The following is a 115,343-nucleotide window of genomic DNA, read 5'->3' as shown; positions in this document are numbered from 1 at the left end:
GTTTTGCAAAAGGTGCTGATTTAGAGCTTCTTAACTTCCAACATCCATTCTATGACTTCACTGTTCCTGTGGTTCTTGGCGATCACGTTACAACCGATTCAGGTACGGGTATCGTTCATACTGCACCTGGTCACGGTCAAGAAGATTTCGTGGTAGGTAAGCAATACGATCTTGAAGTTGCTAACCCTGTTGGTTCTAACGGTGTGTATCTACCGGATACAGAATTGTTTGCAGGTCAGCACGTATTTAAAGCTAACGATTCTGTTTTAGACGTTCTTAAAGAAAAGGGCGCGCTATTACATCATCACGCTTTTGAACACAGCTACCCACATTGCTGGCGTCATAAAACACCAATTATCTTCCGTGCTACGCCACAATGGTTTATCTCTATGGACCAAGCCGGTCTGCGAGCTAATTCATTAGAAGCAATTAAAGGTGTTCAGTGGATGCCCGAGTGGGGCCAAAGCCGCATTGAAGGTATGGTTGAAGGTCGCCCAGAATGGTGTATCTCTCGTCAACGTACTTGGGGCGTGCCGATCACATTATTTGTCCATAAAGAGACATCTGAGCTTCACCCGAATACTCAAGAACTAATTGAAAAAGTAGCAAAACTGGTTGAGCAAAAAGGCATTCAAGCTTGGTGGGATATCGATACCGCTGAACTTCTTGGCGAAGCAGATGCTGCTAACTACGAGAAAACATTGGATACACTTGATGTATGGTTTGACTCAGGTGTGACTCACTACTCTGTTGTTGATACTCGTGAAGAGTTCCACGGCGCAAGTGCTGACCTTTACTTAGAAGGTTCTGATCAACACCGTGGTTGGTTCCAGTCTTCACTGATTTCATCGGTTGCGATGAAAGGCGAAGCGCCATACAAGCAAGTATTAACTCATGGTTTTGTGGTTGATGGTGACGGACGTAAAATGTCTAAATCAATCGGTAACGTTGTAGCACCGAAAGATGTTACTAACAAGCTTGGTGCTGATATCTTGCGTCTTTGGGTTTCATCAACAGATTACACCGGCGAAGTTGCGGTATCTGATGAGATTCTAAAACGTAGTGCTGATGCGTACCGTCGTATCCGTAACACGGCTCGTTTCTTCTTAGCTAACCTAAGTGGCTTTGATCCTAAGACTGATTTGGTACCAGCAGACGAAATGGTTGCTTTAGACCGTTGGGCTGTAGGTCGCGCTCTAGAAGCACAACAAGATATCGTTCAATCGTACGAAGAATATAACACTCACGCGGTTACTCAGCGTTTGATGCACTTCTGTTCAATTGAAATGGGCTCTTTCTACCTAGACGTAATTAAAGATCGCCAGTACACCGCTAAGAAAGGCAGTCATGCCCAACGTAGTTGTCAGTCGGCGCTTTACTACATCGTTGAAGGTCTAGTTCGTTGGATGGCACCTATCATGTCATTCACAGCAGATGAAATCTGGAACCAAATGCCAGGTGAACGCGATAAATTCGTCTTCACAGGTGAGTGGTACGATGGCTTATTTGGTCTTGCCGAAGGTGAAGAACTGAATAACGAATTCTGGGATGAGATTCAGCAAGTTCGCGCTTCAGTGAACAAACTGCTTGAAGAAGCTCGTAAAGAAAAGCTTATCGGTGGCTCACTACAAGCTGAAGTGACGCTTTATGCTGACGATGCATTGGCTGCAAAACTGAACCTGCTAGGTGATGAACTGCGCTTTGCTCTATTAACTTCACGTGCAGATGTTGCTGCGCTTTCTGATAAGCCAACTACCGCTCAACAAACTGATATTGAAGGTTTGTTTGTGCAACTAGATGCGACTGAGCTTAAGAAGTGTGACCGTTGTTGGCACCACACTGCAGATGTTGGCACTATTGAAGGCCATGAAACAATCTGTGGTCGTTGTGTGTCAAATATTGATGGTGAAGGTGAGGTTCGTAAGTTTGCCTAACATCAACTCGCTAAAACAGAGTGGGGTGCGCTGGTTATGGCTCGCGGCCCTTATCTTTATCGTCGATATCGCGATAAAACTCGTGGTCATGGATAGCATGGGTTACGGTTGGGCTAACCGCATTGAAGTGTTGCCTTTCTTTAATTTACTGTATGTCCATAACTATGGTGCTGCGTTTAGTTTTCTTGGTGATCAAAGCGGTTGGCAACGATGGTTATTTACCGGAATCGCCATTGCAGTTTGTGCCATGTTGACGGTTTGGATGAGTAAACTTCCTAAAGCTGAGAAGTGGAATAACATTGCTTATGCACTGATTATTGGTGGCGCATTAGGTAATGTTTTTGACCGAGTGATTCATGGCTTTGTTGTTGATTATTTAGATTTCTTTGTTGGCACTTATCATTGGCCTGCATTTAATTTAGCTGATAGCACGATATGCATTGGTGCGGTTATGGTTATCCTAGATAGCTTTGTTAACACCAAACGTAACGCGTAAATTTTATACAAATGCAGTATTAGTTAAACCAATGTTCGATAATTGAGCGTTTAGTGGCGGTGGAAGCAATTTTTGCTTGTCACCGCGACAAGGTTTCGCTAGTATTGCGTCCGCCCTATAAAGGGCGCGCTAGCTTTGTTGTAATCATATTTTTCAAGATTATGACGCGCTGGCTCAACAATTTGGAACATAGGTGGAAAGATGTTTGAAACTCTACTTGTGATTTACCTGTTGGCTGCGCTTGGTGTAATTGGCCTGGTTCTGATTCAACAAGGTAAAGGCGCAGATATGGGAGCCTCATTCGGTGCAGGTGCATCAAATACAGTATTTGGTGCTGGCGGCTCTGGTAACTTTTTAACCCGAATGACTGCAGTTTTTGCATTAATTTTTATCGTTGTTTGTTTGTTTCTAGGTAATATGTCTACACATAAAACCGAGTCTCAGTGGATTGACCCAACAGCTGGTCAAACTATTCAAAAAGCAGACGATGTAGTGAAGGAAATTCCAGCCCAAAAGGGTGAAGAAATTCCTGAATAAGTTTAAATACTTATTGCCGAGATGGTGAAATTGGTAGACACGCCAGCATGAGGTGCTGGTGCCTTTGGTGTGAGGGTTCGAGTCCCTCTCTCGGCACCATATATTGTTTGAAAACAATGTATTGAACTTAAGCGTTCAATTATCGGACGCGGGGTGGAGCAGTTTGGTAGCTCGTCGGGCTCATAACCCGAAGGTCGTCGGTTCAAATCCGGCCCCCGCAACCAATTCATTTTGGTCTGAGTTTTCAAACATCATAACTGAAATTTTTCGGTTATGAGCTAAGCTTTTAGAAGCTTAGTGATATCAGGGTCCAGCAGCATAAAACCCCGACATTATCGGGGTTTTTTGTTATCTGCGGTTTATCACTGCGGGTGTGTGCTTGGTAAATGAAATGGGCTTTATGCCCTTTTTTTGTTTCTGGAGTGGTTGAATAATGACTGGTTTAGAGAGACAACTAACGGAAATGCTTGAAGCGCCAGTAGAGGCGTTGGGTTACGAATTAGTTGGACTTGAGTTTATTCGCGCAGGCGAATATTCGACATTACGCATTTATATCGATACTGAAAACGGTATTAATGTTGACGATTGTGCTGAAGTAAGCCATCAGGTGAGCGCAGTAATGGATGTAGAAGATCCAATCTCTGTTGCTTATAGCCTAGAAGTGTCTTCACCAGGACTTGAGCGACCGCTTTTCAAAGCTGCACATTATGAGCAATTTGTGGGCCATGAGGTCAACATAGTGTTGAAGATGGGTGTTGGTAATCGCCGTAAGTGGAAAGGCATTATTAAAGGTCTGGATGGTGAGTTAGTTACTATCGAGACTGACAACGAAGAGAATGAGTTTGCTTTAAGCAACATCTCTAAAGCTAATCTGATCCCTAAGTTTTAAGTCTATTTTAAGAGGCTATTAGAATGAATAAAGAAATCTTAGCTGTAGTTGAAGCAGTTTCAAATGAAAAAGGCGTTCCTCGCGAGCGTATATTTGAAGCACTTGAAATTGCACTAGCTACTGCGACTAAAAAGAAGTACGAGATCGAGATCGAAGTACGTGTTGAAATTGACCGTAAAAGCGGTAACTTTGAAACACTCCGTCGTTGGGAAGTGGTTGAAGAAGTTGAAAATCCAACTCTTGAAATCTCTTTTGAAGCTGCAAAATACGATGATGAGACTATCGAGCTTGGTGGTTACATCGAAGATGATATCGAATCTGTAAAATTTGACCGAATCACTACGCAAACAGCAAAACAAGTTATCGTACAAAAAGTACGTGAAGCTGAGCGTGAGCAAATCGTTGAACAATTTATTGATAACGAAGGTGAGCTAATCACTGGTGTTGTCAAGAAAGTAAATCGTGAAACAGTGGTTTTGGATCTTGGTAATAATGCAGAAGCTGTTATCCTTCGTGATGACCAACTTCCTCGTGAGAACTTCCGTCCGGGTGACCGTGTACGTGGTCTTCTTTATTCTGTTCGCCCTGAAGCGCGTGGCTTCCAGCTATTCATTACTCGCTCTAAGCCTGAAATGCTAACTGAATTATTCCGCATCGAAGTGCCAGAAATTGCAGAAGATATCATTGAGCTTAAAGCAGCAGCTCGTGATCCTGGTTCTCGTGCGAAAATTGCCGTTAAAACAAATGACCGTCGTATTGACCCAGTGGGTGCATGTGTTGGTATGCGTGGTGCACGCGTACAAGCTGTATCTGGTGAGTTGGGCAACGAGCGTATCGATATCATTCTTTGGGATGATAACCCGGCGCAGTTTGTTATCAACGCAATGGCTCCTGCTGATGTAGCTTCTATCATCGTTGATGAAGATACTCACTCTATGGATATCGCTGTAGAAGCTGATAACCTAGCACAAGCTATTGGTCGTAGTGGCCAAAACGTACGTTTAGCTTCACAACTGACTGGTTGGGAACTGAACGTAATGACTGTAGAAGATCTACAGAAGAAACACGAAGCAGAATCAACTGAAGCCATTGAAGGCTTCATGAAGCATCTAGACCTTGAACAAGATTTCGCAGAAATGTTGGTAGAAGAAGGTTTCTCAACACTAGAAGAAGTGGCATACGTGCCAATGAATGAGTTGTTGGAAATTAATGGTCTAGATGAAGACTTAGTCGAAGAACTACGTGGTCGAGCTAAAAATGCACTAACTACCCTTGCTCTAGCGCAAGAAGAGTCGTTTGAAGGATTACAACCTGCTGATGACCTATTAGCTCTAGAAGGTTTAGAACGCGAAATGGCGTTCAAACTGGCAGCTAAAGGTATAGTGACCCTAGAAGATCTTGCTGACCAAGGCATTGATGATCTTGAAGGTATCGACGACTTAACAGAAGAGCGTGCGGGTGAGCTGATTATGGCTGCGCGTAACATCTGTTGGTTTGGTGACGAAGAATAATCCGCACGGAGGTAGTTGCATGACAAAACTTACAGTTAAAGCACTAAGTGAAGAAATTGGTACGCCGGTTGAGCGCTTAATCGAACAATTAGCGGATGCAGGTCTTAAAAAGAACTCTAGCGATAATGTGACTGATGAAGAAAAACAGTCACTGTTGACGCACCTAAAGAAAGAACATGGTGATACGTCTGGCGAGTCTGAACCAACCCGTCTAACTTTACAACGTAAGAAACGTAGCACATTGAGTGTTGCAGCTGGCGGCGGCAAGAGCAAGGATGTAACCGTAGAAGTACGTAAAAAACGTACCTACGTGAAGCGTAGCTCTGTAGATGAGCAAGCTCGTCAAGAAGCTGAGGATAAAGCACGCCTAGAAGCAGAAGCTGCAGCAAAACAGGAAGCTGAAGATAAAGCAAAACGCGAAGCTGAAGAAAAAGCACAGCGTGAAGCAGAAGCAAAAGTAAAACGTGAAGCTGAAGAAGCTGCAAAACGTCAAGCTGCTGCCAAAGCAAAAGCTGAATCAAAAGAAGCTCCACAAATTGACTCAGAAGAGCGTAAAGTGAAAGATCAAGCAGCAAAAGATGCGGCTGACTTAAAACGTCGCCAAGAAGAAGAAGCTAAACGTAAAGTAGAACAAGAAGCAGAAAAACTTCTTGAAGATGCGCGTAAACTTGCAGAAGAAAACGCAGAACGTTGGGCTAAAGAAGAACAAACTAAGAAGACTGAGACCACTGATTATCACGTCACAACTTCTACTTACGCTCGTGAAGCAGAAGATGCTGCTGACCGTCGTGCCGATGGTGGCGCTCGTAAGAAGAAGAAGAAAAAGCCAGCTGATGCAAATGCTAACGCAAATGCTCGTGGCGGTCGCAACCAACGTGGTCGTGGTCGTAAAGGCAAGCTAGCTAAACCAACTTCTATGCAGCAAGGTTTTGATAAAACTGCAACTGTAGCAAAAGCTGACGTTGTAATTGGCGAGACTGTTGTTGTATCTGAACTGGCAAACAAAATGTCAGTGAAAGCAACTGAAGTGATTAAGGTAATGATGAAGATGGGCGCTATGGCGACTATCAACCAAGTTATCGACCAAGAAACTGCAGCTCTAGTCGCTGAAGAAATGGGTCACAAAGTTGTTCTTCGTAAAGAGAATGAACTGGAAGAAGCAGTACTTTCTGATCGTGATAGCTCTCAAGAATCACTACCGCGTGCTCCAGTTGTTACTATCATGGGTCACGTTGACCATGGTAAAACATCGACTCTTGATTACATTCGTAAAGCGCACGTTGCTGACGCTGAAGCGGGTGGTATTACACAGCATATCGGTGCTTACCATGTTGAAACTGACAATGGCATGATCACCTTCCTTGATACTCCTGGACACGCCGCGTTTACCGCAATGCGTGCTCGTGGTGCTCAAGCGACAGATATCGTTGTACTTGTTGTTGCAGCAGATGATGGCGTAATGCCACAAACAGTTGAGGCAATCCAGCATGCGAAAGCGGCAGGTGTACCTCTAATTATTGCTGTAAACAAAATTGATAAAGAGGGTGCAAACCCTGACAACGTGAAGAATGAGCTTGCTCAGTACGATGTTATCCCTGAAGAGTGGGGCGGTGAGAACATGTTTGTTCACATCTCTGCGAAACAAGGTACTAACATTGAAGGTTTGCTAGAAACTATTCTTCTTCAATCTGAAATTCTTGAACTTACTGCGGTAAGTGAAGGTATGGCTTCAGGTGTTGTTGTTGAATCTCGCCTAGATAAAGGTCGTGGTCCAGTTGCTACTGTACTTGTTCAGTCAGGTACTCTTCACAAAGGTGATATCCTTCTTTGTGGTCAAGAATACGGCCGTGTTCGTGCAATGCGCGATGAAAACGGTAACGAGATTGTTGAAGCTGGTCCTTCTATCCCTGTGGAAATCATCGGTCTTTCTGGTGTTCCAGCGTCAGGTGATGAAGCTACTGTTGTTCGTGATGAGCGTAAAGCTCGTGAAGTTGCGAACTACCGTCAAGGTAAATTCCGTGATGTGAAACTTGCTCGTCAACAGAAATCTAAACTTGAGAACATGTTCTCAAACATGACTGCTGGTGAAGTTGCAGAACTGAACGTTGTTCTTAAAGCTGACGTACAGGGTTCTGTAGAAGCGATTGCTGATTCACTACGTAAACTTTCTACTGATGAAGTTAAAGTTAACATCGTAGGTTCTGGTGTTGGTGGTATTACTGAAACTGATGCGGTTCTAGCAGCAGCTTCTAACGCTATCATTCTTGGCTTTAACGTTCGTGCTGATGCATCGGCACGTCGTACTGTTGAAAATGAAAACCTAGACCTTCGTTACTACTCAATCATTTACCAATTGATTGACGAAGTTAAACTTGCGATGGGCGGTATGCTTGCTCCTGAATTCAGACAAGAGATTATTGGTCTTGCTGAAGTTCGTGACGTATTTAAGTCACCAAAACTTGGCGCTATCGCTGGTTGTATGGTAACTGAAGGTCTGATTAAGCGTAGCAACCCAATCCGTGTTCTTCGTGAAAACGTTGTAATCTATGAAGGTGAGCTAGAATCTCTACGCCGCTTTAAAGATGACGTACAAGAAGTTAAGAATGGCTACGAATGTGGTATCGGCGTTAAGAACTACAATGATGTTCGCGCTGGTGACCAAATCGAAGTATTCGAAATTGTTGAAGTTAAGCGTACTCTTGACTAATCAACACATTGACAAAAATTATCTGAATTCTAATGTTAGATAATTGGTTGTTGAATACACCATGAGGGGCTTATGCCCCTCATTATTTTTTCTAAAGTGAGAAAAGAAATGTCAAAAGAATTTAGTCGCACACAACGTGTGTCGCAACAACTACAAAAAGAACTAGCTGTTATTTTACAACGCGAAGTTCGTGATTCTCGTATCGGAATGGTGACCATTTCTGATGTTGAAGTATCTCGTGATCTTGCGGTTGCTAAAGTATTTGTTACCTTCTTCTGTGTCGGTGACCAAACTCCAGAGTCTAGCCTTGAAGCTCTTAAAGAGCATGAAGTTGAAGTCCGTATGACGCTAGGTAAGCGTATTCGTCTTCGTCTAACGCCAGAAGTTCGCTTTGTGTATGACAACACATTGGTTGAAGGTATGCGTATGTCTAACCTAGTCAGTGAAGTTGTTTCAAATGACGAACAGAAAAAAGCAGAGTCGGGTCGCGAGGACGAAGAGTAATGGCAAGACGTCGTAAAGGACGTCCAGTCAATGGCATCATCTTGCTAGATAAGCCAACTGGAATCTCCTCAAATAGTGCACTGCAAAGAGTTAAGCGCATCTATTTTGCTGAAAAAGCAGGTCATACTGGCGCGCTAGATCCTCTGGCAACGGGAATGCTTCCTGTCTGTTTAGGTGAAGCAACCAAGTTTTCTCAATTCCTATTGGATTCAGATAAACGTTACCGTACCATTGCAAAGCTTGGTGAGCGTACCAATACTTCTGATTCAGATGGTGAAGTTGTACAAACTCGCCCAGTATCGGTGACTAAAGAACAAGTGCTAGAAGCGATTGCTTCTTTTCGTGGTACGACCGATCAAGTCCCTTCAATGTTTTCTGCTTTGAAATATCAAGGCAAGCCTTTATATGAATATGCCCGTGAAGGTATTGAAGTTCCTCGTGAATCGCGCAAAATCACAGTTTATGAGATTGAGCTTATTCGCTTTGAAGGTGATGAGGTTGAGCTAGAAGTTCATTGCTCTAAAGGCACGTACATTCGTACTATTGTTGACGATCTTGGCGAAATGCTAGGTTGTGGTGCTCATGTTAGCTATCTTCGTCGTACTGGTGTTGCTAAATACCCGTATGAAAAAATGGTGACGTTAGAGCAGCTTCAAGAATTACTTGATAAAGCCACCGAGCAAGAGATCCCGCCAAAAGAGTTGTTAGATGAACTGTTGTTGCCTATGGATACAGCCGTAGAAGACTTACCTGAAGTGAACCTTATCCCTGAATTAACGGATATGGTGCAACATGGTCAGCCAGTACAAGTATTGGGTGCACCAAAGGAAGGTATTGTTCGTATGACCTCTGGCGAAGAGAAGACCTTTATTGGCGTTGCTGAAATTGATGACGATGGACGCATTGCACCGAAGCGCTTAGTCGTATTTAGAGAAGAAGCTGACAGTTAACTGTTATTATCTGTCATTATACCGCTTGCTTTAGCTAAATCTTATCCGTATAATTCGCGCTTCGCGTAGCGGCTGAATCAGAGATTGGCGCTACAATTTTTAAACTTACTCTTATCAGGAGAGATACATGTCTCTGAATGCAGAAACTAAAGCAGCAATCGTTGCAGAATACGCACAAAGTGAAGGCGATACAGGTTCACCAGAAGTTCAAGTAGCACTACTTACTGCTTCTATCAACCACCTTCAAGGTCACTTTGCTAACCACAAGCACGATCACCACAGCCGTCGTGGTCTGCTACGTATGGTTTCAAGCCGTCGTAAGCTTCTAGATTACCTTAAAGGTAAAAATCTAGCTCGCTACCAAGACCTAATCAAACGTCTAGGCCTACGTCGCTAATTAAGCGACTGCGCTAAGCAGTTTGAATAAAAAGGAGCCTATGGCTCCTTTTTTTGTTTTTAAAGAAGCTGATCTAATGCGAATTCAAGAGTTTTAGCGCATTGCTCGGCTTTTTTCTCACTAGATTACAAAATCGAATCTAAGTAGTTTATACTACGCCTCGTTATTTGTATTTTTTGCAGATGACTATCGACTCAATAACATTACAGTCACAGATGTCGGCCACTAGGTCGCGACTATTACAAATAGACTTAGACAGCCCCAGTCTATTTGTACTAGTCGCGATTGGTAATGTGTTGGGTTCTCACTAAATTTTTCTATGACCTGAAGGCTATAGAACAAGGAAATAAGAATGTTCGAAAAACCAGTTGTTAAGACTTTTCAATACGGTAACCACACCGTTACTCTAGAAACTGGCGTAATTGCACGTCAAGCTACTGCTGCTGTAATGGCAACAATGAACGATACTTCTGTATTTGTATCAGTTGTTGCTAAAAAAGAAGCGGTAGAAGGTCAAGATTTCTTCCCTCTTACAGTTAACTACCAAGAGCGTACTTACGCTGCAGGTAAAATCCCTGGTGGTTTCTTCAAGCGTGAAGGTCGTCCTTCAGAAGGCGAAACACTAACGGCTCGTCTAATTGACCGTCCAATTCGCCCTCTATTCCCAGAAGGTTTCAAAAACGAAGTTCAGGTTATTGCGACAGTAATGTCAGTAAACCCTGACGTACAACCAGACATGGTGACTATGCTGGCAACTTCTGCTGCATTGTCTATCGCTGGTGTACCATTTAACGGTCCTATCGGTGCGGCACGTGTTGGTCATATTGACGGTGAGCTAGTACTTAACCCATCAATGACTGAACTTGCTACTTCTAAACTGGATCTTGTTGTATCTGGTACTGAAGGCGCTGTTCTTATGGTTGAATCTCAAGCTGAGACTCTAACTGAAGAAGAAATGCTAGCTGCTGTTGTTTATGGTCACGACCAACAACAAGTTGCTATCCAAGCAATCAAAGAGTTTGCTGCAGAAGTAGCAACTCCATCTTGGAACTGGGAAGCGCCAGCTGAAAACACTGAGCTAAAAGCAAAAATTGCTGAACTAGCTGAAAGCCAAGTTGTTGAAGCTTACCAAATCACTGAAAAGATGGCGCGTTATGACCGTATCCATCAGATTGGCGATGAAGTTAAAGCAACTCTACTTGCAGAAAACGCTGAGCTTAACCCGAAAGAAATTCACACTATTTTCCACGATCTAGAGAAAACAGTAGTACGTCGCGGCATCATCGCGGGTAACCCTCGTATCGATGGTCGTGAAAAAGACATGGTTCGTGCACTAGATGTGCGTACTGGCGTTCTTCCACGTACTCACGGTTCTGCGCTATTCACTCGTGGCGAAACTCAGGCTATCGTAACTGCAACTCTTGGTACTCAACGTGATGCTCAAATCATCGATGAGCTAACAGGCGAGCGTAAAGATAACTTCCTACTGCACTACAACTTCCCTCCATACTGTGTAGGTGAAACTGGTTTTGTTGGTTCTCCTAAGCGTCGTGAAATCGGCCACGGTAAACTAGCTAAACGTGGTATTGCAGCAGTAATGCCTTCTGTTGAAGATTTCCCATACACAGTTCGTGTTGTATCTGAAATCACTGAATCTAACGGTTCTTCTTCAATGGCTTCTGTATGTGGTACTTCTCTTGCTCTTATGGATGCAGGTGTACCAATCAAAGCGTCTGTTGCGGGTATCGCAATGGGTCTAGTTAAAGAAGGCGACGACTTTGTTGTTCTTTCTGACATCCTAGGTGATGAAGATCATCTTGGTGACATGGACTTTAAAGTAGCGGGTACTTCTGAAGGTATCACAGCACTACAGATGGATATCAAGATCGAAGGTATCACTAAAGAGATCATGCAAATTGCTCTTAACCAAGCGCAAGGTGCACGTAAGCACATCCTTTCTGTAATGGATGACGCTATCTCTGGTGCTCGTGACGATATTTCTCAATTCGCTCCACGTATTCACCAAATGAAGATCAACACAGACAAAATCCGTGACGTTATCGGTAAAGGTGGTGCTGTAATCCGTTCTCTATGTGAAGAGACTGGTACAACTATCGAAATCGAAGATGACGGTACAGTGAAGATCGCTGCAACTTCTGGTGAGCAAGCTCAAGACGCTATCGACCGCATCAAAGCGCTAACTGCTGAAGTTGAAGTAGGTACTATCTACATGGGTAAAGTTGCTCGTCTAGCTGACTTCGGTGCTTTCGTAACGATTCTTCCTGGTAAAGATGGTCTAGTACACATCTCTCAAATCGCTGACAAGCGTGTTGAGAAAGTATCTGACTACCTAACTGAAGGCCAAGAAGTTAAAGTTAAAGTTCTAGAAATCGACCGCCAAGGCCGTGTACGTCTAAGCATGAAGGAAGCGGTAGAAGCTCCTGCAGCAGATGACGCAGCGCCAGCAGCTGAATAATATTGATTTTTAAGAAAAAATTGATGTATGTGTAAATAAAGAGGAGCTTTTTAGCTCCTCTTTTTCTATGCTAAAGGAATCTAGTTTGATTTCGATGTGTCACATGGAGGTAGTATTACGTGAAATGGTTTAGTGTGCTAATAGCCGGACTAGTACTGACAATGTCAGGCTGTTCAAGCATCGGTGGTAAAAATGAGCAATGGGCACCGCCACCAATGGCCGTTCCTTTGCAACCCTCTATTCAACAAGAAGTGCAAATCGCCCGAGCCACTCAGTTGCTATTGCGTAACGATATTAGCAATGATGAGAGAGCTGAGCTGCATTTCCAGCGTGGCGTGTTCTACGATGGTTTAGGCCTGCGAGAATTGGCGCGTTACGACTTTAATCAAAGCTTATCCATCAATCCTGCGCAACCAGAAGTATTTAACCTGCTTGGTGTCTACTTTACTCAAATTGGACAATTTGACGCAGCCTATGAAGCCTTTGACTCAACCCTAGAGTTAGATCCTAATAATCAATATGCCGAGCGAAATCGAGCCATAGCTTTGTATTATGGTGATCGAAATGAACTGGCATTAGATGAAATGATCAAGCATTACAACGATGATCCTAGTGATCCGTTTCGTGCCATGTGGTTGTATATCATCGAAATGAAATCCGATAAAGCGAATGCTAAAGCGCAATTAGAACAGCGTTATGCCCATAAAGATGATAAATGGGGCTGGGTTTTAGTGTCTATGATGCTAGAAAAAGTATCTAATGATGAAGCCTTTATGCAGATTACTGCGGGTGCGCAAGATAACCTTGAATTAGCTGAACGTTTAACAGAAGGGTACTTCTATCTTGCTAAACGATATCAGCTGCAAGGCAATTTTTCAGAAGCGATCAGCCTGTATAAACTGTCATTGAGTTTAAACGTGTACGACTATGTTGAGCATCGATATGCTTTCTTAGAGCTCGGTCGCATCTTTACTCAATTACGAGAAGAGCGAAAACAGCAGCAAGAGCTTGAACAACAACAGCTTGAGCAACAATAGCTGATGCTACAATAGCCTGTGCAATAATAGAAACAAGTTGTTGATATCTAAAAATCAGAAAACCGCCAATACTGGCGGTTTTTTTGTCTCTATCTCTATCTTTTCGAAGGAGTTTGTAGAGGCTGCCTTAACGTAATTCTAGCCCAGCAATCTGATGCCAGTAGCCATTACATTGACGATCTTCAATTATGATCGGAGATTGACCTTGCTCATTCGCCTTAAAAGCATCCATGTGACCAAAGGTATCAATGCCAAGCGGGCTTAAACGCACCACATCGACCAATCCTTGCATTGATGCAATATCATTACCTAAGTTGTAGCAGTAGCCTGATTGCGTTTGAATACCGTTTAAGTTGAAGACGGTTTGGCCTTCTTGGCTATCCACTTTTAAACCAGTAGGGTATTTGATACAGCAGGTCTCGCAGTCATCTTTAGCTTTGTTTTCAGCGCGTGCTGTAAAGCAGCGAGCGGAGTAGGCTAAAGGCAGGTAGCCATGACTAAATACTTCAACTTCGAATTTATTTCGAATCCCTAGTTCATCGCATTGAATTAAGGTTTTGTTTAGCCAATCTCGAGATAGCTCTACAGGCATACACCATCGAATCATCCCTTGTTTGAGAAATAAGTTGAGAGTGTGGGCGTTATAGGTATTTACCGCTGCGCCTACCACAAACGGGATTTTCTTCTCGTGAGCAAGTTGAATGCCTGATACATCGTTTGCTTCAATAGCAAAATCGCCATTATCAATGTACTTTTTCATGATGTTAACTTCACTCGGTGCTTCTAAAAGCGCCATAGTCGATAACACCACTTGTTTGCCGGATGCCGTAAGCTCTTTGGCAATGTCAAACCAATGCTGAGGTTTCATTTCACGGCGTTTAGAACAAACCGATTCACCTAAGTAAATAATGTCTGAGCTTGAGTCTTTTGCTTGTTGATAGAAGCTTTCGACATCTTGCTTTGGCCAAAAATAAAGTAGAGGCCCTAATGAGTATTTCATATTAATTTCCTGCTACTGCCATTTACGATGATAAGCGCCAAGGGTGGTTTGAGTCCCCTCAGATACATTTGCTAGCGCCTTATCCCATTGCGGTTGAACTTGATAGTTCTCAGGATTGCTTTGGTATGCATCAATTGCTGCTCGCCAAGTACGTGTCACTTGCTCTACGTAAGCAGGACTGCGTTGACGACCTTCAATTTTGACTGATGCTACGTTAGCGGCAAACAGCTCGGGCAGCAGTGATAAAGTGTTTAAGCTCGTGGGTTCTTCTAAAGCATGATACAGCTTATTTTCCCCCTCGACTTCGGCGTTAAAACGACCTTTACACAGTGTTGGATAACCGGCATTTTCCCCCGCAGCATAACGATCGATTAAGATTTCATTTAATCGTGATTCAAGGCCTGAATCTGTTTCTTGCCAGCGAACGTATTTAGCCGGTGAACAAGCACCAACGGTATTAGGCGATTCTCCCGTTAAATATGAAGAAAGGTAACAACGACCTTCAGCCATAATACACAAGCTACCAAAAGCGAATACTTCAAGTTCTACGTCAGAGGTGAGATTGCGAGAAAGTTGTTTAACTTGATGAATCGAGAGTACACGCGGAAGAACCACGCGTTTGATATTAAAGTTGCTATGGTAGTAGTCCACAGCCGCAACGTTAGTCGCTGAAGCTTGCACCGAAAGGTGCAGTTCTAACTCTGGATAATGTTTTGCCGCATATTCCAATACTGCTATATCCGCCACAATTAAGGCATCGATGCCATTTTGTGCAGCCATATCAACGGCATTAGTCCATCTTTCAAACCCAGAAGGTTGGGCAAAGGTATTTAACGCAACGTGAATTTTTTTGTTAGCGTTGTGCACATATTGCACCGCTTTTTCAAATTTTTTCCCGTTGAAATTTAAACCGGCAAAGTGACGAGCATTAGTGTCGTCTTTAAAACCGATATAAACCGCATCAGCACCACAATCAATAGCAGTTTTCAGTGCGGGTAGGTTACCGGCAGGGCAGAGTAGTTCCATAATTCTGATAATTAACTGAGCAAATAGTAATGCAGTGTAGCGGTGCTGTTAAAATCGAGAATTGATATAGGGCAGTTTTGCCGATTAAGTGAGTGTTTTTTGAACGGCTTATGACAGAGTTTGACTAAACTCAGTTCATTTATTCCATTTATTCAGTATCATGAGCGGCATTATATGGATGAGAGACATTAACGTGCTTGAGAAAGTAAGACAAAAACTGGTGGCTAATGCTGCGAATATCTTTCGTATGCCGGTCAAATTAATGCCAACGGCAATACAAAATATGACCTTATTAGAAGGGTTAAAGTTGGTTTTTAAAGAAGCGCTAGAAGATGGTGATTTTGAGTTTTTAGAAGGCAAGTGGCTCAAAGTTTCCGTTAATGATATGGATTTGAGTTGGTTTATCAGTTGTGACAATGGCAAATTACTTGTGAGCACAGAGCAAGTGGAGCACCATGTTAGCTTTAGTGGTTCGCTAAATGATCTGGTTCTCATTGCCGGACGAAAAGAAGATCCTGATACCTTGTTTTTTCAGCGCCGCTTAAGCATTGAAGGCGATACTGAACTAGGGTTAGAAGTTAAGAACCTGATGGATAGCGTTGATCTTGATGCGTTACCCAAAACGGTAAAAATGGGTTTAGATCAACTTTCGACATTTGTATCAAAAGGCGTTCAAACCTCTTCAGACTCATATTCATCTTCGGTAAGAGAGACTGAAAATGCTTATTAGAACAGAAGCGCCAGCAGATAACCTTGGGATCTTAGCTCTTTTAGAGCATGCCTTTCCCACAGATGCTGAAGCCAAACTGGTTAATAACTTAAGAGAAAATGGCAATATTACTTTAAGTATCGTGGCCAGTGATGACGAAGGCAAAGTGATTGGCTGCGCTCAGTTTTCTCCTGTCACAGTATCAGGTAGTGATTATGGTTGGCAGGGGCTTGCACCTGTTGCGGTACATGAAGACTATCGTAATCAAGGCATTGCTGAGCAGATGATTAAAGAGGGGTTAAATTCACTATTAGAATTTGGCTACTCTGCTTGTGTGGTACTTGGCGATCCTGAGTATTATTCTCGTTTTGGTTTTTCTTGTGCAGGACAACATCGTTTCCGCTGTCAGTGGGATTTACCCGAGGGTGTTTTTCAAGTTCTCGATTTAACCGGTAAAAGCTTAGATGGTTTATCCGGACTAATCGAATATTGTGAAGAATTTGACCAATTCTGAGGTAAAAGTGAGCGCTAACACATCTTCAACAATGCTTACTGAAATGGGCATTGAGCAATGGCAATTACTGCACCCCAATCGATTAGAAGGGTATAAACAACCGGATATCTCATTAGATAGTGAGATTAAGCTGTTGTTTGTTTCTGCTGAAGTTCCTAGTGGAACCGACGCTGAATTTTTGCAAAAAGTACTGAAAGCGATGAAGTTGCAATTGAGTGACTGCCGCCATCTTTACCCAAATCAGCTACAGCAATTGACTGAGCATAACCTGCAGTGGGTGTGGTTTAGTGATTGTGAACCGACATCGCTAGATAATGTGAAAGTTATCCACTCTCCGTTATTATCTGAAATTGATGGTCATAATCAAAACCGTCGCCAATTATGGAATCAAATACAATCTAATGCTTAATCTTGTCCCATTAGCCTCATCCCATCTAGAAAAAGTCTGGAACATTGAATCACAAGCACATTCTCATCCATGGAAGCGCTCTATGATTGACGATCTTTCTAGCCGAGGCGCGATGCACTTTGCATTTGAGCAAGATGATCAGGTAGTTGGGTATTTCTATGCGCAGAATATTGTTGGCGAGGTGACTTTACTTAATCTTGCAATTAACCCTGAATTACAAGGGCAGGGGTTAGGTACAAAACTCATCGAGCAGTTTATTACCTTGTGTGAGAGTAAAAACATCGAAAGTATTTGGCTTGAAGTTCGTGATTCTAACCAGAAAGCGCAAGCACTGTATCTTAACGCTGGCTTTAATGAAGTCGATAGACGGACTAATTATTACCCTACAGCAACCGGTCGCGAAGATGCGATTATTATGAGTTACCTCTGTCTATAAGTCATTAATCTCATTCAGTCGCTGATTTTTTCAGCGGCTACTTTATTGTTTTTCTTCATGTTAAGTCTCTTTACCCCCTCTAAATGAAATCACTTATCATCTAACCGCACATTTATTTGATCCAGATCATCTGACTATTAAGTTGTAATTTAAATGCTTCTTTTGAGTGAGGTAAACGACTACCATTTTCCTTCTATAACATACATATAAAATAGTACTTTAAGGAAGGTTAAATGTTCTGTATTCAGTGCGAGCAAACAATGCAAACGCCAGTTGCCAATGGTTGTCAGTATGCAATGGGCATGTGTGGTAAAACATCAGAGATCTCTGATCTGCAAGACGTATTGATTTATATTCTTCAAGGTGTCAGTGCGTACGCAAATGCTGCACGTAGCTTAGGTGTAGTTGATGTGGAAGCCGATGCTTACGTACCTCAAGCATTCTTTGCAACATTGACCAATGTAAACTTTGACGATGCTCGTTTAATTGAATACACAGAACAAGCGCTTGCTTACAAAGCAAAATTAAAAGCGGCGTATGAAGCAGCCTGCCTAGTACAAAATGTACAACCTGAAGCATTAGAAGGTGCGGCTCAATTTACTATTGAAGCAGAAAAAGTAACGTTATTGAGCAAAGCGCCAGATGCGGCTTTAAATCATGATGTGACTGAAGTTGGCGAAGATATCTTAGGCTTACGTCTATTAGCCCTTTATGGTCTAAAAGGTGTTGCTGCGTATATGGAACATGCCCGCATTCTTGGTCAGCAAAAAGAAGAAGTATCGGCTGAATTCCACCGCATTATGGCTCGTTTGGGCGAAAACCCGACTGAAATGAATGAGCTTCTGGATCTTGCAATGGCGTGTGGTCACTTAAACTACACAGTAATGCAGATGCTAGATTTAGGTGAAACAGAAGCTTTCGGTCATCCTGTACCGACTAAAGTAAACATGAAGCCTATCGTAGGTAAGGCTATTTTAGTTTCAGGCCATGACCTGATTGATCTTAAATACATCCTTGAGCAAACTGCGGGTAAAGGCATTAATGTTTATACTCACGGTGAAATGCTTCCAGCACATGCTTACCCTGAACTAGGTGGTAAACACCCTCATCTAGTCGGTAACTACGGTAGTGCATGGCAAAACCAGCAAAAAGAGTTTGCTAACTTCCCTGGTGCGATTGTGATGACATCTAACTGTCTTATCAATCCAGAAGTTGGTTCATATGCCGACCGTATGTTCACACGTAACATCGTGGGTTGGCCTGGTGTTGTACACCATACTGGTCATGACTTCTCTGCAGTAATCGAAAAAGCATTAGAGTGTGAAGGCTTTAAGTTTGATGAGATCCCTCTTTACACAACAACCGGCTTTGCTCGCAATGCACTAATGGAAGCCGCTCCTGCTGTTATCGAACAAGTAAAAGCAGGCAACATTCGCCACTTCTTCTTAGTTGGTGGTTGTGACGGTGACAAAAAAGAACGTAACTACTTTACTGAGTTCACTAAAGCGGCACCACAAGATACGGTTATCCTTACTCTAGCTTGCGGTAAATTTAAGTTTAATGATCTTGAGTTTGGTGATGTAAATGGCATCCCTCGTCTACTCGATGTCGGTCAATGTAACGATGCATATTCTGCAATTCAGTTGGCTCTTGCTTTAGCTGATAGCTTTGAATGTGGCGTGAATGAACTGCCTCTATCATTGATCTTATCTTGGTTTGAACAAAAAGCGATTGCTGTACTGCTTACGCTATTAGCGTTAGGCATTAAAGATATCCGTGTAGGTCCTACAGCCCCTGCATTTTTGACAGACAACTTGCTAAAACACCTAAACGAGCAAACGGGTTTACGTTTGATCACTACGGTTGAGCAAGATCTTGCTGATATTTTAGGTTAATCAATCATTTAGATTAACCCTGACCAGAATCACCTAAAGAGGAGCTTTGCTCCTCTTCTTTGACTGCAAATAATGAGTTTTAAAGATGCAACTGACTTGTACTGATATTCGAAAAGATACCTCTGATGTAACCACTTATTGGTTTGAAGCTAATAGTGAAATTGATTTTATTCCCGGACAATTTTTACCTTTAGAAATTGATATTGATGGTGAAACTCATCAACGCTGTTATTCATTGGCCTCTTTACCCGGTGACAAGCAGTGCAGCCTGACCATTAAATGCGTGGCTGGTGGTCTTGTGTCTAACTATCTTGCTGAGCAGTTTACCGTTGGAGATTCTCTTCATTGTGGCGTTGCTGCGGGTGAATTTAATTTTAATGTCGTGAGTAAGCAGCCACTATTGATGCTTAGTGCCGGATGTGGAATTACGCCTGTATATTCAATGCTACTTGCTCGTTTAGCTTCTGACGCATTAGCTGATATTGTCTTTATTCATAGTGCGAGTACGCCTATGGATCGCATTTATGTAGCAGAACTTGAAGCTCTAGCGGCTAAGCACCCAAATCTAAAATTGATTTGGTCGGTAAGCCGAGAAGATGATCAGAACTTATACAGTGCACGTCTTTGCCAAGAGTTATTGCAGTCACAGGTGACGGATATTACTTCACGAACCATATTAATGTGTGGTCCTGATGCTTATATGGAGTCGGCTAAAACTTGGTTTGACTCTCTTGGCGTTAATCCTGCGCATGTTTTTCATGAGCAGTTTAATGCTGCCATTGAAAAATCGGTTGTAGGCAGTGGAGATAAAAATCACACCTTAACGGTTAATGGCAATGAAGTCAGCATCTGCGCAGATGAAACGGTATTGGAAGTATTGGAAAAAGAAGGTCTGCCAATTTTTGCGGCTTGTCGCGCTGGAGTTTGTGGCAGTTGCCGCTGTAAGGGTGATAAAGACAAACTGGTGAGCTCAACCACTGGTCCTCTTAGCGCCGATGACATAGAGCAAGGTTACTTCCTTGCTTGTGCAAGCCAAGTAAAAGACGACATGTTTGTTGAAATTGGCTGATAATTAGACTTTTATTGTAGAGGCTCAACCTAAGGTTGGGCCTTTATTGTATAGATAGATTGTGAAATGGCGTAGAATCAGCGAAAATAGCGCCAATTTTCGCCAGTGCACCAACCAAAAGAATTCGATCATGACAAATAGTCCATTTCAGCAAGAAGTGAGCAAACGCCGTACGTTTGCGATTATCTCTCACCCGGATGCGGGTAAGACGACCATCACCGAAAAAGTATTATTATTCGGAAACGCTATCCAAAAAGCGGGTACGGTAAAAGGTCGTGGTTCTAATCAACATGCCAAGTCAGATTGGATGGAGATGGAAAAAGAACGTGGTATCTCGGTAACCACCTCTGTAATGCAGTTTCCATTTAATGGTTGCTTAGTTAACCTTCTTGATACTCCAGGGCACGAAGACTTCTCTGAAGATACTTACCGTACTCTGACGGCTGTTGATTCATGTTTGATGGTTATTGATGCGGCGAAAGGTGTCGAGGATCGTACGCGTAAACTTATGGAAGTCACGCGTCTACGTGATACGCCAATCGTTACCTTCATGAACAAATTGGACCGTGATGTTCGCGATCCGATGGAAGTTCTGGATGAAGTTGAAAGTGAACTCAGCATGGCATGCGCGCCAATTACTTGGCCTATCGGTTGTGGTAAAGAGTTTAAAGGTATTTATCATATTCACCGTGATGAGACGATTTTATATGAATCTGGTCATGGACATGAAATTCAAGAAGTTCGCATTATTAAAGGGCTTGATAACCCTGAACTAGATGTAGCTGTTGGTGAAGATCTAGCAGAAAGTGTACGTGAAGAGCTTGAGCTTGTTATCGGCGCTTGTCCTGAATTTGATCAAGAGCTATTTTTAGCGGGTGAACTGACTCCTGTATACTTTGGTACCGCACTGGGTAACTTTGGTGTTGATCATATGCTGGAAGGTCTGACTGAATGGGCTCCGGCTCCTCAGACTCGTGAAGCTAATGAACGTAAAGTGATTGCAACAGAAGAGAAATTCTCTGGTTTCGTATTTAAGATCCAAGCGAATATGGATCCTAAGCACCGTGACCGTATTGCCTTTATGCGTATCGTATCGGGCACTTACTCACAAGGCATGAAAATGAACCATGTGCGTACAGGTAAAAACGTCAGTATTTCAGATGCGGTTACCTTTATGGCTGGTGATCGTACTCGCGCTGAGAAAGCGTACGCGGGTGATATCATTGGCTTGCACAACCACGGCACGATTCAAATTGGTGATACCTTTACTCAAGGTGAATCACTCAAGTTTGCTGGTATCCCTAACTTTGCGCCAGAGCTATTCCGTCGTATCCGCCTTCGCGATCCTCTCAAGCAAAAGCAATTGCTGAAAGGCCTTGTTCAGCTTTCAGAAGAAGGGGCAGTACAGGTATTTCGTCCACTACAGAACAACGATCTTATCGTTGGCGCTGTCGGTGTACTTCAGTTTGATGTGGTTGTTGCGCGTCTTAAAGCCGAGTACAACGTAGAAGCGATTTACGAGAGCGTAAACGTTGCTACTGCTCGTTGGATTGAATGTGACGATGTGAAGAAGCTAGAAGAGTTTAAGCGTAAGAGCCAAAGTAACCTAGCCTTAGATGGTGGCGATAACCTTTCTTATGTTGCCCCAACCATGGTCAACTTAAACCTAGCCAAAGAGCGCTTCCCAGAAATCCAGTTCCGCGCAACCCGCGAGCACTAATAATGAAAGCCCGTTGCACATGCAACGGGCTTTTTTTCTATTGCGTGTTCAAGAAAATAAACAGACTCAATCAGGTGTTTTATAATCTGAATAAATAGATAACTACGACAAGGAATCGAGTGTGTGGTTTGATACTCACTGTCATTTAGATTTTCCTGAATTCACTGTGGATACACAGAAAAATAGAGAACTATTTGCCAAATACGATATTTCCCGATTTTTTATCCCCAGTATCGGACCGCAAAATTGGCAGGCGGTTTTACAACTGGCTAGTGAAAACTCACACTCTCATTCTGTAGGCCTTGGAATACACCCCTGTTTTTTACAGCCTTTCATTGATAATCATTCTGTCGAGTTAGAATTAAATAACCTCAGTTCACTGGCATTTCAGCATCGTGAAATTATTTCAGCTATCGGTGAGTGTGGTTTAGATAAACGCATTAATGTCCCTTTAAATAGCCAATTATCCGTCTTTCACTTTCAAATTGAACTAGCCCAGCAATTACAACTGCCTTTAGTTATTCATTCAGTGCAACAGCATCATCATATTCATGACTCATTAAAAAATCGAACTAGGGATAATCTTGGGGTTGTGCATGCATTTAGTGGTAATTATCAGCAAGCGAAAGCATTCATCGATTTGGGTTTGAAAATTGGAGTCGGAGGGGTGATTACTTGGCCGACTGCACAAAAAACACGCGATGCAATCGCAAAGATACCAGTAGATAGTATTGTATTAGAAACGGATGCGCCGGATATGAGAATTGCTGGATTGCAGCATCAACCAAACTCGCCTCATCTGTTGCCTTTAATATTTAATCACTTAATTTTACTTCGCCCAGAAAGTGCTTCTATACTCGCTGAGCAGATATGGGAAAATAGTGCTTGTTTATTTCGTATTTAGTTCCATTTATTTGTGCGGAACATGCAATATTGACTTGTAAATGTGACGGGGATCAATATTATACACGGCAGTTTTGTCGGTTGATTCATGTAACTGTGATTCTCCCCCTGTTTTACTCAATGGCGAGCTGTATAATCGCTGTTGTATAAACATTTTTAAACCTTTAACTTTTTTTTACACATTTTAGAATAAGGAAGCCATAAACCATGAGCCTGTTTATGAGCATAGTCGGTATGTTTGTACTGATTTTAATCGCAGTACTACTATCAGATAATCGTAAAGCAATTAATGTTAGAACAGTAACTGGTGCGTTTGCTATTCAGTTCGCATTAGGTGCATTTATACTTTATGTACCTTGGGGTAAAGACCTTCTGAAAGGATTTTCAGACGGTGTTTCAAGTGTAATAAACTATGGAGCAAAAGGTAGTGAATTCCTTTTTGGTAATTTAGTCGCAACTTATGATGTTGGCTTTATCTTTGCTTTCCGTGTTTTACCTACGCTGATTTTCTTCTCTGCGCTAATCTCAGTACTTTATTACTTGGGTGTTATGCAATGGGTTATTCGTATTCTTGGTGGTGGTCTTCAGAAAGCTCTGGGTACTTCACGCGCGGAATCAATGTCTGCTGCAGCAAACATCTTTGTTGGTCAAACTGAAGCGCCATTAGTGGTTCGTCCATTTGTGCCACGCATGACTCAGTCTGAACTATTTGCAGTAATGTGTGGTGGTCTAGCTTCTATCGCTGGTGGTGTATTAGCCGGTTACGCTTCAATGGGCGTGCCTATTGAATACCTAGTTGCTGCATCATTTATGGCAGCTCCAGGTGGTCTACTATTTGCAAAAATCATCAAGCCTGAAACTGATGAGCCTATCGACCAACTTCCAGATACTCTTGAAGATGGCGAAGACAAGCCTGCTAACGTTATTGATGCTGCCGCTGGTGGTGCTTCTGCAGGTCTTAGCCTTGCATTAAACGTTGGTGCAATGCTTATCGCTTTCATCGGTCTTATTGCACTAATCAACGGCCTTCTAAGTGGCGTTGGTGGTTGGTTTGGTTTTGAGCACCTAACTCTAGAGATGATCTTAGGTTACTTGTTTGCTCCTTTAGCATTCCTAATTGGTGTTCCTTGGAACGAAGCGCAAGTTGCTGGTGAGTTCATTGGTCTTAAAACGGTAGCTAACGAATTTGTTGCTTACGCTAACTTTACTCCATACCTGACTGATGCAGCGCCTGTAGTGCTAACTGAGAAAACGAAAGTTATTATCTCGTTCGCATTATGTGGATTTGCTAACCTTTCTTCTATCGCTATTCTACTCGGTGGCCTAGGTGGTATTGCACCTAAGCGTCGTGGTGATATCGCGCGTATGGGTATTAAGGCTGTTATTGCAGGTACATTGTCAAACCTAATGGCTGCAACCATTGCCGGTTTCTTCATCTCTTTCTAAGAGAGTAGAAACAACTTAATAATAACGCCCCAGTGATAATCGCTGGGGCGTTTTTTCTTTTGTACTGTCAGCCTGCATAACCTCACTTTTTTTTGAGATGCAAACCGTTTGCGTTCATTACTAATGAAACATAGATCAAACTTCCTACTATACTGATCTGCGAAGTCGATAAGATGGACAAGGATTATGAATGAAGTTTTGCTAGCCATATTGGCCGGTTTTTTTGTTGGAGTGTTATTTTCTGCAATAAAACTACCTATTCCTGCTCCTCCTGTTTTATCGGGTGTGATGGGAATTGTCGGTGTCTATCTTGGCGGACATTTCTATCATTGGCTGATAGAACGTTTTTTTTAATAAATACTTATTTCCGTTGTAAACAACAGCGGTCTGCGGTTTAGGATTTATAACCGCGCGGTGACAAGGAAAGCAATTGGTTATTTTATACCAATCACAGTAATTAAGTGGTCAGAAAAAATGCTTGAGAACAAGGCGCAATTTTTGATAAGTAGTTGTTCTACATTCAAAAATCGTAACGCAGTTATCAAGTATTTTAACAAGTTAGAATGGTCAGTTAATTACTACGATTGATATTACCAAGTCTTCATGGAACCAAGTCCGTTCATTGAGTCTGGATGTGCAATAGTCGAACCTACCGATACCGGAACAGTTCGAATTAATGCCGCCAATACTATTTAAACTTTTCGGAGAAAAAAATGAGCGATTTGAAAGTTGCCGCTTTGCGTGCACTTAAATTAATGGACCTTACTACTCTTAATGATGATGATACCGATCAGAAAGTGATCGATCTTTGTCATGCAGCAAAATCAGCGGTAGGTAATACTGCTGCAGTGTGTATTTATCCTCGTTTTGTCCCTATTGCTAAAAAGACATTACGTGAGCAGGGAACCCCTGATGTGAGCATCGCAACAGTGACTAACTTCCCTCACGGCAATGATGATATCGATATTGCAGTAGCAGAAACAAAAGCGGCGGTTGCTTACGGCGCAGATGAAGTTGACGTTGTTTTCCCGTACCGCGCTTTAATGGCTGGTAACGCTGATGTGGGCTTTGAGTTAGTTAAGCAATGTAAAGCGGCTTGTGGCGACATCTTGCTGAAAGTCATTATTGAAACGGGTGAGCTAAAAGAAGAAGCTCTGATTAAACAAGCATCCGAAATTTGCATTAAAGCTGGTGCAAACTTTATTAAAACCTCAACAGGTAAAGTACCGGAAAATGCGACACCAGAATATGCACGTATGATGCTAGAAGTGATTCGTGATATGGGTGTGGCAAAAACAGTCGGCTTTAAGCCTGCTGGTGGCGTGCGTACCGCGGAAGATGCAGCGCTGTACTTAGCAATGGCTGATGAAATCCTAGGTGATTCTTGGGTAGACAGTCGTCATTATCGCTTCGGTGCTTCTAGCTTGCTAACAAGCCTACTTAATACCTTAGAAGTGACAGACGAAAAAGCAGATCCTGCTGCTTATTAATCGTTTTAGAAGGCTCGTGCATTACTGCTGTGGTGTATCGTTATTACGAATAGCGTTGAACTAGGTCGTAACTCGTCGCGAGTCTTTATTTTAAATAATAAAAATCTAAGGTAGGGCGGATGTATTTACCTCAAGAAATTATTCGTAAAAAACGTGATGGTGAAATATTAACAACGGATGAGATTAACTTCTTTATCCAAGGTGTAGCCAATAATAGTGTCTCTGAAGGGCAAATAGCAGCATTTGCTATGACCATATTCTTCAATGAAATGACGATGCCTGAGCGCATTGCTTTGACATGCGCTATGCGTGACTCAGGAATGGTCATTGACTGGGGTCATATGAATTTTTACGGCCCTATTGTCGATAAGCACTCTACTGGTGGTGTCGGCGATGTTACCTCTCTAATGCTTGGCCCAATGGTTGCCGCATGTGGTGGCTTTGTACCTATGATTTCTGGGCGTGGCCTAGGTCATACTGGTGGGACACTAGATAAGCTTGAATCCATTCCAGGCTATAATATCACCCCCAACAATGATGTTTTTGGCCAGGTAGTGAAAGACGCTGGTGTGGCGATTATTGGTCAAACAGGGGATTTAGCACCTGCTGATAAACGCGTCTATGCCACTCGTGATATCACCGCAACGGTTGATAATATCTCACTCATTACCGCTTCTATTTTATCTAAGAAACTTGCCGCAGGCCTAGATTCATTGGTTATGGATGTCAAGGTGGGATCTGGCGCCTTTATGCCAACCTATGAGGCATCAGAAGAGCTTGCTCGTTCTATTGTGGCTGTGGCAAATGGTGCTGGCACTAAGACAACGGCTATTCTTACCGATATGAATCAAGTATTGGCTTCTTCTGCGGGTAATGCATTAGAAGTTCGTGAAGCGGTTCGCTTTTTAACGGGGGAATATCGTAACCCTCGCTTGCTTGAAGTCACCATGGCGTCATGCTGTGAAATGCTGGTACTTGGCAAACTTGCGGATTCTACCGAGCAAGCTCGTGAAAAATTGCTTAGCGTGCTTGATAACGGTAAAGCAGCAGAGTGTTTTAATCAAATGATTGCAGGCCTTGGCGGGCCACATGACTTTGTTAGCAACTATACTCAATACTTACCTGTAGCTGAGATCATTAAACCAGTTTTTGCTGATCAACATGGCACTGTTATCAGTATGGATACACGCGCTATTGGCATGGCGGTTGTGGGTATGGGCGGAGGACGTCGAGTCGCAACAGACACGATTGATTATGCGGTAGGTTTTGATCAGTTTATTCAATTAGGTGACGTGGCCAATGCAGATAAACCTTTGGCTATGATTCATGTGCGAAATGAGCAGCAGTGGCAAGAAGCGGCTAACGCACTAAAAGCGGCTATTCATATCGGTGACAAATCGCAGTATCAAGCAACACCTGAAGTGTATGCACAGATACGAGCTGAAGATTTATAGGCAGGATAGAATAATGAAACGAGCCATAATTTTAGTTTTAGATTCATTTGGTATTGGCGCAACGCAAGACGCTGATAAATTTGGTGACGTAGGCTCTGATACTTTAGGTCACATTGCACAGCATTGTGCGAAAGGCTTAGCCAATTCAGACACTCGAAATGGCCCTTTAACCCTACCTAATTTATCTAAGTTAGGTTTGGGTTTAGCCGCTCAAGAATCAACAGGACAATTTCCTATTGGTTTAGATAGCAATGCCGAGATCATTGGTGCTTATGGGCACGCTGCTGAAATCTCATCAGGTAAAGATACACCATCGGGTCACTGGGAAATTGCCGGTGTACCGGTACTGTTTGATTGGGGTTACTTTACTGATAAGCAAAACAGTTTTCCCCAAGAGTTACTCGATCGCATTGTTAAGCGCGCTGGTCTAAAAGGCTATTTGGGTAACTGCCATGCATCAGGCACCCAAGTGCTCGATGATCTGGGTGAAGAACATATGCTAACAGGAAAGCCAATTTTTTATACTTCAGCAGATTCAGTATTTCAAATTGCCTGTCATGAAGAGACTTACGGTTTAGATAACCTACTTGAGCTTTGTCATATTGTTCGAGAAGAACTGGAAGATTACAACATTGGTCGTGTTATCGCCCGACCATTTGTTGGAGACAAAGTAGAAGGGTTTAAACGTACGGGTAATCGTCGAGATCTTTCTATTGAGCCACCTGCTACAACCGTGCTGCAAAAACTGGTTGATGAGAAGCAGGGTGAGGTGATTTCTATAGGCAAGATTGCTGATATTTATGCTAATTGCGGGATTACCAAAAAAGAGAAAGCCACTGGCCTAGAAGACCTGTTCAACTTAACACTACAACAAGTGAAAAAAGCGCAGGATAACAGCATCGTATTTACTAACTTTGTTGATTTTGATTCTTCTTATGGTCATCGCCGCGATGTTGCAGGCTATGCTGCCGCTCTTGAGTATTTTGATACTCGTTTGCCAGAGATTTTGGCAATTTTACAGCCAAATGATGTGCTTATTCTTACTGCAGATCATGGTTGTGACCCAACATGGCAAGGTACAGATCATACTCGCGAACATATCCCTGTACTTGTTTATGGGCAGAATATTAAAGCGGGCTCACTAGGCAGACGTTCGACTTTTGCTGATATTGGTCAGAGCTTAGCTCACTATTTTCAGACTTCTAAAATGGACTATGGAACTAACTTTCTTTAACTGGAAAGTAGATTCAATATTTTCGCTACTAGGGTTAAATCGCCCTAATAACAAATAATGTATAAAAGGAAATAAATAAATGGCTACTCCTCATATTAATGCAGAAATGGGTGATTTTGCTGACGTGGTATTGATGCCAGGTGACCCACTACGAGCTAAGTACATCGCTGAAACTTTCCTAGACAACGTAGTGCAAGTCTGTGATGTACGTAATATGTACGGATTTACGGGCACTTATAAAGGCCGTAAGATCTCCGTTATGGGGCACGGTATGGGTATCCCTTCTTGTTCTATTTACGTCACTGAACTTGTGAAAGATTACGGGGTTAAGAAAGTAATCCGTGTGGGTAGCTGTGGCGCTGTTCGTGATGATGTGAACTTACGTGATGTAGTGATTGGCATTGGCGCATGTACGGATTCTAAAGTAAACCGTATTCGCTTTAAGGATCATGACTTTGCTGCGATTGCAGATTATGGCATGGCACGTAATGCTGAGCGCGCAGCAGAAAAGCTAGGCATTAATGTTAAAGTCGGTAACCTATTTTCGGCAGAACTTTTCTATACGCCCGATCCTGACATGTTCGATGTGATGGATAAATACGGTGTGCTGGGTGTAGAAATGGAAGCGGCTGGTATTTATGGTATTGCCGCTGAATATGGCGTGAAAGCTTTGGCTATTTGTACCGTATCAGATCATATCAAGCGCGGTGAGCAAACGACCTCTGATGAACGTGCGACAACCTTCAATGAAATGATGGAAATCGCTTTAGAGTCAGTACTTTTAGGTGATGAGGAATAATATCAATCGTAGTAAATCTCTGATCATTTACTTACTGTGATTGATATAAGCTTTAACCTATACAAGTAAACCGATAATAAAGCTTGGTTCTGCATTAGTAGAACCAAGCTTTTTTTATGATTTTTTCTTTCTAAGTACCAGAGTTAGTAATACTCCCGAGAAAAAGCTCATTATGATCATTAAAAACATGGCTCGATCACTATTGCGATAGTGATGATCAGAAAAGGCGGTAACGCGACCTTTTTCAAAAGTAATTCGCACATAGCCGATGATGGCATCTTGAGAGAAAATCGGCTCGACCAATTGTTGCTTTCCAATACCCGCTGATGACAGTGGTGTATTCATCCCTAGTGATTCTTGTACGGTTTTGGCATTGCTGCTCGACGCAATTTTAACACCACTATTATTATAAATAATGGCATCGGCAACGAGAGTGTCGCGAGCTAATTGATTGGCTAGATGTCTTAGTTTTTCTTGATCTTCGGTGACGACAAAGTTACTGGCACTTAACGCCGCTTGTGAGATCAATAGTTTTGTTAGAGTTTGTAACTGTTTTGTTTGGATTTGCTGATTGCCTTGGCTGATATAGACGCTATTGCGCGCAATCGACACCAGCATCAATATGAGCAAGCTAACAAAGACTAATTTAATAAACAAACGCAGTGAAAATAGAGATTCTTTCATTTAGAAAAACATCATTAATGTACCCTATTGCATAGTGATACTTGCGTAAACAAATTGCAATAGGGTAAGTTGAGGGTAATGTTTCCCTCAAAACGGATTTGAATCTTCATGGAAGTCAAAGAATTACAATATCTTACGCCATTTAAGGCTGCTGATTTAGAGCTATTGGCCGTTGCTTTTGTTGATGTTAATCACCAGACATTAACTGAAATTTTCCCTATAGAAGAGCAATTTGCTACATGGCATGTTGGTCGATATCAAGTTTTGCTGACTACTTGTATTGCAATTGATAATAATATTAATGCATTAAAAAATGCACAGATTGATACCGCTTCTCTTAAAGATCTTCCAAATATGAGTAAGCCAGGGCTTGCTCTGTTTGATATGGATTCAACACTGATTGAAATTGAGTGTATTGATGAAATTGCCAAGCTTGCTGGCGTTGGAGAGGAAGTATCCGAAGTCACTGAGCGTGCCATGCAGGGTGAGTTGGATTTTGAGCAAAGCCTTAGACAAAGAGTATCCAAATTAGCGGATGCAGATGAGTCAATTCTAATGGAAGTTCGCAGTGAGCTGCCATTAATGGCAGAAGCTCAGCAACTAATTGATGGCTTAAAGCAGTGTGGATGGAAAGTTGCCGTTGCATCTGGTGGTTTTACTTACTTTTCTAATCATCTAAAAGAGTTACTCGAGCTTGATTATGCTCGCTCAAATCAGTTAGAAATTGACTCAGGTAAGTTAACTGGAAATGTGCTCGGTGAGGTGGTATCGGCGCAAACTAAAGCTGATATTTTACAGCAACTAAGAGATGAGTATCAGCTAGATAATAGTAATTGTATTGCTGTTGGAGATGGTGCTAACGACTTAGTGATGATGGCTGCTGCCGGTTTAGGGATTGCGTATCACGCTAAACCTAAGGTAGTCGAACAAGCTCAAGCTGCGGTAAACTATGCTGACTTAGGTGGTGTGCTGTGTATTTTATCAGCTAGCCATGTTTTACAATCCCTAAAAACAAAGAATAATTAATGGCAAAAGTAAAAACAGCTTACGTTTGTAATGATTGCGGTGCAGATTTTCCGCGCTGGCAAGGTCAGTGCAGTGCTTGTGGTGCATGGAACACTGTCACAGAAGTACGTCTAGCGGCCTCTCCACAAGTTGCTCGTAATGAGCGCTTAAGTGGTTATGCTGGAAATGTCGAGTCTAAAGTACAAATGCTCGCAGATATTGATCTGCAAGATGTCCCTCGATTTAGCAGCACTTTTAAAGAATTCGACCGTGTTTTAGGTGGTGGTATTGTACCTGGTGCCGCCATTTTAATTGGCGGTAGCCCGGGTGCGGGTAAGTCGACAATGTTATTGCAAACAATGTGTCGTTTAGCGGCAACTTTGCCAACTCTGTATGTGACGGGTGAAGAATCGTTGCAACAAGTAGCTATGCGAGCATCGCGCTTAGGTTTGCCTAAAGATAACCTTAAAATGTTGTCAGAAACCAACGTCGATAAAATCTGTCAGGTGGCAGAAAAAGAACAACCTAAAATTATGGTCATTGACTCAATTCAGGTTATGCATGTCTCTGACGTGCAATCTTCCCCTGGTACGGTAGCTCAAGTGCGAGAATCGGCAACAACATTAACTCGCTATGCTAAGCAAAATAATGTTGCGGTATTTATGGTGGGCCATGTCACTAAAGATGGTTCTTTAGCGGGGCCTAAGGTGCTAGAGCACATCATTGACTGCTCTGTATTACTTGATGGTGGTGTAGACAGTCGCTTTAGAACATTACGCAGTCATAAAAATAGATTTGGCGCGGTGAATGAGTTAGGCGTGTTTGCCATGACAGAGCAGGGCTTAAAAGAGGTGTCAAATCCCTCAGCTATATTCTTATCTCGTGGAGAAGAGCAAACGTCTGGCAGTTCAGTCATGGTGATTTGGGAGGGGACAAGACCGCTACTTGTCGAAATTCAAGCATTGGTCGATTACTCTCAACTCGCAAATCCAAGGCGTGTTGCGGTAGGCCTTGAACAAAATCGTCTTTCTATGCTTCTTGCAGTACTGCATAAGCATGGAGGGTTGCAGATGGCCGATCAAGACGTATTCGTTAATGTTGTGGGTGGTGTTAAAGTAACAGAAACCAGTGCAGACTTAGCTTTATTGATGGCACTTCTTTCAAGCTTTAGAGATAGAGCGTTGCCAAAAGATGTTGTTGTTTTCGGTGAAGTGGGTCTTGCTGGGGAAATTCGCCCTGTACCTAGTGGTCAAGAACGACTTAATGAAGCCTTCAAGCATGGCTTTACTAAAGCGATTGTACCGAGTGCCAATATGCCTAAAGGCGGTATCGCTGGTATGCAAATACACGCGGTTAAAAATTTATCTGAAGCAATTCAAGCATTTGATGAAATGTAATGGCGTAGAAACAAAATAATATTACCTTGGATGAGCAAAGGCACTTTTCACGGGCTTGATTCTCATCTATAGTTCCCTCACAGAAATTAAAAGGCGAAATTTTCGCTCAACAAGCACACAGAGCTATCAGTCTATCCAGATTGTGGTATACTCTGCGCGCATTTTATATCCTATTGATAGAGTAAAACGATGACTGATTTATCAAAATACAGAAATATTGGTATTTTCGCGCACGTTGATGCGGGTAAAACCACGACAACTGAGCGTATCCTAAAGCTTACCGGCCAGATCCACAAAACTGGTGAAGTTCATGATGGTGAATCAACTACTGACTTCATGGAACAGGAAGCTGAGCGCGGTATTACTATCCAGTCTGCAGCAGTAAGCTGTTTTTGGAAAGGCTACCGTCTAAACGTTATCGATACTCCGGGACACGTTGACTTCACAGTTGAAGTTTACCGTTCTCTTAAAGTTCTTGATGGCGGCGTCGGCGTATTCTGTGGTTCTGGTGGTGTTGAACCACAATCAGAAACTAACTGGCGTTACGCGAACGAATCAGAAGTATCTCGTCTGATCTTCGTTAACAAACTAGACCGTATGGGTGCAGACTTCTACAACGTTGTTGACCAAGTTAAAAACGTTCTAGGTGCTACTCCTCTAGTTATGGTTCTACCTATCGGCCGCGAAGATGACTTCGTTGGTGTTGTAGACCTTCTAACTCGTAAAGCATACGTTTGGGATGACACTGGTCTTCCTGAAAACTACGAAATTAAAGATATCCCTGCGGATATGGTTGATGATGTAGAGCAATACCGTGAAGAGCTAATCGAAACTGCTGTAGAGCAAGACGACGACCTAATGATGGCTTACATGGAAGGCGAAGAACCTTCTATTGATGACATCAAAGCTTGTATCCGTACTGGTACTCGTAAACTGGCGTTCTTCCCTACATACTGTGGTTCTGCATTTAAGAACAAGGGCGTACAAATCGTTCTTGACGCTGTAGTTGATTACCTACCTTCTCCAACAGAAGTTGATCCTCAACCTCTAATGGACGAAGAAGGCAATGAAAATGGCGAGCACGCTATTGTTTCTGCTGATGAAACATTTAAAGCGCTAGCATTCAAAATTATGGATGACCGCTTCGGTGCACTAACTTTCGTTCGTATTTACTCAGGTAAATTGAACAAAGGTGACACCATCATGAACTCTTACACTGGTAAAACAGAGCGTGTTGGCCGTATGGTTGAGATGCAAGCTGATGACCGTAACGAACTTACTAGCGCACAAGCTGGTGATATCATTGCAATCGTTGGTATGAAGAATGTTCAAACAGGTCACACTCTATGTGATCCTAAAGACCAAGTTACTCTTGAGCCAATGGTATTCCCAACTCCAGTAATCTCAATCGCTGTATCTCCTAAAGATAAAGGCGGTTCTGAGAAAATGGGTATCGCTATCGGTAAAATGGTTGCAGAAGATCCTTCTTTCCAAGTTGAAACTGACGAAGAAACAGGCGAAACCATCCTTAAAGGTATGGGTGAGCTTCACCTAGACATTAAAGTTGACATCCTTAAGCGTACTTACGGTGTTGACCTAACTGTTGGTGCTCCTCAGGTTGCTTACCGTGAAACTATCACTCAGCCAATTGAAGATAGCTACACGCATAAGAAACAGTCTGGTGGTTCTGGTCAGTTCGGTAAAATTGATTACCGTATCAAGCCTGGTGAAGCTGGTTCTGGCTTTAGCTTCAAGTCTTCAGTTGTTGGTGGTAACGTTCCTAAGGAATTCTGGCCTGCAGTTGAGAAAGGCTTTGCTGGCATGATGGAAAACGGTGTTCTAGCTGGTTTCCCAACTCTAGATGTTGAAGTTGAACTATATGACGGTGGCTTCCACGCAGTCGATTCATCTGCAATCGCATTTGAAATTGCAGCGAAAGGTGCATTCCGCCAATCAATGCCTAAAGCTGGTGCGCAACTTCTTGAGCCTATCATGCACGTTGACGTATTTACTCCAGACGATCACGTTGGTGATGTTATCGGTGACCTTAACCGTCGTCGTGGCATGATCAAAGATCAACAAGCTGGCGTAACTGGTGTTCGTATTAAAGCTGACGTACCTCTTTCTGAGATGTTCGGCTACATCGGTCACCTACGTACAATTACTTCAGGCCGTGGTCAGTTCTCTATGGAGTTCTCACACTACGCTGCTTGCCCAATGAACGTGGCAGAAGAAGTAATCGCAAAAGTTAAAGCTGAGAAAGCTAACAAATAATTATTTGCTGCTAACTTGCTAATAAAAAGCCCCGATAACGAAAGTTATCGGGGCTTTTTGTTATTTGTAAAGTAAGCGATTAATAAAGATCATACCAATTACATTAATTATGTTACCAACTTAATCCAGTCTCTAAAGCAGAGTGATATCACTCTGCTTTTATCTTCACAAAACCGATTCAATGCGCTGCACAGTTTATTGACGATATCGTTGTAGCTAGTAAAACATCGATTGGCAATTTCATTTTGATGAATCCAATTCCAGACTTGTTCTATCGGAGTAGCTTGAGATACGAGCTTAAGATGTTCTTTCATCACTTCCATATTGCTTAGCGGAGTAACAATAGCCTCAGCTTATACCTCTCCAAACATAAGCCGACTCAAAGTGCTGTTGTTGGACTACTCTGGGTCTAGTTCCTTTCTCTGCCCATATCCTTTCGCTTTATTAGCAATCATAAAACTACTTTATTAAAAATAGTTTTAGGAATTAACTTAATAATCGTCATAATGATAAACCAAAAAGCTGGTGTGTAAGAAATAGTGTTTTTTTTACTTATTCTTTTCTTGATAATCTGAGCGACTTTCTCAGGCTTTACCCAAAGCATACCTTTCTCAAACTCCGAAGTCATTGGCGTATCTACAAATCCGGGCTTGATATCCAGAACGTGAACACCTGATTTACTGAGTCTCTGAGCCAGACCTTGTAAAAAAGTGGAAACCAACCCTTTTGCTGCGCCATATACGTAATTTGACTGACGACCTCTATCGCCTGCAACACTAGTGATAACGGTTATATTTCCTGATTTTTGCTGTTCCATTTTCGTAGCTGCTTGAGTAAGCAGAGAAATAACACTCACACCATTGATATTTATCTCTTCAATGGCTTTCATTGAATCAGTTTGGCAAAGTTCTTGATTAGGTAGGCTTCCGTGAGCAACAAGCAACACATCAACACACTCTAAAGTATCGAAGGCCTGTTCAATAAGCGCTTGGTGCGAGTCAAACTGATTTGCATCAAACGTTGTAGTATGAACTGTGTTGGCGCCTCTTACCATCAAGTCTTGCTTGATAGTGTCGAGTTTTGATGTATCTCTAGCAATAAGGTAGAGGTTCGCTTTTTCTAGGGCGTAGAGCTTGGCAACTTCTTTTGCCATCGTTGATGTTGCGCCAATAATAATAATGTTTTGCACGATATTTATAATCCTATCCGTTTAGACTGGAGCGAGTGGTATAGTTCATCTGCGCCATATTCTTTCCTTAATGCTTGGAACTCTTCCCATTGAGGGTAACTAGCCTTAAACATCTCTTCTGACATTCTGACATCTTTAGACAGATATAAACGCCCTTCGTATTTTCTCACTATGATGTCTAGTCGGTCGAGTAAAGCAAATAGCTTGTCGTTTAGTTTGAAATCTAGCGCTAAGGTATAACCTTCCATTGGGAAAGATAAAGGGTTTTTGTTACCTTCACCAAACACCTTTAATACGGCAAGGAAAGAGCCTTGCTTTGATTCAGCTATTGCTTCTAGGATTTCGGTTAATCCTTCTTTCCCTGCTTCTTTAGGGATAACAAACTGGTATTGCGTAAAGCCATTGTCACCGTACATACGGTTCCAGTTGTTGATACCATCGAGTGGATAGAAGAATGGGTCATAGTGAACAGTATTGTTTACTTCTTCTTTCAGTTGCTTGTTGTAATAGGCAGAGTTAAATGCCTGTATGGTGTATTTGTTCACCAAAAAAGAAGGCATATCACACGGCATATTTAATAAACCGTCTTTGTGCGTGGTCAGTTCACCTTTGTCTGCGTGCTCACCCAGCATCAGCAATGAACGACCTAAGTTATCGCCTGTAGATAAGCAATCAATCCACGCAACCGAATAGGTCACATATTTATATTGTTCAAATAGCGCCAATGCGACTTCAAGGTTTTTAGCTTTAACTACTTTTTGATTAATGTAGGCACTGGTTATCTGTTTTAATTTGAATGTTGCCTCAGTGATAATGCCTGTTAATCCCATCCCACCACAGGTGGCGTGGAACAAGTCGGAGTTGTTTTCTCTTGAACAAGTGATTTCTTGTCCGTTAGTTATGAGGGTTAACGAAGTAACGTGATCACTAAAACTGCCGTCAAGGTGGTGATTCTTTCCGTGAACATCACTGGCAATAGCACCACCAACGGTAACAAACTTGGTTCCGGGTGTGACGGATAGGAACCAACCTTTTGGGACAAAGTTTTTTAATATCTCATCAAGTGAAACACCTGCTTCACATCGGAGTGTCCCTGTTGTTTCATCAAACGAAATAAAATGATTGAACCGTTCACTGACTACAACATTTTCTGACAGTGCGCTGTCACCATAGCTACGACCTAAACCTCTTGCTATCCCGCTTTGCTTTTCACTCAATAACTTTTGACTTGTTGAAGGAGCATTGATATTCGCTTCAATGAGTGGGTATTTTCCCCAACTTGTTATTTTTTTCATTCTAACGCTCTATAAATACGTATTTTTTATCTAAGTAGTACTTAGTGATGTAGCCGATACTCAGTCCTATCACCGCGCCTACATAGCGCATCGTTTTAGTTTCAAACCAAAAATCGAAGGTATATTCCGTAACCCAAAAAAGGACAGTAGTGGCCACACCCATTAAGCTGTAGAAAAAAAAAGTAGTGATATCTTGTTTCTGGCTTTTAGTTTCAAATTTAAAAATAAACTTCTTATCTAATAGATACTTAACAACCAAACCAGTCAGCGTTCCTGTGAACATGCTGATGATGATTTCATATTCACACTGAAAAAGGTTTGATGTTATTTCTTGTGTGAAAAGATTAACTATGGTCGCAACGATAGCAAATGCGACATAAAGCATACTTTTAGTCATTATATATACATTGATTTTCATAAAGTATCAGAATATCATCTTGTTTATATCTTGCCTATATCTTGCTTGGATTATATTAAGAAGAATTAAAATGTTCAGCTTACCTCCAGTAGTACGTCTTATGCGACCAAAGCAATGGATAAAAAACGTATTTGTTTTTGCGCCTTTGCTTTTTTCAGGGTTATTCGCTGATATGCCGTCAGTTCAGCATACCCTATCTGCCTTTATTATTTTTTGTTTAGCTTCATCAGTAACTTATGTTTTGAATGACTATAACGACATTGAAAATGATAGAAAACACCCTGTTAAATCTAAAACTAGACCTCTAGCATCAGGCGAGGTAAGTAAACCACAAGCTCGAATTTTGATGATTGTATTGTATAGTATCATAGCACTATCTGCTTTGGTTTATCCTCAAGTAGTGGCGGTAGTTGCAACGTATTTAATCCTGAATATGGCGTATACTTTTTACTTTAAACATCAACCTGTATTAGATATTTTTACGATAGCGATAGGTTTTGTTTTGCGAGTGTATACTGGTGCAGTTTCTTTAGATGTACCACTTTCTTCTTGGATGTTTATCACTACGCTTTCTCTAGCCCTTTTTTTAGCATCGATTAAAAGACGACAAGAGATGATGCAAAGTGGTAAAAAGACTCGAAGTGTATTGCAGTATTGTACGGTGGAACTTTTTGATAAATATGCTGAAATGTCAGCAACTTGTGCCATCTTGTTCTATAGCTTATTTGTTATTTCAGATAAGCCAGATATGGTATATACCATTCCGTTCGTTTTATTTGGCTTATACCGCTACTGGTTTATAGTAGAGTCAAAAGGCTCAGGGGAATCACCAACGGATGCCTTGTTTGCCGACCGTTGGTTACAACTGACTATCTTAAGTTGGATTATTGCTTGTCTCTATTTATTAGCGGCATAAAAAAGAGAACGTTATGGATTTTAGCTACCTTATTACGCCTTTTTTTGCTTGGTTAGTAGCAGGCTGTGCGAAGTTTGCTATTAACTCCCTTCGAGCAAAACGCCTAGCCTTTGATTTGATTGGCTACGGTGGCATGCCAAGCAACCATAGTAGTATCGTGAGTAGTGCTGCAGCGATTATCGCTTTCAATGAAGGACTTCAAGAGCCAGCTTTAGTTATTGCTTTAGCACTTGCATTTATTGTTATACTTGATGCAAGTAGTTTAAGGCAGCAAGTAGGTAAACACGCCAAAGCCATTAATGTGCTGAATAAAGATAAAGTGAAAAAACCTTTAAGAGAAAGAATGGGACATACTCATATTGAAATTTTAGCAGGTATTATCACGGGTATCGCTTCAGCTTGGTTTGTGCATTATGCATTCACTTTCTGCTTAGGGTGATTCCATTTAGATTATGAGCAGCAACGTTTATATTCAGCAATTGAAGCGCCTGTATGTATGGTTTGCTCTAGGCTTTGTTATATATATTGCGGGGAAGCATTCATCAGGTTTTGGTGTTGCGATAGACTCTTTACAGTCGCTCTCAATAGAATTGGTGATAGCGTGCCTCTGTGTTATGAGTGTTATATGATTCTGTGATTTATATAAAATAACTAGAAAAACTATCAATATTATTTTATAGGTAGGTTATGATAATGACGACATACCGTTGCACTAGGAGTGCAAATTTAATTTATGATGAAATCTAAAAATTCAATTATCTGTTTTTGTTTTTTATGCTACTTTATAATTAACTCTTATATTCAGTATTATTATTTAGAGAATGCAGATCATTGGGTATTTGGTGACTGGTTAATAAATTATGCTGATGGTTTTGTTCGTAGGGGGTTATCAGGTGAATTTTTTCTTTTATTTGATAATGTAATCAATCCAATAAATTTACTTTTTATTGTTAAATTATTTTTTTATGCTGTGTTATCCTATACTACCGCTAGGATATTAATTAAATCAAGTTATATTTCATCATACTATTATCTACTAGCTAGTCCAGCGTTATTTTTATTTATTACAGACGTCCCCCGTGCATCAGGAAGGAAGGAGTTGATTTTCTTTTCTATGTTGTCATTCTTAGTCTGGCGATATATTAATGGGACTAGAATCAACTACAAGATAATTTTAACCTGCCTTTTCCCTTTAGCTATACTTTGTCATGAGGTATTATTTACAACATTACCATTCATATTATTCATGTGGACTAGACAGGATAGACCTAAAATTCACAGTCTTGTTATAATGTCAACTCCAAGTGTGATTGCGTTCTTACTTTGCTTGATATATAGAGAAGCAAGTTATCAATTAATGATGAGTAGACTGTTAGAGCATGAAGTAATATTGAGTCCTGGAGGTGCGCTTTTATCGTTGTCAAAGTCATCTTCTTATTATTTTAATGCTTCAGTTGATTTGCTTGGAGCAATACCATTTATTATATACATCCCATTATCACTCGTAGGGTTTTACTTTATTAGGCATAAGTTCTATAACTTAAATAAGGTTGAATATGCCCTATTACTTTTGCCAGTATTATTATTGTTTGCACTATCATTTGTTGCTATAGATTGGGGGCGGTGGATTAATATTTATATTACTGGACTATTTTTCATTTCATTTTCAATAAATGAAAAAACACAACCCATAAATATGAGCAAGTATCATATAGTGTTAATTTTCATCTATATGACATTTTGGGCTCTGCCATTGTACCCATCATCAAGTGAAATAAGCCAAATTGCCATGTATATTATGCCTAATTTAGAATAATAAGTACTATATATTGAACGTTTTAATCGCACAGTAAGGTTCGGGTTGGTCAGAAAATACTTTACGAACGTAAAGATAATTAACAAGATCATAAGACTAGGTACGCATCAAAGAAAGTTGCTTTCATAATCAAGGGGTAACTAGGCTAAATTTTGTTCAAGCCTGATTTGGTCAAAAAAGCCTATTGTAAGTAAAAGGAACTCACGATGAAAAAGTTAGCTAATATTAATCTTTCAAGAAGCAATAGCATAAATATGCTACTGTGTTTTGTTGTGTTTGTGAGCATGTTTTTGAACAGTGATCGCTTGCTATCAAGTTTTTATGTGGCTTTTCTGCAGTATTTATTTATTCTGACTGTTCAATGGAAAGAAAGTACAAAGTTGACAATCAAGCTATCTAACTTGGGGTATCAAACCTTATTTTTGGCTTTATTTGTGGTCTCGTTGACACTTAGTCTAGGTATAAATCTTATATTCTCTTCGACTCAAAATGAATTAAGTGTTTTCTCTTCTTTTACAAGATTTATTTTTATCCTTATACATATAATGTTTGGTATCGCTTGTTTTAAGAATTTTGTTTCTGTTGGGCGCTTTGATGCGGTATTTATGAGTGTTGTTACAGCAACTACACTCATAGCTGTCGCGTGCATTTTTGAGTATAATTTTGATGCTGCGAGCGTCATTAACAATAAATCCCTATCTCTTCCATTTGCGTTTAATCGTCGTTTAACTGGATTTCTAGTGTCTTTTTCATGTTTATATTTGATCTTTAAAATATTAACTAACTACCAGCGACATCAAATGAAGTTAGCTCTGCCAAGTTTGTTATTGATGATAAATTTTGCTTTCTTGATTTGGTTAGGCGGACGAAGTGGGTATTTGACACTGATTGTTGTTACGGTATTTTATTTTAGTATTTTAATTCAGAAAGAGGATACATCCCTAAGAAGCCTAGGTGTGCTAATATTCATTCTATCTGCAGCAATTGTTATGTCGATTCCTCTCAATGTTTTGGAGTGGAATGGACTAAATCGAATGCTCGCAATCAGTGGGAAACAATCATTAAATCAACTATCGAGTAATCGTCTAGAAGTTTGGTCAGATGCTTTGAGTCATGTCCCTGATGCTATTTGGCTAGGCCATGGTCCCGATGCATATAAGTTTTTAGGAGGATTAGGATATTTCCAACCTCATAATGTGTTCATACAATTATTAGTAGAGGTTGGTTTGATAGGAACATTATTTATAAGCTTGTTTTTTACTATATCTACAGTTTCTCCTTTATTTAATATTTTCAAAATCCCCAAAAAACAACGGAAAAATACGGTTCTTTGCATAGGGATCTTTGGAGGGTTTGTCGTACAAGGGATGTTAGATGGCACGTTTTATTGGGCCTCTACCCTCATGTTAATTATTTTGAGTTTATCAGCACTCAAGGCGGTAAATACACTCGGTCATTCTTCCCAGGCAACCACCTGATTAGTATTCCAGTTTGCACCTACATCATGATATTTTTTATCAAGCACATGACGCTTTATTTTAAGCGTTGGAGTTAAGATGGTATTTTCTATACTCCACGGCTCTTTTATTATCAATGCTCCTTTGATTTTTTCATGATTCTCTAAGCTAGCGTTTATTTCCTCTAATACGTGAGTTACTGATTTCTCGTAACGTTCTTTATCAAAGTTAGGAAATTCATGCGGAACGACAAGTAAAATAGGTGCTGGCATACCTAAACCAACAAGACATAGCATTTCTACACGCAATTTTTCAAGAATAGCGTTTTCAATTGGTACAGGTGCAACAAACTTCCCTTTAGCTGTTTTAAACGTGTCTTTCTTACGTCCTTGAATGGTTAAATAGCCCTGTGAGTCAATGGAGCCAATATCACCTGTATGCAGCCAACCATCGGCATCAAACGTCTGGATGGTTGCTTCATCATCCTTGTAGTAACCAGAAAATATGCCTTTACTGCGAACTAAAACCTCTTCATCGTCAGCAATTTTGAGCTCTACTCCGGGGCCTGCTTGCCCCACTGAGCCTATTTTGGACGCATTAAACGGGTAGTTAAGTGTGCTATAAGCAAAGGTTTCTGTCATTCCCCACGCTTCAGTGATGTTAATGCCGACTTTGTGATACCACTCCAACACTGCGGGGCTAATAGGGGCAGAACCGCAACCAAGAACTCGGCCTTGATCCAACCCCAGTCCTTCAATAATCTTTTTCTTAATGATTGAGTTAAGAATGGGGATCTTAAGTAACAGGTTGAGCTTTTTCGGCGGAAGCTTATCTTGAATTCGTTGTTGAAACAGGCTCCATAAACGAGGCACGGAAATAAACAATGTAGGACGGTGCATTTTTACATCGTTGATAAAGGTATCTAGCGACTCTGGAAATGCCGTTTCAAGACCGGCTTGAATGGATGAGCCAAAGATATAAACTCGCTCAGTAATGTGAGCAAGTGGTAAGTATGAAAACATACGGTCGCCGGGTTGAATACCAATATGATCAACGAGATTCTTCACGGACCAACTAAAGGAGCCATAAGTCAACATAGCCCCCTTTGGCACACCCGATGTTCCAGAGGTGTAAACGAGAGACATCAGCTTATCATCATGGTGCTGTGGCCGCTCTTCATGTGGAATGGCGTCATGAATCAACTGCGCAAATTTATACTGACATTCTGGAGCCGAGTCATAAGGAAAAGAGATTGTAACAAGCTCTGGAAGACGTTTCATAACCTCTGAGGTTGCATGTGCATCATCAAGTTTGCCGGCAATCAGCACCTTACTCCCACTGTGGGTAAGGCAATACTCAATAGTATCCGCCCCTGCGGTAGGAAAAATAGGGACACTAATAAAGTCGCCTAACATCAACGCAAGGTCGGTAATGAACCACTCAACACAATTCTTAGAGACAAAAGCCACTTTGTCACGGGGCTTAAGCCCTAATTCACGTAAGGCGCCCACAAACTTAAGAGCCATATCAGCAACTTCAGAATAAGTATATTTTACAAATTCTCTATCGATGATCTGCTTAAGATAAACCTCATCAGGGCGTTCATAGGCCCACTTGAGAATAAGTTCATTAGGTGGTGGTAGTGTGCAAGGTGGGTTGGTGCTTATGTCTTGCGTGCGATCTGGATTCTTCAATTTTAGCATCCTTGCTCGGAGTTGATTGTAGATGTGTAAAATTGTAGAGTAAAAATTGAATTAGTAAAAAAATATATTTTTAAGGGACTTAGATGCGAAATGTTTGTGTCATGACAATTGTAATTGTTTTTTCATGGCTGATTACTCTTGGTATCATATGGACCTATGGTGACATTGATAGAATATATTATGATTTTTATCTATCAACATTAGCTAATGCAATTTTTGCTACAGTCACATTTCATGCTTGCTACTTATTTCTTTCACTTTTACGAAGACGGCATCCTAGCCCTTTAAAAGAAATGTTTTTCTACTATAAATACTACATATTTGATTCAAGGTATTTAGTCAAAGTTACGATCATGGTTGTAACTTTCTCGGTGACCAGTGCAATCTATACTTCTTTTAAATTGCAGATTCCTTCAATGCATCCATTCTCCTGGGATAATACATTCTACTTATTAGACAAAAGTATACATTTCGGTATTAGTCCGTGGGAAATAACGCATAGGATTATTCCTGGTGCGATAGGTTCCTGGATTATAAACATTGTATATAACCTTTGGTTCTTCATCTTTTGGTGTTTCTTTTGCCTAATTGTATTAAGTAAAAGTCATAGCATTTTACGCTACCAAGCATTCTTAGCATTTAACCTATGTTGGATTGTTAATGGGTGTATTGTTGCTTTAGCTTTCTCATCCGTCGGTCCATGCTTTTTTGAACCGTTAGTGAAGGAAGCAAATCCTTATGCCAATCTAATGTTGCATTTAAGTGAGCAAAACCAATGGTTAGAGTCGAAAGGTATCCCTTTAGGGTTGCCTAGTCTAGCTACCCAAGACCTATTACTCACTAATTATTTGGATGGGGGAAAGGTATTAGGTTCAGGGATATCTGCTTTTCCTAGTTTGCATGTTTCTATAGCGGTGTTGATAGCTTTAGTGACTCAAAACATCAACTCTAAACTATCAATTTTAGCTTGGGCAAATGCGGGTATGATTTTGGTGGGCTCGATTCACTTAGGCTGGCATTATGCTGTTGATGGGTATTTTAGTATAGTAACCACTTACCTTATTTGGGTTTTGGTTCGACAAATATTAAAGTTTAACGCCTGAGTGATTTGACGGGCGTTTCAGCACTCAGGTTTCGCATCGTATTCTAAACTTGACACCGACAGTAGACATAAGAGGCTTGAATTGGCGAATATTAGGGTGATGAGTATTGATTTAGTAAAGAGTGCTTTTCAAGTCTGTGTATGCCTTGTAGATAATTTAAATTATACCAGTCCCGTCAATTAACTTAAGGTATTCGGTATCGCCTCCATATCGCCTAGAGGTGAAGACGTTGCTTCACCACCTCCTGTGTTGGGACAAGCAACACTAAGTAAATACGCATAATCGAGCTTCACAAAGCCGTTTTCTGTTCATGGTATCAATAATAATGGTGGGTTGATTTCATTTAGCATGACGACTACAGTTATTTAGTCAATGCTGCTTTGAAGTTGCCAAACATGGAGGTGAGCATGGGAATAGCAGGAATCGTTAATTTTTTCAATGATGAGGATGGACTCACTGTTGTTGAGTACGTACTTGGGGCTGCGTTATTGGTAATTGCAATAACTGGGGTATTTGTGGCACTTGAAAATGGACTTAGTAATAGTTTAAGTATAACGATAAAGTCGGTGAACAAAGGTTAGCTGTGATATTAATCACTTATATGTTTTTTTTTACTTGCGTGGTCTTTATTTTATAACTATTCTTAGTTTACTGAAACGGCGTTTATTTTGGAGTTTTTTATATGGATATTAAAAGTAATATTGTTTCATTTTTTAAAGATGAAGAAGGTTTAACAGTTGTTGAATACGTTTTAGGTGCGGCTTTATTAGTTGCAGCTATTACTGCAGTATTTACACAATTGGAAGAAGGTCTGAAGACTAGTTTATCAACAACGATGTCTAATCTTGATGCAAAAAACACGACAACACCTTAGGTTTCGGGTGATTTTACTTGCATAGTCATATGTATGAAATTTAGTTTTAAAAAAGGTTCGTATAAAAACGAACCTTTTTTCTTGAGGAAAAAGTCATCTCTGTTATTTACTGGGTATTACTATTTATTGTTGCCTTGTTTGACCTTACTGAAAAAAGAATACCAAATGTCATATTATTAGCTCTTATTGGTATGCGAACACTAGAGATTATCAGCGTATCGGATACTATGCTGTTTCTTGACTCGATGAAGGCTGGAGTTATTTTATTTTGTGCTGGGCTAGTATTGTTTTTTGTACGAGCTATGTCTCCTGGAGATGTTAAATTATTTTTCGTTATCGGGTTTGTAACAGGAATAACTGATATTGGAAGCTTATTTTATTGGATCCTGTTGTCAGGTGGAGTAGTTGCTACATTTTGTTTTTTTGATAGAAGATCTAATAACCTAAACCCAAAAGGTTTTCTTTTGAGTTTAAAAGAGCGCTGGTATAAATTAGTTACATTACATATGCCAATGTCAGAAGCTGAAAAAAAATCGTTAAAAATATCCAGATATGGTGACAAATTGGTGATGCCATTCGCCCCTTCAATAGTGATTGGATTGGCTATGTTCTACTACTTCAACTAAATTTTTATTATATGTATTCTAGGATGAATAATAATGCAAACGTTATCTCCACAGGTCGACGAACCTAAAATAGTGTCTTCGTTTGAAGATCTTCAAATTCCTGAAGCCGTGGTTGAAAACTTAATATTAAAACACCTTGCCGCCAGGCCGAAGTCTGACGTTCTTCTTTTAGCTCGCCTTCTCTGTATCGTAACGCACTTAATTGAAGACCTCTTAGCCGATCTAAGAAAAAAGGCATTAGTCGAAGTATTCCAACCAGCTTCTGAATCTCTTTTTTCTGATGCTGCAAAAAGCCATGTTAGGTATGCACTTTCAGAGCAAGGGCAGCTTCAAGCTGATAATGCGTTTAAAAAAGATGCTTACATCGGGCCTGTACCTGTACCGTTAGATGTATACAATAAAATGGTTGTAGCTCAGGATCTACGAGCTAATCTAGTAGCCCGACCGGATGTAGAGCGCGCTCTTAATGATGTATATGGAGCATCACGTCTAATCCCTGTGTTAGGTCCAGCGATAAACTCAGGTCGAGCATTGCTGCTGTATGGACATGCGGGGACCGGGAAAAGCTTTGTTGCCGCTCGAATTTTGAACTCGTTAAATACATCGGTATATATTCCTTATTCTGTTTATGCAGCGGGAAATATAATAAAAGTATTTTCAGCTCAACATCATACGCCTGTCGATAATACCTATAATCGAGAGGTGATTAGCCTAAAAAGCCATTATGATAAACGTTGGGTGTTATGTGAGCGCCCTAATGTACAAGTTGGCGGTGAGCTAACAATGGACATGTTAGAAGTTAACCATACCGAACACAATCGCATTTGGATTGCACCTTTACAGATGATTGCCAATAACGGTATTTTGGTTATTGATGACTTAGGAAGGCAACCTATGCCGGTTGCTACTTTGCTCAATCGCTGGATCGTACCTATGGAATATAGCTATGATCATCTCTCACTACCCAATGGTCAACAAATTACCATTCCGTTTGTTTTAACTATGGCATTCTCCACTAACTTAGATCCTCAAACGATCGCTGATCCTGCATTTTTAAGACGTCTTGGTTATAAAATTCAATTTCAACCTCTTGTTGAAAGTGATTATTTAAATTTATGGACAGATTTAGCTAGTAGTAAGAGTTTGGAATTATTATCCAGTGCTCTTGAAACCTTATTAAGTCTGCATAGTTTGCATCAGGTAGGGTATTTTCCATGCCTTCCTAAAGATTTATTAGGCATTAGTTTAGATATTATTCAGTTCGAAGAGATTGCACCTCAGGTAGACTCTACTATATTACAAAGAGCATGGGATCTTTATTTCACTGCTGACGAACAGGGAGAATCAGTATTATGAGTAAAGGAACGGTATTATTTCTATTAATTCTGTCAGTAGTATTTGGCTTAGGTGCCGTGATGGTGGCGAAACAGTGGATGGAAGGTCAAACACAGCCTCAGGTCAAAGTGGAGACCGTTGAGAGACGTCCTACGGTGATTGCGGCTGTTGATATTCCTGAAGGTACAATTATTGAAGAAAAGCATCTGACCAAAAAACAGTTAGAGTCAGCATGGCAGAATTCAAATCAGGTTCTTAATTATTCAGAGCTTGTCGGTATGGTCGCTAAGTCACCGGTATTTGAGGGCGAACTAGTCCATAAATCGCATTTTGGTGGTCCAAATGAAGGGGCTAGCTTGGCGGTATTAATTCCTGAGGATAAGCGTGCGGTAACTATTCGAGTTAATGATGTTGTTGGTGTTGCCGGTTTTCTATTACCAGGAAACAAAGTTGATATTTTAAATACTGTTAATAATCGAACTAAAACAGTATTGAAAAATATAAAAGTGCTTGCGGTAGACCAAACAGCGAAAGCCAGTGAAAACAAACCTATTATCGTACGAGCGGTAACTCTAGAAGTTACTCCTCGTGAGGCGGAAAAACTATTATCTGAAAATAGTAGAGGGGCGATACAGCTTGCACTTAGAAATCCTCAAGCTATCGATCCACCCGTTAGAAAATACGTTGCTCCTCCTAGTGTCACCATTATCAAGGGCACAAATAAATCTAACGTTCGCGTAAATAATTGAGGCTTATCATGAAACGGATTTTTGCAATATTTGCTTTGATTGCCTTGCTTCTACCTTCGGTTCAAGCATCTACACAATCGGGAAACACAATTACTATTCCTCATCACAAATCAACCCATGTGAAGATATCCGGGAAGGCTAAAAAAGTGTCTTTAGGTGATCCTGAAGTTCTAGATATCGTCATGTTAAAGGCTGATGAGCTTTTTCTTATCGGTAAAAAGCTCGGTTCAACAAATTTATCGGCTTGGGATGCACAGGGAAGACTAATAGAGTCATTAAATATCGAAGTTACACATGATCTTAATAACTTAAAATCTAAACTATATGACTTTCTTCCTGAGGAAGATATTAAGGTTCATAGTGCGCAAGATAAATTGATTTTAAGTGGTTTAGTGAGTAGCCAAGAGAAAATGAATATAGCGGTAAAAGTCGCTCAGACATTTTCTGGTGGGCAAGCGGTTAATGCCTCAGATGGTAATGCAGGGCAGGCTGAGTCTGGGGTAATTAATTTAATGACCATTGGTGGCGCTCAGCAAGTAATGCTTGAGGTTACAGTGGCTGAAGTGCAGCGATCGCTTGTTCGTCGTTTTGATTCTAACTTCCGTTTCTTTCAGCAAAGTGGTGATTTTACTTGGGGCTTAACTACAGCAGGCGCTGGTATTGGTGAGGCTGGTGGCAGCATTCTGCCAATTATTGATGCTGTTGGAGTAAATGATTTTGGTTTATTAGGTGGGCTTGTTGATAGTAATACGTTGTTTACTTTTGCCTTAGATATAGCAAAAGAAAATGGTGTTGCAAAGGTACTTGCTGAACCGAACCTGACGACTTTAAGTGGATCTGAAGCGAAGTTTTTAGCCGGTGGTGAATTTCCTATCCCTGTACCAAGTGATGATGGCATCGGTATCGAATATAAAGAATATGGTGTCAGTGTTCACTTTACTCCCATTGTATTAAGCGATCAGAAAATCAATCTAGAGCTAGCGGTTGATGTCAGTGAAGTGGCGACATCTGGAGCACTTTCTTATAGTCCTGGAGATGTTAATGCCGCCTATATCGTGCCTCCTCTAACCAAACGTAGTGCATCATCAACTATAGAGCTCGCTGATGGTCAGACTATTGGTATCGCAGGTTTGCTTAATGAAAATAGTCGGGATGTCGCGAATGAAGTTCCTGGGATAGGTGATGTTCCTGTTTTAGGGAATTTGTTTAAGAGTAAGCAATATGTCTCGGGCGAAACAGAGCTGGTTATTTTAGTTACTCCAAGGCTGGCGAAGCCGGTAGACAGAGATAAAATTGCCTTACCAACAGATGCGTTTGTTGAGCCTACTGATATAGAGTTTTATCTTCTTGGTAAATCAGCCTACTTAGACAATGAAAGAGTAAAACCAAAACAACAGCAAGAATCAACGGAGCGCGTACAAGCCTCTACGGCAAGCGGTGGCTCAGAAGGCCAATTTGGACATTCTTTATAATTGCAGGAGCACGTAATGAATTTTAAGCCGATCTTTTTGATGTTGTGTGTTATTGGAGTAACAGCCTGTTCGAATAATCCTCGTTTGGGTACTGCAATGACCTTGGTGAAAAATGAGCAAGTTTACAACCCTAATGCGACAGAAGAGAACAAGGGTGTCATACCTGAGGGTAGTGGTGAGCGCGCTCAATCAACAATTGAGGGCTACAATAAAGGAAGTAGTAAAAATATAACTATTGAAGGATTTCAACTTTAATTATTCAAACGAAGGTTGCTTCTATGCATAGATGTAGTTTTAACAGAGGTAAGCAGTCAGGCTTAGTGATTATTGTTTTTACATTAGCGCTTACTGTACTGCTTGGCTTCGCAGCTCTTGCTATCGATATTAATCACTTGGTTTTAAATAAATCCCGATTGCAAAACGGTGTCGATGCAGCCGCTCTAGCGGGGGCTGTTGTTGCAGATGCAGACGAAAATCAGAACAAAATAGCACTTGCGATATTAGACACTTTAAAAAACTACTCTTCTTTAGATGGGAATACTGAAATTTCGGTCGATCAAAGCGCTTCATTTCAAGGGCAATCATTGTCTTTGCAACTTTCTGACAGTGCCACATTAACAATTCAGCTTTCTGATGACCCCACATCGTTTCCAGGGACGGTAGGTAATGACGATGATACTTATGTGAGAGTTGAGGTTTCAGGGGTATCTTTGAGTGGATTTTTTGTCGGGTTATTTGGTTTAGATAAGTCAGTTTCAGCTAGTGCGGTTGCAGGGCCAAGTTCTTCAGTAGAGACACTGTGTAACTTGGTGCCGATGGCTGCTTGTGCAATTGACGAAAATGACAAAGATTTTGGTGGTTTTACTATTGGCGAAATGAAGACACTGAAGACTGGTGATTGGAAGAAAAGCGAGATTGGGGCACCAGGAAACTTTGGACTTCTCAACTATGGAGAGCAGGGAATGGATGACCTCGATGAGCATTTGGCTGGCGGTTATAACGAATGCCTCGTTGATGGTGTTGCAAAAGGTGCCCCAGGTAATAAAGTTGGGATAGTTAAGAATGGATTAAATACTCGTTTTGGCGACCCTAATGATCCTGACTACCCCAAAGATATCTTAACAACTAGCGGGTCTGTTACCAAAGACGACGATGGTAATATTACGGATTCTACTTTTACTTACGATAATTATGTTACAGAAATATCTCGAGATGATTTTATTCCTGAAACAGGCGGAGAGCCCGGAAGACGTATACTTCAGATGCCAATTTTAAATTGTACTCAGGGAACAGGTAGTGGAGCTGGTTTTGAAGCTCCTGTGGTTACGATAGGGTGTTTCTTTTTAATATCTAAAGCGCCAGAAAGTAACGGTAATGGTAATAATGAACAGCAAGAGGTTTACGGCGAGTTTATACAAAGTTGCCGTGTTAATAATGCATCTTTTGGTTTAACACCCAGCAATAGTGGAGCTTATAAAATTCAACTTTATAAAGATCCTAGTGGTGCAGGAGCTTGATAATGATTAATTTTAAGCGAAACCGAGGATTAGCCGCTTTAGAAATGGTATTTGTATTGCCTATTTTATTACTGCTATTGGTTGCCATCGTCGAGATGGGTAGAATGTTCATGCATTACACTACCCTGAATAAAGCATTACAGAGCGGAGTGCGATCAGCAGTTGTTGAAACTTATGGTACTGAAAGGTTGAGCGGTATTGCTAGTGTTGATTATATCCAGTCGATAGTTGTTTGTGGTAGTTCTATTTGTGATACTAATACGGTTCTACCTGGACTGACTAAGGCAGATATTTCAATTGATGATTCGTCTATAAGTAATTATGTGACAGTAACCGCCAATTACGATTATGTTCCAATTTTTAGCTCGCTGCCCATAATAGGAACTTCATTTGATGTAACCATGACGGCATCAACAATCATGAGAACAGCACCATGATTAAAAGAACAAAATTAAAACGTGGCGAAAAAGGCTTATCTATCATCGAATTTACTATGGTAAGTACTGTGCTGTTGATGGCTATTTTTGCCGTTTTTGAGCTTGCTCGTTTTGTTTTTTCACTTCAAATGCTTAATGAAGTAACAAGAACCGCAGCGCGACTAGCAACAGTTTGTAGTGTTACTGAGGCTAAAACATCTGGAATTCCCAGCCTTTCTACTATTCAGTCTATAGCCCCTTCAGGGTATGAGCCAGAGATGCTAAAGATAGACTATTTAAATGGTAGTGGTGTGGTGGTTTATTCTGGTTCGGGAACCATTACCAATGATGAGTTTTTAGAAATTAAATTTGTTCGCGCAAAAATAGAAGACTTTAGTTACGCCTTTTCATTGCTAGTCAATGTCTTTGGCAGCAACACAAGTGTGTCTGATTTTGAAACTATTTTACCTAGTGAGAGTTTAGGCATTTATCGTCCATTAAGTGATGACTCAGTGCCAGCGAGTCCTAATTGTAAATAATTAAAAGTTAAATATCTAAGGTCAAGGAAGAATGAACGAAATCATGCAAACAAATGCAAATGATGATTTTAAATTGGCGTTAAAAAGCCAAATCTCTATATGGATCGTATATAGCACAAATGCATTCAAAAAACATATAGAAACTGAGCTAGCTAAATGTACTAATGCATTTACTAGCTTTATTACTCTCAATGAATTTGATTCTAATAATGTTAAAGAACGAACAATTCCAGATTTGATTTTCATTCAGTCTAGTGGGGACTGGGCGCAAAAACTGACCGAGTTGTACTCGAATAGTTTGGTTTTACAAAATAGTAATTCTTCGTTGGTTGTATTTGGTGATGAAGGAAATAGCTTCGACTTAAAAGTTGCATTAAGAATTGGTGCTTCAGATTTTTTATCTGAGTTAACAAGCCTTGAAGGTCTTGCATCTATTCTGACAACGGTTGCGGATGATAAGTTTTCAAATAAAGAATTAGCTGAGCTGCATATTTTTGTCAATAGCAAGGGTGGCAGTGGTGCATCGACGGTATCAATGAATACCGCTATTGAGTTGGCCAAGAATGAAAGTAACAAAGTATTGTTTTTGGATTTAGATATCCAATTTGGTGCTATCCAAGATTATCTAGATTTAAAACCGCAGTATGGGTTACATGATATTATTGATGCCTCAAGTGATCTTGATGAGACAGCATTGCAAACCTTAGTCAGTAAACATAGCTGTAATTTGAGCTTTCTAAATTTCCAACAAATGCACCCTATTGAAAATGAGCTCAAAGCTAGAGGGTTACATACTATTATTCCAGTGCTTCGTGAGCACTATACTCATATAGTTGCAGATCTTTCTCGTGGCATAGAAGCAAACTATAGCTCTTTGATTTCTCAATCCACAAAAGTCTACTTTATTGCTCAGCAGAGTTATGTCTCGATAAAAAATACCAATGACATGCTGGGTGTTCTTGAGTTGGAATATGGGTTGCCTAAAGAGCATGTAGAAGTTGTTGTCAATCGTTATGACAAGAAACAAGCATTAAAGATAACGGATATAGAAGAAGCACTTGGGCAGATTCGAGTTCATGTTTTGCCAAATGATTACAGAGTCGTTAATGAAAGCTCTAACCTTGGAAAACCTTTTTGCTTGAGCAAAAAAAAATCAGCGGTTTCGGAAGCCATCAGTCGTTTAGCGTCGTCAATAGCACCTGTTAAAGAACAGAAGACAGGTTGGTTAGGGAAAATCTTTAGCTGATGAAATTAGGATGAATTATGTTGTTTAAGCGAAAAAATATAAATCCAGACTTTGAGAAAAAAGCCAACTCATTACCTTCCACTGAGCCTCAGAGTGAAAACCCTACTCAGGAAGAAGCTAATTCTCAGCCGAAGCCCCCGTCTCCAAGTAAGCCTTTACCAAATGACATTCCTGCAGAGTCAGATAAACATTTAAAGCAGGAGTCAGATGTAAAACATTACTTTCATAAAAAATTGTTAGAAACTCTGGATCTGGGCGTACTGGCAAACTTAGAAGAAAGCCGAGCAAAAAAAGAGCTACAAGAGGCTATTCATCAATTAATGAATGATGATAAAAGTCACCCTGTGAGTTTGGAAGGAAGAAAAAGAATCACTAGACAAATTGAAGATGAAGTCTTCGGTTTGGGACCTCTTGAACCTCTTCTTCACGATAAATCTGTATCAGATATTCTGGTTAATGGTCCGAAGAATGTTTATGTTGAGAGATTTGGTAAATTAGAAAGAACCCCATATACATTCTTAGATGAAAAGCACCTAAGAAATATTATAGACAGAATAGTGAGCCAAGTAGGGCGACGTATTGATGAAGCATCACCAATGGTGGATGCAAGATTAAAAGATGGGTCTCGTGTCAATGCCATCATACAACCATTAGCAATTGATGGTGCGTCAGTTTCAATTCGACGCTTTGCGGTAGACCGCTTAAATATGGATAACATGTTAGGGTTTAATTCCTTATCCCCTGAAATGGCTAAAATGATCGAAGCTGCCGTGAAGGGAGAATTAAATATTCTTATTTCAGGTGGTACTGGTTCAGGAAAGACTACCACACTTAATATATTTTCATCATTTATTCCTAGTGATAAACGTATCGTCACTATAGAAGACTCTGCCGAACTTCAACTTCAGCAGCCTCATGTTATTCGCCTTGAAACTCGCCCTGCCAACTTAGAAGGTAAGGGGGAGATAAGTCAGCGAGATCTCGTTAAAAACTCACTGCGTATGAGACCAGATAGAATCGTTATTGGTGAGGTTCGTGGCTCTGAAGCGGTAGATATGTTAGCGGCTATGAATACTGGTCACGATGGCTCTCTTGCGACGATTCACGCCAATACACCTCGAGATGCTCTAAGCCGAGTGGAGAATATGTTTGCTATGGCGGGTTGGAATATGTCGGCCAAAAACTTGCGCTCTCAGATAGCTTCCGCAATCCACATGGTTGTACAGATGGAGCGACAAGAAGACGGTAAGCGTAGAATGGTCAGTATTTGTGAAATAAATGGTATGGAAGGGGATGTTATTACCATGTCTGAAATATTTAAGTTTCAACGACAGGGAATAGATGAGGAAGGCAATATTATTGGTAACTACATCGCCACTGGTATTGTACCTGGATGTCACGATGCTCTGGTTAAGCGTGGTCTGGATATACCATTTGAAACTTTTAAAGCGACTAAATTATAGCTAGGCGGTGATGATATGGGTGATTTTGGTTTATTTCTAGCGTTACTGTTCTTTGCCGTACTATTTATTTCTCAGGCTTTGCTTTTACCGGTAGCGGGACAAAAGGCAAAACATGGCGAGTTAACTAAGCGCTTAAAGCAAGCACAAAAGAAATTAGATGAAGAAAGCCTATCGCTTCTTCATGAGTACTATCTAAAAGAAATGACGCCGTTTGAACGCCAGATGGTCAAGTTTTCTGTATTTGAAAAATTAAAGAAAATGATCGACTTGTCTGGACTCAGCATAACATTAGGCAAGTTATTAGGATGGACAGCTTTAACTAGCTTGTTAGCGGTGGTTGTCTCTTTATACACCGGACAGTTGTGGTATGTGAGTGTTGCCGTTTTCATTGGTGTCTATGTTGTTGTCTATATGTTTATTCAAAAGAAAATATCATCTCGCTTGGAGAAGTTTGAAGAGCAATTGCCCGAGAGTTTAGACATGATCAAACGGGTACTTCAGGCTGGGCAACCTATCAACCAAGCATTTAAAGAGGTTGGAGAGGAAATGCCAGCACCAATTGGTATTGAGTTTAAGAAAACCTTTAACCTACTTAACTTTGGTTACGACATGAGGTTGGCCATTCTACAAATGGTAGATAGAACACCTACCGTGTCTATGTTGGCATTCTCTAGTGCAGTTATTTTGCAAAAAGAAACGGGCGGTAATTTAACAGAAAACTTAGATAAGGTTTCTCAAGTACTTCGAGCTCGCTTTAAACTGGCTCGTAAAATAAAAACTCTATCAGCGGAAGCTAGATTATCTTCTTGGATTTTGGTTTTATCCCCTTTTGCTCTTTATATTTTGACCATGTTTATTAACCCTGAACATGCAGATTTACTCATATCTGATCCCCGAGGAATTACTGCAGTGAGTGTAGGTATCGTAAGCTTAGCTATAGGTGCATTTTGGATTAGACAAGTAATCAATATCAAGGTGTGATTATGAATGTTAATGAATTATCTTCACAAATCGATACGTCAACTCTCCTGAGTCAAGATAATATATTTCTCTTAATGGTGATGATTGGCACCATGTTAGTAGTATTAGCTTTTGGGATGATTATTTTAGGATTTAACTCTCCGATAAAGCGTAAATTAAAAGCACTTAGTGGAGGTGATATCCAACCTAAAAAATCTGAGAAGCTAGGAAGTAAGTTAGGTAATATGGCACCGATTATGGTACCTAATAGTAAAAAAGAAAGAGAAAATATGCAAAGTCAGTTAATTCAAGCTGGTTTTCATGATTCTAATGCGCTTTCTATTTTTTATAGCTTAAAGCTTATTACTGTTTTGATTGGGTTATTTTTATCAGTTACTACATACTTATTAATGCAAGAGTCAAACTACATGCTTTTACTTATTATAGCTTGGGTTTGGCTTGGATTGTTTGGCCCTAACATGTTACTTGCTCGATTTGCCTCTGAGCGAAAAGATAAAGTAAAAGCGGCAGTACCGGATGCACTCGATCTATTGGTGGTGTGTACTGAATCAGGACTGGGTTTTAATGCAGCTCTAAAGCGAGTAGGGGATGAATTAGTGATTAGTCACCCTGAATTTGCCGATGAACTAGAAACGGTCTGCGCCAAAATCCAGGCTGGTGTTGAAATGCCCATAGCCTTTAGAGAGTTGGTTGACCGAACAGGTGTTGAGGAATTAACGGGTCTTGTGAGCATGCTTTCACACGCGGCTAAAGTTGGTGGCAGTATCGCCCAGACACTACGAGACTATACTGAAGATTATCGCGATAAAAGAAAACAAGCCGCAGAAGAAGTTGCAGCGAAAATACCCACTAAAATGCTTTTTCCAATGGTACTGTTTATTTGGCCTTGTTTTTTCATTGTGGCACTCGGCCCAGGTCTAATAACGCTTTTTGATTCGCTAAAATAATTAAGGATGATGGTAATGGATATGAATATTAAAAAAACAGCGATCACAATAGTTATGTGCAGTTTGTTAGGTGCGTGTGCATCAAACAAAGATGAGCCTAAAGAGTTTGATGGTTCTCTATATGCGGGTAAACCAGTTGAATCATTAACGAATGAAGAGCCACCAAAAACTGAAATGGAAGCGATTACTCGTGGTGATGCAGCACTAAGTACTAAAAATTACGATTTAGCCTTATATGAATATCTCAGATCATTATCTTTTTCTGATGCAACTCATCAAAATCAGACCTTATATACAGTAGGTAGAATCCATACTGCCAAGGGGAATATTCGCCTTGCGGAAAAAGCATACACACAAGCATTAGATCATGATAAAAATGATGTTAAATCTTTAGAAGAGCTTGGCTTATTGTATACAAAGCAGGGGCTGACGCCTGAAGGTCAGTCATACTTTTTTAGAGCGATTAGTGCTGATCAGGTTAGGCTCAATAACCCTAATGTATTGAAGAGTCATTCAGAGGTGACTGGTGATACGTTGCAAGGTTTACCTTATGATTCAAAAAGCCCTTTTAGAAGCTATATGGGGTTAGGTATTTTGTCTGATGTTGAGAGCAAATATGATATTGCAAAACGATATTATGAGCGTGCTTTAGAGATCAACCCGCGATCTACGCAGGCTATGATCAATTTAGGGTATTCACATTATATGAGTGGTAGTTATTACCTGGCTCAAAGAATCACAAACAGAGCATTGAAAACTGACCCTAATAGTGAAAAAGCGCTAAATAATTTAGCTCTAATTTACATTGCCTTAGATGATAACCGCCAAGCATTAAATATCTTTAAGCGTCACATGACCACCCCTGAAGCTCTTAATAATGTCGGTTACTTTTTGATGCTAAGAGGAAAACCAGATGAAGCAATACCGTTCTTACAGCAAGCGATAGATAAGAACCCATCGTATTATAAAGTAGCTAATGAAAATCTTGAGCGAGCGTTATCAGAGGTTAGATTACACAAAGAACAGACTCTTAATAAAGATGAAGTAACAGATACAAGCAAAGGGTGATTATCTGGTAGTTTTTGCTAGTTTATGATTTTATATTGCAAGTAACTTCCTTTAAATCAATGCCTTAATGATGCGTCTATTTTTAGTTTTAGACGCATTTTTTATTTCTTATCCATTCTAAACTTTTTACTACACTTTTAATTACCGTATCCATTCTCTTTAGTTAGTGTTAAACGATAGATAAGGCATTGATTGTATATAAAATATTGCAATAACCCACCTTGTTTGTTTTTTAATCTATCATGTTCTTGTTATGTAAAATAAAAGTACTTTACTATCGATTTGGGAGGTTAAAGGTGAGGTGTTGATCACACTTTTATTCTTTTTAATCTAGATGATAATATGTATTGGCTGTTCGCCTGCTAACCTGCCTCGCAACTTTGTAGCCGTTCAAAGTCATAATTAAAAGATAAATAGGAGTGTTCACAGATGAATACCAATAAAAAGAAGTCACTGACCGCCCGAGTCATTCTCGGTATGGGATTAGGTGTATTGACAGGCTTTATCATTCGATTAGCGTTTAGCGATAACCACTTTATTAATGCTTATTTGGTCAATGGTTTATTTGACGTAGGCGGATCAATTTTCATCGCTAGTTTAAAAATGCTTGTTGTACCTTTAGTTTTTGTCTCACTAGTATGTGGTACAAGTTCATTAAAGGATATTGCTACGTTAGGTCGCTTGGGCGGTAAAACCATTGCGTTTTACCTAGTCACGACCATGATCGCCATTTCTATGGCGATCTTTATGGGGACAGTTTTCCAGCCTGGTGCTGGTGCAGACCTTGCTGCCGCAACGACATTTAGCGCAAGTGAAGCTCCGTCATTAGGGCAAGTGATAGTGGGTATGTTCCCGACTAACCCTATCAACTCTATGGCTCAGGGCAACACACTGCAAATTATTGTGTTTGCTGTCTTATTTGGTATAGCAATAAGTGCATGTGGTGAAGTTGGTGAGCGTGTCGCTGCTGCTTTCCAAGACCTTAACGTTGTTATCATGAAACTGGTTGCATTGTTGATGAATGTTGCACCGTACGGTGTGTTCTTCTTAATGGCTAAATTGTTTAGCACCATTGGATTGAGTGCCATTATGAACTTGGGAGAGTACTTCCTAGTTCTATCAGCGGCATTATTGATTCAAGGTCTTATTGTTTACCCTCTAATACTTAAAGTAACCACTGGTCTGAATCCGTTACACTTTTTGAAGAAAATGGAAGATGCCGTAATGTTCGCATTTTCTACTGCGTCTTCAAATGCAACTATTCCGGTAACGATGGAAACTGCAACTCATCGTCTAGGTGTTAAAAACCGCATTGCTTCTTTCACTATACCTTTGGGTGCAACCATCAATATGGATGGTACTGCAATCATGCAGGGTGTTGCGACAGCCTTTATTGCACAGGCGTTCAACATTCAATTGGGTATGGGTGATTACCTTACGGTTATCCTAACCGCAACACTGGCTTCTATCGGAACCGCTGGTGTACCGGGTGTCGGTCTTATCATGCTAGCTATGGTATTAAACCAAGTGGGTCTACCACTAGAAGGTATTGCACTTATTATGGGTGTGGATCGCTTGTTAGATATGATTCGTACTGCGGTTAACATTACTGGTGATAGTGCCGTTACTGTTATTGTGGGTAAATCTGAAGGTGCATTGGATATTGATACGTTCAATGATCCTGATGCAGGTAAAAAGGTAGAAGAAGTTCACCTTAAACCGACAGTTTAATCACTGCATTAATGAAAAAAGAGAGCTTAGAACGCTCTCTTTTTTATGCAAAATATAAAACTAAAAAGGCCTGCATATGTGCAGACCTTTTTGTTTATAGGTTTTTATGAATTAGAGTGTGAGCAGAGCTAATTAATTATTGCTGTGCAGTTCACTATTTAATTCAACAGCGGATTTATTGGTTAGACACTCAATAATCCCTGTTTGAGAATTACGGCGGAACAGAAGATCTGATTTGCCAGCAAGGTCGCGAGCTTTAACTACTTCAACTTCTTGGCCGCTGTTGTCTAGCATACGTACCTTAGTACCTGCTGTAACATACAAGCCAGACTCAATAGTACAACGATCGCCTAGAGGGAATCCAAGGCCTGCATTTGCACCTAGTAAGCTGTTCTCACCGATAGCGATAACGACTTTACCACCACCAGATAGCGTACCCATAATTGAAGCGCCGCCACCGATATCTGAACCGTTACCAACCATTACACCAGCTGAGATACGACCTTCAACCATGCTTACGCCAGTTGTGCCTGCATTGAAGTTGATAAAACCTTCATGCATGACTGTCGTGCCTTCACCAACATGAGCACCAAGGCGCACGCGAGATGTATCAGCGATACGCACACCTGTTGGAACGATGTAGTCAACCATTTTAGGGAATTTGTCGACACAATCGACAGTTAAAGCGCGACCAGCAAGACGAGCTTCAATTTGACGCTCAGCAAGCTCAGGAAGGTCGATAGGACCTTCGTTAGTCCATGCAATGTTATGCAGAAGACCAAAGATACCATCAAGTACAATGCCATGTGGCTTAACTAGGCGATGAGAGATAAGTTGAAGCTTTAAAAAACCTTCAGCAACAGACTGAGGTTTTTCGTCACTTTCAAGAGCAACAATGACTAGAGGTTGTGTAGACTGAGCAGCCTTTGCTGCAAAGCTTGCACTTGCTGCTTGGCCGTTGCTTTCAAATACTGTAACCAGTGCTTGGCACTGCTCAGAAGTCAGTTCAAGACTTTGGTTGCCTTGCTTGTAATCAACAGTTTGTTTGACCGCTTCAATAAGCTCAGCTGTTGGATTTAGAATAGGGGCAGGGAAGAAGGCTTCAATAACTTTGCCGTCTTGGTTTTTAGTTGCGCTACCGAGTGCCAGTGCGAAGAAAGACATCAATTAATCTCCATATAAGGTAATTTAGCACGCTGTTCTTAACTGCTTGCAATACATCAGTTAAGAAAAGCGTACCTCTCAAATTTTGTTGATAGCCTTACACTATAATCAGCGCGTGCATGGCTGAAAAGGTCTAAATGATAAAAACTGACAAAATGCCGTTCTAAAATCTAGATGAACAAAGCAATATAAGCTTGGTGAATACCTTCAATCAGCATTTGCATACCGATGACAGCCAGTATTAATCCCATCATTCGAGTGATTACATTTAGAGCGCTAGGACCGATAGCTCTGACAAATTGCTCTCCAGAAACAAACAGAAGATAAGTCAGGCCACAGAGCAATCCGAAAGAAATAATAGTAATGACAACTTCTACGTTTCCACCAACGGCCGCAAAGTTCATTGCGGTGGCGATAGCTCCGGGACCGGCGAGAATAGGCATTGCAAGAGGGGATACACCGATACTTAAAGCTGCTTCTTTTTGCGCAATTGTGTGACTGGCAGATTTTTCGGAACCATGATGCTCATTATTGCCTCGAAGCATGTTCAAGCCAATGCTGAATACCAAGATCCCACCAGTAATTCGCAAGGCATACAAGGTGATGCCAAACAAGTCGAAAATGAGCTTTCCTGAGATTGCGAATACAGTAATGATGATAAAGGCAATCACCACTGAACGCAGTGCAATGGACTTTATCGTTTGGGAGTCGTTGCCACGAGTTAAACTAATGAAAATGGGAGTGTTTGCTATAGGGTTCATGATGGCAAAAAAGCCCATAAACACAGTCAGCGTATGTATGATAAGATCTTTCATATAGTCCTTAAATGAGTAAATAACAATCTAGCTTTATTATGGCGCTAGAGTGACTTATTTTATGATAAAAGGACTATATAAATTTAAGTTTTTATTTATGCAGCATCAGACGTATCAATAACATCCTCTTGAACTACTGCTTTTGGCTTTTTAGGTGCTGGTTTGCGTTTCGCGCCTAGTGCATACAATACATCTTCTTTATGCTTTGATAGATACATAGAAAGCTCTTCTTGCTGGCTTTCATCGGTAATGATTTTACTGTTAGCTAAAAGCTCAAACAGTTCATCAGCCACATCTAGCATTTTGTCGTATGCGTCCGCTTCGGCCTTTGAGGTAAAAGTCATCTTTTCTTCTCCGTTGCGTTCTACCACGTACTTGACGATAACAGCCATGGTCCATCCTCATAAATTGTTTGTTAATAATTAAATACTGGTTATTTATACATAATTATAATTATACAGTCTAGCCGAGTTCACTATTTTGTCGGGTGATCGCTCAAACGCCATTCAAGACTGTAGTGTAGAAATGCACTAAGGAGTGGATTTAAGTATTTATCTTTATGCAGTACAACTTGCATTGATCTATCAAGGGGAAGATTAATGTTCAGTTTACTGATTTTGCCTGCTTTCAGAGCGCTATCAATTGACAGTTCTGATAAACAAGCTAATCCAAGCCCTGCTGAAACACTATTGATGATCGCTTCACTGCTACTCAGTACAAACTCTTCTTGCCATGAGGTGGTGTGCTTTGCGATGTGCTGCATAAAATAATCACGCGATCCTGATCCAAGCTCTCTTACAAGCCAACTGCGCTCTTCTAGATCATTGATTGATACTTGTGAGCGATGAGCTAAAGGATCATCTGGATTGCAAATCACACACATCTGATCAAAGCCAAAAGGATGATGGGTGAGTTTATCTAATTGTTGATTGCTCTCGATGAACGCAATATCAACTTGGTAATCAATCACTTTTTGGCTTAAAACCGCTGAATTTTCTAATAAAGTTTTAAACTTTACATCTGGATATTGTGCTGTGAAATCGCGAATAAGGTAGGGGAGAAGTTGATTACCTATCGTATTACTCGCACCTATATTGAGTGTGCCACTTAACTTCTCTGGGCTGGATTGAGTAAATAGATTTGGAATCGCCCTAGCACGTTCTAACACCTCATCGGCAACAGATAAAAGGCGCATACCTTCTTGATTTAAAATTAAGCGATTATTTACTCTATCAAACAAAGTATGCGCTAATTGATTTTCAAGTTGGTTAAGAGATAGACTCACCGCCGCTTTTGACAAATACAAACTTTTTGCCGCAGAGGATAAAGAGTTTGCTTTAGCAACACAGGTAAAGACTTCTAATTGTCGTAATGTAAAAGGAATCATAGTGTTTTGTTTTACTTAACGAATGTTTTAAATGTTTAAATTTTAATAAACATAGTGCAATTATATACTCATTGCATCAAGTAATTAATGAGCGGAACAATCTAATGCAAACACAATCTCGATTAGCCAATGCACCCACACCAATGGCTGGCCTTGCCCTTGGTATCGCAAGTTTAGGCTGGTGTTTAGAAAATCTGGGTCTGTTTAATGGTTATGCTCAAATTACAGGAGCATTAATTGCATCGGTACTGCTGTTCGTCTTGATGGCCAAATTCCTGTTTCATCGCCATCTATTAAAGCAAGACTTATCTCATCCTGTTGTCGGTAGTGTTGTACCTACTTTTGCTATGGCGAGTATGGTGGTCTCTTTCGCTATCGGTCAGCATTTAGCATGGCTTGGCAATGTTATTTGGGTTGTATCTGTGGTGCTTCACATACTCTTCCTAGCAAGCTTTAGTTTTCATCGTAGCCAGAATTTTGAGCTTCATCATATGCTGCCGAGTTGGTTTGTACCGCCGGTAGGCATTGTGGTAGCAGCGTTAACATACTCGGGAAGTGCTTCACTGCATTGGATTGGTGAGACTACCTTGTACTTTGGTATGGGCGCTTACGCTATCATGTTGCCGATGATGATTTATCGTCTGATGTTTTCTGAGTTAGTAGAAGATGCAGCTAAACCAACACTGGCAATTTTGGCCGCTCCTGCCAGTCTATCACTGGCAGGCTACCTGTCTTTTGTTGAGTCTCCATCACCTATGATCGTGGCTTTGTTGTTCGGTATTGCGATTTTGATGACCGGCGTTATTTATATCGCGTTTTTCCGTTTGTTGAAGCTGCCATTTAGCCCAGGATACTCAGCGTTTACATTCCCTTTAGTGATCAGTGCGACTGCTATGTTTAAAGTGGCGTTATGGATGGATGAGCAGGGGATTGCGAGCGAATATGTTCAGCAGGTTCATACTCTTGCTGTGGTTGAGTTAATCATCGCATTTGGTATTGTGAGTTATGTAGCTTTGCAGTACTTCAATAACCTTTTAATCCAACCTAGATTAGAATTAGCCACTAAATAGCTTACTTTGAGACATCAATTGCAGTGGGGTATGGTAACCTTATTGCAATTGATTCAATGGATTGTGAGCCTGCCTTGTTTACTGTTTATCATTCAAACCAAATTGATCTTCTTAAATCTTTACTGATCGCCCTGATCCGTCAGCAGCCCCTTTCTTCTCCTTTTGAGCAAGAACAAATTTTGGTGCAAAGTCCCGGAATGTCTCAGTGGTTGAAGATGGAACTGGCTAAAGATATGGGAATTGCCGCCAATCTTAACTTTCCACTTCCCGCGACTTTTATTTGGCAAATGTTTATTGAAGTGTTGCCAAATGTGCCAAAGCGTAGTGCTTTTAACAAAGAAGCAATGACTTGGAAGTTAATGCAAGTCCTGCCTCAAAAATTGAAAGAAACGACTTTTTCCCCATTAGCGTCTTATCTTGAGCAAGATGAAGATGATTCAAAGCTGTTTCAACTAGCAGGAAAAATTGCCGATATTTTTGATGGTTATTTGGTCTATCGTCCAGATTATATAACGGCGTGGGAAAATGGTGAGCACCCAGCAGAACTTGATCAGCAGGGCTTATGGCAAGGTGAACTTTGGCGTGAGCTCTATCAGTTTACGATTAATTTAGGTCAGTCTAAGTACCATCGCGCCAATTTGTATCAAGACTTTATTGATGCGTTGGCGAAAGCGGATGATATAGAAAGCTCTCAGGTACCAAAGCGCCTATTCGTGTTTGGTATTAGCTCTTTACCACCTAAGTATCTAGAAGCGCTCAAGGCACTAGGTGAGCATATCGACGTGCACTTAATGTTCCACAATCCTTGTCGTTATTATTGGGGGGATATTAAAGATCAGCGAACGCTGTCTAAAATGGCCGCCTCAGTAAGACCTAAGATTAAATGGCATGGGCAGGAGTTTAGCGAGGATCAAGGTGTTCCATTATTAAAAGGTGATATCGAACACAATGCGCTGCCTGAGTATCACTGTGATGCGATTACTAACAATCTGCTCGCGTCAATGGGCAAGCAGGGAAGAGATAACCTGCACTTATTATCAGAGCTAGGTAGCAACGAAGTTGAAGCATTTGTCGATATAGATGCAGATAATTTCTTGCATAAAATACAGCAAAATATATTAAACCTAGAACAGCATCAAGACGACTCAAGACTTGAACAAAGCTTACATAAGGCGAATGTCTCGCAACAAGATAACTCACTTTCGATTCACAGCTGTCACAGCGCGACAAGAGAAGTCGAAGTACTGCACGATCACCTCTTGAATTTATTTAATCAAGATCCTAGCTTAAAGCCTCGCGACATTATTGTGATGGTTGCTGACATCAATGCCTATTCCCCAGCTATCAAAGCCATTTTTGGTAATGCTGTGGGAGATCGACGAATTCCTTATTCGATCTCTGATAGAAGCGTGGCCGAAGAAACGCCAATTTTGAATGCGTTTTTACAATTATTGGCACTGCCCAATAGTCGCTGTGGTCGTAGTGAAATGATGGAGATCTTAGAGACGCCCGCTATTTTACAGCGCTTTGGTCTATCAAATGCTGATTTTGAATTAATTGGCTTGTGGGTAGAAGAAGCCGGTGTTCGTTGGGGTTTAGATGAATCGACCGCAACAGAGTTTGAATTACCGCAGCTTAATCAAAATACTTGGCTATTTGGCCTACAACGTATTTTGCTTGGCTACAGTATGTCGGCTATCAGTCAGCCATTTGCTCTTGATGAGGGACTCTTAGCGCCTTATGAGCAAGTTGAAGGGATGCAAGCAGAGCTTGCCGGTCGGTTAGCCGCATTCATTGATAAGGTGTTGCACTATCGACAAATCTTAAATACACCGCAATATAGCGCGCAATGGCAAGCCCAATTAAACGCTCTAGTAAATGACTTTTTTGATCTAGATATTGAAAATGAAATTGCACTTACAACCATTCGCGATGCACTGTCTTCATTAACCGAGCAAACAGCAGAAGCTGGGTTAGAAGCGAGTTTAAGTCATCAAGTAGTCAGTGAGTACTTGCAAGATAAATTAGACAACTCTCGCGTCAGCCAGCGTTTTTTAGCAGGGCAAGTCAATTGCTGCACCTTAATGCCAATGCGCTCTATACCATTTAAAGTGGTGTGTTTATTGGGCATGAACGACGGGGTATATCCAAGAACTGTCGCGCAAGAAGGTTTTGACTTAATGACAGTTAAAACTCGTATTGGCGATAGAAGTCGCCGCGATGATGACCGTTATCTATTTTTAGAGGCACTGCTATCGGCGCAAAGTAATTTATACATTAGTTATATTGGGCAATCGATTTTAGATAACAGTGAATGCTTACCCTCTATTTTGGTGACTGAGTTGCTAGAGTACTGCTCGCAAAACTATTGCCTAGCAGGTGATGAATTAGAATCTGTGGATGATTCTGGCGAGCAACTTTTAAAGCATCTTATCTCCCATCACAGTATGACCCCCTTTAGCCGAGAGGCTTTTACTGATCAACCAAGCTTTGCCTCTGAATGGCTAACGATTGCCAATGGTATTTCATCCGAAACAGTCACAGCGGACACCCCGCTGAATGATTACTTTTTAGAGCGTGGTGATATCCCTGAGATAGAGCTTGAGCAATTATTATCATTTTGGTCTTTGCCGGTGAAGTCGTTCTTTAATCAGCGATTACAAGTTTGGCTGACCAGTGACAAAGAGATAACCGCCGATGATGAACCATTCTCACTTAGAGGGTTAGAACGTTATCTTCTGCGTGATGATTTTGTTGATGCAATGCTAGAAGGTGGAGCATCACGGGCAGATCAAGTGGCCGATTATTATCGCAGTTCAGGTCAATTGCCGGTAGGCGAATTTGGTGATTTAGCGGTAGCAGAAAGTCTTGATGAGATGAAAGATTTAGTGGCTGAAATTGAATTTTATACGAGCAGTAAACAGCCTTCGATCTCTTTGTCTTTAGAGGTTCCTTACCGTAATCACAAGTTGCTGATTACGGGCTGGCTTGATAATTATTATGGCTCAGGCTTAGTTCATCATCGTGTTGGCAGTGTACGCTCAAAAGATATCTTACAAGCATGGATTAAACACCTATGTGCCAGCGCATCTGGCCATCAGATTACCAGTCATATAATTGGTGTTAATAAAACAGGAGTCGAGTATTTCTCCCTTGCACCAGTAGCAGAAAAAGATGCCTTAGTCTTCATGCAGGATTTGTTACTGTTATTTTTTGAAGGTATGACTAATCCATTGCCATATTTCCCGCTTAGTGCCCAAGCTGGTATGCAAGAGTTTGTCTCAAAATCAAAAAGAGGCGATACCGACGTTGCGCGTGAAGCTGCTAAGAAAAAATTTGATAGTCGCTATCTAGGTAACGATTTTAGTGCGGGTGAATCTGATGATTTGTACATACAGCGAGTATGGGCACAACTGAGTGATGAGGTTGTTAAGCAAGGTTATCGTCTTGCGGAAAGGGTCTTTCTACCTGCGCAAGAGCGTCTACAAGCTAAAGACAAAAAGTAATTTTTTGATGAAAAGGAAAAGGGTGGCCGCCAGAATTATTATGTGTAGGGATAGGACTGGCGGCCAAAGGGCCAGAGAGACCTCTTATTCTTATATTTGTATGATTAAACAGGCACTTAGTGCTCATGATTGTCGCGCAAGGCTACGCGTAAAAGCCCGTTATAACAGTGAGAATGATCGCAAACTTTATCCCTTAGCTTTCAGTTTTCTAACGCATAACATCGTTTCATTACATCGATCACATATTTAGATAGGATTTACTATGACTGATGCGGCGCAGATACAACCTGCAGCTCTTGATACAATGACATTTCCTTTGCATGGTGCACGCTTAATTGAAGCTTCTGCCGGGACAGGGAAGACATTTACCATTGCCGGTCTCTATCTAAGATTGTTGTTAGGGCATGGTGATAACGGCAGTGCTCACGATAGGCCATTAACGGTTGAACAAATTTTAGTAGTGACTTTTACTGAAGCGGCAACCGCTGAGCTAAAGGATCGTATCCGCGCGCGCATACACCAAGCTAGGGTCGATTTCAGCCGAGGTTATAGTGATGATCCTATTATCAAGCCGCTACTTGATCAGACTGATGATAGAGATAATGCTTGCCAGTTATTGCTTGCCGCTGAAAGACAAATGGATGAAGCCGCAGTCTTTACTATTCATGGTTTTTGTCAGCGAATGTTAACCCAAAATGCCTTTGAATCTGGCAGTCGATTTAACAGTCAATTTATTAAAGATGAAACTCAACTTAAAGCGCAGGTTGTGGCGGATTATTGGCGTCGCCATTTTTATCAAATGAACAAAACCATGGTAGCGGAAATCCGTAGCCACTGGAAAACACCGCAAGAATTACACAAACAGATTGATAACTTTATTAGTGGCAATGAGGTTTATATCCACTCTGATATGGCACAGGGTGACCTAGAAGAACAGTATGCACAGCGCATTACTGCGGTTGATGATCTCAAGCAAAAATGGTTACTTGAAAGTGATACTTTTAATAAGCTGATAGAAGAGTCAGGCATTACTAAAAACCCTTATAACAAAAAGAATGTGCCTAACTGGATCTCGCAAATCGATGCTTGGGCTAATAAAACGCCTTCAACATTAGCGGTGCCTGATTGCTTAGTACGCTTTAGCAGTGGCGCATTACAAGGCAAAACCAAAGCAGGCAAGCAAGTACCTGAGCATGCGGTCTTTAATCAGCTAGAGGACTTTTTCCAATTGCCTCCATTGGAGATAAAGCAAGCCATCCTCACACACGCCATTCCTGAGTGCCGTGCACAATTACAAAAGGCGAAAAAGCAGCAGCAGAAGCTTTCATTTGATGACCTATTAAGCCAGTTGGATTATGCACTGCAAACCGATGAAGACGATTTATTATCTCAACGAATTCGTCTGTTGTATCCCGTTGCGATGATCGATGAGTTTCAAGATACCGATCCACAGCAATACAACATATTTAGTCATCTTTACCTGCAACGACCTGAGTGCGGTTTGTTTATGATTGGCGATCCTAAGCAGGCAATTTATGCTTTTCGTGGCGCTGATATCTTTACCTATATTCGAGCTCGAAATGAAGTAACCTCCCACTTTAACTTAACCACTAACTGGCGCTCTAGTCAGGATATGGTGCAAGCGAGTAACGCGCTATTTGAAGAAGCTGAATCGCCTTTTATTTACAATGACGATATTCCTTTTACTTCCGTATTAGCAAGCCCTGATGCGGATAAAAAATCATGGTCTTTACATGATAAGGTGCAGCCTGCCATGACCATCTGGCATCAGCAACAAGAGGGGGAAGGGGTTGCCAAGGGAGATTACAATCATGCTATGGCGCAATCTACGGCAACTCAAATACAACAGATCCTAAGTGCATCAGACCAAGGTTTGGCTGTTTTGCACGGTTCTAAAAATAAGCCTATTCAAGCGGGCAATATTGCAGTTTTAGTGCGTACGGGTAGAGAGGCCAACTTAGTGCGTAAAGCGCTATCAGAAAAGGGCGTCGCGAGCGTTTATTTATCGAATAGAGACAGTGTATTTGCCAGCTCAGTTGCCAGTGATGTGATGTTATTTTTACGTGCAGCTTTGCACTTTGATAATGACCGCGCGTTACGCTCCGCCGCTGCCAGTCGCTTATTTGATTTGTCCTTGTTTGATTTGGAAAGATTAAATCAAGATGAACAATACTGGGAGTTATTGAGTCAGGAGTTCAGTGACTATCGCCAGATTTGGTTAAAGTCTGGCATCATGCCTATGATTCGAAAACTCATTCAATACAGAGAGTTAGCACAGACTCTACAACAGCAGCATCAAGGTGAGCGAGTACTTACTGATTTAATGCACCTTGCCGAATTATTGCAACAAGCGTCTGCTGAACTGGAAAGCGATCACGCTTTATTACGTTGGTTTGAAGAGCATATCTTTGACGCTGCCAGTGGCGATTTAGGCGATGAGCAAAAGCAGCGTTTAGAGTCTGAGCGAAACCTAGTGCAAATTGTCACTATTCATAAATCCAAAGGTTTGGAGTATGACATTATCTTTGTGCCTTTTGTTAGCGCCAGTCGTCAAAGCAAGCAGGCACTTTATTATGATGATGAGCGTAAAAGCACTCGCTTTGATATAGACAATAATGCCGAGGGGATTGAGCTATCCGATAAAGAGCGCCTTGCTGAGGATCTGCGTCTTATCTATGTCGCAGTCACTCGCGCCGTATACTCTTGTTATCTAGGTGTGGCTGCTTTAAAAGACGGGCGCAGCAAGAAAGTGATGACTCACTTAAGTTCTATTGGCTATCTATTACAAGGTAGTGAGCCACAAGAAGCCAGCGCTCTTAGCACTGCGTTACGTGAGTTTGAAGATAAGTATGCTTCAATTGTGGTTAGCGATCCTATTCCTTGGGATGACGTTCGTTATCAAGCGCCAGAGGCCGAACTGGAAATGCTGGAAGCCAATAAAATGCAGCAGCAAATTGATTGGCGCTGGAGAATGACCAGTTACTCAGGATTGGTTAAACAAGGGCATGGCAGTGTTTATAAAGATGAGAGCGCATGGCTTGATACAACACTGGATATTGACGCGTCACAAGACCAAACACCATTGATTGATCTAAAGCAAAAGACCATGTTCAACTTTCCTCGAGGTGCAAGACCGGGGACATTTTTACACAGCTTATTTGAAGAGGTTGAATACACCGAATCAGCCTTTACGGCGCGCAACCAAGAGATCATTAGACAACTGATAATCAAAGAGCAGTTAGAAGAAGAATGGCTGCCAATACTGCAAGAGATGGTCGATAAGGTACTCAACACTGACTTAGATGGTAATGGCCTCAAATTGTCAGATAAAAATCCATCACAAAGGCTGGTGGAAATGGAGTTTTTGCTACCTATCGAGATCCTGCTGGCGCAGCGCTTCAATACCATTACTCATAAATATGATTCACTGACTGCGCAAGCAGGAGAGCTAGGTTTTGCTCCGGTAGAGGGCATGTTAAAAGGCTTTATTGATTTGGTTTTTGAGCATCAGGGCAAATATTATGTCTTAGATTGGAAGTCAAATCATCTTGGTGATTTGGCCGAAGATTACCATCAAAAGAGCTTAGATCTGGCAATGATCGATCATCGCTATGATGCCCAATATCAAATTTACGCACTGGCGTTACAGCGATTTTTAAGTAGTCGTATTGCTGATTACTCTTACGATGCTCATTTTGGAGGGGTCTTTTACTTATTTTTAAGAGGTATGGACGGCAGTGGTGAATACGGCGTATTTTCTGCTAAGCCATCGCAACAAATGTTATTAGAACTCGATGCACACATTCGCGGTGAGGAAGCAATATAATGATTGAGACAGCCGAAAGCCTTCCACAAACATTAAATCTCTCTGAAATTGCTCCAGAGCAATTAGCTCATTATCATCAAAAAAGCTGGTTGGATTGGTTAGAGTTGATGGCCAATATGAATATGGTTCGAGACATTGATTTTCAGCTAGCCAAGTTTTTATCTGGTCAAGAGAAAAGCGCGTCAAAATCACACATAGCCGTCATGATATGCGCGGTCAGTTATGAGCTGAGTAAAGGCAACACATGTTTGCCTATTGCGAATAACTGGAATCCTTTACGGGCATTTGGTGTGAGTTCACTAGAGCCGTTATTTAATCCTGAACTGCTGGCATGTCATTGGGTTGATGAGCTGAATCAGTCAAGCTTAGTGGCGCATGACTTTGAAAGAGCTGGATTTCAAGAAGCTATGCACAAACCATTGGTATTCGAATTTGGCAGTGTGTATTTACAAAAATATTGGCACTTTGAAGGCTCATTGGCTCAAAAATTATTAGAGTATGCAGAGCCCATTAACATTGATGCTAATCAGCTTTTGGTATTAAGAGTGCAGTTAGATCAACTGTTTGCTTGGCAGTTGAGTTACCTCTTTGCCGAGATACAAGATCTTAAACAAGCGAATGCTTCTAGCGCGAAAATTCAGCGAGCGATTTGTGAATCTCTAGATGTTGTTGATCTTGATGGTTTAGCCTTTGATAAAATTGTGGCAATAGCAATGCAGGCAAATTCCAGTCATGATCTTGAACAGTTAGCCGAATATATTCCATTAAGCGCTTGTGTTAATTATCAGAAACTAGCAGCAGCCACTGCACTGACTCGCCGTTTCTGCGTGATATCAGGCGGCCCAGGCACAGGTAAAACCACCACGGTATCGAAATTGCTTGCAGCGCTGGTGGCCTCAAGTGAAAAAGATCTCGATATTAAACTGGCTGCGCCGACGGGTAAGGCGGCGGCTCGCCTGACGGAATCTATTGGGCAAGCGATAGATTCTTTACCTGTATCACCACAAATTAAACAAAAGATCCCTACCTCTGCCAGTACCTTACACCGCTTATTAGGGGCTATCCCAAATAGAACTGAATTTAAACATAACGCGCAAAATCTGTTGCATTTAGATCTTTTGATTCTTGATGAAGCGTCTATGGTGGATTTGCCTATGATGTGCAAATTGCTTAATGCACTGCCAGCCCATGCCCGCTTAATTTTATTAGGTGATAGAGATCAGCTCTCATCGGTTGAAGCTGGCGCGGTGTTGGGGGATATCTGCCAGCTTGGCACTCAAGGATACAGCCCATCCCATAAAGCTTTACTGAGTAAATTAACCGGATATGAACTGGCTACTTCTCCGCAGGTCGGTAGTGCCATTAGTGATAGTTTATGTGTATTACAAAAGAGTTTTCGTTTTCATAGCCGCTCTGGTATTGGTAAATTGGCAAGAGCAATCAATGCTGGGGAGATGGCCAAGGTTGATGAAGCATTTGCTGCGGATTACACCGATATTGAACACTTTGATGTTAATGCCCAAACTTACGCAGAGCTGGTGACGCATTTAGTTGCACGCTATAAAAGCTACCTAAATTTACGCTTTGAAAACAATGGCACAATGAGTATGTCCTCTTTTGCTCGACAGGTGCTGCAGAGCTTTTCTCAAACTCGTTTACTGTGCGCAGTACGTGAAGGGGAGTTTGGCGTTGAAGGGGCAAATAACAATATAGAAAAAGCGTTAGCAGGTAAGGGGTTGATCCCAAGAGATCGAGATACTTGGTATATTGGACGACCAGTGATGGTAAAAAATAATGACCATAATCAGCAATTGTATAATGGTGATATTGGAATTTGTTTACTTGATGAGAGCTTGCAAGAACCAAGATTAAAAGTCTATTTTGAGCTGCCTGATGGTAGTGTGAAAGGAGTACTTCCAAGTCGCGTTCCGCCTCATGAAACCGCTTACTCCATGACTATCCATAAATCTCAGGGCAGTGAGTTTAATCATACTTTGTTATTGCTACCGAAAACGCCAACGCCTGTATTAACTCGCGAGTTATTTTATACCGGTGTTACCCGAGCTAAAAATAAGCTAAGTATCTATGCAGATACCGCGATTATTCAACGTGCAATTAAGCAAAAAACAGCCAGAAGTAGCCATCTGTCACGCAGATTAGCTACTAATTAAATTAGCTTGCCTTGCCTAGCAAGAGCATCAACTGAAAGGCTTGGCGTTAACTAATATCTAACGCCAAGATTTTAGATTTTCTTTGGAAGTTATACAGATCCTGCTTTTTAATTGGCAGGTCTTCAAGATCAATCTCGCTAAAGCCTTGTTCTCTAAACCAATGTAGGCTGTGCGTCGTTAGGATAAACAATTGTTTAATGCCTAGAGATTCGGCTTGATGCTTCATATAGGTGAGTAAATGTGCGCCTCGGTTGCCATCTCGGTATTCAGTATGGATGGCAACACAGGCCATTTCGGCCATTTTGTCTTCGGTGTAGGGATAGAGCGCCGCGCAACCAATAATCAATCTGTCTTTGACGATAATGGTAAAGCGTTCAATCTCTTGTTCAAGCTGCTCTCTTGAGCGGCGAACTAATATGCCTTCACTTTCTAAAGGTTCAATCAAATCGAGAATACCACCAATATCGTCAATGGTGGCAATGCGTACTTGTTCGGCGCTGTCCATCACCACTTGCGTACCAATACCATCACGAGAGAACAACTCTTGTATTAAAGCGCCATCATCCATATAACTGACCAGATGACAGCGTTGCACGCCTTTTCTACAAGCTTTTACTGCGGCGGGTAAAAAGCGTTGAGTACTAGGGGCGTTACCGGTAATGCCTTGTTTAAGAATATGCTCAACTTCATGCGGAAATAGCTCAGCGGCAACCTCTCCATCGGGTTTGATATAGCCCTGATCAGAGCTAAAACCAATCAGCTTATCAGCGCCTAGTTTGATGGCTATCTGTGTGGCGAGTTCTTCAGAAACAAGGTTAAAACACTCTCCTGTGACCGAGCCTGCTACAGGACCGATAAGAACAATAGAATCACGCTCGAGAGTGCGATTAATACCTTCTACATCGATACGACGAACACGGCCACTGTGTTGGTAATCGACGCCGTTATCGATACCTAACGGCTGCGCGATAACAAAGTTGCCACTGACAACGTTCAGTTGATTGCCCGCCATTGGCGTATTGTTCAGACTCATTGATAGGTGAGCGGTAATTGCCAGTTGCAGTTGTCCGGAGGCTTGCATCACATGTGGCAGAGTCGATGATTCAGTAATCCGAATATCTTTGTGATAGGGGGAACTAAGAGATTGCAAATGCAGGCGTTGATCAATTTGCGGTCGAGCACCGTGAACTAAAACGAGTTTAACCCCTAAGCTATGCAGCAATGCGATATCACTGACGATATTAGGGAAGTTTTCGTGATTTAATGCTTCGCCACAAAGATAGATCACCATAGTGCTATCACGGTGCGCATTCACATAAGGGGTGGATTGACGAAATCCTTTAACCAGTTCGGTACTGCGAGACATAAGCTGACTTAGATTGAATTTTTATACAATAATAATGATTATTTATATAATTACAACTATTTAAGTTGCTAATGATAAATCGCAGGATGACACACTTTTATGTTATTTGTTGGTGATTTTTCTTACAGGCATTGCGTAAACACAATGAGTTTGTCATTCTGACTTTATAAGGTTTCATTAAGGATATTAACCCTAACCAATGCGCAAATTTATTCCTCTTTTTACTCTGGTGATGCTAGTGACTGGTTGTGCTAATAACACCGATCAAGGACAGCAATACTTTGATCAAGAATTTCAACAGCCCCTTACCCCAACAGAAACGATTAAAAGTAATGCTTTTATCGATTTAAATACCTTTGATGCACAAGCTAAGCAAGTGTTGGATAACTCACCGTCGATGTCGGCTAAGTATCACGATCTGTATCAACACCTATCTGAATGGGCGTTACAAAGTGGCGATCCTGCCGATTTAAAAAACTTTGGTGTCCAAAGTGCGCAAATGCGTGGCGGTGATAACAAGGGGAACGTTCTATTTACCGGCTACTTCTCACCAGTAATCGAGTTACGTCATCAGCCAGATGAAACCTATAAATACCCAGTATATGGCAAGCCAAGTTGTACACAGCAGTGCCCAACTCGCGCGCAAATTTATGATGGTGCGTTGCAAGGTAAAGGGCTTGAACTGGGTTATGCGCCCAATATGATTGATCCTTTCTTGATGGAAGTGCAGGGAAGTGGCTTTGTTCATTTTGGCGATGACAACAGCATGCAGTATTTTGCTTATGCCGGGAAAAACAATCGTGCCTACGTCAGCATTGGCCGAATCTTAATTGAGCGTGACTTAGTGGCAAGAAAAGACATGTCATTAAAAGCGATTAAACAGTGGGTGTCGGAAAATGATGAAGCGACAGTCAAAGAGTTGCTTGAGCAAAATCCTTCTTATGTGTTCTTTGTCCCTAAAGAAGATTTAGCTGTCAGAGGTTCTGCTGGGATCCCGTTATTACCGATGGCATCGGTTGCCGGTGATAGAAAAATATTACCTATGGGCACACCGATATTAGCTGAAGTTCCACTACTTAATGCCGATGGCACTTGGTCTGGCGCTCACGCACTGCGCCTATTAATTGTGTTAGATACGGGCGGCGCAGTAAAAGAGAATCATCTTGATCTCTACCATGGTATGGGGGCAAGGGCTGGGGTGCAGTCAGGCCACTATAAGCACTTTGGTCGAGTGTGGAAATTGGACTTACAAAGCTCAGAAGCTGCAACTTCTACTGCAGTCGAAAAATAGTCCTAGTATTGTGTGTCATTGTGCGCAATTTTACCCTCGTTAGCAGGTGGCAAAAGCTGGCAAAAACTAGACATTGATTACAAGAGTGCGTATAAAACGCACTCTTGTTGTTTTATGTTCAGAGAAGTATCTTCATGCGAGAATTAACCACCCCAGCATCAGAATCCTATGACCAACGTTTTGGTGGCACTCGCCGTCTTTACGGTAATAGCGAAGTCGAGATCTTACGCGCCGCGCATGTGTGTGTAATTGGTATTGGTGGTGTGGGTTCTTGGGCCGTTGAAGCTTTGGCAAGAAGCGGCATTGGTGAGCTTACTCTAATCGATATGGACGATGTGTGTGTCACCAACATTAACCGTCAAATTCATGCGATGTCAGGTACTGTTGGCAAGAGCAAAATTGAGGTGATGGCGGAGCGTGTTGCGCTAATTAACCCAGATTGCAAAGTGAACCTGATTGATGACTTTATTGATTCAGACAATCAAGCTGAGTATCTAAGTAAAGAATACGACTATGTGTTAGATGCCATTGATAGCGTGAAAGCGAAGGCATCACTGCTAGCTTATTGTCGTAGCAATAAGATAAAAGTCATTACTATTGGCGGTGCTGGTGGACAGGTTGATCCCACACAAATTTGTGTCGCGGATTTGAGCAAAACCGTGCAAGATCCTCTGGCGAAAAAAATCAAAGATCAGTTGCGTCGCTTCCATAACTTCAGCAAAAACCCTAAGCGTAAATTTAGCATTGACTGTGTGTTCTCAACTGAGCAGTTAAAATACCCGCAAGCAGATGGCAGTGTGTGCGCCGTTAAAGCAACCGCTGAAGGGCCAAAACGCATGGATTGTGCGACAGGCTTTGGCGCAGCAACCGTGGTGACCGCAACGTTTGGTTTTGTGGCTGTCTCACGCATTATTGAAAAGCTGATTCAAAAGCATCGCGTTTAAATTAAGGTTTGTTGACTATGAATTATCCTGAAAATCCATTTGGCAGTACTATTTTAGAAGCTGACATTCTGGCACAGATGACACTATGCCAAGGGTGGGAGAAGCGCTATCGTCAGGTTATTCAGTGGGGTAAAAAGCTGCCAGTAATGCCTGAAGAGTTAAAAGCTGAGCAAGTGCTGGTTGCTGGATGTGAAAGCCAAGTTTGGTTAGTCGGGCAACAAGTTGGTGACGTATGGCAGTTTTGCGCAGATTCTGATGCGCGCATTGTTCGCGGGCTCATCGCATTAGTGCTAACGGTCTTCAATGGCAAAACCAGTCAACAAATTCAGCAGTTTGACATAGAAAGTTACTTTGAAAACCTTGGGTTAATTCAGCATTTAAGCCCATCACGCGGTAATGGGCTTAAAGCGATTGTTGAACAAATTAAAACGCTCACAGCGTAATATTGTTAAGCGTTAAAGCATATCTACCGCTTTCGTTAGAGCCGCAACAAAGGCGTCAACTTCTTGGGTTGTGTTGTATAGAGCAAACGAGACACGCACTGTCCCCTTAATTCCAAGAGCATCCATTAACGGGTGAGCACAGTGATGACCCGCTCTAAGGGCGACGCCTTGTTGGTCAAGTAATGTCGCAATATCTTGATGATGTACACCCGCCATTACAAGGCTGATCACGCTGGCTTTTTCTTGATAGCCAATCACTTCAATATCGTCAATTTCTTTTATCGCGAGATAAGCTCGTTGCTGTAATTGCTGAACGTGCATCTCAGCACCTTGCGGATCAATGCTCTTTAACCAATCTATGGCACTTGAGAGTGCTAGAGCGCCAGCAACATTAGGCGTTCCTGCTTCAAATTTCCCCGGTAACTCACTAAAAGAAGTCCCTGAAAAACTCACCTTGTTGACCATCTTACCGCCACCATGCCAAGGGGGCATCGCCTCTAATAGAGCTAACTTGCCGTATAAAACACCGATCCCTGTTGGGGCGTACAGTTTATGGCCAGAGAAGACATAAAAATCACAATCGAGTTTTTGCACATCCACTGTTTCATGCACGATACCTTGCGCGCCATCCACGATAACAACCGCATTAAACTGTCTTGCCAGTTTGATCATCAGTTCTATTGGGTGGCGAGTGCCAGTGACATTAGAAACATGGCCAATGGCGACGATTTTTGTTTTAGGATTGAGCAAAGATTTAAAGGCATCAATATCTAAAGTGCAGTCGGGTAGCATTGGGATTTTAACTACGTGAGCACCGGTTTGCTCAGCCACAATTTGCCACGGCACAATATTGGCATGATGCTCCATTTCGCTGATCAGAATCTCATCGCCAGCAACTAGCGTATTTCTGGCATAGGTTTGAGCAATAAGATTAATCGCTTCTGTTGCGCCGCGTGTCCAAACGATTTCTTTAGTCGAATTGGCATTGATAAAGTCACGAACGTTTTCGCGAGCATGTTCAAACAAAGAGGTAGCATTGGCGGTTAGGCTATGAGTGCCTCTGTGCACATTGGCATTGTGCTGCGAGTAATACTGAGTAATGGTATCAATAACTTGCTTAGGCTTTTGCGTCGTTGCAGCGCTGTCGAGATAAACCAAAGCTTGCGGTGAGTTATCCGATGCTGATTGCAGAGCAGGGAACTGGTCTCGGACAGATTGAATATCAAACACCTTTCGCTCCTAGATTGTGATAGTGAAGATTAGGTAATGGCACCATAGGTTCTGCAATGCTCCAAGCAAATGCTTTACCCGATAGGTGAATGATGATTTCTATGGCAAATTCGAATGCGCTACCTGGCCCTTGGCTAGTCAGTAGATTGTAAGTTTGATCATAGGTGACGCGCTTTTCTCGCCAATTATTAGCCGGAATATGCGATTTAAAGCTTGGATGACAAGTCATCAGAGCTTTTGGGTACAAGTTATGGTGTTGCAGCATGAGTGCTGGGGTTGCACAAATAGCCGCGTTTAATCGCCCATCATAATGCTGCTGTTTAACCATCTCTAAGAGCAAAATACTTTGCTGAAATACCATTGCGCCGTCAACGCCGCCAGGCAAGGCAATCACATCAAACTCCTCATCGGCCACATCCACTAATTTAACGTCTGCGCTAAGAGGAATGCCTCTAGAACCCTTAAAGGTTAATTGCCCTTCAGGTTCAACGCTGGCAACGGTGACTTGATAATTGGCACGGATGAGCACATCGATGATGGTGATGGCTTCCATCTCTTCAGTACCAGGGGCGATAGGGACTAAGGCTTTAATGGTCATAAGCTGGCCTCTTGTTGTTTGATTTGTTTAAACAGCTTTTCATTGAGTGGCACGTTAAGATTGTGCGCTTGCGCTCGTTGAATCAGGTATCCAGTAATATAGTCAATTTCTGTTACTCGTCCATGATAAATATCTTGATGCATTGATGAGTAGTTATCTTTTGTGGCTTGAATGACTTGCTGTACTTGTTCAAACAGAGCTTCACGCTTACAAATCAACCCTTGCGCATTAATCACCGAGCTAATTTCTAGGCATAAAGAGTCAATGAAAGCCAAAGTTATCGGATCGCTGAGTTCTCCATTACGACAATTTCTGATTGCCGTTAAAGGGTTAATACAGCAGTTAATCGCCAGTTTATTCCACAGGGCTTGCTGGATATTGTCATCCCAGTAAACAGGACTAAGAGCTTGATGCAAAACTTCGGTTATAGAGCGAGAAACATCTGTGCCATATTGATTGAGTTGGCCAATGGTTGTGCGGCCATATCCGGTATGTTTTAGCTTTGATTGACTTTGTTTTAGCGCGCCGTGAGTGGTGGTAGCAAATAACACATTGTATTTATTTAGCTGGGGTAACAGTGCTTGGATTACCCCCATGCCATTGTGAGTAAATAGCAAGGTACAGCTTGGTTTTATGAATGGTAGGATTGGCTGAGTTGCCGATTGTACTTGCCACGCTTTAACCGCAATAAGCACAAGATCCGCATCCGATAGATGAGTCGTCTGATTCGCTTTAAAAGTCATGGTGGGCTGGTCATCTAAAGATAAAGCGATTGAGGGCTCATCACCTTTTGTCCAAAGCGATACATTATGACCTGCCTTGTGCAGATAACAGGCCCAAAGCGAACCAATCGCGCCAGCGCCAAGGATACAAATATTCAAGCGTTACTCTCCTGTGTTTTTGCATGGCTAGGATACGTGTATTTACCTCAATTCGCGAATCGCAGAGATCAAAAAAGGCGCTAATAGCGCCTTTTTTATAACTTAGAGTTCAGATTAGAACTTGTAAGTCACTGATACGTAGTGACCAATGCCAGATGATTCAGATACCGCACCCCAAGATGTAGTTTCGCCATCTTTAAAGCCGTAAACATCATGGTAAAGTTTAAGACCGTAACCTACAGCATAGTGATCTGAGTGCCAGTAGATACCATTGAACATCGCACCACCGTTGCTAGCAGAAGAGTATTTTTCTTTCATGCCAAATTGATAGTCGATGTAACCTTGGTAAGAAATGAATGAACCGTTATCGAAGAAGTAGAAAGGTTTGAACCAATTTGTTGATATTTGGTAACCATTCCAGTCTTTTAAGTTCGAGTCGTAAGTACCATAAAGGTTTAGGCCAATTTTGCCTAACCAAGGAACCATCACATCAGAACCTAGACCAACTTTTTGGTTATTTACACCAGAGTTGCCACCCCATTCAAAAAGAGTTGCTACATACAGCTCTTGAACAGGTCCAAATGAAAGGTCGTTATGCGTTAAAGCATCTAGAGATACGCGAGGAGCGAATTTCATGTACGTTTTTTCTTGACCATCTTTATCAGAGCTTGGGCTGCTTAGTAGGTTGAATACATCAACATAACCGTAAAGATCAAAAACTCCAGAACGACCACCAAATTCCATTTCTAAGTAATCATGAGAAGATTCAGCACCAGCACCTTTTTCATTAAAAGCACCCATCAGGTTAAATTGCATCCACTTGTAGTCGTTTTTGTGGATGTCACCGTCAGTGTAGTCTGCTGCAATTACTGGAGCTGATGTCGCCGCTAGTAGGCCAAGTGTTAAAAGTGATTTACGCATAATAATGGGTACTCTAAAAATGTTTTGCGAAAAATGAATTTGCTATTCCATAGCAACCGTTTCCATACAGGGAATAATAGAGATCTATTGCGCAAATGAAAGTGATAAGACTGGCATAAATTACACTTAAGAGTGATCTGTATCACAAAACTACAAATGTGCAGTTCGATTATTGTCCAGTTGAAAATTTTAAGGGAACTTTTTAAAAAACACAATGTTAGAGAGAGCTGATCGATTTTCATTCAATTACGTATTAGCCATAAACGGACTAAGCAGAGAATATTATGTCAGTGATCAAACTATTTCCTTTAAGTTCAGTTGTGCTACCCGAAGGAAGAATGAACATTAGGATCTTTGAGCCTCGCTATAAACGAATGATCAGTGAGAGTTGTAAAGCCGGCCTTGAGTTTGGTGTCAGTTTAATCGGTGATTGCAATTCAGCTTCTGCTGGTTGTATATCAAATGTTGGCACAATGGCTAAAATCATCGACTTTGATCAACTCAGTGATGGCTTTCTTGGTGTCACCATAGTCGGCACTCATCGTTTTAAAATTAATAGAATTTGGAGCGAATTTGATGGTTTACGTTGTGCAGAAATTGAGTATTTAAGTAATTGGAATAGCAAACAATTATCGGATAAAGATTTATTTATCAGCTCACAACTGCAACGTGTCTATCAGAGATTTCCTGAAATAAAGGATCTCTATTCACATTGTTTTTTTGATGACGCAGCTTGGGTTAGCCAAAGGTGGTTGGAATTACTTCCATTGGAACAAGTTCAATTTGAGCATCTTATTTCTCAAGGGGATTGTGAAGAAGCGGTGCGATTTCTTTGCCAAGCTATTGAAGTATAAATGTTTATATAAAAGTAATGGACCGATAAAGCATCAATAGTTTTTTATCTAACGAAAAATACTGGCATATACTTACAGGCATTAATCATTAGCCTAAATTATGCCCATTTATTGTGATCGATAGTGACTAAAGTGCGTATACCTACTTAGTACTCACTAAAAAGGTGAATCATGGACATTTTAACCAAGGCATCAAATCCAACTAAAGCTGAGTGGATTGAGTGCATGGAAAAAGTACAACAGGGAGATAAAGCTGCATTTGCGGTTGTATTTAGCTATTTTTCCCCGCGTTTAAAACAGTTTGCGTTTAAGCATGTCGGTAATGAACAAGTGGCATTAGAACTGGTGCAAGATACTCTTGCGGCAGTGTGGCAAAAATCGCACCTATTTGATGGTAATAAAAGCGCTTTATCTACTTGGATATACACGATTGCCAGAAACCTCTGTTTTGATTTACTTAGAAAACAAAAAGGTCGTGAACTGCATGTGCACTCAGAAGATATTTGGCCTGAGGATTATTGCCCACCCGATTTGGTTGATCAGTATTCACCTGAAAGAAATATGCTTAGAGAGCAAATAGTTCGCTACCTTGATACGCTTCCTATGAAGCAAAAAGATGTACTAAAGGCGGTTTATCTCGATGAACTGCCTCATCAGGAAGTCGCGGATAAGTTGGATATACCGCTAGGTACAGTCAAGTCTAGATTGAGACTGGCAGTTGAGAAGTTAAAAGATACTATAAAGGCGGATCACCTATGAAATACCATCCAAGTAACGAGTTATTAAAAGCCTATACCGAGGGCAGTATTGATGCTTGTAATGGGTTGACACTTGCTGCGCATCTAGAAAACTGTCATCACTGTCAGAGTAAAGTTGAAGAACTTGAAAGCCAAGTATCGCAAGGGTTTGTTGATTTTGAGCAACAGCCAACAGCAGATATTGAAAATGAAGCCTCAATGATGGAAGCCATGTTTAATGAGATTACCTCTTTAGATAAGAAGCCTATTACCATCAAACGTCCAAAGGTTGCTCAAATTGAAGTCAATGGTAAAAAATTCCCCCTACCTAGGTCTTTACAAAACATATCTACACGACTGAGTAGTTGGAAAAATTACGGTGGAAAAGTATATACCGCTCATCTTGATATTGGAGAGCAACAGCGTGTGAATTTGCTGTATATCAAAGGCGGAGTACAAGTTCCTCAGCATACACATAGAGGTATAGAAACAACATTAGTGCTGCATGGCCGTTTTAGTGATGAAGATGGTGAGTACACTGTAGGGGATTTTATGGTGGCTGATGCATCGATAAAGCATACCCCTCGCACTGAAGAAGGTCAGGATTGCTTATGCTTGACGGTATTAAGTGAGCCAATGATCTTTACTCAAGGGGTTGCCCGCATCTTTAATTTGTTTGGTAGAGGCATGTACCCTTAACGGATAGTATATTCATAGCCAGTTTTTCTATAAAAGAAAAATAGCCAAACGAAGCGAACAAAAAAAGCCACACAAACGATAAGCGCAATGCTTTCTTTTGTGTGGCTTTTTTATGGATAGTATTATCGAATTAGTCGATAAAACCCACTAGCTAGAGGTATGTGACTTTTCATCTTCGAGTCCCCGCTTACGGGCTTTTTCTAAAATATCATTAAAGTAGCCACGCAGAGAGTAGAGCATGATTAAGCTTGGAATCACCATTGCGGCGGTAATAATAAAGAAAGTAGACCAATCATTGAGGTAGTCAACCAGTTCCCCACTAAAGGAAGCTAATGTGGTTCGTCCTAAATTACCTAGAGAAGCCAGTAGGGCATACTGAGTTGCCGAGAACGCTTGTCCGGTTAATATGGTTAAGAACGAAACAAAGGCCACAGTGGAAAATGCGGTCGTGAAATTATCAACAATAATAGTCGCTAAAAATAGGTGCTCATTCGGGCCTGCTTGAGCTATCCATGCAAACATCAAGTTGCTGGATGCCATTGCGACACCACCAATCATCAAGCCTTTTACAATACCAAATCGTACATTGAACATACTGCCGACTAGAGTAAAGAGTATGGTTGCTCCCCAGCCTATCAGCTTAGAGTAGTGGCCAATTTGCTCGTTGCTAAAACCGATTTCTTTATAGAAGGGTATCGACATTCGGCCAAGGAATGCTTCGCCAATTTTGAATAGGAAAACAAACAGCAAAAGGGTAATCGCTACCCGAACGCCATTGCGTCGGAAAAAGTCAGCAAAAGGTTCAATTAGGGTCACACTTAACCAAGCAAGAACTCGAGAGCCTACCACTTTGTTATGGCGCTGCTCCGCTTCAGATTGCAGTTGGCTGCGGGCTGTTTTTGGTTCTTTGGTTAATAGAGTAAATAGCATCAATAGAGCAACGATGGCAGTCATACCCATATAGACATGATTCCAACCTATGCTATCTGCATTCACAAAGGCTAAATAACCTGGCAAAGAATACCCTGTCCACCACCCAATCACGGCCATTGCTGATGCTTGCGGTAATTTCGAGGCTTCGCTTTTCGAGAAACTGTCAATTCGGTAGGCATCAATTGCAACATCTTGAGTTGATGATGCAATCGCAATCCCCAGAGCCAGCATTGAGGTGAAGAATAAGCTTTTAGCGGGATCGGTACCTGAAATGGCTAGCGTACAGATCAGCATGATACCTTGGCATAAAAATACCCAAGATCGACGCTGACCCAGCAGTCGGTATAAAACGGGTAATTTCACCCGATCAACTAATGGAGCCCACATGAAATTGATGGCGTAGACCACAAAAACTGAACCAAAATAGCCGATAGCGGCACGGCTTAATCCTGCATCTTTTAGCCATCCTGACATATTGGAACCAATCAAAACCCAAGGGAAACCACTTGAGCAACCGAGCATAAATACCCAAAGCAAGCGTTTATCAAGGTAACTTTTGAATGTGTCACCCCAAGACATCTTATCTGCCATTTTATTTCCTTTTACTCAAACGAAACGCAGAGTCGTGAGACTCTGCGTTAACCTTAGGGCAACTATATAGGTGTTCTATTTTTCAATTGTCACTTTTGTGACAACGATAGGCGTTGCAGGGACATCTTTCATAAAGCCAGAGTTATTTGTTCTAACTTTAGCCATTTGTTGCACGACATCATAGCCATCAACAACTTGTCCAAACACTGCGTATCCTGGATTTGAGCGAGAGTAGTTAAGAAAGTCATTGTCTGAGTAGTTAATAAAGAACTGACGGGTTGCTGAGTCAGGATCATTAGTACGCGCCATTGCGACGCTACCTACTTTATTAACTAAACCATTGTTGGCTTCATTTTTGATTGGCCCGTAAGTTTGAATTTGGGTCATGTCTTGGTTAAAGCCACCACCTTGAGCCATAAAATTAGGGATAACACGGTGGAAAATAGTGCCTTCATAGCTGCCGTCTTTTACGTAGCGAAGAAAGTTAGCACTAGTAATCGGCGCTTTTACTTCATCTAATTGAATAGTGAAGTTACCAAGAGTGGTTTGAAATACCACTTTAGTGTTGGCAAATACTGAGGCGCTAAATAGTGCGCACATCATAAGTAGAAATCGGCTCATTGAAATTTTTCCTCCATGTAATTAATCAATTCTTCATCATTGGCAATGTCGTTTAATACTAGTTTAGAGACATGATTGAGCATGTGCTCAATTTGTTCATTAGATGCCCCCATAGAATTCTCAGCTTTGGCACTGCCTGAATAGGTTTTCACAAACTTACCTGTTGGTGTTTCTGCGGTAACTTGCAAAGTAAGCTTAGCGTCCATTTCATTGCTGAAAGTAGATGATTTAACGCGAATTAAAGCTTCTTGTAATTGCAGCTCAACACTGTTGTCGCTATTTGGCTTGATATCAAACCCTTGTGATTCAAGAATTGATGTCATAGCGCTATTTAAAGCCACTCTAGCATTTTGTTTAGCGTGGATAGGCATCGCCTTATCTGCGCCTTTAGTCACTAAAGCTAAGTATTGAGCGGTACGAATATCGGTAGTGGATAAGGTCAAAGATTTTGCTTGGTGAATAGTGACCTGTGTATTGTCGGCTTGTGGCTCAAAGTTCAGTTGTTGATCGGTTGGGCTAGCACAACCACTTAAAATCAAAGCTGAAAAAGCCACAATCAAAAAGTGTTTCATCAATAGTTCCCTTAAAGACTGAGTATAAAAAGAGTATCACTGAGAGTATCACAAGCCTCAGTGAAATAGCGTTACTTGATTGATTTTCCAGAAACTTTCTAAGCGTTATTTCTCCGCGCTAATAATGACAAATTTCTTGTTACTTGCGACAAGCTTAACTTTAGATATTCCAAATAGACGAGCAAGCTTTGCTTGGTAGCCTAAATGACTGTTACCAATCACCAATAGCTTACCGCCTGCTTCAAGTACCTTATAAGCGTCATTAAACATCTGCCATGCAATATGGTCAGTGATGGTGTTTTGTTGATGAAAAGGCGGGTTGCAAACCACTAAGTCGTAGCGGTTTTGTGCAAATCCATCAAGACAGTTATTAGCAACGAAAGTGTATCTTTGCGGGTTCTCGACATTGGCAAGCACATTGATACGAGCTGATTCCACCGCCATAAAGCTTTCATCGACACTGGTGATTTGCGATTGTGGATTATTACGACCTAGTTTCACCGACAAAACGCCATTGCCACAACCGAGATCAATAATATTGTTAAAGCGAGAACCTTGCGGTAAGTGATCCAAAATAAAACGAGCGCCGAGATCTAAACTCTCACCGGAGTAGACATTGGCTAGATTGCTGAGCTGAATATCATGCTCAGGTACAGCCCAAGTCATTTTTTCATTGATTGATTTTTCGTTATAGGTTGCTTGATTAGTACCTGTTGTTTGGCTAAATACTAATCTATGCTTCTTCCAAGCTAGAGATGTGCTTGTTTGGCCAAGGTGTTTTTCAAACAGTTTGAGTGTCGAAGTATGAATGGCATTGGCTTTATTGACTCCGATTACGGGAGTATCGGCATTAAGATGGCTATTTAATTGATGCAGTTGCCAAGTTAAAAAACGATTACTCTTTGGCAGTTGCATAATGACGAGATCAATATTGTTAGGCAAGGTATCGATTGAGCGTAAAAAAGTGATTTTATTACAATGGTTTAGCTCAAGATTATGCTGTATCCCTTGCTGGCTAATAAAAGAATCACTTTGACAGTAAACGTTATATTCTTTTGAAAACCAACAACTTAAAGCACCAAAGTTATCATTCAAAATTAAAACACTAGCCCCTTTAGCTAAAGGGTTTTCGGCTAAATGATTGATGATATATTCATCACCTGCATCCCATGCTTGCAGTGTTTCATTCGCTCTTTTTGGGAATCGAAATAGGGTAAATTGCTGGTCGTGCAGTGCGAGGTCGATTTTCATGATTATAAATGTTAAAAAAGTGATCCTAAACTTTGTCTATTGTCGCAAATTAGCTCTATTTTTGCGAATTTAGTTCCTATTCTGTTTTAGAATACAGGTTGCGTTCAGGGTTAACCCTTGAGGCATTTCATAGTAAATTGTAGTGACCGATGAAATATCAACGTTTGTATTATACTTACAGCGTTTCAACTTATGAGAGCAACTATGCGAAAGCAAACTATTGAGCAGAAATTGGATCATCACTTCTCTCCTCATCATCTACAAGTTATCAATGAAAGTTATAAGCATAATGTGCCTGAGGGTTCTGAAAGCCACTTTAAAATCATTATTGTCAGTGACAAATTTGAGCAACTAAGACTGGTTGCACGTCACCGCTTAATTAATGAAGTATTGAGTGATGAGTTCGCGCAAGGATTACATGCGCTTTCAATGCACACTTTGACAAAGGACGAGTGGAAGCAACAGCAATTCCCTGATTCTCCCGATTGTATGAGGGGAGGGCATTAAAACAAATGGGTTAACTGACCTGCATTGATTTCAGAAAATTAGACTGCATTCGAGCGAATTGTTCACAAAATAAGCTCTTGGTCATAAAGTTATCCTTAATGCTGTGTTTTAGATCAATATTAATGGCATTTTTAGCAATAAATTTGTAGTTTATTGCTAATCCTCACTGCTCAACATGGAATACATGAAGAGGTTGGTGTTAGAATCGGCGACCCGCGAGGGACTCATCGATGAATTTATATAGTGATTAACAAGGATATGTTAGAAAACTGACCTATCTGTTACAGACGGGCACACTGATAAAAAGTGTGCTTTTGTTACGAAGATCTTTTTTTCCTAAAATAGTGCAAGTGCGTATGATTACAATTAAAAAGGGTTTGGACCTTCCTATTTCAGGATCTCCTACCCAGGTGATTAATAACGGAAACCCCGTTTCAAAAGTCGCCTTGCTGGGCGAAGAGTACGTGGGCATGCGTCCAACAATGCATGTTCGCGAAGGGGACGTAGTAAAGAAAGGACAGGTTCTTTTTGCTGATAAAAAGAATCCTGGCGTAGTCTTTACTGCACCTCAAAGTGGTACGGTTACTCAGGTAAACCGTGGTGCGAAGCGTGTTTTGCAATCAGTTGTTATTGAAATAGCAGGTGATGAGCAAATTACTTTCGACAAATATGAGCAAAATGAATTAGCAAAGCTGGATGCGGATGTTATTCGTAAACAACTTATTGATTCAGGTTCATGGACCGCTTTTAAAACTCGTCCGTTCAGTAAGGTACCCGCAGTCGAATCTTCGACTGATGCCATTTTTGTTACAGCAATCGATACCAACCCATTGGCAGCTAATCCTGATGTTATCATCAATGATCAAGCTGAAGCGTTCATAGCAGGCTTAGACTTGTTATCGGCGTTGACCAACGGCAAAGTTTTTGTCTGTAAAAGTGGCGGTTCACTTCCTCGTTCAGAGCAAAAAAATGTTGAAGAGCATGTCTTCTCAGGCCCGCACCCTGCCGGTCTAGTTGGCACACATATGCACTTCCTATACCCAGTTAACGAGCAACATGTTGCTTGGGGTATTAACTACCAGGATGTTATTGCATTTGGTCAGTTATTCCTAACTGGTGAGATTTACTCTGATCGCGTTGTCGCTCTTGGTGGCCCTGTTGTTAATAACCCTCGTTTAGTGCGAACAACTGTCGGTGCTTATCTTCCTGAATTGGCAGATAAAGAGCTTATGCCTGGCGAAGTTCGTATTATCTCAGGTTCAATCCTTTGGGGTACCAATGCAACAGGTCCTCACGCTTATCTTGGTCGATACCATCAACAGGTTTCTGCTCTGCGTGAAGGAAGAGACAAAGAGTTTTTTGGCTGGGCAATGCCGGGTAAAAATAAATTCTCTGCGACACGTTCATTCCTTGGTCACCTATTTAAAGGTCAATTGTATAACCTTACTACGTCACTCAATGGCGGTGAGCGTGCAATGGTTCCAACGGGTAATTATGAAAAAATAATGCCATTGGATATTGAGCCAACATTACTTCTGCGCGATTTATGTGCCGGTGATGTAGACAGTGCTCAGCGCTTGGGTGCTCTAGAGTTATCCGAAGAAGATTTAGCTCTATGTACTTATGTTTGTTCTGGTAAATATGAGTACGGTGAATTACTTCGTGAGTGTCTAGACACTATAGAGAAGGACGGTTAAGACATGTTGAAGAAATTTATTGAAGACATCGAACCTCATTTTGAAGCCGATGGTAAATGGGAAAAGTGGTATCCCCTTTATGAAGCTGCTGCAACGGTATTTTATACACCGGGCACAGTAACAAAAACGAAATCACATGTTCGTGACAGTGTCGATCTAAAACGCATCATGATCATGGTGTGGTTTGCTGTTTTCCCTGCCATGTTTTGGGGTATGTACAATACCGGTAACCAAGCAATCACTGCGTTGAGTTTTTTGCATTCAGGTGCAGATTTAGCTTCGTTAGTGGCAGGCAACTGGCACTACTGGTTAACAGAAATGCTTGGCGGCACGATAAGTGCTGATGCCGGGTGGGGCAGTAAGATGCTCCTTGGCGCGACCTACTTCTTACCTATCTACGCAACAGTGTTCATTGTTGGTGGTTTCTGGGAAGTGCTTTTCTGTATTGTGCGTAAGCATGAAGTAAATGAAGGCTTCTTTGTTACTTCGATTTTGTTTGCACTAATTGTTCCGCCGACATTGCCTTTATGGCAGGCAGCATTGGGTATTACCTTTGGTGTTGTAGTGGCTAAAGAAATTTTCGGTGGTACTGGCCGTAACTTCTTAAACCCAGCGCTTGCAGGTCGTGCTTTCCTATTCTTTGCATATCCTGCTCAAATCTCTGGTGATTTGGTTTGGACTGCAGCGGATGGTTTCTCTGGTGCGACGGCTCTTAGCCAGTGGGCTCAGGGTGGTAACGCTAACCTAATCAATAACGTAACGGGTCAATCTATTACTTGGATGGACGCATTTATCGGTAACATTCCTGGCTCTATCGGTGAGGTTTCGACCTTATTCTTGATGCTAGGTGCGCTGATGATTGTCTATATGGGTATTGCATCATGGCGCATTATTGCTGGTGTGATGATTGGTATGATTGCTACGGCAACTCTATTTAATCTGATTGGCTCTGATACAAATGCGATGTTTAGTATGCCTTGGCATTGGCACCTAGTTTTGGGTGGTTTTGCATTCGGTATGTTCTTCATGGCAACAGATCCTGTTTCTGCTTCCTTTACCAATAAGGCTAAGTGGTGGTACGGAATCTTGATTGGTTTGATGTGTGTGTTAATTCGAGTGGTTAACCCTGCGTACCCTGAAGGTATGATGCTGGCGATTCTATTTGCAAACTTATTTGCGCCACTATTTGACCACGTTGTTATCGAGAAGAACATTAAGCGGAGACTAGCACGCTATGGCAAGTAAAAACGATAGCATTAAAAAAACGCTAGGTGTCGTTATTGGTTTGAGTCTAGTTTGTTCTGTCATCGTTTCGACGGCGGCAGTTGGACTACGTGATAAACAACAAGCTAATGCGGTACTGGATAAGCAAACAAAGATCGTAGAAGTTGCGCAGATCTCTGAACAAGGCACAGTGCAACAATTGTTCGGTGATTACATCGAACCTCGTCTAGTTAACTTTGACACAGGTGAGTTTGTTGAAGGTGATGCAGCTGCATACGATCAACGCGCTGCTGCAAAAGATCCAGCTCAATCTCAGCGTCTGGCTGCAAGCGATGACATCGCAAGCATTATTCGTCGTGCAAACGTAGGTACTGTGTACCTTGTTAAAGATGGCGATAAGTACTCAAAAGTCATCTTGCCTATCCACGGCACAGGCCTTTGGTCAATGATGTACGCATTTGTTGCGGTTGAAATGGACGGCAATACTGTTTCGGGCATTACTTACTACGAGCAAGGTGAAACTCCTGGACTTGGTGGTGAAGTTGAAAACCCAAATTGGGTTGCTCAGTTCGAAGGCAAGCAACTGTTTGATGAGAACTTTAAGCCGGCACTAAAAATTGTTAAAGGTGGCGCAGCTGCTGATGACATCCACGGTGTTGATGGTCTTTCTGGCGCAACTCTGACGGGTAACGGCGTACAACATACTTTCGATTTTTGGTTAGGCGATATGGGCTTCGGACCATTCCTAACTAAAGTACGCGAAGGAGAGCTGAATTAATGGCTATGTCTAAAGAAATGAAGCAAAACCTTTGGGCTCCTGTTTTAGATAACAACCCAATTGCTTTGCAAGTGCTTGGTGTGTGTTCTGCCTTGGCAGTAACCACTAAACTAGAAACAGCATTTGTTATGACGCTGGCGGTTATTTTCGTAACTGCTCTGTCTAACTTCTTCGTGTCTGTTATTCGTAACCACATTCCAAACAGCGTTCGTATCATCGTACAGATGGCAATTATCGCATCATTGGTAATCGTGGTAGACCAGATCTTAAAAGCTTATCTATACGATATCTCTAAGCAGTTATCAGTATTTGTTGGCTTGATCATTACTAACTGTATCGTTATGGGTCGTGCAGAAGCATACGCAATGAAGTCTGCGCCTTTGCCATCTCTACTTGACGGTATCGGTAATGGTTTAGGTTATGGTTTCGTACTGATCACTGTGGCATTTTTCCGTGAGCTAATTGGCTCAGGTAAGTTGTTCGGTATGGAAGTACTTCCTCTAGTGTCTGACGGTGGTTGGTACCAGCCTAACGGTATGTTCCTACTTGCACCGTCTGCATTCTTCTTGATTGGCTTTATGATTTGGGTAATTCGTATCTTTAAGCCTGAACAAATAGAAGCGAAGGAGTAGTAGCGCGATGGAACATTATATTAGCTTGCTAGTTAAATCGATTTTTATCGAAAACTTAGCGTTATCCTTCTTCCTCGGCATGTGTACATTCCTTGCTGTTTCTAAGAAGGTAAAAACCTCTTTCGGTCTTGGTGTAGCGGTAGTGGTGGTATTGACCATCGCAGTTCCGGTGAACAACTTGCTATACAACCTAGTGTTGAAAGAAAATGCATTGGTTTCCGGTGTGGATTTAAGTTTCCTTAACTTCATTACCTTTATCGGTGTTATCGCAGCTCTAGTACAGATTTTGGAAATGGTGTTAGACCGCTTTTTCCCACCTTTGTATAACGCGTTGGGTATTTTCTTACCGCTGATTACAGTGAACTGTGCCATCTTCGGTGGTGTATCTTTCATGGTACAGCGTGATTATAACTTCACAGAATCAATCGTTTACGGTTTTGGTTCAGGTGTAGGTTGGATGCTTGCTATCGTGGCGCTTGCAGGTTTGCGTGAGAAGATGAAGTACTCAGATGTACCTCCTGGTCTACGTGGTCTTGGGATTACCTTCATCACTGTAGGTTTGATGGCACTAGGCTTTATGTCTTTTTCCGGTGTTCAACTGTAAGAGTAAATAATAAGGATTAGTCAATGAATACAATCGTTCTTGGCGTAGTGATGTTTACTCTGATTGTATTAGTTTTAGTGCTAGTGATTTTATTCGCTAAATCTAAGCTGGTACCAACGGGTGACGTCAACATTTTAGTAAATGGTGACCCAGAGAAAGGCTTTACGGTTTCTCCAGGTGACAAACTGCTTGGCGCTCTTGCCGGCAACGGTATCTTTGTATCGTCTGCTTGTGGTGGCGGTGGCTCTTGTGGTCAGTGTCGCGTTAAAGTGAAATCTGGTGGTGGTGATATTCTACCAACAGAACTTGATCACATCAGCAAAGGCGAGGCCCGTGAAGGCGAGCGTCTAGCGTGTCAGGTTGCAGTTAAAACAGATATGGCTATCGAGCTTCCAGAAGAGATTTTCGGTGTTAAAAAGTGGGAATGTACTGTTCTTTCTAATGACAACGAAGCGACCTTCATCAAAGAGCTTGTGCTTCAAATTCCTGACGGCGAGGAAGTACCTTTCCGTGCAGGTGGTTACATTCAGATTGAAGCTGAACCACACCATATTAAGTACGCGGATTTTGATATCCCAGAAGAGTATCGTGAAGACTGGGATAAGTTTAACTTGTTCCGCTACGAGTCAGTGGTTAAAGAGCCATCGATCCGTGCATACTCAATGGCGTCTTATCCTGAAGAAGAAGGTTTGATTAAGCTAAACGTGCGTGTTGCAACACCGCCGCCTAACAATCCTGATGTTCCACCTGGAATCATGTCTTCGTACATCTGGTCTCTTAAATCAGGCGACAAATGTACGATCTCAGGTCCATTTGGTGAGTTCTTTGCTAAAGATACTGACAATGAGATGGTGTTTGTTGGTGGTGGTGCTGGTATGGCGCCAATGCGCTCTCATATCTTTGACCAACTTTTACGTCTTAAATCTAAGCGTAAGATGACGTTCTGGTATGGTGCTCGTTCGAAGCGTGAAATGTTCTACATTGAAGATTTCGATAAGCTAGCAGCTGAAAACGACAACTTTGTCTGGCACTGTGCACTGTCCGATCCTTCTCCAGAAGATAACTGGGATGGTTACACAGGCTTCATCCACAATGTATTGTATGAAAATTACCTGAAGGATCATGATGCTCCTGAAGATTGTGAGTTCTACATGTGTGGTCCACCAATGATGAATGCTGCAGTAATTGGCATGCTAAAAGATCTTGGTGTAGAAGATGAAAACATCTTACTTGATGATTTCGGTGGCTAAGCCGTAGTCAAATAAATAATGGCTGGCTCTTTGAGTCAGCCATTTTATTTTGTGGCTGACTCATACCAATCGTAGTAAATCTCTGATCAGCCTAGCTGGTTAAAACACTTGATAACCGCGTTGAAATTTTTGATTGTAGAGTAACTACTTATCAAAAATATTCGCCTTGTTCTCAAGTGTTTTTCCTGCGCTATTTCTGATCATTTACTTACTGTGATTGGTATTAATTCAATTTATGGAGAACAAGATGAACGCGGTAAATCATCTTATTCAAGGCTCTAAACGACTGATCGCATTATTGATTTGTGTGGTTGTTTTAAGTGGCTGTGAGCAAGCGCCTGAGCAAGTTGCTTTGGCTGGTAAGACGATGGGAACAACCTATCATATTAAATATATTGCCGACGGTAAGGTGGAAGATTCGCAGCTAATGCAGGCTAAAATTGATGCATTGCTGGAAAAAGTAAACGATCAGATGTCGACATACCGTCCTGATTCAGAATTAAGCCAGTTTAATCAATATAAAGGTGCAGAGCCGGTTCAACTGTCTCAAGACATGACGACAGTGATTGCGGAGTCAATTCGACTCAATAAGCTCACTGAAGGCGCTTTAGATGTAACGGTTGGTCCGTTAGTGAATCTATGGGGTTTTGGCCCTGAAGCCCGCCCTGAGAAAATGCCAACGGATGAAGAGCTGCAAGCTCGCCGTGAGATGATTGGTATTAAACACTTATCTTTGGATGATAAGGGTTTATCAAAAGATTTACCTGATTTGTATGTGGATCTATCAACCATCGCCAAAGGTTGGGGTGTTGATGTTGTGGCTAACTTCTTAGAGTCACAAGGTGTGCAGCGTTATCTTGTGGAAGTCGGCGGTGAATTAAGGCTAAAAGGGAATAATAGTAAAGATATCCCTTGGAAAATTGCTATTGAAAAACCAATAGTTGATGCACGCCAACAAGTCGAGCTTATTGTTCAACCTGGTGATATGGCGATGGCAACCTCTGGCGATTATCGTAATTATTTTGAGCGTGATGGCATTCGCTATTCGCACATAATCAATCCAAAAACTGGTAAACCTATAGCGCACAAGGTAGTCTCAGTAACAGCAATTCACCCGTCATGTATGACAGCAGATGGTCTTGCAACTGGCTTGATGGTGTTGGGTGAAAAAGAAGGTCTTCAGGTGGCAAACGACAATGGTTTAGCGATCTTTATGATTGTAAAAACTGAAGATGGCTTTAAAGAGGTGCACTCTAAGGCCTTTGAAAAATATTTAAACAAGTAAGGTAGTGCAATGACAACGTTCTTAGTGACTTTTGGTATTTTCCTCGGATTCATCACTTTGATGTCCGTTGGCTATATTATTCAAAAGAAAGTAGTGAAGGGAAGCTGTGGCGGTTTAGATGCAATGGGTATTGATAAAGTATGCAGTTGCCCTGAGCCTTGTGATGCACGTAAACGTAGAGAAGCTAAAGCGCAAGCAAGGGCTGAAAAAGTAGCTGGTTGGGAAAAAGACCGAATTGCTTAATCTCTAAAGCGTAAGATATAAAAAATGCCAAGCTAATAAGCTTGGCATTTTTGTTGGTAGATCAGAAGCTTGAGAGATATTTACTTCTCAGACTTATCTTCCATTTGAGCATTATCAACCACTGTTGACTCGCCTAGGTCTTTTGGCAGAACTAGGTTTAATAGAATCGCCATGATTCCACAAAGGCTAATACCATGAAGGTTAAAGTCGCCAATATTAACGGTCATGCCACCGATACCAAATACCAAAGTGACACCCACGATAACAAGGTTACGAGAGTTGTGTAAGTCAACGCGATTTTGAATCAGAGTGTTCAAACCTACAGTAGCAATTGAACCAAACAACAGCATCATGATGCCGCCCATTACTGGACCTGGGATAGTTTGTAGTACACCACCTAATTTACCTACTAGCGCTAGAGCAATAGCCGAAAATGCTGCGTAAGTCATGATTTTAGGGTTGAAAGCTTTAGTGAGCATAACCGCACCAGTTACTTCACTGTAAGTGGTGTTCGGTGGAGCGCCCATCATGCTTGCCGCCATAGTAGCCAGTCCGTCACCCGCCATAGTTCTGTGTAGCCCCGGTTTTTTAAGGTAATCTTTACCTGTCACATTTGAGATAGCAAGAATATCACCCACGTGCTCTACTGCTGGGGCAATGGCCACCGGCAACATGAACAAAATGGCGTTAATATTGAACTCAGGAGCGGTAAAGTTAGGAATGGCAAACCAAGCAGCATTGGCTACTGGAGTGAAATCCACGATACCGGCAAACAGGCTTAAAATGTAACCCACCACAATACCACCAAAGATAGGTAGCAGCTTTAAGAAGCCTTTAGAGTAAACGCTGATAAGAATAGTGGTAAGCAGTGAAGCAAGTGAGATTGACAATGCCACTGTGCTATCAATAGCTTGCACGTCACCATTTTTACCTAGTGCCATATTGACCGCAACAGGTGCTAGGCCTAAACCGATCACCATAATTACAGGACCCACTACAACAGGTGGTAGCAGTTTATGGATAATAGCAACGCCACGAATGCGAATGATGCTACTAAAAATAAGGTATACAAAGCCAGCAGCCATTAGGCCACCCATTGTGGCAGGTATGCCCCAAGTTTGAACGCCATATAAAATTGGTGCAATAAACGCAAAAGAAGACGCTAAAAAAATAGGAACTGAGCGCTTAGTTACTAATTGGAATATTAAGGTACCAACACCTGCACCAAATAATGCAACGTTGGCATCTAGCCCCGTTAAAAGCGGGACCATAACGAGAGCACCAAATGCAACAAATAGCATTTGCATACCCTGTAGAATAGAAGCCATGATTTTCTTTCTCCATTTTTGGAAATCGACGAATACTAGCATCAACTTACCTAGCGTTACATTTTTTAGATCAATTTTTATTTGATTGTATTTAATTTAACGAAAAAATAAATTTCAAACAGCGTTTATATTGAGCTAAAATAACTGTGTTTTTAACCAGTATTATGGTGGTGTGTGTCTAAGAAAATTATCCATGTCGATATGGATTGTTTCTACGCGGCAGTTGAAATGCGTGATTTTCCTGAATATCGTAATCGGCCTTTAGCCGTTGGGGGAAAGGAGCGCCAACGTGGTGTGCTGACAACTTGTAACTACGAAGCTCGTCGCTTTGGGGTTCACTCCGCTATGCCTACAGCGCAAGCAATGAAACTTTGTCCGCAGTTATTAGTTGTCCCAGGGCGAATGTCTGTTTATAAGAGTGTTTCAGCGCAAATACGCGCCATTTTCAAACGCTACAGTTCTATTATTGAACCGTTATCATTGGATGAGGCGTATATCGATGTCACCGATAGTCATTTATATAATGGCTCTGCTACTTTAATTGCTCAGTCTATTCGTAACGATATACAACAAGAGTTGGGATTGACTGCATCAGCAGGTATTGCGCCTATAAAGTTTTTAGCCAAAGTGGCATCGGATATAAATAAACCCAACGGACAATATGTTATTCCACCGGATCAAGTTCAAGACTTTATCGATAATATGCCATTGCAAAAAATTCCCGGTGTTGGCAAGGTCGCATTACAAAAATTACATCGCTCTGGTTATTATTTGGGAGAAGATATTCGCCAAGCGGATTATCGAGAACTATTGATGCGTCATGGGCGTTTAGGCTCCTCTTTATGGAGTCGTTGCCATGGTTTAGATAATCGCAGTGTCGAAGTCTCACGAGAGAGAAAATCCGTTGGGGTAGAGCGGACATTTAATCAGAATATTGTTTCTTTAGAGCAGTGCTGGCAAGTCGTTAATGAAAGGCTGTTTCCAGAGCTTAAGCTGCGTCTTAATAAAATCAGTGAGCAAGATGCTCGAGCGATTGTTAAACAAGGCATTAAAGTCAAGTTTGCTGATTTTCAGGTGACTACCATTGAAACAACGTCTAATGAATTGAGTTTATCTGCCTTTTATCCATTATTAGAAAAAGTATTGCAGCGTCAGCAGCAGCGAGAGATACGTTTATTAGGGCTTAATGTAATGCTTCAGTCAGAAGCGCAAGCAAAGCAACTCAGTCTATTGGATAACTAACTAATAGCGGTTAAAGTGTTCGCCAACTAAGTTAGCGTAATATCAAGTTACAAGGAATTTACATGTTTAAACGTTGCCTCTACGGCTTACTTTCAGTTTCTATGCTTCTCACATCGCTACTGTTCACGTCATTGACCCAAGCGCAAGCTATAGATGGATATCAGTCATGTAATGTTGATTTACATAATGAAGTGCACTTAGATGGCAAGGGGGTGCGGATTATTGATGCGAAAGGTCATAAAGCGATTATTGATGAGAAAAAAGGCTTATCGATTGAAGGCAAGACCATTGAACTGAGCCACCAACAGCAACAAGCACTGGATCAATATCGTAAACAGCTAAATGAGACTATTCCTAAGGTTCAAGAAGTCGGACGTTCAGGTGTTGCTTTAGCCAATGAAGTTCTTGATGATGTGTCGGCTAAATTTAATAACACTCATGCATTTGATAATGTACGCCAAGCGATTTCTGATTTTTATGTGAAACTAGAGAAGCGTTATCATCATGACGGAGAATGGGTGTTAAAGCCTAATGCTTTGAGCGCTATGCATAACAATTGGCAAAAAGATCTAGCCGATGCTAGGCAGGTTTTTAACACTGAATTTATTGCTAGTGCCTTTACCGTGATGCAGGAAAAATTTGCAGCGGAAGGCAGTGTGAATTTCACTGAACTGCAAAATGAAATGGTTGAATTACAAACTTCAATCAAGAAAAAACTGAAAGCACATTCATCTGAAATCACTGAAAAAGCTCAAAATTATTGTGATTCGATGGATCAACTAGCTAAAGAAGAGCAGTCGGTAGTGAAAACTATCCCTGAACTGAAAAAATATCAACTGTTCAATATTTGAACAGTAATTGAAGTAATTCAGTAAGTTGGAAATTATTGCGTTGGCTATCGTGTAAATATCTAACTTTTTTCTAAGAAAAACGTTTACAACGCCGTAAACTTCTGTAGCATAACACTCGCTTCGTAAGGCAAAGTTGTTAGATAAAAGTAAGCAAAAGCAAGTTTCAAATTTTATTGTAAAAAGTAAAGTAGTGTTTTCTGTTTTTCCCTTAACTTAATAACTTACGCTTTCGAACGTGTCGCACAAGCGACGTATAATTTATCTTAAAAAATACTAAGGGACATAACATGTCAAAGACTACTGGTACAGTAAAATGGTTTAACGAAGAAAAAGGTTTCGGTTTCATTTCTCAAGACAACGGCGGTGCTGACGTATTCGTTCACTTCCGTGCAATCGTTTCTGACGGCTTCAAAACTCTTGCTGAAGGCCAAAAAGTTTCTTTTGAAGTTGAACAAGGTCAAAAAGGCCCTCAAGCTTCAAACGTTACTGTAGTTTAATCTAACGATTAAATTTAAAGTTTCTAAAAGCCCGCTGTTTACAGCGGGCTTTTTTCTTGCCTAAAAATCGTCAAAAACATTATTAATAACGTGATGCACGCTCTTCTTTAATCCAATTAAAGACCGCTTCTATCTTTTGATGCTTCTCCATTCCATTTGCGCACAACAAGTAATATTTGTTTTGGCTGTGCATTGTTGGAAATGGAACCACAAGCTCTCCATCTTCGATCATCTTCGCCACAAAGCTTAAACGCCCTATAGCGACGCCTAGGGAGTGTTTAGCTGCCTGAACATGCATGCCCCTTTGACTAAAGTGATAGGCTTTGTCGTAAGGGTCTAGAGCAATAGAAAAATGATCTAACCAACGCTGCCATGCATTAGATTGTTGGGCGTGAAGAAAGGTGATGCCTTTTAACGCTTCATAGTCTTGTTGGAACAATCCATGCTCGACGGCATATTCATGAGTGCAGACCGGTACTAGCCTTTCGTCAAATAAAGGATGAGTGAAAGTATCGATAAGATTAGGTTGACCATAATAGACTGCAATATCGATGTTATTTTGTCGAAGATCCAGCTGGTCCTCTTCGATACGAATGGTCAGGTTAAAACCCGGATACTTCTTTTTAAAGTTTTTTAAGCGCGGGATCAGCCAGCCACTGGCAAAGGCTGGGGTGGTGGCAATAACAATGTTGCCAGTTAACTCGTGGGAATTAATGTCTTCTATTTCACTATAAATAGAAGAAAGAGACTCGGCTAATGTTGCTTTTAGTCTTTTACCTTCTAGGGTTAACTCAAGCTTACGAGGACGTCTTATAAACAGCTTAAAGCCTAAATCAGCTTCTAGCCCTTTGATTCGGTGGCTAACGGCTCCTTGGGTTAGATTGAGCTCGATGCCTGCTTTGGTAAAGCTTAAATGTTGAGAGGCTACCTCGAAGGTATGCAGGTTTCTAAGTAAAAACGGCTTATTTTTCACTAGTTAGCCCTTTGGCATTAAAATTATTAATCCATTATATGATCAAATTGGTTTGTCGATTCTTATTTTTTATTGTTAAATAAGTAAATTGTAACAATTGATTTCTAGATTCATCTTGAGAGGGTGTATGAATGTATTAGGCTATATGCAGAAAGTAGGTAAGGCATTGATGGTTCCTGTAGCCACTTTACCTGCGGCTGCAATTTTAATGGGTATTGGGTACTGGCTTGATCCGGTAGGTTGGGGTGCTGATAATGTATTGGCGGCATTCTTAATTAAATCGGGCGGCGCAATTATCGACAACATGGCACTGCTATTTGCGATTGGTGTGTCATTTGGCTTGAGCCGAGATAAGAACGGTTCGGCAGCGTTGGCTGGTTTTATCTGTTTCATGGTTGTAACCACTCTTCTTTCTCCAGATAACGCAGCACTTCTACTTGATGTTGCCAAAGAAAACGTACCAGCAGCTTTTAATAAAATAGGTAACCAGTTTGTTGGTATTATCGTTGGTATTATTTCGGCTGAAATTTACAACAAATACTCAACAGTTGAGCTTCCTAAAGCACTGGCGTTTTTTAGCGGTAAACGACTGGTTCCAATCTTGACCTCAATTGCGGGCATGATACTTGCTTTTGTTCTGCTTTATGTATGGCCAGTTGTTTATGACGCATTGATTATTTTCGGAGTGAAGCTACAAGCTATGGGCCCTATTGGCGCAGGTCTGTTTGGCTTCTTTAACCGTATATTGCTGACTATTGGCATGCACCATGCTCTATATCCAGTATTTTGGTTTGATGTGGTCGGTATTAATGATATTCCTAACTTCCTAGGTGGCGCTCAATCCATTGCAAATGGTACCGCTGTTATTGGTCAAACTGGTATGTATCAAGCTGGTTTCTTCCCAATTATGATGTTTGGTCTACCGGGCGCAGCACTGGCTATCTACCAATGTGCAGAATCAAAAAATAAAGCCGCTGTATTTTCTATTATGCTTGCAGCTGCTATGGCTTCTTTCTTTACGGGTATCACAGAACCACTAGAATTTAGCTTCATGTTTGTTGCACCGCTACTGTACTTGCTACACGCTGTGTTAACCGGTATCTCTCTATTTATTGCAGCAGAAATGCATTGGATGGCAGGCTTTGGCTTCTCAGCAGGTTTGGTGGATTTCGTTCTATCTAGCCAGAACCCTCTAGCGGTTAAATGGTACATGCTGATAGTACAAGGCTTAGTCTTCTTTGGTGTGTACTATGCAGGCTTTAGATTCTTCATTCTTAAGTTTAATCTTAAAACACCAGGTCGAGGTGAAGATCTAACGGTATCAGAAGATGATAAAGAACCCGTTGATGATTTAACGTTAGCACTCAACTACATCGAAGCAGTTGGTGGTGCAGAGAACATCCTAGAAGTCGATAACTGCATCACTCGTTTACGCTTGACTGTAGTGGACTCAAGTAAAGCCGACGATGCACGCTTAAAACAACTAGGCGCAGCAGGTGTGGTCAAAATCGGTAAAGGTGGTCTACAGGTTATCATCGGTATCGGTAAAGTAGATAAAGTTGCTGATAGTGTTAAAAAAGCACTGGCTTAACAGCAAACTCTAGCTTTAAAAAGTAGCCATTTTGGCTACTTTTTTTATGTCTGTAATAAGCAAAAATAAGGTGTTCATTATAGTGGCGTAGCTAATTTGTAGTTTGCTATAGTGGCGGATATTCGCAGTATATTTTGAGGTAATTATGGGTATCGAACGCTTTGAAACAATGGACAGCAACATTTTGTTAAGCATGGTCAATATGAAGCTTAGGGATGAGTTTAGTAGCTTGGACAGTTTGATTAAGTTTTATGATATTGATAAAGATAAACTTATCGCAAAGTTGGCTGAGGCGGATTTTGAGTATCTTGAAAGTGTGAATCAATTTCGCTGATTTGATGCTAATCATCAGTCTATAATGCTGTAATAAATGGTAAAAATATCAGTATTGCTGCTTTGCTTATGAGCAGCAATTTGTTCTAGTCCTCAATGAATTGTTTATCAAACCCCTCCGTTCATCCTCGAGTTTTCGCAAAAGTCTTCACACAATTTATTCAATCTTATCCTTACCACTAAAGTTGATTCAGTGATCATTGACATTATTTTTGTTTGGCGTACGATTATTTACAAAACCGATTTACTAAATGGGTTTACTGAATAAATTTACTTAATGGCAAAAGTGATGATGAATTGGGGTGATGCAATGAAGATTAAAGATATTAAGGTTTTGATATGTAAACCTGGACGCAACTTTGTAACGGTTAAAATAATCACCGAGTCAGGCGTTTATGGTGTTGGTGATGCGACATTAAACGGCCGAGAACTTGCGGTTGCTTCTTACATCGAGGAACATATTAAGCCGTGTTTGATTGGCAAATCTGCATTGAATATCGAAGATATCTGGCAGTACCTTTATAAAGGTGCATATTGGCGTAAGGGTCCTGTAACGATGACGGCTATCGGTGCGATTGATATGGCGCTATGGGATATTTTTGGTAAGCATGCCAATGTGCCAGTACATCAACTGCTAGGTGGTAAAAGCCGCAACGGCATTACTGTTTATGCCCACGCTAACGGTGAAAGCATAGAGGAAGTACTGACTAACCTAGGTAACTTTATTGAGCAAGGGTATAAAGCCGTTCGTCTGCAATGTTCTATCCCTAAATCTAAAGGCACATACGGCACTCTCGAAGGTAAGAAAAACTACTACGAACTTCAGGGAAATCGACCTCTGCCACCAGAGAATGAATGGTCTACTAGAAAGTACATGAACTTTATCCCTGAACTGTTTAAACAAGCCAGAGAGAGGTTTGGTTTTGATGTGGATCTTTTGCATGATGTGCATAGCCGATTAACCCCAATTGAAGCGGCGCGCTTATGTAAATTGCTTGAACCGTACGATTTGTTATTTGTCGAAGATCCTGTAATTGCTGAGAACCAAAGCAGTTATGCACAAATTAGAACTCACACCACAACGCCGTTGGCGGTAGGTGAGACTTTTAATACGATTTGGGACTGCAAAGAGCTTATCGAAACTCAATCCATTGATTATATCCGAACAGCCGTCAGTCATGGCGGTGGTATTACTCCGTTAAGAAGAGTAGCGGATTTTGCGAGCCTTTATCATGTCCGTTTAGCACCTCACGGCGCACCAGATCTGTCACCGATTGCAATGATGGCTCATATGTCGGTGAATGCGTGGGCGCCAAACTTTGGCATTCAAGAGTTTATTGGTTTTGGTACTGATGAAATCAATGAAGTATTTAAGTATGAGATTACGTTACAAGACGGAATGATATTGCCAAATGAGAAGCCAGGTTTGGGCGTCGATATCGATGAGGCAGCAATGGAAAAATATCCCTACAAACGCTCATACTTGCCAGTCAGTCGCCTTGAAGATGGCACCATTTGGAACTGGTAAGATTTAGCGAGTTATTAAAGATACTTTTATTCGAGGTACTGTAACTTTTATCTGACAGCCTTGCTCTGAGGGGCTGTCAGAGTTTTGTTACTTAATGAAAATTTAGGATTAATCTTCAAAGTCCGAAATAAGCAAGTTGGCAGCAGCAAAAGCGGCGCGATCGCGAGTATCTTTAGGCAAGTTAGTATCGGCGGCAATATCATTCAGTGTTTTGATTGCACAGGTGATCGCTTGTGGGATATAGCCTTGATCACCACTACCAATTTGCGCATATAGTTCACGGATTAGTTCACAACAGTCATAGATCTTCATCGTATTCTCCAGAAATGAATAAGGCAGCCTAAGCTGCCTTTATTAAAGTTTGCTACCTTCTTTTTTAACTAAAAGGCTTTCCAGCGTAAAGGCTTATTTAAGCAAACCTTGAAGATGCGCAACTATGCTATCAATCTCAACTGGCACTTTTTCACCATCACGACGACTCTTATATTCGAAGTGACCGTTATCCATGCTGCGATCGCCAATAACAACCGTATGTGGAATACCGATCAGTTCGATATCTTTAAACATAACACCTGGACGCTCTTTACGATCATCAAACAATACTTCGATACCTTGCGCGGTCAGTTCAGCGTACAGTTTTTCTGCCGCTTCTTTTACTCGCTCAGATTTATGCATGTTCATTGGCACGATAGCAACTTGGAATGGTGCAATCGCATCCGGCCAGATAATACCGTTGTCATCATGGTTTTGTTCGATAGCAGCCGCAACTACGCGAGTACAACCAATGCCGTAACAGCCCATTTCCATAACAGCACTCTTACCGTTTGCATCAAGAACTGTTGCGTTCATAGCTTTTGAGTAGTTGTTGCCTAGTTGGAAAATATGACCCACTTCAATGCCACGTTTAAGTTGGATTACGCCTTGACCACATGGGCTAGGATCGCCTTCAACAACATTGCGTAGATCTTCAACTTGCGGAAGTTCAACATCGCGACCCCAGTTAATTCCGAAGTGGTGCTTGCCATCAATGTTAGCACCTGCGCCAAAGTCACTCATTACTGCAACACTGCGATCAACAATGAATGGTAGCTCTAGACCGACAGGGCCAAGAGAGCCTGGACCTGCGCCAATTGCTGCGCGAATTTCTTCTTCACTAGCCATCTCTAGAGGAGCGGCAACATGAGCAAGTTTCTCAGCTTTAATCTCATTGAGTTCATGGTCACCACGAATGATAAGACCAATTAGCGTAAATTTAGATTCTTCATCGGCTTTAACAAACAGAGTTTTAACTGTTTTTTCAATTGGCAGTTCAAATTGCTCAACAAGCTCTGCAATGGTTTTCGCATTTGGCGTATCGACCGTTGTCATTTCTTGTGTTGGTGCTGGCATTTCACCTGCTGGAGCAAGTGCTTCTGCTTTTTCGATATTAGCTGCGTAGTCAGATTCACTAGAGAAGGCAATTAAGTCTTCGCCGCTTTCTGCTAGTACATGGAATTCATGTGATGCGCTACCACCGATAGAACCGGTATCAGCAAGTACCGGACGGAAGTCTAGTCCCATACGGTTAAATACGTTGCAGTATGCTTGGTGCATCTCAACGTAGGTTTCATTTAAGCTTTCTTGGTCTAGGTGGAATGAATACGCATCTTTCATGATGAATTCACGAGAACGCATTACACCAAAACGAGGACGAACTTCGTCACGGAATTTAGTCTGAATTTGGTAAAGGTTCAGAGGCAATTGTTTATACGATTTAACCTCGTTACGCACCATGTCAGTGATAACTTCTTCGTGTGTTGGACCTAATACAAATGAACGATGGTTACGGTCGTGGATACGAAGTAGTTCTGGGCCAAATTTTTCCCAGCGACCAGTTTCTTCCCATAAGTCAGAAGGTTGTACAACGGGCATTAGGGTTTCAACTGACCCTGCATTGTCCATTTCTTCACGAACAATATTTTCCACTTTACGCAGTACGCGCAAACCTGTGGGCAACCAAGTGTAAAGGCCTGAGGCCAGTTTACGAATCATACCTGCACGAAGCATTAGCTGGTGGCTAACTACTTCTGCGTCGTTTGGCGTTTCTTTTAAAGTAGAAACTAGGTATTTACTGGTACGCATTGATGCTTTCCGTTGTAGATGTATAGAAAAGTTAGGAGCACAGCCCCTAAAAATAGCCTTATATAATAACAGTCAATTGCTTTGTGCTAAAGGGGCAATATTGAGCACCGTAATGCTGTTATCTTTTGCACTAAATTGAACGTCCCATTCAAACAAGCTGACGGTATACACTTTGCTATCAGGCTTGTTTTTTTTGTAGGCAGGTCTAGGGTCTTGCGCCAGTATTTCGATAAGCGCTTGCTGGCGATATTGATATTCAGGATGCGCTTGTAAAACCGACTCAGCAAGTTTGGAAAAGACAACGGTAACCGCAGTCGGCGGAGCATCGGCGTAACCTCCTATCGCATCAGGAATGCTATCGGCGTAGGGAATATAAGGCTTAATATCAATAATCGGGGTGCCATCTACTAGGTCAACATTGCCCAATTTTAGGATTACTTGATTATTCTTTTGTTGTACATCAAGCAGTTGTACCGCTGACATACCGATAGCGTTGGGCCTAAATGTCGCTCGACTGGCAAATACGCCAATTCTTTCATTGCCTCCAAGACGGGGAGGGCGCACGGTCGGTTTCCAACCGGCATCTATGTTTTTATCAAATAAAAACAATAGCCATACATGCGAGAACTGCTTTAGTTCACGAACGCAGGCTTCGTTATTTGCATCGCCAATAAGGTGCAACTCTGTTGTGACTGTTGGCGCTAGATTGGGCTGTCTAGGAATCGCAAACTTTTCTTTATAAGGGGTATGGATCGTCCCTATTGGTGAAATCATGTGCATTATCTCAACTCCTAATTTTAACCTGCGATATAAGACTTGCCGAGCAATGTAATCGGAATATCCCTTTTTAACAAATGGTTACTTATGGGGTACCTGTAAATCTGTAAGCTTGTGTAAACACGGCTTACTCATTCATTAATATAAGATTTTTAAGCATTTATTGAAAAAAAACACAGATTTTTAAGCTCTTTTTCATAGAGTTAGCCAGTTTGTCATCATTTGGTCATCTTTTAAATTCTACTTCACTCATGTATGTTTCGAGCACCTTTCTAGCACGTTACTGTTGCTGCGTTGTAGGAATAAGCTGTTCCGATTTTATATTGAGAATAAGAAAGGAGATAAAAATAATTAAAGGAGAACTCAGTGAGTACATCTGCTTCACAAACACAACAACCGCCAAAAAAGCCGCTGTTTACCCGTTTCTTGGATGGCGTTGAATACTTAGGCAATTTATTACCACACCCAATCACTTTATTTGCAATTTTTTGTGTGGCTATATTAGTTCTTTCTGGCATCGCTGGATATTTTGATGTTTCCGTTCTTGATCCTCGCCCAGTAGGCGCACCAGGTCGCAGTGCTGACGGTGTCATTGAAGTTGTTAGCCTTCTTAATGGTGAAGGGCTTCGTTTAATCGTGACTAATCTGGTGACCAACTTTACGGGATTTGCCCCTTTAGGCACGGTGTTGGTTGCTATGCTAGGCGTCGCGATTGCAGAGCATTCAGGTATGTTGTCTGCGGCAATGCGCGGCTTAGTGATGAATGCATCACAACGTATGGTCACAGTCACCGTTGTATTTGCTGGTATTATTTCTAATACAGCTTCGGAGCTAGGGTATGTCGTTCTTATCCCGCTCGCCGCCATGCTTTTTCACTCTCTAGGTCGCCATCCACTAGCCGGTCTTGCGGCTGCATTTGCTGGTGTATCCGGTGGTTATTCTGCCAATCTTCTTATTGGCACTGTTGATCCTCTGTTATCTGGAATCACTGAAACTGCCGCGCAAATGATTGATCCTACTTACTCGGTAGGCCCTGAAGCAAACTGGTACTTCATGCTTGTTTCAACTTTCTTTATCGCCATAACCGGTGCTTTCGTTACAGAGAAAATTGTTGAGCCAAAACTTGGTAAATACAATGATGAAGAAGCGGCTGAAGATCTATCTAGTGATAGTATGGGCTCACTTAAGGCTGAAGAAAAACGAGGTCTTAAATATGCGGGTATTGCGGTAGTTGTCGTAAGTGCATTGATAGCGTTAACTGTCGTTCCTGAGTGGGGAGCGCTTCGCCATCCTGATACAGGATTAGTTTCAGGCTCGCCATTTTTAAAGAGTATTGTTGCTTTTATCTTTGTATTCTTTGCCATTCCAGGGTTTGTATACGGCCGCGTTGTTGGCACGATGAAAACTGACCGTGATGTCATTGATGCAATGGCCAAATCGATGTCGTCGATGGGGCTTTATATAGTACTAGTATTCTTTGCCGCTCAGTTTGTTGCATTCTTTACTTGGACTAATTTTGGTCAAGTGTTTGCGGTAGCGGGTGCAGACTTCCTACAAACTATTGGTTTGACAGGTCCGATGCTGTTTTTTGCCTTCATTATTATGTGTGGCTTTATTAACTTGATGATTGGCTCTGCATCGGCGCAATGGGCTGTTACTGCACCAATCTTTGTACCAATGTTAATGTTAGTCGGATACGCACCAGAAACCATTCAAGCGGCATACCGTATTGGTGATTCTACAACGAACATCATTACACCAATGATGAGCTACTTTGGCTTAATTCTGGCCGTTGCCACTCGCTACATGAAAAACTTAGGGATAGGAACATTGATTGCCACCATGTTGCCATACTCTATTTGTTTCTTGTTTGGCTGGTCGATACTGTTCTACTTATGGGTATTTGTGTTTGGTCTACCTGTAGGCCCAGGCGCTGCAACTTTCTATACACCATAATGATTTAATGATGTGCTGTAGTTTGGCGTAGAATTCGAGGCTAGCTACTAGTTAAAAGGCAGTAATTTGGAATAAAAAAAGGTCAGCATATTGCTGACCTTTTCTTTTGGAGTTTAGCAACGAGCAACCTCAACATTCCTTATTGATTCCCTGTCACGTCATTGCCCCATCAGATTAAAGCAACATAGCTTATCTGTATTAGACGCAAGATTAGATTGAAGATGTAATATTGAATAGAGTGAGTATGGGTAGGGAAGTATTCTTTAGGGATCTCTAGATAGAAGTTTTAGCTCAGCGATATCGAATTGCATAATTCAAAAAAAACGCTATTCGAAAGAATAGCGCTTTTTAATGTTAAGCATTGTAAAGCTCGGGGCTAAAAGGGAGGGATTACCAGCCTTTAACTACGCCACCTTTAAAGATTTCAGAAGCACCTTGGTATACTTCTTCAGTTTGGTAAGCTTTTACAAAGTTTTTAACGTTTTCGTTGTTGATGTTATCTTCACGCGCAACAATTAGGTTTGTGTATGGAGACTCTTTATCTTCAACAAAGATACCGTCGCGTTGTGGCGATAGGTCAATAGAGCTTGCAAACGTTGTGTTGATGATAGCCAGTTCCATATCGTCAAGAGAACGAGTTAGCTGCGCAGCTTCTAGTTCAACGATCTTGATCTTTTTAGGGTTAGCAGTGATATCACGAACGGTTGCCTGTAGGCCAGAGTCTTTGCTTAGTTCAATCAAACCTTGTTGTTGAAGAAGAAGTAGAGAACGACCTAGGTTCGTTGGATCGTTTGGCACTGCAATGCGATCACCTTCTTTTAGCTCATCTAGAGATTTGATTTTCTTAGAGTAGCCAGCGATAGGGTAAACAAAAGTGTTGCCAGCAATCGCTAATTTGTAGCTACGATCTTTAATTTGCTGATCAAGGTATGGTTTGTGTTGGAATGCATTCACATCTACAGAACCATCATCTAGTGCAGCGTTTGGCGTAACGTAATCTGTGAAAGTGATAAGCTCTACATCAAGACCGTATTTATCTTTTGCTACTTTTGCTGCAATTTCTGCTACTTGAGCTTCGGCGCCAGCCATTACACCTACTTTGATGGTGTTTTGATCTTGTTCTTTATCGCCACAGCCACTCAGGATAAGTGCTGAAGCTGTTACCGCAACTGCGAAAATGTGTTTTAGATTAAATTTCATGTTTATCTCCGTATAATTCTAATTTTTAATTCTTATCTGTGGTCAAATTTATTCACCAATGCATCACCCACAGATTGAATGATTTGCACTAATATAATAAGCATAACTATGGTCACTGCCATGATGACAACATCATAGCGGTAGAAACCGTATCGAATAGCCACGTCACCAAGGCCACCACCGCCCACTGTTCCCGCCATTGCTGAGTAACTGACTAGTGTGACTAGCGTGATAGTAACTGAGTTGATAATAGTCGGTAGCGCTTCTGGTAACAGTACTTTTTTGATGATCTGCAAAGGTGTTGCGCCCATAGATTGAGCTGCCTCTACTAAGCCAGTAGGTACTTCCAGTAGTGCGCCTTCAACTAAGCGTGCAACAAATGGGATTGCGCCAATAGTCAGTGGAACAATTGCCGCTGTAGTCCCGATAAATGTACCAATCAATAGTTTTGTAAATGGAATAATCGCCACCATTAAAACAATGAAAGGAACACTACGACCAATATTGACGATGCCACCTAAAATGGTATTTAGGCGAGGATTTTCCAAAAGGCCGCCACGTTTAGATGTGTGCAGGATAACGCCTAGTGGAATACCGACTGCAAAGCCGACAATACCGGAAAAGGCGACCATATAGAGAGTTTGCCATGTTGCTTTAAGCAGCAGGGCTGTATTGGCGTTAAACCAGTCAATTAATACATCATAAGACATAGCCAAGCACCTCTACTTTAATTTTTTGGTCTTCAAGATATTGAATTGCAGCATCATAGGATTCTTCATCACCGAACACTTCCGCCACCATCATGCCAAACTTAACGCCGCCGGCGTAATCAAGATCTGAGCTAAGAATGGAGATATCAATATTGAATTTACGTGCAATCTGACTAATGACAGGTGCATTAACACTGGCGCCTGTGAACTCTAGTCGAACAAGCGCGTAGCTTCCTTCGACTCTTTCTGGCAACAAGCGAGATTCATAATCTTCTGGAATAGAAAGATCCAGAGTTGAACGTATAAATTGGTGAGCAAGCTCAGTTTTAGGATGAGCAAAAATCTCACCAACAGTGCCTTTTTCGACAAGCTTACCACCACCAATAATCGCCACTTCATGACAGATGTTTTTAACAACATCCATTTCGTGAGTGATGATTAAAATAGTAATGCCTAGTTTACGGTTGATCGTTTTTAACAGACCCAAAATAGATTGAGTCGTTGCAGGATCAAGGGCGCTGGTGGCTTCATCACACAGTAGTACTTTAGGATCACTTGATAGCGCTCGAGCTATTGCAACACGCTGCTTTTGACCGCCACTTAAGTTAGCAGGGTAGGTATCACGCTTATCAGCAAGACCAACAAGTCCAAGTAGTTCAGTGACTTTTTTCTCGATGTATTCTTTGCTCTTACCTGCAAGCTCTAACGGCAGTGCAATATTGTTAAATACAGTTCGTGAAGACAGTAGATTGAAATGCTGAAAAATCATTCCAATATTGCGGCGAGCTTGAGAAAGCTCGGCTTTTGATAGCTTAGTTAGGTCAATACCATCGACAATGACTTCACCACTACTTGGTGCTTCAAGCATATTGACGCAACGAATAAGAGTACTTTTTCCCGCGCCAGAAGAACCGATAACACCAAATATGTTACCTGAGGCGACGGTTAAATTGATATCTTTCAAAGCGTTGATGGGTGTTGAGCCTTGGTAGAATACCTTGTTAACTTGCTTGATCTCTATCATCAAAAAGCCTACTTGATTGGGAGAGGGTTTTAAATCTTGCACCGATGCTAGATATTTCATTGACCTAAGTCAATAGATATTTTTACGTCTAGACGTCTAAAACTTAAATCATAGGTGCGAGATAGAACAAAGCGTGCGATAATTGTCAGCATATTGATGAAGCAAAACAGAGTAATTTATCGTGTCTAAACCTGCTGTTTTTTTGGATCGTGACGGTGTCATTAATGTCGATCATGGCTATGTACATGATGAGCATGATTTTGAGTATATCCCTGGGGTGTTTGAAGCGACTAAGAAGCTTAAACAAATGGGCTATATGTTGGTATTGGTAACCAATCAGTCGGGCATTGCTCGCGGAAAATTTAGTGAAGACCGATTTGAGTCTTTAACGCAATGGATGGATTGGAACTTCTCTGATAATGGAGTCGAGCTGGATGGTATCTATTACTGCCCTCATCACCCAGAGCACGGTATTGGTCAATACAAACAAGATTGTGATTGTCGCAAACCTAAGCCTGGCATGTTTATTTCAGCAAGAGACTTTCTGAAAATAGATATGGAAAACTCGGTGATGGTCGGAGATAAAGCGGAAGACTTAATGGCCGCTGAAGCCGCGGGCGTTGGGACTAAGATTTTAGTTCGCACAGGAAAGCCAGTCACAGAGAAAGGCGAAGAGCTTGCCAGTATCATCCTAGATAGTATTGCCGATGTACCTGCTTATCTTGAATCATAAGTAGACGATACAAACCGTAACACTATTCGTAATGATGTGACATTTATGAAAAGGGAGGCCCATAGCCTCCCTTTTCTTTTTGTTTATTTATATTGGACGGTGTAGCGAGTGGGCTTGTGATTCATCCATAAGATCAGGTTAATGAACAGCGCCGCAAAAATAGACCAAGCAATCAGCGTTAAAGGAATGAAATACAGAGAACAAACAAGAATTGTGGTATCAAACAGCAATTGACTCTTACCTACCGATATTCCCATCTTATCTTGAATAACTAAACACAGTACGTTTGACCCACCTAAGCTGGCGCGATGACGAAACAGCACAAGTAGACCTAAGCCAATAAAAGTACCTCCTGCAACAGCTGCAAATGCCGGTGAGAGCAATTTAAACTGCAATACATAGTGCAGATTATCCGCCATTACCGAAACTAAAGAGACACAGACAATACTGTTAATTGTGAAGCGCTTACCTAAACGAAACCAAGCAAGAAAGTAAAATGGGATATTAACCAAAAAGTACATAGTACCAAAGCTAAGGTCGATGAACTGGGTAAATAGTAAGGCAACGCCTGCGGTCCCTCCCACAATCATCGATGATGACTTTAAGAAATAAATACCGACTGCAACGAGCAGCGTACCAGTAAAAATTGCAGCGCAATCTTCGAGAAAGCTATGTTTGTTCATTGTACTTAACCTTGCTAAATCAGCCGCGAATAGTATAGGAAAAATGTGTATTACCGAACTCTTTGCATAATTTTTTTACCAACCGCGTGTAAGTTTTGATTTACACGCTGTAAATTTGAGCGCATTCAAACAGAGAATCCCAAGATTACTCTTTATTCTGTAAGCAATTTAAGAGAATATGTTTATAGGAAACAGGGACAATAAAATTTGTTATACAAGTTTATTTCGGTAAAATGCTGCCATTACCGTGACGGAAACGTTTGCTTTCGTTCATTGTGTGGTTTTTTGCCATTTACAGTTTAATCTGAGTCAGGAGAGACAGATGCTAAAGCGTGATATGAATATCGCTGATTATGATGCGGACCTATTTACCGCTATTCAAGAAGAGACAGTGCGCCAAGAAGAGCACATTGAGCTTATCGCTTCAGAAAACTATACAAGCCCACGTGTAATGGAAGCACAGGGTTCACAGTTGACCAACAAGTATGCTGAAGGTTACCCAGGCAAACGCTACTACGGTGGCTGTGAGTACGTTGATAAGGTAGAAACACTTGCTATCGAACGTGCATGTGAGTTGTTTGGTTCAGAATACGCGAACGTTCAGCCACACTCTGGCTCTCAAGCAAACAATGCTGTTTATATGGCACTTCTTAATGCTGGCGATACTGTACTAGGTATGAGCTTGGCTCACGGTGGTCATTTAACTCACGGTTCTCCAGTAAACTTCTCAGGTAAGCTTTACAACATCATTCCTTACGGTATTGATGAGAATGGTCAGATTGACTACGAAGAGATGGAAGCACTAGCGGTTGAGCATAAACCAAAAATGATCATTGGTGGCTTCTCTGCTTATTCACAAGTGTGTGATTGGGCTCGTATGCGTGAAATCGCAGACAAAGTTGACGCTTATTTCTTTGTTGATATGGCTCACGTTGCCGGTCTTATTGCTGCTGGCGTTTATCCAAACCCAGTACCGCACGCACACGTTGTAACAACCACGACTCATAAAACACTTGCGGGTCCTCGTGGCGGTCTAATCCTTTCTAACGAAGGTGAAGCTCTTTACAAGAAACTAAACTCAGCGGTATTCCCTGGTGGTCAGGGTGGCCCTCTAATGCATGTTATCGCGGGTAAAGCGGTTGCATTTAAAGAAGCACTAGAGCCTGAGTTTAAAGACTACCAAGCTCGCGTTGTTGCGAATGCTAAAGCGATGGTTGCTGAGTTCTTAGCTCGTGGATACAACATCGTTTCTGGTTCAACTGAGAACCACTTGTTCCTTGTTGACCTGATTGATAAAGACATTACTGGTAAAGAAGCGGACGCTGCACTAGGTGCGGCTAACATTACAGTAAACAAAAACTCAGTACCAAACGATCCACGTAGCCCATTTGTGACTTCTGGTATTCGTGTTGGTTCTCCATCAATTACTCGTCGCGGCTTCACTGAAACCGATGCGAAAAACCTTGCTGGCTGGATGTGTGACATTCTAGACAACCTAGGTGATGAGTCTGTAATTGAAGCAACGAAAGTGAAAGTACTAGAGATTTGTAACCGTAAGCCAGTTTACGCATAAGCGTTTAGTTAGCTTTTGGAACTCACAAAAAACGAGCCTTATGGCTTAATGCCGTTCACTTAAGAGTGTGAACGGCTTTTTTATTATTGGCATATCGCTGCGGTCTAGGTTTGACTGCCCTTGGGAATGTTCTTTCCCTTCGCCTCTCCAGCACTAAGCTTTCTGCCATGTTATGGAAGCCTTTTAGTTGCCTTGGAATTGCGCCCGGCGTTGAGTAAGGTAAGCCAACAAGTAACGCCGATATATGGGCCAAGGTTCCATTAAAACTCAACTGATAAGGAAGGTAATTCCCCTTTAAATTTAAGCAGAGTTCGACCATTTGATATCGAATTAAATTATACGTTCGTT

106 protein-coding genes, 2 tRNA genes and 1 pseudogene (1 of these 109 running past the window's edge) are annotated in these 115,343 nt (G+C 41.3%); 79 read left to right on the top strand and 30 right to left on the bottom strand.

Features of this window, described 5'->3' with window-relative positions; all coding sequences use genetic code 11:
* From ileS to nlpI, 13 genes are all read left to right on the top strand, one after another.
* Positions 1 to 1,934: the 3' portion of an isoleucine--tRNA ligase gene (ileS, locus tag A9260_RS16350; protein ID WP_068700900.1), read on the top strand. It extends 898 nt beyond the left edge of the window; the window shows 1,934 of its 2,832 coding nt (coding positions 899-2,832); the start codon falls outside the window, past its left edge; it ends in the stop codon at positions 1,932 to 1,934.
* A complete protein-coding gene (gene lspA / locus A9260_RS16345) occupies positions 1,927 to 2,430 on the top strand; it encodes a signal peptidase II (RefSeq protein WP_231892629.1) in 504 nt (167 codons plus the stop codon). Before ileS ends, lspA begins: the two co-directional genes overlap by 8 nt.
* A gap of 201 nt (positions 2,431 to 2,631) precedes the next feature.
* Positions 2,632 to 2,967, top strand: a complete 336-nt coding sequence (secG, locus tag A9260_RS16340; protein ID WP_068700896.1) for a preprotein translocase subunit SecG — start codon at positions 2,632 to 2,634, stop codon at positions 2,965 to 2,967.
* A gap of 15 nt (positions 2,968 to 2,982) precedes the next feature.
* Positions 2,983 to 3,066: transfer RNA gene (locus A9260_RS16335), tRNA-Leu, on the top strand.
* Between the two features lie 48 nt (positions 3,067 to 3,114).
* Positions 3,115 to 3,191 (top strand) — tRNA-Met (locus A9260_RS16330).
* 209 nt (positions 3,192 to 3,400) lie between these two features.
* The gene (rimP, locus tag A9260_RS16325) at positions 3,401 to 3,856 is read left to right on the top strand and encodes a ribosome maturation factor RimP (protein ID WP_068700894.1); all 456 of its coding nucleotides are present in this window, start codon (positions 3,401 to 3,403) and stop codon (positions 3,854 to 3,856) included.
* Between the two features lie 23 nt (positions 3,857 to 3,879).
* Entirely contained in the window at positions 3,880 to 5,367 is a 1,488-nt protein-coding gene (gene nusA, locus A9260_RS16320) for a transcription termination factor NusA (RefSeq protein ID WP_068700891.1), read from the top strand.
* 19 nt (positions 5,368 to 5,386) lie between these two features.
* Positions 5,387 to 8,074 (top strand): translation initiation factor IF-2, encoded by a 2,688-nt coding sequence (gene infB, locus A9260_RS16315; protein ID WP_068700889.1) that lies wholly within the window; start codon positions 5,387 to 5,389, stop codon positions 8,072 to 8,074.
* A gap of 108 nt (positions 8,075 to 8,182) precedes the next feature.
* Positions 8,183 to 8,578: a 30S ribosome-binding factor RbfA gene (gene rbfA, locus A9260_RS16310; protein ID WP_068700887.1), complete on the top strand. Its 396-nt coding sequence runs from the start codon at positions 8,183 to 8,185 to the stop codon at positions 8,576 to 8,578.
* Positions 8,578 to 9,528 carry a tRNA pseudouridine(55) synthase TruB gene (gene truB, locus A9260_RS16305; RefSeq protein ID WP_068700885.1) on the top strand — a complete coding sequence of 317 codons (951 nt, stop codon included), beginning with the start codon at positions 8,578 to 8,580 and terminating at the stop codon, positions 9,526 to 9,528. The genes rbfA and truB overlap by 1 nt, the downstream gene beginning before the upstream one ends.
* A 127-nt stretch (positions 9,529 to 9,655) precedes the next feature.
* On the top strand, positions 9,656 to 9,925 hold the full coding sequence (gene rpsO, locus A9260_RS16300) for a 30S ribosomal protein S15 (protein WP_005417682.1): 270 nt from the start codon (positions 9,656 to 9,658) through the stop codon (positions 9,923 to 9,925).
* Positions 9,926 to 10,277: 352 nt separating this feature from the next.
* Positions 10,278 to 12,401, top strand: coding sequence for a polyribonucleotide nucleotidyltransferase (gene pnp, locus A9260_RS16295; RefSeq protein WP_068700883.1), 2,124 nt, complete (start codon positions 10,278 to 10,280; stop codon positions 12,399 to 12,401).
* Positions 12,402 to 12,520: 119 nt separating this feature from the next.
* Positions 12,521 to 13,438, top strand: a complete 918-nt coding sequence (gene nlpI, locus A9260_RS16290; RefSeq protein ID WP_068700881.1) for a lipoprotein NlpI — start codon at positions 12,521 to 12,523, stop codon at positions 13,436 to 13,438.
* Positions 13,439 to 13,565: 127 nt separating this feature from the next.
* Here nlpI and A9260_RS16285 read toward each other — a convergent pair whose 3' ends face one another.
* Together A9260_RS16285 and ubiU are read right to left on the bottom strand one after the other, a co-directional pair.
* Positions 13,566 to 14,438: a U32 family peptidase gene (locus tag A9260_RS16285; protein WP_068700879.1), complete on the bottom strand. Its 873-nt coding sequence runs from the start codon at positions 14,436 to 14,438 to the stop codon at positions 13,566 to 13,568.
* 12 nt (positions 14,439 to 14,450) lie between these two features.
* Positions 14,451 to 15,464 carry a ubiquinone anaerobic biosynthesis protein UbiU gene (ubiU, locus tag A9260_RS16280; RefSeq protein ID WP_068700877.1) on the bottom strand — a complete coding sequence of 338 codons (1,014 nt, stop codon included), beginning with the start codon at positions 15,462 to 15,464 and terminating at the stop codon, positions 14,451 to 14,453.
* Between the two features lie 193 nt (positions 15,465 to 15,657).
* Between ubiU and ubiT the strand changes: the two genes are divergently transcribed.
* The 14 genes from ubiT (at position 15,658) to deoD (ending at position 29,542) form a co-directional block, all read left to right on the top strand.
* Positions 15,658 to 16,194 carry a ubiquinone anaerobic biosynthesis accessory factor UbiT gene (ubiT, locus tag A9260_RS16275; RefSeq protein WP_068700875.1) on the top strand — a complete coding sequence of 179 codons (537 nt, stop codon included), beginning with the start codon at positions 15,658 to 15,660 and terminating at the stop codon, positions 16,192 to 16,194.
* Positions 16,184 to 16,687 carry a GNAT family N-acetyltransferase gene (locus tag A9260_RS16270; protein WP_068700873.1) on the top strand — a complete coding sequence of 168 codons (504 nt, stop codon included), beginning with the start codon at positions 16,184 to 16,186 and terminating at the stop codon, positions 16,685 to 16,687. Before ubiT ends, A9260_RS16270 begins: the two co-directional genes overlap by 11 nt.
* Positions 16,688 to 16,694: 7 nt before the next feature.
* Positions 16,695 to 17,096, top strand: a complete 402-nt coding sequence (locus A9260_RS16265) for a DNA polymerase III subunit psi (protein ID WP_231892628.1) — start codon at positions 16,695 to 16,697, stop codon at positions 17,094 to 17,096.
* Positions 17,089 to 17,532, top strand: a complete 444-nt coding sequence (gene rimI, locus A9260_RS16260) for a ribosomal protein S18-alanine N-acetyltransferase (protein ID WP_068700868.1) — start codon at positions 17,089 to 17,091, stop codon at positions 17,530 to 17,532. The genes A9260_RS16265 and rimI overlap by 8 nt, the downstream gene beginning before the upstream one ends.
* A gap of 233 nt (positions 17,533 to 17,765) precedes the next feature.
* The gene (hcp, locus tag A9260_RS16255) at positions 17,766 to 19,427 is read left to right on the top strand and encodes a hydroxylamine reductase (RefSeq protein WP_068700866.1); all 1,662 of its coding nucleotides are present in this window, start codon (positions 17,766 to 17,768) and stop codon (positions 19,425 to 19,427) included.
* A gap of 85 nt (positions 19,428 to 19,512) precedes the next feature.
* Positions 19,513 to 20,496 (top strand): hybrid-cluster NAD(P)-dependent oxidoreductase, encoded by a 984-nt coding sequence (locus tag A9260_RS16250; RefSeq protein ID WP_068700864.1) that lies wholly within the window; start codon positions 19,513 to 19,515, stop codon positions 20,494 to 20,496.
* A gap of 130 nt (positions 20,497 to 20,626) precedes the next feature.
* Positions 20,627 to 22,216, top strand: a complete 1,590-nt coding sequence (gene prfC, locus A9260_RS16245) for a peptide chain release factor 3 (RefSeq protein ID WP_068700862.1) — start codon at positions 20,627 to 20,629, stop codon at positions 22,214 to 22,216.
* Positions 22,217 to 22,337: 121 nt separating this feature from the next.
* Positions 22,338 to 23,120 (top strand): TatD family hydrolase, encoded by a 783-nt coding sequence (locus A9260_RS16240; protein ID WP_068700858.1) that lies wholly within the window; start codon positions 22,338 to 22,340, stop codon positions 23,118 to 23,120.
* Positions 23,121 to 23,326: 206 nt separating this feature from the next.
* Positions 23,327 to 24,565 (top strand): NupC/NupG family nucleoside CNT transporter, encoded by a 1,239-nt coding sequence (locus A9260_RS16235; RefSeq protein ID WP_068700856.1) that lies wholly within the window; start codon positions 23,327 to 23,329, stop codon positions 24,563 to 24,565.
* A gap of 186 nt (positions 24,566 to 24,751) precedes the next feature.
* The gene (locus A9260_RS16230; protein ID WP_068700853.1) at positions 24,752 to 24,919 is read left to right on the top strand and encodes a XapX domain-containing protein; all 168 of its coding nucleotides are present in this window, start codon (positions 24,752 to 24,754) and stop codon (positions 24,917 to 24,919) included.
* Positions 24,920 to 25,278: 359 nt separating this feature from the next.
* On the top strand, positions 25,279 to 26,055 hold the full coding sequence (gene deoC / locus A9260_RS16225; protein WP_068700851.1) for a deoxyribose-phosphate aldolase: 777 nt from the start codon (positions 25,279 to 25,281) through the stop codon (positions 26,053 to 26,055).
* 119 nt (positions 26,056 to 26,174) lie between these two features.
* Entirely contained in the window at positions 26,175 to 27,509 is a 1,335-nt protein-coding gene (gene deoA / locus A9260_RS16220; RefSeq protein WP_068700850.1) for a thymidine phosphorylase, read from the top strand.
* Between the two features lie 13 nt (positions 27,510 to 27,522).
* Positions 27,523 to 28,743 (top strand): phosphopentomutase, encoded by a 1,221-nt coding sequence (locus A9260_RS16215; RefSeq protein WP_068700848.1) that lies wholly within the window; start codon positions 27,523 to 27,525, stop codon positions 28,741 to 28,743.
* A gap of 79 nt (positions 28,744 to 28,822) precedes the next feature.
* Positions 28,823 to 29,542, top strand: coding sequence for a purine-nucleoside phosphorylase (deoD, locus tag A9260_RS16210; RefSeq protein WP_068700846.1), 720 nt, complete (start codon positions 28,823 to 28,825; stop codon positions 29,540 to 29,542).
* A gap of 114 nt (positions 29,543 to 29,656) precedes the next feature.
* Here the strand turns inward: deoD and A9260_RS16205 are convergent, their stop codons facing one another.
* Positions 29,657 to 30,226, bottom strand: a complete 570-nt coding sequence (locus A9260_RS16205) for a YtjB family periplasmic protein (RefSeq protein ID WP_068700844.1) — start codon at positions 30,224 to 30,226, stop codon at positions 29,657 to 29,659.
* Between the two features lie 108 nt (positions 30,227 to 30,334).
* On the opposite strand from A9260_RS16205, the gene serB reads away from it, so the two are divergent.
* From serB to fusA, 3 genes are all read left to right on the top strand, one after another.
* Positions 30,335 to 31,252, top strand: a complete 918-nt coding sequence (serB, locus tag A9260_RS16200) for a phosphoserine phosphatase SerB (protein ID WP_068700842.1) — start codon at positions 30,335 to 30,337, stop codon at positions 31,250 to 31,252.
* Entirely contained in the window at positions 31,252 to 32,628 is a 1,377-nt protein-coding gene (radA, locus tag A9260_RS16195) for a DNA repair protein RadA (protein WP_068700839.1), read from the top strand. The genes serB and radA overlap by 1 nt, the downstream gene beginning before the upstream one ends.
* Positions 32,629 to 32,817: 189 nt before the next feature.
* Positions 32,818 to 34,902, top strand: a complete 2,085-nt coding sequence (gene fusA, locus A9260_RS16190; RefSeq protein ID WP_068700837.1) for an elongation factor G — start codon at positions 32,818 to 32,820, stop codon at positions 34,900 to 34,902.
* A gap of 451 nt (positions 34,903 to 35,353) precedes the next feature.
* Here fusA and A9260_RS16185 read toward each other — a convergent pair whose 3' ends face one another.
* The 3 genes from A9260_RS16185 to A9260_RS16175 are packed head-to-tail and all read right to left on the bottom strand — an operon-like array spanning position 35,354 to position 37,783.
* Positions 35,354 to 36,091: an SDR family oxidoreductase gene (locus tag A9260_RS16185; protein WP_068700834.1), complete on the bottom strand. Its 738-nt coding sequence runs from the start codon at positions 36,089 to 36,091 to the stop codon at positions 35,354 to 35,356.
* Between the two features lie 5 nt (positions 36,092 to 36,096).
* On the bottom strand, positions 36,097 to 37,386 hold the full coding sequence (locus A9260_RS16180; protein ID WP_068700832.1) for an FAD-binding oxidoreductase: 1,290 nt from the start codon (positions 37,384 to 37,386) through the stop codon (positions 36,097 to 36,099).
* Between the two features lies 1 nt (position 37,387).
* Positions 37,388 to 37,783, bottom strand: coding sequence for a GtrA family protein (locus tag A9260_RS16175; RefSeq protein ID WP_068700969.1), 396 nt, complete (start codon positions 37,781 to 37,783; stop codon positions 37,388 to 37,390).
* A gap of 91 nt (positions 37,784 to 37,874) precedes the next feature.
* Between A9260_RS16175 and A9260_RS16170 the strand changes: the two genes are divergently transcribed.
* From A9260_RS16170 to A9260_RS16155, 4 genes are all read left to right on the top strand, one after another.
* Positions 37,875 to 38,720 carry a decaprenyl-phosphate phosphoribosyltransferase gene (locus A9260_RS16170; RefSeq protein WP_068700829.1) on the top strand — a complete coding sequence of 282 codons (846 nt, stop codon included), beginning with the start codon at positions 37,875 to 37,877 and terminating at the stop codon, positions 38,718 to 38,720.
* A 13-nt stretch (positions 38,721 to 38,733) separates the two neighbouring features.
* Positions 38,734 to 39,159 carry a divergent PAP2 family protein gene (locus A9260_RS16165; RefSeq protein ID WP_068700826.1) on the top strand — a complete coding sequence of 142 codons (426 nt, stop codon included), beginning with the start codon at positions 38,734 to 38,736 and terminating at the stop codon, positions 39,157 to 39,159.
* A gap of 294 nt (positions 39,160 to 39,453) precedes the next feature.
* On the top strand, positions 39,454 to 40,536 hold the full coding sequence (locus A9260_RS16160; RefSeq protein WP_068700824.1) for a hypothetical protein: 1,083 nt from the start codon (positions 39,454 to 39,456) through the stop codon (positions 40,534 to 40,536).
* A gap of 206 nt (positions 40,537 to 40,742) precedes the next feature.
* Positions 40,743 to 42,014, top strand: a complete 1,272-nt coding sequence (locus A9260_RS16155) for an O-antigen ligase family protein (protein WP_068700822.1) — start codon at positions 40,743 to 40,745, stop codon at positions 42,012 to 42,014.
* Here the strand turns inward: A9260_RS16155 and A9260_RS16150 are convergent.
* The gene (locus tag A9260_RS16150; RefSeq protein WP_068700820.1) at positions 41,990 to 43,696 is read right to left on the bottom strand and encodes an AMP-binding protein; all 1,707 of its coding nucleotides are present in this window, start codon (positions 43,694 to 43,696) and stop codon (positions 41,990 to 41,992) included. The two genes, A9260_RS16155 and A9260_RS16150, sit on opposite strands and share 25 nt — an antisense overlap.
* Positions 43,697 to 43,797: 101 nt before the next feature.
* On the opposite strand from A9260_RS16150, the gene A9260_RS16145 reads away from it, so the two are divergent.
* From A9260_RS16145 to A9260_RS16065, 17 genes are all read left to right on the top strand, one after another.
* Positions 43,798 to 44,799: a phosphatase PAP2 family protein gene (locus tag A9260_RS16145; protein ID WP_197485309.1), complete on the top strand. Its 1,002-nt coding sequence runs from the start codon at positions 43,798 to 43,800 to the stop codon at positions 44,797 to 44,799.
* Between the two features lie 407 nt (positions 44,800 to 45,206).
* Complete coding sequence (locus A9260_RS16140) at positions 45,207 to 45,380, top strand: Flp family type IVb pilin (protein ID WP_197485308.1); 174 nt, start codon at positions 45,207 to 45,209, stop codon at positions 45,378 to 45,380.
* A 101-nt stretch (positions 45,381 to 45,481) separates the two neighbouring features.
* Positions 45,482 to 45,673, top strand: a complete 192-nt coding sequence (locus A9260_RS16135) for a Flp family type IVb pilin (protein WP_068700815.1) — start codon at positions 45,482 to 45,484, stop codon at positions 45,671 to 45,673.
* Between the two features lie 95 nt (positions 45,674 to 45,768).
* Positions 45,769 to 46,299: a prepilin peptidase gene (locus A9260_RS16130; protein WP_068700812.1), complete on the top strand. Its 531-nt coding sequence runs from the start codon at positions 45,769 to 45,771 to the stop codon at positions 46,297 to 46,299.
* 33 nt (positions 46,300 to 46,332) lie between these two features.
* On the top strand, positions 46,333 to 47,655 hold the full coding sequence (locus A9260_RS16125; protein WP_068700810.1) for an AAA family ATPase: 1,323 nt from the start codon (positions 46,333 to 46,335) through the stop codon (positions 47,653 to 47,655).
* Positions 47,652 to 48,383 carry a Flp pilus assembly protein CpaB gene (gene cpaB, locus A9260_RS16120; protein WP_068700808.1) on the top strand — a complete coding sequence of 244 codons (732 nt, stop codon included), beginning with the start codon at positions 47,652 to 47,654 and terminating at the stop codon, positions 48,381 to 48,383. The genes A9260_RS16125 and cpaB overlap by 4 nt, the downstream gene beginning before the upstream one ends.
* Positions 48,384 to 48,391: 8 nt before the next feature.
* Positions 48,392 to 49,855 (top strand): type II and III secretion system protein family protein, encoded by a 1,464-nt coding sequence (locus tag A9260_RS16115; protein WP_068700806.1) that lies wholly within the window; start codon positions 48,392 to 48,394, stop codon positions 49,853 to 49,855.
* Between the two features lie 15 nt (positions 49,856 to 49,870).
* Entirely contained in the window at positions 49,871 to 50,110 is a 240-nt protein-coding gene (locus A9260_RS16110) for a hypothetical protein (protein WP_068700804.1), read from the top strand.
* A 23-nt stretch (positions 50,111 to 50,133) separates the two neighbouring features.
* Positions 50,134 to 51,372 carry a Tad domain-containing protein gene (locus A9260_RS16105; protein ID WP_068700802.1) on the top strand — a complete coding sequence of 413 codons (1,239 nt, stop codon included), beginning with the start codon at positions 50,134 to 50,136 and terminating at the stop codon, positions 51,370 to 51,372.
* Between the two features lie 2 nt (positions 51,373 to 51,374).
* Complete coding sequence (locus A9260_RS16100) at positions 51,375 to 51,809, top strand: TadE/TadG family type IV pilus assembly protein (protein WP_068700799.1); 435 nt, start codon at positions 51,375 to 51,377, stop codon at positions 51,807 to 51,809.
* Positions 51,806 to 52,327, top strand: a complete 522-nt coding sequence (locus tag A9260_RS16095) for a TadE/TadG family type IV pilus assembly protein (protein ID WP_068700793.1) — start codon at positions 51,806 to 51,808, stop codon at positions 52,325 to 52,327. Before A9260_RS16100 ends, A9260_RS16095 begins: the two co-directional genes overlap by 4 nt.
* A gap of 31 nt (positions 52,328 to 52,358) precedes the next feature.
* Positions 52,359 to 53,573 (top strand): AAA family ATPase, encoded by a 1,215-nt coding sequence (locus tag A9260_RS16090; protein WP_068700791.1) that lies wholly within the window; start codon positions 52,359 to 52,361, stop codon positions 53,571 to 53,573.
* A gap of 17 nt (positions 53,574 to 53,590) precedes the next feature.
* The gene (locus A9260_RS16085) at positions 53,591 to 55,036 is read left to right on the top strand and encodes a CpaF family protein (protein WP_068700788.1); all 1,446 of its coding nucleotides are present in this window, start codon (positions 53,591 to 53,593) and stop codon (positions 55,034 to 55,036) included.
* Positions 55,037 to 55,051: 15 nt separating this feature from the next.
* Positions 55,052 to 56,017, top strand: a complete 966-nt coding sequence (locus tag A9260_RS16080; protein ID WP_068700778.1) for a type II secretion system F family protein — start codon at positions 55,052 to 55,054, stop codon at positions 56,015 to 56,017.
* A gap of 2 nt (positions 56,018 to 56,019) precedes the next feature.
* On the top strand, positions 56,020 to 56,964 hold the full coding sequence (locus A9260_RS16075) for a type II secretion system F family protein (RefSeq protein WP_068700776.1): 945 nt from the start codon (positions 56,020 to 56,022) through the stop codon (positions 56,962 to 56,964).
* A gap of 21 nt (positions 56,965 to 56,985) precedes the next feature.
* Positions 56,986 to 58,032: a tetratricopeptide repeat protein gene (locus A9260_RS16070; protein ID WP_068700966.1), complete on the top strand. Its 1,047-nt coding sequence runs from the start codon at positions 56,986 to 56,988 to the stop codon at positions 58,030 to 58,032.
* A gap of 429 nt (positions 58,033 to 58,461) precedes the next feature.
* Positions 58,462 to 59,763, top strand: a complete 1,302-nt coding sequence (locus A9260_RS16065; protein WP_068700773.1) for a dicarboxylate/amino acid:cation symporter — start codon at positions 58,462 to 58,464, stop codon at positions 59,761 to 59,763.
* A 132-nt stretch (positions 59,764 to 59,895) separates the two neighbouring features.
* Here the strand turns inward: A9260_RS16065 and dapD are convergent, their stop codons facing one another.
* The 4 genes from dapD to A9260_RS16045 all read right to left on the bottom strand — a co-directional run bounded on the left by dapD (position 59,896) and on the right by A9260_RS16045 (position 63,129).
* Positions 59,896 to 60,927: a 2,3,4,5-tetrahydropyridine-2,6-dicarboxylate N-succinyltransferase gene (gene dapD / locus A9260_RS16060; protein ID WP_068700772.1), complete on the bottom strand. Its 1,032-nt coding sequence runs from the start codon at positions 60,925 to 60,927 to the stop codon at positions 59,896 to 59,898.
* A 170-nt stretch (positions 60,928 to 61,097) separates the two neighbouring features.
* Positions 61,098 to 61,742: a MarC family protein gene (locus tag A9260_RS16055; RefSeq protein ID WP_068700770.1), complete on the bottom strand. Its 645-nt coding sequence runs from the start codon at positions 61,740 to 61,742 to the stop codon at positions 61,098 to 61,100.
* 95 nt (positions 61,743 to 61,837) lie between these two features.
* Positions 61,838 to 62,134, bottom strand: coding sequence for a YebG family protein (locus A9260_RS16050; protein ID WP_068700768.1), 297 nt, complete (start codon positions 62,132 to 62,134; stop codon positions 61,838 to 61,840).
* Positions 62,135 to 62,217: 83 nt separating this feature from the next.
* Complete coding sequence (locus A9260_RS16045) at positions 62,218 to 63,129, bottom strand: LysR substrate-binding domain-containing protein (RefSeq protein ID WP_068700766.1); 912 nt, start codon at positions 63,127 to 63,129, stop codon at positions 62,218 to 62,220.
* Positions 63,130 to 63,233: 104 nt separating this feature from the next.
* Between A9260_RS16045 and A9260_RS16040 the strand changes: the two genes are divergently transcribed.
* The 4 genes from A9260_RS16040 to recD all read left to right on the top strand — a co-directional run bounded on the left by A9260_RS16040 (position 63,234) and on the right by recD (position 73,723).
* Positions 63,234 to 64,199, top strand: a complete 966-nt coding sequence (locus tag A9260_RS16040; protein WP_068700764.1) for a TDT family transporter — start codon at positions 63,234 to 63,236, stop codon at positions 64,197 to 64,199.
* A 74-nt stretch (positions 64,200 to 64,273) separates the two neighbouring features.
* Positions 64,274 to 67,705: an exodeoxyribonuclease V subunit gamma gene (gene recC / locus A9260_RS16035; protein WP_068700964.1), complete on the top strand. Its 3,432-nt coding sequence runs from the start codon at positions 64,274 to 64,276 to the stop codon at positions 67,703 to 67,705.
* 262 nt (positions 67,706 to 67,967) lie between these two features.
* Entirely contained in the window at positions 67,968 to 71,552 is a 3,585-nt protein-coding gene (gene recB, locus A9260_RS16030; RefSeq protein WP_068700762.1) for an exodeoxyribonuclease V subunit beta, read from the top strand.
* A complete protein-coding gene (gene recD, locus A9260_RS16025) occupies positions 71,552 to 73,723 on the top strand; it encodes an exodeoxyribonuclease V subunit alpha (RefSeq protein WP_068700760.1) in 2,172 nt (723 codons plus the stop codon). Before recB ends, recD begins: the two co-directional genes overlap by 1 nt.
* A 46-nt stretch (positions 73,724 to 73,769) precedes the next feature.
* Here the strand turns inward: recD and argA are convergent, their stop codons facing one another.
* Positions 73,770 to 75,089 carry an amino-acid N-acetyltransferase gene (gene argA, locus A9260_RS16020; protein ID WP_068700759.1) on the bottom strand — a complete coding sequence of 440 codons (1,320 nt, stop codon included), beginning with the start codon at positions 75,087 to 75,089 and terminating at the stop codon, positions 73,770 to 73,772.
* 199 nt (positions 75,090 to 75,288) lie between these two features.
* Here argA and mltA point away from each other — a divergent pair, with 199 nt between their 5' ends.
* From mltA to csdE, 3 genes are all read left to right on the top strand, one after another.
* On the top strand, positions 75,289 to 76,380 hold the full coding sequence (gene mltA / locus A9260_RS16015) for a murein transglycosylase A (protein WP_068700757.1): 1,092 nt from the start codon (positions 75,289 to 75,291) through the stop codon (positions 76,378 to 76,380).
* A gap of 134 nt (positions 76,381 to 76,514) precedes the next feature.
* On the top strand, positions 76,515 to 77,324 hold the full coding sequence (tcdA, locus tag A9260_RS16010; RefSeq protein WP_068700755.1) for a tRNA cyclic N6-threonylcarbamoyladenosine(37) synthase TcdA: 810 nt from the start codon (positions 76,515 to 76,517) through the stop codon (positions 77,322 to 77,324).
* Between the two features lie 17 nt (positions 77,325 to 77,341).
* Positions 77,342 to 77,767 carry a cysteine desulfurase sulfur acceptor subunit CsdE gene (gene csdE / locus A9260_RS16005; protein WP_068700753.1) on the top strand — a complete coding sequence of 142 codons (426 nt, stop codon included), beginning with the start codon at positions 77,342 to 77,344 and terminating at the stop codon, positions 77,765 to 77,767.
* 12 nt (positions 77,768 to 77,779) lie between these two features.
* On the opposite strand, the gene csdA is transcribed toward csdE, so the two are convergent.
* The 4 genes from csdA to A9260_RS15985 form a co-directional block, all read right to left on the bottom strand.
* On the bottom strand, positions 77,780 to 78,997 hold the full coding sequence (gene csdA / locus A9260_RS16000) for a cysteine desulfurase CsdA (RefSeq protein ID WP_068700751.1): 1,218 nt from the start codon (positions 78,995 to 78,997) through the stop codon (positions 77,780 to 77,782).
* Positions 78,990 to 79,595 (bottom strand): DJ-1 family glyoxalase III, encoded by a 606-nt coding sequence (locus A9260_RS15995; protein ID WP_068700749.1) that lies wholly within the window; start codon positions 79,593 to 79,595, stop codon positions 78,990 to 78,992. Before A9260_RS15995 ends, csdA begins: the two co-directional genes overlap by 8 nt.
* Positions 79,592 to 80,476 (bottom strand): 2-dehydropantoate 2-reductase, encoded by an 885-nt coding sequence (gene panE / locus A9260_RS15990; protein WP_068700746.1) that lies wholly within the window; start codon positions 80,474 to 80,476, stop codon positions 79,592 to 79,594. Before panE ends, A9260_RS15995 begins: the two co-directional genes overlap by 4 nt.
* 114 nt (positions 80,477 to 80,590) lie before the next feature.
* The gene (locus A9260_RS15985; protein WP_068700744.1) at positions 80,591 to 81,397 is read right to left on the bottom strand and encodes a nucleoside-specific channel-forming Tsx family protein; all 807 of its coding nucleotides are present in this window, start codon (positions 81,395 to 81,397) and stop codon (positions 80,591 to 80,593) included.
* A gap of 284 nt (positions 81,398 to 81,681) precedes the next feature.
* On the opposite strand from A9260_RS15985, the gene A9260_RS15980 reads away from it, so the two are divergent.
* The 3 genes from A9260_RS15980 (at position 81,682) to A9260_RS15970 (ending at position 83,687) form a co-directional block, all read left to right on the top strand.
* Entirely contained in the window at positions 81,682 to 82,251 is a 570-nt protein-coding gene (locus A9260_RS15980; RefSeq protein ID WP_068700741.1) for an LON peptidase substrate-binding domain-containing protein, read from the top strand.
* 171 nt (positions 82,252 to 82,422) lie between these two features.
* Entirely contained in the window at positions 82,423 to 83,010 is a 588-nt protein-coding gene (locus tag A9260_RS15975) for a sigma-70 family RNA polymerase sigma factor (protein WP_068700739.1), read from the top strand.
* On the top strand, positions 83,007 to 83,687 hold the full coding sequence (locus A9260_RS15970) for a ChrR family anti-sigma-E factor (RefSeq protein ID WP_068700737.1): 681 nt from the start codon (positions 83,007 to 83,009) through the stop codon (positions 83,685 to 83,687). The genes A9260_RS15975 and A9260_RS15970 overlap by 4 nt, the downstream gene beginning before the upstream one ends.
* 147 nt (positions 83,688 to 83,834) lie before the next feature.
* On the opposite strand, the gene A9260_RS15965 is transcribed toward A9260_RS15970, so the two are convergent.
* The 4 genes from A9260_RS15965 to A9260_RS15950 all read right to left on the bottom strand — a co-directional run bounded on the left by A9260_RS15965 (position 83,835) and on the right by A9260_RS15950 (position 87,655).
* Positions 83,835 to 85,211, bottom strand: coding sequence for an AmpG family muropeptide MFS transporter (locus A9260_RS15965; RefSeq protein ID WP_068700736.1), 1,377 nt, complete (start codon positions 85,209 to 85,211; stop codon positions 83,835 to 83,837).
* Positions 85,212 to 85,286: 75 nt separating this feature from the next.
* Positions 85,287 to 85,832: a peptidylprolyl isomerase gene (locus A9260_RS15960; protein WP_068700735.1), complete on the bottom strand. Its 546-nt coding sequence runs from the start codon at positions 85,830 to 85,832 to the stop codon at positions 85,287 to 85,289.
* Positions 85,829 to 86,404 (bottom strand): YajG family lipoprotein, encoded by a 576-nt coding sequence (locus A9260_RS15955; protein ID WP_068700734.1) that lies wholly within the window; start codon positions 86,402 to 86,404, stop codon positions 85,829 to 85,831. The genes A9260_RS15960 and A9260_RS15955 overlap by 4 nt, the downstream gene beginning before the upstream one ends.
* A 105-nt stretch (positions 86,405 to 86,509) precedes the next feature.
* Entirely contained in the window at positions 86,510 to 87,655 is a 1,146-nt protein-coding gene (locus tag A9260_RS15950; protein ID WP_068700732.1) for a methyltransferase, read from the bottom strand.
* A 204-nt stretch (positions 87,656 to 87,859) separates the two neighbouring features.
* On the opposite strand from A9260_RS15950, the gene A9260_RS15945 reads away from it, so the two are divergent.
* From A9260_RS15945 to nqrM, 9 genes are all read left to right on the top strand, one after another.
* Positions 87,860 to 88,162 (top strand): BolA family protein, encoded by a 303-nt coding sequence (locus A9260_RS15945; protein WP_068700731.1) that lies wholly within the window; start codon positions 87,860 to 87,862, stop codon positions 88,160 to 88,162.
* 356 nt (positions 88,163 to 88,518) lie between these two features.
* The gene (locus A9260_RS15940; RefSeq protein ID WP_068700730.1) at positions 88,519 to 89,859 is read left to right on the top strand and encodes a Na(+)-translocating NADH-quinone reductase subunit A; all 1,341 of its coding nucleotides are present in this window, start codon (positions 88,519 to 88,521) and stop codon (positions 89,857 to 89,859) included.
* A 3-nt stretch (positions 89,860 to 89,862) separates the two neighbouring features.
* Positions 89,863 to 91,104 (top strand): NADH:ubiquinone reductase (Na(+)-transporting) subunit B, encoded by a 1,242-nt coding sequence (locus A9260_RS15935; protein ID WP_068700728.1) that lies wholly within the window; start codon positions 89,863 to 89,865, stop codon positions 91,102 to 91,104.
* Positions 91,094 to 91,861 carry a Na(+)-translocating NADH-quinone reductase subunit C gene (locus A9260_RS15930; protein ID WP_068700726.1) on the top strand — a complete coding sequence of 256 codons (768 nt, stop codon included), beginning with the start codon at positions 91,094 to 91,096 and terminating at the stop codon, positions 91,859 to 91,861. The genes A9260_RS15935 and A9260_RS15930 overlap by 11 nt, the downstream gene beginning before the upstream one ends.
* Positions 91,861 to 92,493, top strand: coding sequence for an NADH:ubiquinone reductase (Na(+)-transporting) subunit D (locus A9260_RS15925; RefSeq protein ID WP_068700723.1), 633 nt, complete (start codon positions 91,861 to 91,863; stop codon positions 92,491 to 92,493). Before A9260_RS15930 ends, A9260_RS15925 begins: the two co-directional genes overlap by 1 nt.
* Positions 92,494 to 92,500: 7 nt before the next feature.
* Positions 92,501 to 93,097 carry an NADH:ubiquinone reductase (Na(+)-transporting) subunit E gene (gene nqrE / locus A9260_RS15920; protein ID WP_068700720.1) on the top strand — a complete coding sequence of 199 codons (597 nt, stop codon included), beginning with the start codon at positions 92,501 to 92,503 and terminating at the stop codon, positions 93,095 to 93,097.
* A gap of 23 nt (positions 93,098 to 93,120) precedes the next feature.
* Positions 93,121 to 94,347, top strand: coding sequence for an NADH:ubiquinone reductase (Na(+)-transporting) subunit F (gene nqrF / locus A9260_RS15915; RefSeq protein WP_068700718.1), 1,227 nt, complete (start codon positions 93,121 to 93,123; stop codon positions 94,345 to 94,347).
* 247 nt (positions 94,348 to 94,594) lie between these two features.
* Positions 94,595 to 95,632, top strand: a complete 1,038-nt coding sequence (locus A9260_RS15910; RefSeq protein WP_068700716.1) for an FAD:protein FMN transferase — start codon at positions 94,595 to 94,597, stop codon at positions 95,630 to 95,632.
* 9 nt (positions 95,633 to 95,641) lie between these two features.
* Positions 95,642 to 95,875 carry a (Na+)-NQR maturation NqrM gene (gene nqrM / locus A9260_RS15905; protein WP_068700715.1) on the top strand — a complete coding sequence of 78 codons (234 nt, stop codon included), beginning with the start codon at positions 95,642 to 95,644 and terminating at the stop codon, positions 95,873 to 95,875.
* A gap of 80 nt (positions 95,876 to 95,955) precedes the next feature.
* Here the strand turns inward: nqrM and A9260_RS15900 are convergent, their stop codons facing one another.
* On the bottom strand, positions 95,956 to 97,203 hold the full coding sequence (locus tag A9260_RS15900; RefSeq protein ID WP_068700713.1) for a uracil-xanthine permease family protein: 1,248 nt from the start codon (positions 97,201 to 97,203) through the stop codon (positions 95,956 to 95,958).
* A 174-nt stretch (positions 97,204 to 97,377) separates the two neighbouring features.
* On the opposite strand from A9260_RS15900, the gene dinB reads away from it, so the two are divergent.
* From dinB to cspE, 3 genes are all read left to right on the top strand, one after another.
* Positions 97,378 to 98,445, top strand: a complete 1,068-nt coding sequence (gene dinB, locus A9260_RS15895; RefSeq protein WP_269451483.1) for a DNA polymerase IV — start codon at positions 97,378 to 97,380, stop codon at positions 98,443 to 98,445.
* Between the two features lie 62 nt (positions 98,446 to 98,507).
* Complete coding sequence (locus A9260_RS15890; RefSeq protein WP_068700711.1) at positions 98,508 to 99,296, top strand: DUF2884 family protein; 789 nt, start codon at positions 98,508 to 98,510, stop codon at positions 99,294 to 99,296.
* A 287-nt stretch (positions 99,297 to 99,583) separates the two neighbouring features.
* A complete protein-coding gene (gene cspE, locus A9260_RS15885; RefSeq protein WP_068700710.1) occupies positions 99,584 to 99,793 on the top strand; it encodes a transcription antiterminator/RNA stability regulator CspE in 210 nt (69 codons plus the stop codon).
* A gap of 82 nt (positions 99,794 to 99,875) precedes the next feature.
* On the opposite strand, the gene A9260_RS15880 is transcribed toward cspE, so the two are convergent.
* Positions 99,876 to 100,766 (bottom strand): LysR substrate-binding domain-containing protein, encoded by an 891-nt coding sequence (locus tag A9260_RS15880; protein ID WP_068700709.1) that lies wholly within the window; start codon positions 100,764 to 100,766, stop codon positions 99,876 to 99,878.
* A 127-nt stretch (positions 100,767 to 100,893) separates the two neighbouring features.
* Here A9260_RS15880 and nagE point away from each other — a divergent pair, with 127 nt between their 5' ends.
* The 3 genes from nagE (at position 100,894) to manD (ending at position 104,218) form a co-directional block, all read left to right on the top strand.
* Complete coding sequence (gene nagE, locus A9260_RS15875) at positions 100,894 to 102,357, top strand: N-acetylglucosamine-specific PTS transporter subunit IIBC (protein WP_068700708.1); 1,464 nt, start codon at positions 100,894 to 100,896, stop codon at positions 102,355 to 102,357.
* Positions 102,358 to 102,502: 145 nt separating this feature from the next.
* Positions 102,503 to 102,691, top strand: a complete 189-nt coding sequence (locus tag A9260_RS15870; RefSeq protein ID WP_068700707.1) for a DUF4250 domain-containing protein — start codon at positions 102,503 to 102,505, stop codon at positions 102,689 to 102,691.
* Between the two features lie 309 nt (positions 102,692 to 103,000).
* Positions 103,001 to 104,218 carry a D-mannonate dehydratase ManD gene (gene manD / locus A9260_RS15865; protein ID WP_068700962.1) on the top strand — a complete coding sequence of 406 codons (1,218 nt, stop codon included), beginning with the start codon at positions 103,001 to 103,003 and terminating at the stop codon, positions 104,216 to 104,218.
* Positions 104,219 to 104,326: 108 nt separating this feature from the next.
* On the opposite strand, the gene A9260_RS15860 is transcribed toward manD, so the two are convergent.
* From A9260_RS15860 to tsaA, 3 genes are all read right to left on the bottom strand, one after another.
* Positions 104,327 to 104,530, bottom strand: coding sequence for a YaeP family protein (locus A9260_RS15860; protein WP_068700705.1), 204 nt, complete (start codon positions 104,528 to 104,530; stop codon positions 104,327 to 104,329).
* Between the two features lie 93 nt (positions 104,531 to 104,623).
* Positions 104,624 to 106,339, bottom strand: a complete 1,716-nt coding sequence (locus tag A9260_RS15855; protein ID WP_068700703.1) for a proline--tRNA ligase — start codon at positions 106,337 to 106,339, stop codon at positions 104,624 to 104,626.
* A gap of 72 nt (positions 106,340 to 106,411) precedes the next feature.
* Positions 106,412 to 107,119 (bottom strand): tRNA (N6-threonylcarbamoyladenosine(37)-N6)-methyltransferase TrmO, encoded by a 708-nt coding sequence (tsaA, locus tag A9260_RS15850; RefSeq protein ID WP_068700699.1) that lies wholly within the window; start codon positions 107,117 to 107,119, stop codon positions 106,412 to 106,414.
* Positions 107,120 to 107,482: 363 nt separating this feature from the next.
* Here tsaA and A9260_RS15845 point away from each other — a divergent pair, with 363 nt between their 5' ends.
* Positions 107,483 to 109,072 (top strand): AbgT family transporter, encoded by a 1,590-nt coding sequence (locus A9260_RS15845; protein WP_068700696.1) that lies wholly within the window; start codon positions 107,483 to 107,485, stop codon positions 109,070 to 109,072.
* A 390-nt stretch (positions 109,073 to 109,462) separates the two neighbouring features.
* Here A9260_RS15845 and A9260_RS15840 read toward each other — a convergent pair whose 3' ends face one another.
* Genes A9260_RS15840 through metN form a run of 3 tightly spaced genes read right to left on the bottom strand, consistent with a single transcriptional unit; the run spans position 109,463 to position 112,006 of the window.
* Positions 109,463 to 110,272 carry a MetQ/NlpA family lipoprotein gene (locus A9260_RS15840; protein ID WP_068700693.1) on the bottom strand — a complete coding sequence of 270 codons (810 nt, stop codon included), beginning with the start codon at positions 110,270 to 110,272 and terminating at the stop codon, positions 109,463 to 109,465.
* Between the two features lie 32 nt (positions 110,273 to 110,304).
* Entirely contained in the window at positions 110,305 to 110,982 is a 678-nt protein-coding gene (locus A9260_RS15835) for a methionine ABC transporter permease (RefSeq protein WP_068700690.1), read from the bottom strand.
* Positions 110,972 to 112,006: a methionine ABC transporter ATP-binding protein MetN gene (metN, locus tag A9260_RS15830; RefSeq protein WP_068700960.1), complete on the bottom strand. Its 1,035-nt coding sequence runs from the start codon at positions 112,004 to 112,006 to the stop codon at positions 110,972 to 110,974. The genes A9260_RS15835 and metN overlap by 11 nt, the downstream gene beginning before the upstream one ends.
* A 181-nt stretch (positions 112,007 to 112,187) precedes the next feature.
* On the opposite strand from metN, the gene gmhB reads away from it, so the two are divergent.
* Positions 112,188 to 112,739 carry a D-glycero-beta-D-manno-heptose 1,7-bisphosphate 7-phosphatase gene (gene gmhB / locus A9260_RS15825; protein ID WP_068700688.1) on the top strand — a complete coding sequence of 184 codons (552 nt, stop codon included), beginning with the start codon at positions 112,188 to 112,190 and terminating at the stop codon, positions 112,737 to 112,739.
* An 83-nt stretch (positions 112,740 to 112,822) separates the two neighbouring features.
* Here the strand turns inward: gmhB and A9260_RS15820 are convergent, their stop codons facing one another.
* Positions 112,823 to 113,422, bottom strand: a complete 600-nt coding sequence (locus A9260_RS15820; RefSeq protein ID WP_068700684.1) for a YitT family protein — start codon at positions 113,420 to 113,422, stop codon at positions 112,823 to 112,825.
* Positions 113,423 to 113,744: 322 nt separating this feature from the next.
* On the opposite strand from A9260_RS15820, the gene glyA reads away from it, so the two are divergent.
* Positions 113,745 to 114,995: a serine hydroxymethyltransferase gene (glyA, locus tag A9260_RS15815; protein ID WP_068700682.1), complete on the top strand. Its 1,251-nt coding sequence runs from the start codon at positions 113,745 to 113,747 to the stop codon at positions 114,993 to 114,995.
* A 55-nt stretch (positions 114,996 to 115,050) separates the two neighbouring features.
* Here the strand turns inward: glyA and A9260_RS15810 are convergent.
* Positions 115,051 to 115,343, bottom strand: a pseudogene (locus A9260_RS15810) (IS4 family transposase); the annotation flags it as partial.

This window comes from Vibrio sp. UCD-FRSSP16_30 (genome assembly GCF_001676025.1).
Lineage (GTDB): Bacteria > Pseudomonadota > Gammaproteobacteria > Enterobacterales > Vibrionaceae > Vibrio.
The sequence above is the reverse complement of the archived record's forward strand: the minus strand, read 5'-3'. Positions and strand labels throughout refer to the sequence as shown.

Bases quoted from the DNA above. Each gene is read 5' to 3' on its own strand.
- csdE (WP_068700753.1), top strand. From the start codon at position 77,342: ATGAATTATCCTGAAAATCCATTTGGCAGTACTATTTTAGAAGCTGAC.
- ubiU (WP_068700877.1), bottom strand. From the start codon at position 15,464: ATGGAACTACTCTGCCCTGCCGGTAACCTACCCGCACTGAAAACTGCT.
- pnp (WP_068700883.1), top strand. From the start codon at position 10,278: ATGTTCGAAAAACCAGTTGTTAAGACTTTTCAATACGGTAACCACACC.
- A9260_RS16235 (WP_068700856.1), top strand. From the start codon at position 23,327: ATGAGCCTGTTTATGAGCATAGTCGGTATGTTTGTACTGATTTTAATC.
- rimI (WP_068700868.1), top strand. From the start codon at position 17,089: ATGCTTAATCTTGTCCCATTAGCCTCATCCCATCTAGAAAAAGTCTGG.
- A9260_RS16285 (WP_068700879.1), bottom strand. From the start codon at position 14,438: ATGAAATACTCATTAGGGCCTCTACTTTATTTTTGGCCAAAGCAAGAT.
- prfC (WP_068700862.1), top strand. From the start codon at position 20,627: ATGACAAATAGTCCATTTCAGCAAGAAGTGAGCAAACGCCGTACGTTT.
- A9260_RS16135 (WP_068700815.1), top strand. From the start codon at position 45,482: ATGGATATTAAAAGTAATATTGTTTCATTTTTTAAAGATGAAGAAGGT.
- A9260_RS16070 (WP_068700966.1), top strand. From the start codon at position 56,986: ATGAATATTAAAAAAACAGCGATCACAATAGTTATGTGCAGTTTGTTA.
- A9260_RS16095 (WP_068700793.1), top strand. From the start codon at position 51,806: ATGATTAAAAGAACAAAATTAAAACGTGGCGAAAAAGGCTTATCTATC.
- A9260_RS15930 (WP_068700726.1), top strand. From the start codon at position 91,094: ATGGCAAGTAAAAACGATAGCATTAAAAAAACGCTAGGTGTCGTTATT.
- A9260_RS16230 (WP_068700853.1), top strand. From the start codon at position 24,752: ATGAATGAAGTTTTGCTAGCCATATTGGCCGGTTTTTTTGTTGGAGTG.
- rbfA (WP_068700887.1), top strand. From the start codon at position 8,183: ATGTCAAAAGAATTTAGTCGCACACAACGTGTGTCGCAACAACTACAA.
- mltA (WP_068700757.1), top strand. From the start codon at position 75,289: ATGCGCAAATTTATTCCTCTTTTTACTCTGGTGATGCTAGTGACTGGT.
- argA (WP_068700759.1), bottom strand. From the start codon at position 75,089: ATGTCTCGCAGTACCGAACTGGTTAAAGGATTTCGTCAATCCACCCCT.
- A9260_RS16270 (WP_068700873.1), top strand. From the start codon at position 16,184: ATGCTTATTAGAACAGAAGCGCCAGCAGATAACCTTGGGATCTTAGCT.
- secG (WP_068700896.1), top strand. From the start codon at position 2,632: ATGTTTGAAACTCTACTTGTGATTTACCTGTTGGCTGCGCTTGGTGTA.
- A9260_RS16125 (WP_068700810.1), top strand. From the start codon at position 46,333: ATGCAAACGTTATCTCCACAGGTCGACGAACCTAAAATAGTGTCTTCG.
- nagE (WP_068700708.1), top strand. From the start codon at position 100,894: ATGAATGTATTAGGCTATATGCAGAAAGTAGGTAAGGCATTGATGGTT.
- deoA (WP_068700850.1), top strand. From the start codon at position 26,175: ATGTATTTACCTCAAGAAATTATTCGTAAAAAACGTGATGGTGAAATA.
- A9260_RS15890 (WP_068700711.1), top strand. From the start codon at position 98,508: ATGTTTAAACGTTGCCTCTACGGCTTACTTTCAGTTTCTATGCTTCTC.
- manD (WP_068700962.1), top strand. From the start codon at position 103,001: ATGAAGATTAAAGATATTAAGGTTTTGATATGTAAACCTGGACGCAAC.
- A9260_RS16110 (WP_068700804.1), top strand. From the start codon at position 49,871: ATGAATTTTAAGCCGATCTTTTTGATGTTGTGTGTTATTGGAGTAACA.
- A9260_RS16170 (WP_068700829.1), top strand. From the start codon at position 37,875: ATGTTCAGCTTACCTCCAGTAGTACGTCTTATGCGACCAAAGCAATGG.
- A9260_RS15925 (WP_068700723.1), top strand. From the start codon at position 91,861: ATGGCTATGTCTAAAGAAATGAAGCAAAACCTTTGGGCTCCTGTTTTA.
- A9260_RS15970 (WP_068700737.1), top strand. From the start codon at position 83,007: ATGAAATACCATCCAAGTAACGAGTTATTAAAAGCCTATACCGAGGGC.
- metN (WP_068700960.1), bottom strand. From the start codon at position 112,006: ATGATAGAGATCAAGCAAGTTAACAAGGTATTCTACCAAGGCTCAACA.
- A9260_RS16215 (WP_068700848.1), top strand. From the start codon at position 27,523: ATGAAACGAGCCATAATTTTAGTTTTAGATTCATTTGGTATTGGCGCA.
- A9260_RS15955 (WP_068700734.1), bottom strand. From the start codon at position 86,404: ATGAAACACTTTTTGATTGTGGCTTTTTCAGCTTTGATTTTAAGTGGT.
- serB (WP_068700842.1), top strand. From the start codon at position 30,335: ATGGAAGTCAAAGAATTACAATATCTTACGCCATTTAAGGCTGCTGAT.
- cspE (WP_068700710.1), top strand. From the start codon at position 99,584: ATGTCAAAGACTACTGGTACAGTAAAATGGTTTAACGAAGAAAAAGGT.
- A9260_RS15975 (WP_068700739.1), top strand. From the start codon at position 82,423: ATGGACATTTTAACCAAGGCATCAAATCCAACTAAAGCTGAGTGGATT.
- A9260_RS15935 (WP_068700728.1), top strand. From the start codon at position 89,863: ATGTTGAAGAAATTTATTGAAGACATCGAACCTCATTTTGAAGCCGAT.
- A9260_RS15965 (WP_068700736.1), bottom strand. From the start codon at position 85,211: ATGGCAGATAAGATGTCTTGGGGTGACACATTCAAAAGTTACCTTGAT.
- A9260_RS16145 (WP_197485309.1), top strand. From the start codon at position 43,798: ATGACAATTGTAATTGTTTTTTCATGGCTGATTACTCTTGGTATCATA.
- deoC (WP_068700851.1), top strand. From the start codon at position 25,279: ATGAGCGATTTGAAAGTTGCCGCTTTGCGTGCACTTAAATTAATGGAC.
- A9260_RS15910 (WP_068700716.1), top strand. From the start codon at position 94,595: ATGAACGCGGTAAATCATCTTATTCAAGGCTCTAAACGACTGATCGCA.
- A9260_RS15820 (WP_068700684.1), bottom strand. From the start codon at position 113,422: ATGAACAAACATAGCTTTCTCGAAGATTGCGCTGCAATTTTTACTGGT.
- dapD (WP_068700772.1), bottom strand. From the start codon at position 60,927: ATGTCTTTCTTCGCACTGGCACTCGGTAGCGCAACTAAAAACCAAGAC.
- A9260_RS15995 (WP_068700749.1), bottom strand. From the start codon at position 79,595: ATGACCATTAAAGCCTTAGTCCCTATCGCCCCTGGTACTGAAGAGATG.
- A9260_RS16085 (WP_068700788.1), top strand. From the start codon at position 53,591: ATGTTGTTTAAGCGAAAAAATATAAATCCAGACTTTGAGAAAAAAGCC.
- A9260_RS16100 (WP_068700799.1), top strand. From the start codon at position 51,375: ATGATTAATTTTAAGCGAAACCGAGGATTAGCCGCTTTAGAAATGGTA.
- A9260_RS16045 (WP_068700766.1), bottom strand. From the start codon at position 63,129: ATGATTCCTTTTACATTACGACAATTAGAAGTCTTTACCTGTGTTGCT.
- hcp (WP_068700866.1), top strand. From the start codon at position 17,766: ATGTTCTGTATTCAGTGCGAGCAAACAATGCAAACGCCAGTTGCCAAT.
- A9260_RS16105 (WP_068700802.1), top strand. From the start codon at position 50,134: ATGCATAGATGTAGTTTTAACAGAGGTAAGCAGTCAGGCTTAGTGATT.
- A9260_RS16065 (WP_068700773.1), top strand. From the start codon at position 58,462: ATGAATACCAATAAAAAGAAGTCACTGACCGCCCGAGTCATTCTCGGT.
- cpaB (WP_068700808.1), top strand. From the start codon at position 47,652: ATGAGTAAAGGAACGGTATTATTTCTATTAATTCTGTCAGTAGTATTT.
- nusA (WP_068700891.1), top strand. From the start codon at position 3,880: ATGAATAAAGAAATCTTAGCTGTAGTTGAAGCAGTTTCAAATGAAAAA.
- fusA (WP_068700837.1), top strand. From the start codon at position 32,818: ATGACTGATTTATCAAAATACAGAAATATTGGTATTTTCGCGCACGTT.
- A9260_RS15900 (WP_068700713.1), bottom strand. From the start codon at position 97,203: ATGGCTTCTATTCTACAGGGTATGCAAATGCTATTTGTTGCATTTGGT.
- A9260_RS15870 (WP_068700707.1), top strand. From the start codon at position 102,503: ATGGGTATCGAACGCTTTGAAACAATGGACAGCAACATTTTGTTAAGC.
- glyA (WP_068700682.1), top strand. From the start codon at position 113,745: ATGCTAAAGCGTGATATGAATATCGCTGATTATGATGCGGACCTATTT.
- A9260_RS15980 (WP_068700741.1), top strand. From the start codon at position 81,682: ATGTCAGTGATCAAACTATTTCCTTTAAGTTCAGTTGTGCTACCCGAA.
- A9260_RS15840 (WP_068700693.1), bottom strand. From the start codon at position 110,272: ATGAAATTTAATCTAAAACACATTTTCGCAGTTGCGGTAACAGCTTCA.
- A9260_RS15855 (WP_068700703.1), bottom strand. From the start codon at position 106,339: ATGCGTACCAGTAAATACCTAGTTTCTACTTTAAAAGAAACGCCAAAC.
- nqrM (WP_068700715.1), top strand. From the start codon at position 95,642: ATGACAACGTTCTTAGTGACTTTTGGTATTTTCCTCGGATTCATCACT.
- A9260_RS16165 (WP_068700826.1), top strand. From the start codon at position 38,734: ATGGATTTTAGCTACCTTATTACGCCTTTTTTTGCTTGGTTAGTAGCA.
- truB (WP_068700885.1), top strand. From the start codon at position 8,578: ATGGCAAGACGTCGTAAAGGACGTCCAGTCAATGGCATCATCTTGCTA.
- A9260_RS16140 (WP_197485308.1), top strand. From the start codon at position 45,207: ATGGGAATAGCAGGAATCGTTAATTTTTTCAATGATGAGGATGGACTC.
- radA (WP_068700839.1), top strand. From the start codon at position 31,252: ATGGCAAAAGTAAAAACAGCTTACGTTTGTAATGATTGCGGTGCAGAT.
- recB (WP_068700762.1), top strand. From the start codon at position 67,968: ATGACTGATGCGGCGCAGATACAACCTGCAGCTCTTGATACAATGACA.
- A9260_RS16055 (WP_068700770.1), bottom strand. From the start codon at position 61,742: ATGAAAGATCTTATCATACATACGCTGACTGTGTTTATGGGCTTTTTT.
- A9260_RS15950 (WP_068700732.1), bottom strand. From the start codon at position 87,655: ATGAAAATCGACCTCGCACTGCACGACCAGCAATTTACCCTATTTCGA.
- A9260_RS16175 (WP_068700969.1), bottom strand. From the start codon at position 37,783: ATGACTAAAAGTATGCTTTATGTCGCATTTGCTATCGTTGCGACCATA.
- tsaA (WP_068700699.1), bottom strand. From the start codon at position 107,119: ATGCACATGATTTCACCAATAGGGACGATCCATACCCCTTATAAAGAA.
- deoD (WP_068700846.1), top strand. From the start codon at position 28,823: ATGGCTACTCCTCATATTAATGCAGAAATGGGTGATTTTGCTGACGTG.
- A9260_RS16090 (WP_068700791.1), top strand. From the start codon at position 52,359: ATGAACGAAATCATGCAAACAAATGCAAATGATGATTTTAAATTGGCG.
- tcdA (WP_068700755.1), top strand. From the start codon at position 76,515: ATGCGAGAATTAACCACCCCAGCATCAGAATCCTATGACCAACGTTTT.
- A9260_RS16205 (WP_068700844.1), bottom strand. From the start codon at position 30,226: ATGAAAGAATCTCTATTTTCACTGCGTTTGTTTATTAAATTAGTCTTT.
- A9260_RS16115 (WP_068700806.1), top strand. From the start codon at position 48,392: ATGAAACGGATTTTTGCAATATTTGCTTTGATTGCCTTGCTTCTACCT.
- A9260_RS15940 (WP_068700730.1), top strand. From the start codon at position 88,519: ATGATTACAATTAAAAAGGGTTTGGACCTTCCTATTTCAGGATCTCCT.
- infB (WP_068700889.1), top strand. From the start codon at position 5,387: ATGACAAAACTTACAGTTAAAGCACTAAGTGAAGAAATTGGTACGCCG.
- A9260_RS16160 (WP_068700824.1), top strand. From the start codon at position 39,454: ATGATGAAATCTAAAAATTCAATTATCTGTTTTTGTTTTTTATGCTAC.
- A9260_RS15985 (WP_068700744.1), bottom strand. From the start codon at position 81,397: ATGCGTAAATCACTTTTAACACTTGGCCTACTAGCGGCGACATCAGCT.
- A9260_RS16180 (WP_068700832.1), bottom strand. From the start codon at position 37,386: ATGAAAAAAATAACAAGTTGGGGAAAATACCCACTCATTGAAGCGAAT.
- recD (WP_068700760.1), top strand. From the start codon at position 71,552: ATGATTGAGACAGCCGAAAGCCTTCCACAAACATTAAATCTCTCTGAA.
- A9260_RS15835 (WP_068700690.1), bottom strand. From the start codon at position 110,982: ATGTCTTATGATGTATTAATTGACTGGTTTAACGCCAATACAGCCCTG.
- A9260_RS16040 (WP_068700764.1), top strand. From the start codon at position 63,234: ATGCAAACACAATCTCGATTAGCCAATGCACCCACACCAATGGCTGGC.
- A9260_RS16155 (WP_068700822.1), top strand. From the start codon at position 40,743: ATGAAAAAGTTAGCTAATATTAATCTTTCAAGAAGCAATAGCATAAAT.
- A9260_RS16075 (WP_068700776.1), top strand. From the start codon at position 56,020: ATGAATGTTAATGAATTATCTTCACAAATCGATACGTCAACTCTCCTG.
- A9260_RS16080 (WP_068700778.1), top strand. From the start codon at position 55,052: ATGGGTGATTTTGGTTTATTTCTAGCGTTACTGTTCTTTGCCGTACTA.
- A9260_RS16050 (WP_068700768.1), bottom strand. From the start codon at position 62,134: ATGGCTGTTATCGTCAAGTACGTGGTAGAACGCAACGGAGAAGAAAAG.
- rpsO (WP_005417682.1), top strand. From the start codon at position 9,656: ATGTCTCTGAATGCAGAAACTAAAGCAGCAATCGTTGCAGAATACGCA.
- nqrF (WP_068700718.1), top strand. From the start codon at position 93,121: ATGAATACAATCGTTCTTGGCGTAGTGATGTTTACTCTGATTGTATTA.
- A9260_RS16150 (WP_068700820.1), bottom strand. From the start codon at position 43,696: ATGCTAAAATTGAAGAATCCAGATCGCACGCAAGACATAAGCACCAAC.
- nqrE (WP_068700720.1), top strand. From the start codon at position 92,501: ATGGAACATTATATTAGCTTGCTAGTTAAATCGATTTTTATCGAAAAC.
- A9260_RS15860 (WP_068700705.1), bottom strand. From the start codon at position 104,530: ATGAAGATCTATGACTGTTGTGAACTAATCCGTGAACTATATGCGCAA.
- A9260_RS15960 (WP_068700735.1), bottom strand. From the start codon at position 85,832: ATGAGCCGATTTCTACTTATGATGTGCGCACTATTTAGCGCCTCAGTA.
- A9260_RS15945 (WP_068700731.1), top strand. From the start codon at position 87,860: ATGCGAAAGCAAACTATTGAGCAGAAATTGGATCATCACTTCTCTCCT.
- rimP (WP_068700894.1), top strand. From the start codon at position 3,401: ATGACTGGTTTAGAGAGACAACTAACGGAAATGCTTGAAGCGCCAGTA.
- A9260_RS16250 (WP_068700864.1), top strand. From the start codon at position 19,513: ATGCAACTGACTTGTACTGATATTCGAAAAGATACCTCTGATGTAACC.